At 62.7% G+C, this 115,343-nt stretch carries 101 protein-coding genes, 2 tRNA genes and 1 other RNA gene (2 of these 104 only partly in view); 51 read left to right on the top strand and 53 right to left on the bottom strand.

The window, feature by feature from the left end:
- From H6851_15140 to tkt, 10 genes are all read right to left on the bottom strand, one after another.
- Positions 1-28, bottom strand: the 5' portion of a protein-coding gene (locus H6851_15140) for an NADH-quinone oxidoreductase subunit G (protein ID MCB9944940.1). 2,042 nt of this gene lie to the left of the window's left edge; the window shows 28 of its 2,070 coding nt (coding positions 1-28); the start codon lies at positions 26-28; the stop codon falls past the left edge of the window.
- 16 nt (positions 29-44) lie between these two features.
- Positions 45-1,331 (bottom strand): NADH-quinone oxidoreductase subunit NuoF, encoded by a 1,287-nt coding sequence (gene nuoF / locus H6851_15135; protein MCB9944939.1) that lies wholly within the window; start codon positions 1,329-1,331, stop codon positions 45-47.
- A 1-nt stretch (position 1,332) separates the two neighbouring features.
- The gene (gene nuoE, locus H6851_15130; GenBank protein MCB9944938.1) at positions 1,333-1,938 is read right to left on the bottom strand and encodes an NADH-quinone oxidoreductase subunit NuoE; all 606 of its coding nucleotides are present in this window, start codon (positions 1,936-1,938) and stop codon (positions 1,333-1,335) included.
- Complete coding sequence (locus tag H6851_15125; GenBank protein MCB9944937.1) at positions 1,935-3,113, bottom strand: NADH-quinone oxidoreductase subunit D; 1,179 nt, start codon at positions 3,111-3,113, stop codon at positions 1,935-1,937. Before H6851_15125 ends, nuoE begins: the two co-directional genes overlap by 4 nt.
- A 2-nt stretch (positions 3,114-3,115) precedes the next feature.
- Positions 3,116-3,769, bottom strand: a complete 654-nt coding sequence (locus H6851_15120) for an NADH-quinone oxidoreductase subunit C (protein ID MCB9944936.1) — start codon at positions 3,767-3,769, stop codon at positions 3,116-3,118.
- A gap of 15 nt (positions 3,770-3,784) precedes the next feature.
- The gene (locus H6851_15115) at positions 3,785-4,315 is read right to left on the bottom strand and encodes an NADH-quinone oxidoreductase subunit B (protein MCB9944935.1); all 531 of its coding nucleotides are present in this window, start codon (positions 4,313-4,315) and stop codon (positions 3,785-3,787) included.
- Positions 4,306-4,671, bottom strand: a complete 366-nt coding sequence (locus H6851_15110) for an NADH-quinone oxidoreductase subunit A (GenBank protein MCB9944934.1) — start codon at positions 4,669-4,671, stop codon at positions 4,306-4,308. Before H6851_15110 ends, H6851_15115 begins: the two co-directional genes overlap by 10 nt.
- Positions 4,672-4,979: 308 nt before the next feature.
- Positions 4,980-5,056: transfer RNA gene (locus H6851_15105), tRNA-Asp, on the bottom strand.
- A 76-nt stretch (positions 5,057-5,132) separates the two neighbouring features.
- Complete coding sequence (gene gap / locus H6851_15100) at positions 5,133-6,140, bottom strand: type I glyceraldehyde-3-phosphate dehydrogenase (GenBank protein ID MCB9944933.1); 1,008 nt, start codon at positions 6,138-6,140, stop codon at positions 5,133-5,135.
- Between the two features lie 39 nt (positions 6,141-6,179).
- Positions 6,180-8,135 (bottom strand): transketolase, encoded by a 1,956-nt coding sequence (tkt, locus tag H6851_15095; protein MCB9944932.1) that lies wholly within the window; start codon positions 8,133-8,135, stop codon positions 6,180-6,182.
- Between the two features lie 327 nt (positions 8,136-8,462).
- Between tkt and H6851_15090 the strand changes: the two genes are divergently transcribed.
- The 5 genes from H6851_15090 (at position 8,463) to H6851_15070 (ending at position 10,672) form a co-directional block, all read left to right on the top strand.
- Positions 8,463-8,735 carry a DUF4164 family protein gene (locus tag H6851_15090; protein MCB9944931.1) on the top strand — a complete coding sequence of 91 codons (273 nt, stop codon included), beginning with the start codon at positions 8,463-8,465 and terminating at the stop codon, positions 8,733-8,735.
- A gap of 4 nt (positions 8,736-8,739) precedes the next feature.
- A complete protein-coding gene (locus tag H6851_15085; protein ID MCB9944930.1) occupies positions 8,740-9,069 on the top strand; it encodes a cell division protein ZapA in 330 nt (109 codons plus the stop codon).
- Between the two features lie 12 nt (positions 9,070-9,081).
- Positions 9,082-9,239, top strand: a non-coding RNA gene (gene ssrS, locus H6851_15080) — 6S RNA.
- 40 nt (positions 9,240-9,279) lie between these two features.
- On the top strand, positions 9,280-9,852 hold the full coding sequence (locus tag H6851_15075) for a 5-formyltetrahydrofolate cyclo-ligase (protein MCB9944929.1): 573 nt from the start codon (positions 9,280-9,282) through the stop codon (positions 9,850-9,852).
- 16 nt (positions 9,853-9,868) lie between these two features.
- Positions 9,869-10,672, top strand: a complete 804-nt coding sequence (locus H6851_15070; protein ID MCB9944928.1) for a TIGR00282 family metallophosphoesterase — start codon at positions 9,869-9,871, stop codon at positions 10,670-10,672.
- Between the two features lie 34 nt (positions 10,673-10,706).
- Here the strand turns inward: H6851_15070 and typA are convergent, their stop codons facing one another.
- A complete protein-coding gene (typA, locus tag H6851_15065) occupies positions 10,707-12,524 on the bottom strand; it encodes a translational GTPase TypA (GenBank protein ID MCB9944927.1) in 1,818 nt (605 codons plus the stop codon).
- A 152-nt stretch (positions 12,525-12,676) separates the two neighbouring features.
- On the opposite strand from typA, the gene H6851_15060 reads away from it, so the two are divergent.
- Positions 12,677-14,374 (top strand): glutamine--tRNA ligase/YqeY domain fusion protein, encoded by a 1,698-nt coding sequence (locus H6851_15060; protein MCB9944926.1) that lies wholly within the window; start codon positions 12,677-12,679, stop codon positions 14,372-14,374.
- Between the two features lie 57 nt (positions 14,375-14,431).
- On the opposite strand, the gene mutS is transcribed toward H6851_15060, so the two are convergent.
- Entirely contained in the window at positions 14,432-17,032 is a 2,601-nt protein-coding gene (gene mutS, locus H6851_15055; GenBank protein ID MCB9944925.1) for a DNA mismatch repair protein MutS, read from the bottom strand.
- Between the two features lie 238 nt (positions 17,033-17,270).
- On the opposite strand from mutS, the gene H6851_15050 reads away from it, so the two are divergent.
- The 3 genes from H6851_15050 (at position 17,271) to H6851_15040 (ending at position 20,017) form a co-directional block, all read left to right on the top strand.
- Positions 17,271-17,801, top strand: coding sequence for a hypothetical protein (locus H6851_15050; GenBank protein ID MCB9944924.1), 531 nt, complete (start codon positions 17,271-17,273; stop codon positions 17,799-17,801).
- Positions 17,802-17,931: 130 nt separating this feature from the next.
- Positions 17,932-19,554 carry a GMC family oxidoreductase gene (locus tag H6851_15045; GenBank protein ID MCB9944923.1) on the top strand — a complete coding sequence of 541 codons (1,623 nt, stop codon included), beginning with the start codon at positions 17,932-17,934 and terminating at the stop codon, positions 19,552-19,554.
- Positions 19,523-20,017, top strand: coding sequence for a thioesterase family protein (locus H6851_15040; protein ID MCB9944922.1), 495 nt, complete (start codon positions 19,523-19,525; stop codon positions 20,015-20,017). Before H6851_15045 ends, H6851_15040 begins: the two co-directional genes overlap by 32 nt.
- Here the strand turns inward: H6851_15040 and H6851_15035 are convergent.
- Positions 20,003-20,584, bottom strand: coding sequence for a ribonuclease HII (locus tag H6851_15035; GenBank protein ID MCB9944921.1), 582 nt, complete (start codon positions 20,582-20,584; stop codon positions 20,003-20,005). The two genes, H6851_15040 and H6851_15035, sit on opposite strands and share 15 nt — an antisense overlap.
- Positions 20,566-21,564 (bottom strand): asparaginase, encoded by a 999-nt coding sequence (locus tag H6851_15030; protein ID MCB9944920.1) that lies wholly within the window; start codon positions 21,562-21,564, stop codon positions 20,566-20,568. The genes H6851_15035 and H6851_15030 overlap by 19 nt, the downstream gene beginning before the upstream one ends.
- Before the next feature lie 158 nt (positions 21,565-21,722).
- Between H6851_15030 and H6851_15025 the strand changes: the two genes are divergently transcribed.
- Positions 21,723-22,052, top strand: a complete 330-nt coding sequence (locus H6851_15025) for a DUF423 domain-containing protein (protein MCB9944919.1) — start codon at positions 21,723-21,725, stop codon at positions 22,050-22,052.
- A 7-nt stretch (positions 22,053-22,059) separates the two neighbouring features.
- On the opposite strand, the gene H6851_15020 is transcribed toward H6851_15025, so the two are convergent.
- Entirely contained in the window at positions 22,060-23,643 is a 1,584-nt protein-coding gene (locus H6851_15020) for a hypothetical protein (protein ID MCB9944918.1), read from the bottom strand.
- A gap of 53 nt (positions 23,644-23,696) precedes the next feature.
- Entirely contained in the window at positions 23,697-25,049 is a 1,353-nt protein-coding gene (locus tag H6851_15015; GenBank protein MCB9944917.1) for a phosphoglucosamine mutase, read from the bottom strand.
- A 409-nt stretch (positions 25,050-25,458) separates the two neighbouring features.
- Between H6851_15015 and H6851_15010 the strand changes: the two genes are divergently transcribed.
- Positions 25,459-25,692, top strand: a complete 234-nt coding sequence (locus H6851_15010; GenBank protein ID MCB9944916.1) for a hypothetical protein — start codon at positions 25,459-25,461, stop codon at positions 25,690-25,692.
- A gap of 76 nt (positions 25,693-25,768) precedes the next feature.
- Here H6851_15010 and H6851_15005 read toward each other — a convergent pair whose 3' ends face one another.
- The 11 genes from H6851_15005 to H6851_14955 all read right to left on the bottom strand — a co-directional run bounded on the left by H6851_15005 (position 25,769) and on the right by H6851_14955 (position 38,596).
- Positions 25,769-26,311 (bottom strand): regulatory protein RecX, encoded by a 543-nt coding sequence (locus H6851_15005; protein MCB9944915.1) that lies wholly within the window; start codon positions 26,309-26,311, stop codon positions 25,769-25,771.
- 7 nt (positions 26,312-26,318) lie between these two features.
- The gene (locus tag H6851_15000; protein ID MCB9944914.1) at positions 26,319-28,109 is read right to left on the bottom strand and encodes a hypothetical protein; all 1,791 of its coding nucleotides are present in this window, start codon (positions 28,107-28,109) and stop codon (positions 26,319-26,321) included.
- Between the two features lie 70 nt (positions 28,110-28,179).
- Positions 28,180-28,506 (bottom strand): hypothetical protein, encoded by a 327-nt coding sequence (locus tag H6851_14995; GenBank protein MCB9944913.1) that lies wholly within the window; start codon positions 28,504-28,506, stop codon positions 28,180-28,182.
- Between the two features lie 195 nt (positions 28,507-28,701).
- Positions 28,702-29,379: an OmpA family protein gene (locus tag H6851_14990; GenBank protein ID MCB9944912.1), complete on the bottom strand. Its 678-nt coding sequence runs from the start codon at positions 29,377-29,379 to the stop codon at positions 28,702-28,704.
- Positions 29,380-29,620: 241 nt separating this feature from the next.
- The gene (locus H6851_14985) at positions 29,621-30,529 is read right to left on the bottom strand and encodes a pirin family protein (GenBank protein MCB9944911.1); all 909 of its coding nucleotides are present in this window, start codon (positions 30,527-30,529) and stop codon (positions 29,621-29,623) included.
- Between the two features lie 121 nt (positions 30,530-30,650).
- The gene (locus H6851_14980; protein MCB9944910.1) at positions 30,651-31,160 is read right to left on the bottom strand and encodes a gluconokinase; all 510 of its coding nucleotides are present in this window, start codon (positions 31,158-31,160) and stop codon (positions 30,651-30,653) included.
- 3 nt (positions 31,161-31,163) lie between these two features.
- Positions 31,164-32,561, bottom strand: a complete 1,398-nt coding sequence (gene gndA, locus H6851_14975; protein MCB9944909.1) for an NADP-dependent phosphogluconate dehydrogenase — start codon at positions 32,559-32,561, stop codon at positions 31,164-31,166.
- A 67-nt stretch (positions 32,562-32,628) separates the two neighbouring features.
- Positions 32,629-33,795: an acetyl-CoA acetyltransferase gene (locus tag H6851_14970; protein ID MCB9944908.1), complete on the bottom strand. Its 1,167-nt coding sequence runs from the start codon at positions 33,793-33,795 to the stop codon at positions 32,629-32,631.
- Positions 33,796-34,177: 382 nt separating this feature from the next.
- Complete coding sequence (gene purH, locus H6851_14965) at positions 34,178-35,725, bottom strand: bifunctional phosphoribosylaminoimidazolecarboxamide formyltransferase/IMP cyclohydrolase (protein MCB9944907.1); 1,548 nt, start codon at positions 35,723-35,725, stop codon at positions 34,178-34,180.
- A 44-nt stretch (positions 35,726-35,769) separates the two neighbouring features.
- The gene (locus H6851_14960; GenBank protein ID MCB9944906.1) at positions 35,770-37,023 is read right to left on the bottom strand and encodes a hypothetical protein; all 1,254 of its coding nucleotides are present in this window, start codon (positions 37,021-37,023) and stop codon (positions 35,770-35,772) included.
- Positions 37,013-38,596, bottom strand: coding sequence for a lysine--tRNA ligase (locus H6851_14955; GenBank protein MCB9944905.1), 1,584 nt, complete (start codon positions 38,594-38,596; stop codon positions 37,013-37,015). The genes H6851_14960 and H6851_14955 overlap by 11 nt, the downstream gene beginning before the upstream one ends.
- Before the next feature lie 249 nt (positions 38,597-38,845).
- Between H6851_14955 and H6851_14950 the strand changes: the two genes are divergently transcribed.
- From H6851_14950 to H6851_14935, 4 genes are all read left to right on the top strand, one after another.
- A complete protein-coding gene (locus H6851_14950; protein MCB9944904.1) occupies positions 38,846-40,462 on the top strand; it encodes an EAL domain-containing protein in 1,617 nt (538 codons plus the stop codon).
- 179 nt (positions 40,463-40,641) lie between these two features.
- Positions 40,642-43,296 carry an alanine--tRNA ligase gene (gene alaS / locus H6851_14945; protein ID MCB9944903.1) on the top strand — a complete coding sequence of 885 codons (2,655 nt, stop codon included), beginning with the start codon at positions 40,642-40,644 and terminating at the stop codon, positions 43,294-43,296.
- A 4-nt stretch (positions 43,297-43,300) separates the two neighbouring features.
- Positions 43,301-44,464, top strand: a complete 1,164-nt coding sequence (locus H6851_14940; GenBank protein MCB9944902.1) for a hypothetical protein — start codon at positions 43,301-43,303, stop codon at positions 44,462-44,464.
- A 17-nt stretch (positions 44,465-44,481) separates the two neighbouring features.
- Positions 44,482-45,321 carry a formylglycine-generating enzyme family protein gene (locus tag H6851_14935; protein ID MCB9944901.1) on the top strand — a complete coding sequence of 280 codons (840 nt, stop codon included), beginning with the start codon at positions 44,482-44,484 and terminating at the stop codon, positions 45,319-45,321.
- Here the strand turns inward: H6851_14935 and H6851_14930 are convergent.
- The 4 genes from H6851_14930 to murA all read right to left on the bottom strand — a co-directional run bounded on the left by H6851_14930 (position 45,306) and on the right by murA (position 50,549).
- Entirely contained in the window at positions 45,306-45,908 is a 603-nt protein-coding gene (locus tag H6851_14930) for an alpha-ketoglutarate-dependent dioxygenase AlkB (protein ID MCB9944900.1), read from the bottom strand. The two genes, H6851_14935 and H6851_14930, sit on opposite strands and share 16 nt — an antisense overlap.
- Positions 45,905-47,116: a type II secretion system F family protein gene (locus tag H6851_14925; protein MCB9944899.1), complete on the bottom strand. Its 1,212-nt coding sequence runs from the start codon at positions 47,114-47,116 to the stop codon at positions 45,905-45,907. Before H6851_14925 ends, H6851_14930 begins: the two co-directional genes overlap by 4 nt.
- 6 nt (positions 47,117-47,122) lie before the next feature.
- Complete coding sequence (locus tag H6851_14920; GenBank protein MCB9944898.1) at positions 47,123-48,862, bottom strand: type II/IV secretion system protein; 1,740 nt, start codon at positions 48,860-48,862, stop codon at positions 47,123-47,125.
- Positions 48,863-49,286: 424 nt separating this feature from the next.
- Positions 49,287-50,549, bottom strand: coding sequence for a UDP-N-acetylglucosamine 1-carboxyvinyltransferase (gene murA, locus H6851_14915; GenBank protein ID MCB9944897.1), 1,263 nt, complete (start codon positions 50,547-50,549; stop codon positions 49,287-49,289).
- 172 nt (positions 50,550-50,721) lie between these two features.
- Between murA and H6851_14910 the strand changes: the two genes are divergently transcribed.
- Positions 50,722-52,020 (top strand): FAD-binding oxidoreductase, encoded by a 1,299-nt coding sequence (locus H6851_14910; protein MCB9944896.1) that lies wholly within the window; start codon positions 50,722-50,724, stop codon positions 52,018-52,020.
- A gap of 62 nt (positions 52,021-52,082) precedes the next feature.
- Here H6851_14910 and H6851_14905 read toward each other — a convergent pair whose 3' ends face one another.
- On the bottom strand, positions 52,083-52,586 hold the full coding sequence (locus H6851_14905; GenBank protein ID MCB9944895.1) for a DUF2628 domain-containing protein: 504 nt from the start codon (positions 52,584-52,586) through the stop codon (positions 52,083-52,085).
- 328 nt (positions 52,587-52,914) lie between these two features.
- Here H6851_14905 and H6851_14900 point away from each other — a divergent pair, with 328 nt between their 5' ends.
- Complete coding sequence (locus tag H6851_14900) at positions 52,915-53,997, top strand: alkene reductase (GenBank protein ID MCB9944894.1); 1,083 nt, start codon at positions 52,915-52,917, stop codon at positions 53,995-53,997.
- 60 nt (positions 53,998-54,057) lie between these two features.
- On the opposite strand, the gene H6851_14895 is transcribed toward H6851_14900, so the two are convergent.
- Together H6851_14895 and mdoH are read right to left on the bottom strand one after the other, a co-directional pair.
- Complete coding sequence (locus H6851_14895; GenBank protein MCB9944893.1) at positions 54,058-54,816, bottom strand: SDR family oxidoreductase; 759 nt, start codon at positions 54,814-54,816, stop codon at positions 54,058-54,060.
- Complete coding sequence (gene mdoH / locus H6851_14890) at positions 54,813-56,636, bottom strand: glucans biosynthesis glucosyltransferase MdoH (protein ID MCB9944892.1); 1,824 nt, start codon at positions 56,634-56,636, stop codon at positions 54,813-54,815. Before mdoH ends, H6851_14895 begins: the two co-directional genes overlap by 4 nt.
- Positions 56,637-56,903: 267 nt before the next feature.
- Here mdoH and H6851_14885 point away from each other — a divergent pair, with 267 nt between their 5' ends.
- The 3 genes from H6851_14885 to pcaB all read left to right on the top strand — a co-directional run bounded on the left by H6851_14885 (position 56,904) and on the right by pcaB (position 59,970).
- Positions 56,904-57,647 (top strand): SDR family oxidoreductase, encoded by a 744-nt coding sequence (locus H6851_14885; protein ID MCB9944891.1) that lies wholly within the window; start codon positions 56,904-56,906, stop codon positions 57,645-57,647.
- A 199-nt stretch (positions 57,648-57,846) separates the two neighbouring features.
- Positions 57,847-58,635 carry a 3-oxoadipate enol-lactonase gene (pcaD, locus tag H6851_14880; protein MCB9944890.1) on the top strand — a complete coding sequence of 263 codons (789 nt, stop codon included), beginning with the start codon at positions 57,847-57,849 and terminating at the stop codon, positions 58,633-58,635.
- Between the two features lie 27 nt (positions 58,636-58,662).
- Positions 58,663-59,970: a 3-carboxy-cis,cis-muconate cycloisomerase gene (gene pcaB, locus H6851_14875; protein ID MCB9944889.1), complete on the top strand. Its 1,308-nt coding sequence runs from the start codon at positions 58,663-58,665 to the stop codon at positions 59,968-59,970.
- A gap of 36 nt (positions 59,971-60,006) precedes the next feature.
- On the opposite strand, the gene H6851_14870 is transcribed toward pcaB, so the two are convergent.
- Positions 60,007-60,081: transfer RNA gene (locus tag H6851_14870), tRNA-Val, on the bottom strand.
- Positions 60,082-60,316: 235 nt separating this feature from the next.
- Between H6851_14870 and H6851_14865 the strand changes: the two genes are divergently transcribed.
- From H6851_14865 to dusB, 4 genes are all read left to right on the top strand, one after another.
- Positions 60,317-61,102, top strand: coding sequence for a hypothetical protein (locus tag H6851_14865; protein MCB9944888.1), 786 nt, complete (start codon positions 60,317-60,319; stop codon positions 61,100-61,102).
- Positions 61,103-61,247: 145 nt separating this feature from the next.
- The gene (locus H6851_14860; GenBank protein ID MCB9944887.1) at positions 61,248-62,870 is read left to right on the top strand and encodes a fumarate hydratase; all 1,623 of its coding nucleotides are present in this window, start codon (positions 61,248-61,250) and stop codon (positions 62,868-62,870) included.
- 155 nt (positions 62,871-63,025) lie between these two features.
- Positions 63,026-63,880, top strand: coding sequence for a hypothetical protein (locus tag H6851_14855; GenBank protein MCB9944886.1), 855 nt, complete (start codon positions 63,026-63,028; stop codon positions 63,878-63,880).
- A 103-nt stretch (positions 63,881-63,983) separates the two neighbouring features.
- Positions 63,984-64,988 (top strand): tRNA dihydrouridine synthase DusB, encoded by a 1,005-nt coding sequence (gene dusB, locus H6851_14850; protein MCB9944885.1) that lies wholly within the window; start codon positions 63,984-63,986, stop codon positions 64,986-64,988.
- Here the strand turns inward: dusB and H6851_14845 are convergent.
- On the bottom strand, positions 64,957-65,472 hold the full coding sequence (locus tag H6851_14845; GenBank protein MCB9944884.1) for a histidine phosphatase family protein: 516 nt from the start codon (positions 65,470-65,472) through the stop codon (positions 64,957-64,959). The two genes, dusB and H6851_14845, sit on opposite strands and share 32 nt — an antisense overlap.
- A 222-nt stretch (positions 65,473-65,694) precedes the next feature.
- On the opposite strand from H6851_14845, the gene H6851_14840 reads away from it, so the two are divergent.
- From H6851_14840 to H6851_14830, 3 genes are all read left to right on the top strand, one after another.
- Positions 65,695-67,887 carry an RNA degradosome polyphosphate kinase gene (locus H6851_14840; protein ID MCB9944883.1) on the top strand — a complete coding sequence of 731 codons (2,193 nt, stop codon included), beginning with the start codon at positions 65,695-65,697 and terminating at the stop codon, positions 67,885-67,887.
- A 61-nt stretch (positions 67,888-67,948) separates the two neighbouring features.
- A complete protein-coding gene (locus H6851_14835) occupies positions 67,949-68,926 on the top strand; it encodes an asparaginase (GenBank protein MCB9944882.1) in 978 nt (325 codons plus the stop codon).
- A gap of 72 nt (positions 68,927-68,998) precedes the next feature.
- The gene (locus H6851_14830; GenBank protein MCB9944881.1) at positions 68,999-70,201 is read left to right on the top strand and encodes a multidrug effflux MFS transporter; all 1,203 of its coding nucleotides are present in this window, start codon (positions 68,999-69,001) and stop codon (positions 70,199-70,201) included.
- Positions 70,202-70,224: 23 nt separating this feature from the next.
- Here H6851_14830 and H6851_14825 read toward each other — a convergent pair whose 3' ends face one another.
- From H6851_14825 to ubiE, 7 genes are all read right to left on the bottom strand, one after another.
- Positions 70,225-71,064 carry an alpha/beta hydrolase gene (locus H6851_14825; GenBank protein ID MCB9944880.1) on the bottom strand — a complete coding sequence of 280 codons (840 nt, stop codon included), beginning with the start codon at positions 71,062-71,064 and terminating at the stop codon, positions 70,225-70,227.
- A gap of 101 nt (positions 71,065-71,165) precedes the next feature.
- Complete coding sequence (locus H6851_14820) at positions 71,166-72,116, bottom strand: DMT family transporter (GenBank protein ID MCB9944879.1); 951 nt, start codon at positions 72,114-72,116, stop codon at positions 71,166-71,168.
- A 335-nt stretch (positions 72,117-72,451) separates the two neighbouring features.
- Positions 72,452-72,904, bottom strand: coding sequence for an Rrf2 family transcriptional regulator (locus H6851_14815; protein ID MCB9944878.1), 453 nt, complete (start codon positions 72,902-72,904; stop codon positions 72,452-72,454).
- A 4-nt stretch (positions 72,905-72,908) separates the two neighbouring features.
- The gene (gene dut / locus H6851_14810; protein MCB9944877.1) at positions 72,909-73,412 is read right to left on the bottom strand and encodes a dUTP diphosphatase; all 504 of its coding nucleotides are present in this window, start codon (positions 73,410-73,412) and stop codon (positions 72,909-72,911) included.
- Positions 73,409-74,710, bottom strand: coding sequence for a bifunctional phosphopantothenoylcysteine decarboxylase/phosphopantothenate--cysteine ligase CoaBC (gene coaBC / locus H6851_14805; protein MCB9944876.1), 1,302 nt, complete (start codon positions 74,708-74,710; stop codon positions 73,409-73,411). The genes dut and coaBC overlap by 4 nt, the downstream gene beginning before the upstream one ends.
- Before the next feature lie 36 nt (positions 74,711-74,746).
- Complete coding sequence (gene ubiB / locus H6851_14800) at positions 74,747-76,246, bottom strand: 2-polyprenylphenol 6-hydroxylase (GenBank protein MCB9944875.1); 1,500 nt, start codon at positions 76,244-76,246, stop codon at positions 74,747-74,749.
- A gap of 63 nt (positions 76,247-76,309) precedes the next feature.
- Complete coding sequence (ubiE, locus tag H6851_14795; GenBank protein MCB9944874.1) at positions 76,310-77,128, bottom strand: bifunctional demethylmenaquinone methyltransferase/2-methoxy-6-polyprenyl-1,4-benzoquinol methylase UbiE; 819 nt, start codon at positions 77,126-77,128, stop codon at positions 76,310-76,312.
- A 98-nt stretch (positions 77,129-77,226) separates the two neighbouring features.
- Between ubiE and mutM the strand changes: the two genes are divergently transcribed.
- The 9 genes from mutM to H6851_14750 all read left to right on the top strand — a co-directional run bounded on the left by mutM (position 77,227) and on the right by H6851_14750 (position 87,577).
- Positions 77,227-78,042, top strand: a complete 816-nt coding sequence (gene mutM / locus H6851_14790; GenBank protein ID MCB9944873.1) for a bifunctional DNA-formamidopyrimidine glycosylase/DNA-(apurinic or apyrimidinic site) lyase — start codon at positions 77,227-77,229, stop codon at positions 78,040-78,042.
- 201 nt (positions 78,043-78,243) lie between these two features.
- Positions 78,244-79,017 (top strand): enoyl-CoA hydratase, encoded by a 774-nt coding sequence (locus H6851_14785; protein ID MCB9944872.1) that lies wholly within the window; start codon positions 78,244-78,246, stop codon positions 79,015-79,017.
- Positions 79,018-79,152: 135 nt separating this feature from the next.
- Positions 79,153-79,428 carry a 30S ribosomal protein S20 gene (gene rpsT, locus H6851_14780; GenBank protein MCB9944871.1) on the top strand — a complete coding sequence of 92 codons (276 nt, stop codon included), beginning with the start codon at positions 79,153-79,155 and terminating at the stop codon, positions 79,426-79,428.
- Between the two features lie 484 nt (positions 79,429-79,912).
- Positions 79,913-81,394 carry a chromosomal replication initiator protein DnaA gene (gene dnaA / locus H6851_14775; protein MCB9944870.1) on the top strand — a complete coding sequence of 494 codons (1,482 nt, stop codon included), beginning with the start codon at positions 79,913-79,915 and terminating at the stop codon, positions 81,392-81,394.
- A 260-nt stretch (positions 81,395-81,654) separates the two neighbouring features.
- On the top strand, positions 81,655-82,788 hold the full coding sequence (locus H6851_14770; GenBank protein ID MCB9944869.1) for a DNA polymerase III subunit beta: 1,134 nt from the start codon (positions 81,655-81,657) through the stop codon (positions 82,786-82,788).
- Positions 82,788-83,945, top strand: a complete 1,158-nt coding sequence (gene recF / locus H6851_14765) for a DNA replication/repair protein RecF (GenBank protein ID MCB9944868.1) — start codon at positions 82,788-82,790, stop codon at positions 83,943-83,945. Before H6851_14770 ends, recF begins: the two co-directional genes overlap by 1 nt.
- Positions 83,938-86,376, top strand: a complete 2,439-nt coding sequence (gyrB, locus tag H6851_14760) for a DNA topoisomerase (ATP-hydrolyzing) subunit B (protein ID MCB9944867.1) — start codon at positions 83,938-83,940, stop codon at positions 86,374-86,376. The genes recF and gyrB overlap by 8 nt, the downstream gene beginning before the upstream one ends.
- A 109-nt stretch (positions 86,377-86,485) precedes the next feature.
- Positions 86,486-86,716, top strand: a complete 231-nt coding sequence (locus tag H6851_14755; GenBank protein MCB9944866.1) for a hypothetical protein — start codon at positions 86,486-86,488, stop codon at positions 86,714-86,716.
- Between the two features lie 138 nt (positions 86,717-86,854).
- Positions 86,855-87,577 carry a GNAT family N-acetyltransferase gene (locus tag H6851_14750; protein MCB9944865.1) on the top strand — a complete coding sequence of 241 codons (723 nt, stop codon included), beginning with the start codon at positions 86,855-86,857 and terminating at the stop codon, positions 87,575-87,577.
- 9 nt (positions 87,578-87,586) lie between these two features.
- Here H6851_14750 and H6851_14745 read toward each other — a convergent pair whose 3' ends face one another.
- Complete coding sequence (locus H6851_14745; protein ID MCB9944864.1) at positions 87,587-88,003, bottom strand: OsmC family protein; 417 nt, start codon at positions 88,001-88,003, stop codon at positions 87,587-87,589.
- Between the two features lie 139 nt (positions 88,004-88,142).
- A complete protein-coding gene (locus H6851_14740) occupies positions 88,143-88,439 on the bottom strand; it encodes a hypothetical protein (GenBank protein ID MCB9944863.1) in 297 nt (98 codons plus the stop codon).
- A gap of 168 nt (positions 88,440-88,607) precedes the next feature.
- Here H6851_14740 and tnpA point away from each other — a divergent pair, with 168 nt between their 5' ends.
- Together tnpA and H6851_14730 are read left to right on the top strand one after the other, a co-directional pair.
- On the top strand, positions 88,608-89,039 hold the full coding sequence (tnpA, locus tag H6851_14735; protein MCB9944862.1) for an IS200/IS605 family transposase: 432 nt from the start codon (positions 88,608-88,610) through the stop codon (positions 89,037-89,039).
- Positions 89,040-89,250: 211 nt separating this feature from the next.
- The gene (locus H6851_14730) at positions 89,251-89,886 is read left to right on the top strand and encodes a DNA-3-methyladenine glycosylase I (GenBank protein ID MCB9944861.1); all 636 of its coding nucleotides are present in this window, start codon (positions 89,251-89,253) and stop codon (positions 89,884-89,886) included.
- 45 nt (positions 89,887-89,931) lie between these two features.
- Here the strand turns inward: H6851_14730 and H6851_14725 are convergent, their stop codons facing one another.
- A complete protein-coding gene (locus H6851_14725; GenBank protein MCB9944860.1) occupies positions 89,932-90,810 on the bottom strand; it encodes a MurR/RpiR family transcriptional regulator in 879 nt (292 codons plus the stop codon).
- A gap of 374 nt (positions 90,811-91,184) precedes the next feature.
- On the opposite strand from H6851_14725, the gene H6851_14720 reads away from it, so the two are divergent.
- Entirely contained in the window at positions 91,185-91,973 is a 789-nt protein-coding gene (locus H6851_14720) for a helix-turn-helix transcriptional regulator (protein MCB9944859.1), read from the top strand.
- A gap of 40 nt (positions 91,974-92,013) precedes the next feature.
- Here the strand turns inward: H6851_14720 and der are convergent, their stop codons facing one another.
- From der to H6851_14705, 3 genes are all read right to left on the bottom strand, one after another.
- On the bottom strand, positions 92,014-93,381 hold the full coding sequence (gene der / locus H6851_14715; protein ID MCB9944858.1) for a ribosome biogenesis GTPase Der: 1,368 nt from the start codon (positions 93,379-93,381) through the stop codon (positions 92,014-92,016).
- Between the two features lie 232 nt (positions 93,382-93,613).
- Positions 93,614-94,945, bottom strand: coding sequence for a PQQ-binding-like beta-propeller repeat protein (locus H6851_14710; GenBank protein MCB9944857.1), 1,332 nt, complete (start codon positions 94,943-94,945; stop codon positions 93,614-93,616).
- Positions 94,942-95,652 (bottom strand): tetratricopeptide repeat protein, encoded by a 711-nt coding sequence (locus H6851_14705; protein ID MCB9944856.1) that lies wholly within the window; start codon positions 95,650-95,652, stop codon positions 94,942-94,944. Before H6851_14705 ends, H6851_14710 begins: the two co-directional genes overlap by 4 nt.
- A gap of 168 nt (positions 95,653-95,820) precedes the next feature.
- Between H6851_14705 and thpR the strand changes: the two genes are divergently transcribed.
- From thpR to H6851_14690, 3 genes are all read left to right on the top strand, one after another.
- Entirely contained in the window at positions 95,821-96,378 is a 558-nt protein-coding gene (gene thpR, locus H6851_14700; protein MCB9944855.1) for an RNA 2',3'-cyclic phosphodiesterase, read from the top strand.
- Positions 96,379-96,545: 167 nt separating this feature from the next.
- Positions 96,546-97,160: a 30S ribosomal protein S4 gene (rpsD, locus tag H6851_14695; protein ID MCB9944854.1), complete on the top strand. Its 615-nt coding sequence runs from the start codon at positions 96,546-96,548 to the stop codon at positions 97,158-97,160.
- 171 nt (positions 97,161-97,331) lie between these two features.
- Positions 97,332-98,108, top strand: coding sequence for a DUF3108 domain-containing protein (locus H6851_14690; protein ID MCB9944853.1), 777 nt, complete (start codon positions 97,332-97,334; stop codon positions 98,106-98,108).
- Positions 98,109-98,178: 70 nt separating this feature from the next.
- Here the strand turns inward: H6851_14690 and H6851_14685 are convergent, their stop codons facing one another.
- Complete coding sequence (locus tag H6851_14685) at positions 98,179-100,434, bottom strand: polysaccharide biosynthesis tyrosine autokinase (protein MCB9944852.1); 2,256 nt, start codon at positions 100,432-100,434, stop codon at positions 98,179-98,181.
- A gap of 496 nt (positions 100,435-100,930) precedes the next feature.
- On the opposite strand from H6851_14685, the gene H6851_14680 reads away from it, so the two are divergent.
- From H6851_14680 to H6851_14645, 8 genes are all read left to right on the top strand, one after another.
- Positions 100,931-102,334: an MBOAT family protein gene (locus tag H6851_14680; GenBank protein ID MCB9944851.1), complete on the top strand. Its 1,404-nt coding sequence runs from the start codon at positions 100,931-100,933 to the stop codon at positions 102,332-102,334.
- Positions 102,335-102,342: 8 nt separating this feature from the next.
- Positions 102,343-103,302, top strand: coding sequence for a hypothetical protein (locus tag H6851_14675; protein ID MCB9944850.1), 960 nt, complete (start codon positions 102,343-102,345; stop codon positions 103,300-103,302).
- A 1,414-nt stretch (positions 103,303-104,716) separates the two neighbouring features.
- Positions 104,717-105,910 (top strand): exopolysaccharide biosynthesis polyprenyl glycosylphosphotransferase, encoded by a 1,194-nt coding sequence (locus tag H6851_14670; protein MCB9944849.1) that lies wholly within the window; start codon positions 104,717-104,719, stop codon positions 105,908-105,910.
- A 42-nt stretch (positions 105,911-105,952) separates the two neighbouring features.
- Complete coding sequence (locus H6851_14665) at positions 105,953-107,128, top strand: glycosyltransferase (protein ID MCB9944848.1); 1,176 nt, start codon at positions 105,953-105,955, stop codon at positions 107,126-107,128.
- On the top strand, positions 107,125-108,315 hold the full coding sequence (locus H6851_14660; GenBank protein ID MCB9944847.1) for a glycosyltransferase: 1,191 nt from the start codon (positions 107,125-107,127) through the stop codon (positions 108,313-108,315). The genes H6851_14665 and H6851_14660 overlap by 4 nt, the downstream gene beginning before the upstream one ends.
- On the top strand, positions 108,312-109,391 hold the full coding sequence (locus H6851_14655; protein ID MCB9944846.1) for a glycosyltransferase family 2 protein: 1,080 nt from the start codon (positions 108,312-108,314) through the stop codon (positions 109,389-109,391). Before H6851_14660 ends, H6851_14655 begins: the two co-directional genes overlap by 4 nt.
- Before the next feature lie 56 nt (positions 109,392-109,447).
- Positions 109,448-110,263, top strand: a complete 816-nt coding sequence (locus H6851_14650; protein MCB9944845.1) for a hypothetical protein — start codon at positions 109,448-109,450, stop codon at positions 110,261-110,263.
- On the top strand, positions 110,260-111,750 hold the full coding sequence (locus tag H6851_14645) for an oligosaccharide flippase family protein (protein ID MCB9944844.1): 1,491 nt from the start codon (positions 110,260-110,262) through the stop codon (positions 111,748-111,750). The genes H6851_14650 and H6851_14645 overlap by 4 nt, the downstream gene beginning before the upstream one ends.
- Before the next feature lie 46 nt (positions 111,751-111,796).
- Here H6851_14645 and H6851_14640 read toward each other — a convergent pair whose 3' ends face one another.
- The 3 genes from H6851_14640 to H6851_14630 all read right to left on the bottom strand — a co-directional run bounded on the left by H6851_14640 (position 111,797) and on the right by H6851_14630 (position 115,049).
- Positions 111,797-112,837 carry a GNAT family N-acetyltransferase gene (locus tag H6851_14640; GenBank protein ID MCB9944843.1) on the bottom strand — a complete coding sequence of 347 codons (1,041 nt, stop codon included), beginning with the start codon at positions 112,835-112,837 and terminating at the stop codon, positions 111,797-111,799.
- Positions 112,838-113,016: 179 nt separating this feature from the next.
- Positions 113,017-113,877, bottom strand: coding sequence for a hypothetical protein (locus H6851_14635; protein ID MCB9944842.1), 861 nt, complete (start codon positions 113,875-113,877; stop codon positions 113,017-113,019).
- Positions 113,874-115,049 (bottom strand): GNAT family N-acetyltransferase, encoded by a 1,176-nt coding sequence (locus tag H6851_14630; protein ID MCB9944841.1) that lies wholly within the window; start codon positions 115,047-115,049, stop codon positions 113,874-113,876. The genes H6851_14635 and H6851_14630 overlap by 4 nt, the downstream gene beginning before the upstream one ends.
- A 286-nt stretch (positions 115,050-115,335) precedes the next feature.
- On the opposite strand from H6851_14630, the gene H6851_14625 reads away from it, so the two are divergent.
- Positions 115,336-115,343 carry the 5' end (the start) of a threonine synthase gene (locus tag H6851_14625; GenBank protein ID MCB9944840.1) on the top strand. Its footprint extends 1,363 nt past the window's final position, so the window shows 8 of its 1,371 coding nt (coding positions 1-8); its start codon is at positions 115,336-115,338; the stop codon falls past the right edge of the window.

Raw genomic sequence — 115,343 nt, 5'->3', positions numbered from 1 at the left:
CCTGGCCGTCAATTGTCAGCTTCGGCATGCGTTCCTCAAGCTCCTCAGGCGGCCTTTTGCGTGCGCGCGGTATATTCCGCGATCCGCTGTTCAATCTCCGGACGGAAATTGCGGATCAGGCCCTGGACCGGCCAGGCTGCCGCATCTCCGAGTGCGCAAATCGTGTGGCCTTCGATCTCCTTGGTGACATCCCACAGGAGATCGATTTCCTCAACCCTTGCTCTTCCCTCCGCCATGCGTTCCATCATCCGCCATAGCCAGCCCGTGCCCTCGCGACATGGTGTACACTGACCACAACTCTCATGCATGTAGAACTTCGACAGGCGTGTAATGGCCTTGATCACGTCGGTCGACTTGTCCATCACGATCACCGCTGCCGTACCCAGGCCCGAACCTGCGCCACGCAAGGTGTCGAAGTCCATGGTGATGGTGTCGCACACATCCTTCTTCAGCATCGGAACGGACGAACCGCCAGGGATGATCGCCAGCAGATTGTCCCAGCCGCCACGCACGCCACCGCAATGCTTCTCGATGAGCTCCTTGAGCGGAATGCCCATCTCCTCCTCGACATTGCAGGGTCGGTTCACATGGCCGGAGATGCAGAAAAGCTTGGTGCCGTGGTTCTTGTCGGGACCGAGCCCGGCAAACCACGCACCGCCTCGTCGCATGATGGTGGGTGTAACCGCGATCGTCTCGACATTGTTGACCGTGGTGGGGCGGCCATAGAGACCAACCATGGCGGGAAAGGGCGGTTTCAGCCGAGGCTGCCCCTTCTTGCCTTCCAGGGCCTCGATCAGCCCGGTTTCCTCGCCACAGATGTAGGCACCTGCCCCGCGGTGAAGATAAAGATCGTAGTCATATCCCGAACCGGCGGCGTTCCTGCCAAGCAGGCCCGCCTCGTAGGCTTCCTTGATGGCCGCCTCAAGCACGATGGCTTCCTGAACGAACTCTCCGCGAATGAAGATGTATCCCGCCGTGCATCCCATCGCCGCACCGGCGATCAGGCAGCCTTCAACCAGTTTGTGCGGCTCGTGGCGTATGATTTCCCGGTCCTTGCATGTACCCGGTTCGGATTCATCCGCATTGACGACGAGATAGACCGGCCCGCCATCGGTCTGCTTGGGCATGAACGACCATTTGAGACCGGTCGGAAAGCCTGCACCGCCACGCCCGCGAAGGCCGGACGCCTTGCACTCGTTGACCAGCCAGTCGCGCCCTTTTTGGATGATGGCCGCCGTACCATCCCAGTCGCCCCGCTTCCTCGCCTCTTCGAGGCCCCAGCTCTTCTGCCCGTAGATGTTGGTGAAGATGCGATCCCTGTCCGCGAGCATGTCAGGCATTCCCCTCCGTGAGCGTGGTCAGGCCGCCAAGCGGTTCGGATCCCTTGCGGCCGGACTGCGGCCCCGGCTGCGGGGTTTCGCCGCGCTGGAGCGCCTCGATGATTTCCTTGGCCTTGCCGTAGTCGAGGTCTTCGTAGAAATGATCGTCGATCCACATCATCGGCGCGTTGCAGCATGAGCCGAGACATTCGAATTCACGCAGGAAAAAACGGCCGTCAGCCGTATTCTCGCCGACCTCGATACCCAGCGCGTCCTTGCAGGCCTGAACGATCTCGTCCGATCCGCGCAGCCAGCACGGGGTCGTCGTGCAGACCCTGACCTGGATGCGGCCCGTGGCCTCGGTGTTGAACATGTCGTAGAAACTGGCGACCTCATAGACGCGGATTTTCGGCATATCGAGAAAGTCGGCGACATGGTCGAGAACTGCCCGCGGCAACCAGCCACCATGCTGGCGCTGTGCCAGATGAAGGAGGGGCAACACCGCGCTGCGCTTGCGGTCCTGCGGGTACTTCGCAAGGATTTCATCGACCAGCGGCCGATTTTCCTCGCTGAACTCGAAGCTGTCGACGTCCGGTGCAAAGCCGTCCTTGTCACTCATCGGTCGATCTCCCCGAAAACCACATCCATGGAACCGATGATTGCCACGACATCGGCAAGCTGGTGCCCTTTCGACATCTCGTCGAGCGCCTGCAGATGCACATATCCCGGCGAGCGGATCTTGCAGCGATAGGGCTTGTTGGTGCCGTCAGAGACGAGATAGACGCCGAACTCGCCCTTGCCACTCTCTACCGCAGTGTAGACTTCGCCTTCAGGCACATGAACGCCTTCGGTGTAAAGCTTGAAGTGATGGATGAGCGCTTCCATCGACCGTTTCATTTCCGAACGATGAGGCGGGGTGACCTTGCGGTCATCGGCGCGCACCGGTCCCTCCGGCATCAGCTCAATACATTGACGGATGATCTTCAGGCTTTCGCGCATTTCCAGCATGCGCACCAGGTAACGATCCCAGCAATCGCCGTTCTTGCCCACCGGCACGCCGAACTCGACCTTGTCATAAGCCGCATAGGGCTGGGCCTTGCGCAGGTCCCAGGCTACCCCGGAAGCCCGCAGCATGGGACCGGAAAAGCCCATGGCAAAGGCGTCCTCGGCGCTGACGACCCCGATATCGACGGTGCGCTGCTTGAAGATGCGGTTGTCGGAAAGCAGGGCCTCGACGTCTTCCTGCAGTGGAAGATAGTTGTCGATCCACTTCAGCAGGTCGTCGGCGAAACCTGCCGGCATGTCCCGGTTCACCCCGCCGAACCGGTAGTAATTGGCATGCATCCGGGCACCGGTGAGACGCTCATAAAAGCCCATCAGCTTCTCGCGCTCCTCGAACATCCACAGCAGCGGTGTCATCGCGCCGCAATCGAGCGCCATGGTGGTGACGTTGAGCGTGTGGTTGATGAGCCGCGTCACCTCATCCATGATCGTGCGGATGTAGAGTGCCCGTTCCGGCACCTCGACGCCGAGCAGCTTTTCGACGGCGAGAATGTAGGCGTGCTCCTGACAGAGCATCGAACAGTAATCGAGCCGGTCGAAATAGGGAATATTCTGCAGGTAGGGACGATACTCGATGAGCTTTTCCGTCCCGCGATGGAGAAGACCCACATGCGGGTCGGCCCGTTCCACGACCTCGCCGTCCATTTCGAGCACGAGGCGAAGAACGCCATGCGCCGCAGGATGTTGCGGGCCGAAATTGATTGAAAACGTGCGGAGATCCGTCTCAGCCATCCCTATTTCTCCGCCCTGGCCGTCTCGTCTGCGTCTGCCTTTTCGTCGCCCGACAACAACCCGCCACCGTCACCCTCCCACGGACTGAGAAAGTCGAAGGAGCGGAAATCCTGGCGCATCTTCACCGGCTCGTAGACCACGCGACCCTGTTCGGGGTCATAACGCAGCTCGACATGACCGGTAAGCGGGAAATCCTTGCGCAGCGGGTGGCCGTCGAAACCGTAGTCGGTGAGAATGCGACGCAGGTCGGGATGATCGGAAAACAGGATCCCGTACATGTCCCAGGCCTCGCGCTCGAACCAGCCGGCCGAACGATGCACTGACGTCACAGACGGCACCGGAGTGTTCTCGTCGGTGCAGACCTTGACCCGCATGCGCATGTTGTGATGCAGCGACAGGAGGTGATAGACGACCTCGAAGCGCTCGTCACGATCAGGATAGTCGACGCCACAGATGTCGACCAGTTCCTTCATGAGAATATTCGGCTCGTCACGCAACCAGGCGAGGACCCGGGCGATGGCAGAACCCGGTACCGTGATCGACAACTCGCCATTGCGGATCTGATGCGCGACGAGATCTTCGCCAAGACGTGGCTCAATGAGACTGAGCAGATCCTCAAGGCTCTCGGTAACTTCCGGGCCGACAGCAATCGTCATGGAAACTTCCCCGTCTCAGCGATCAATGGTGCCTGTGCGGCGGATCTTCTTCTGCAATTGCAAGATGGCATAAACCAGAGCCTCTGCCGTCGGCGGACATCCGGGCACATAGATATCCACCGGAACGATACGATCACACCCGCGCACGACCGAATAGGAAAAATGATAATATCCGCCGCCGTTGGCGCATGAGCCCATCGAGATCACATAACGCGGCTCGGCCATCTGGTCGTAGACCTTGCGCAAGGCGGGCGCCATCTTGTTGCACAGCGTCCCGGCGACAATCATGACGTCGGACTGGCGCGGGCTGGGCCGGAAGACCACGCCGTAGCGATCGAGATCGTAGCGCGAGGCGGCTGCATGCATCATCTCGACGGCACAGCAGGCAAGACCGAAGCTCATGGGCCAGAGACTGCCGGAGCGCCCCCAGTTCACCAGATCGTTCAAGGTGGTCAGGATGTAGCCGTCCTCCGCCAGACCTTCCTGCACCCGTGCCAGCAATCCCGTCCTGGGGGATTCGACCACAGCGCTGTCACTCACTCCCATTCCAGCGCTCCCTTTTTCCATTCATAGACGAACCCGACGGTGAGAATGCCAAGGAACAGCATCATCGACCAGAAGCCGACCATCCCGATATTGCCGAGGCTGACCGCCCACGGAAACAGGAACGCGATTTCGAGGTCGAAGATGATGAAGAGGATGGCGACCAGATAGAAACGCACATCGAAACGATTGCGCGCATCATCGAACGGCGCAAAACCGCATTCGTAGGGCGAGACCTTTTCCTCGTCCGGTTTCTGCCGTGCCACGAGCATCGAGGCCACGACAATGACCAGTGCAAGGCCGATGGCAACACCGAGAAAGAGCAATATGGGCAGATATTCGAAGAGATAGGCTTCCATATCGTCTCCCGGTTCATCCGTGCCCGTGAACGCGATGCCGGCACCGCGACCACCCCCAACAGCATCCATCGTTTCGCGGGAACGGGCCATGCGACAAGGCCGCGCCGGAAACTCCGGTATCGCTTTGCGGCGCAAAATAGGCTGGTCATCGGAAAAAGCCAAGGAGCAACTCGTGGTCGAATCGGGTCATCTGGTCGCGATGGCGACGGCGAGGGCATCGTTCGGATGCAGGGCGGGCAACAACGCAAAAGGGCCGGAGATTTCTCTCCGGCCCTTTTGAAATCCGCTTCGGCCATCCCGTCGGGATATGGCGCGAGTGACGGGACTCGAACCCGCGACCTCTGGCGTGACAGGCCAGCGCTCTAACCAACTGAGCTACACCCGCTTGCGCTTTGGTGAGGCGGAATTAAAGCGGCCGAAGAGGAGTGTCAAGCGCTCTCCGGCCGCTTTTGAAATTGTTTTTACAGACCACCCATCACGTTGGCCGTGTCGCTCATGCGGTTGGAGAATCCCCACTCGTTATCATACCAGGTGGCCACCCGCACGAGCTTGTCCTCAAGCACCTTGGTGGCCTTCAGATCGACCGTTGAACTCGCCGGAGCATGATTGAAGTCGATGGACACGAGCGGTTCGTCGGTGACGTCGAGAACGCCCTTCAGCGGCCCGCTGGCGGCAGCCGCCCTGAGGGCCTCGTTGATTTCCTCGGCCGTCGTGTCGCGTCCGGGAACGAAGGTGAGATCGACCAGCGACACATTGGCCGTCGGAACGCGGATGGCCCCGCCATCGAGCTTGCCCTTGAGCTCCGGCAGTACCAGCCCGACGGCGCGGGCCGCACCGGTGGAAGTGGGGATCATCGAGGATGCCGCGGCGCGGGCCCGATAGAGGTCCTTGTGGAACACGTCCAGCAGGTGCTGGTCATTGGTATAGGAGTGGATCGTGGTCATGTGGCCTCGCTCGATGCCGACCAGATCATTGAGAACCTTGGCCACCGGGGCGAGGCAGTTGGTGGTGCAGGACGCATTCGAAACCACCTTGTGCTCGGCCGTGAGCTTCTGGTGGTTGACACCGAACACGACCGTCATGTCGGCATTTTCGCCAGGTGCGGAAATGAGAACTTTCTTCGCACCTGCATCGAGATGGCCGGATGCCTTGTCACGTGAGGTGAAGATTCCGGTGCATTCCATGGCGATGTCGACGCCGAGATCGCCCCAGGGCAGCTTGGCCATGTCGCGCTCGGACAGGACCTTGATCGGTCCGGTACCGACATCAAGCGTGTCGCCTTCGAGCGTCACCTTGCCCGCAAAGCGGCCGTGCACACTGTCATAGCGGAACAGATGCGCGTTGGTCGCCGGAGGGGCAAGGTCATTGATCGCGACCACTTCGATATCCCGGCGACCGCTTTCGGCGATCGCCCTCAGGACATTTCGACCGATACGGCCGAAGCCGTTGATCGCTACCCGAACAGCCATTTTCGAAATCTCCTCTGTAAAACAGATCGTTGCAACATTTCACTGGAGCTTGCGGCGGACACGTTCGACGACATGATCGGGCGTGATGCCGAAATGGGTATAGAGTGCATCGATCGGGCCGCTGCCGCCGAAGCCGCGCAGGCCGACGACATCGTCCTCGCTGTCGACATAGCGCGTCCAGCCGAACGGCGAGGCGGCTTCCACCGCCACCCGCGGAGCGGTACCCAGCACCGCGCGACGATAGGCAGGATCCTGCTGCTCGAAAAGTTCCCAGCATGGCATTGATACCACAGCGGTTCCAATACCCGCTTCGGCCAGAATATCGCGGGCCTTCATCGCGATTTCCACTTCGCTGCCCGTGGCCAGGATCGTGGCCTGACGTTCGCCATCCGCCGGCCTGAGCACATAGGCGCCGCGCGCACTCAGGTTTTCGCTTTCGTGCTCGATGCGCAGTGTGGGTAGGTTCTGACGGCTGAGCGCCAGTACCGACGGGCCCTCGGCATGACGCAGTGCGGAAAGCCAGCATTCGGCCGTCTCCACGGCATCGGCCGGGCGGTAGACCCGCATGTTCGGCATCGCCCGCAGGCTCGCCAGATGCTCGACCGGCTGATGGGTCGGTCCGTCCTCGCCAAGGCCGATGCTGTCATGCGTGCCGACGAGGATCACCCGTTGCTGCATCAGGGCCGCCAGCCGCAGGGCGGGACGGCAATAATCGGTGAAAACGAGGAAGGTCCCTCCATAGGGAATGAACCCCTTGTGCAGGGCCATGCCATTCATGATGGCCACCATGCCATGCTCGCGCACGCCATAATTGATATGCCGGCCGGCAAGGTCTTCAGGTGTGACGGGGGGCGTTGATTTGGTGTTGGTGAGATTGGAGCTGGTCAGATCGGCCGATCCGCCCGTCAGCGAATCGATGGCGGCTGTCAGCGTCTCCAGAGCCACCTGACTGGACTTCCGGGTCGCCCAGGCGGGCCTGTCCGTCGACAACTGACGCTTGAGAGCGTCAATTTGCCGATCGATATCCGCGGGAAGTTCGCCTTCGAGTGCCGTCATGAAGCGCTCGCGAACGGAATTGTCGCTCGATTCGAGACGTTGGCACCACGCCTCGTAGGCATTCCGCGAAGCCGCCCCGGCCTTGCGCCACGCATCGAGAATGTCTCCGGGAATTTCGAAAGCTGGCCATGGCCAGCCGATGGCCTCGCGGGTCCGGGCGATCTCGTCCGCGCCGAGCGGCGACCCATGTGCCGACGACTTGCCGGCCTTGTTGGGGGAGCCCTTGCCGATCACCGTCCGGCAGGCGACGAAAGTCGGGCGGTCGCTGGCCCGGGCTTCGTTCAGTGCCCGGTCGATATCGGCCATGTCGTGGCCATCGCAGCGGATCGCGTGCCAGCCCGAGGCGGCGAATCGGGCACACTGGTCGTCGACAGTGGAAAGCGAAGTGGGTCCATCGATGGTGATGTGGTTGTCGTCGAACAGGATTGTCAGCTTTTCGAGCCGCATCTGCCCGGCGAAGGATATCGCCTCCTGGGAAATGCCTTCCATCAGGCAACCGTCGCCCGCGAGAGCCCATGTCCGGTGGTCGACCAGTTCGCTGCCGAAGCGCGCGGCCAGCATCTTTTCCGCCAGGGCCATGCCGACGGCCGTGGCCACCCCCTGACCGAGCGGGCCGGTCGTGGTCTCGATCCCCAGCGCGTGACCATATTCCGGATGTCCGGCGGTACGCGCCCCCAGCTGGCGAAAGTTGCGCAGCTCGTCCAGGGTCATGTCCTCGAAGCCGAGCAGATGATGCAGGGCATAGAGAAGCATCGAGCCATGGCCTGCCGACAATACGAAACGGTCGCGGTCGGGCCAGTCAGGATGGGCCGGATCGATCCTGATGTGGCGGGTGAACAGCACGGTGGCGACATCGGCCGCTCCCATGGGCATGCCCGGATGGCCCGAATTGGCCGCCTGGACGGCATCCATGGCCAGTGCGCGGATGGCGTTGGCCATGACGCTGGGACTGATCGCGATATCACTCATGGACATTTCCGTTGCAATCGGCCGAATTCGGGGATCGACACGTTCCCTGTCATCCTGGGCTGGGCATCCGGCACCCGACGAGATGATGCCCACCCGTGTGGCCGGGAAACTGGCGCAAAAGGCCGGAAAATCCAACCGTCATTTTATGCAGGGCAGCGGGCGGCCGGGAACAGTGTTCTGCCTGCGCGGCGGGCGATGTGGATGTCCACGGTACGTTAACGCCACAGTTGACGGAAATAGGGCCATGTGCCACTGGTTCGTCGTTCACTTTTTCGGTGTGATCTATCGGGACCTGCCATGTCTGCCCTGAGCCGCGCCCAGACCCGTTTGGAGCAGGCCGTCGCCCGTCTTGAGAAGGCGCTCGGCGAGCACGAAGCACGTTCGGCGGAGTCGAGTGGCTCCGAGGATGTCCTGCACGAGGTGCAGGCCCTTCGCGACGAATGCCGCGACCTTCGTGGCAAGCTGGACCGTGCCAATCGGCGTCATGCCCATTTGCAGACGGTCGTGAGCGAAGTCTCCGTCCGCCTCGACGGATCCATCACGGAACTCGATCAGATGCTGGAGCGTTGAATTCATGCCGATGCTCGAGGTGTCGATCAATGGCCGCCCCTACAACGTGCAGTGCGGCGAAGGCGAGGAAGTCCGCCTCAAGCGGCTCGCCCAGTATGTCGACGCGCGCGTGCGGGAGCTTTCCGGCGGGCAGGGCCAGATCGGCGACGCCAAATTGCTGGTTCTCGCGAGCCTGCTGATTGCCGACGAGCTCGATGATGCGCTGGCCGAGATCAAGCGGCTGCATGGTCGCGATCCCGTCGACAACGAGGCAGTGGAGCTGGAGCAGTCGCGGGCGATCGAAAGGATCGCGGAGCGGCTCGAGCAGCTTGCAGTGACGCTGGAAACCACCTAAATTCTTTCTTGGCGGTGGCTGCCCGGTACGCGAATGTCAAATCATGCTCTGGGCCTATTTCGTTCTCATGGGAGCTATCCCTGATGAGGCCCTGGCCTCGTTATCATGGCACCCACCTGCTTAGCAGGCCCCAGGGACGAACCGACAGGGTCGGCCATGGTGGCTGCCGCCAACCGGTTGATCGATTGCGGCCAGACCGAAAGACGGGCGGTGTTGGATAAATCCACCTTGCGACAGGAGATGATCCGAAAGCGGCAATTGTTGTCGACCGAGGATCGCCTGTCGCTGAGTCGACGCATCGGCGACCATCTGCTCGCTCATCCCATTGTGAAGAATGTCTCATCTCTATCGGTGTTTGTCGGCATGGAAGACGAGATCGACTCCATGCCGTGGCTCGCACAACTCGCTCAACGAGGCATGACGATAGCCCTGCCTCGGGTGATCAGGGCCAGGACGCCGCTCTCCATGCGGCTATGGCAGCCGGGAGACGCTTTCGAGGTGAGCCGCTTCGGGGTATCCGAACCGTCGCTGGACCGTCCTGAAGTCAGACCGGAGCTTGTCGTGGCGCCGTTGCTGGCCTTTGACCTGCATGGATGGCGGCTGGGATACGGCGGCGGTTTCTATGACCGCACCCTTGAGCAGTTTCGCGCCGATGGCCAGTCTGTTCACGTTATGGGGGTGGCGTTCGGCTTCCAGCAGGTTGATGCCGTTCCGACCGGTCCCCATGACCAGCGTCTCGACGGGATGATTGTCGAGACAGGAAATCTAGCCCTCGACCAATAATGAAAGGACGGGTTTTTTGCGCATTCTCTTCGTGGGCGACGTTGTCGGTCGCTCCGGCCGCAAGGTGTTGATCGACGAACTGCCCGGACTTCGTCAGAGCCTGCGGCTCGATGCCGTCATCGTCAACGGTGAGAACGCCGCCGGCGGCTTCGGACTGACGCTGGCAATCGCCCGCGAATTCCTCGATTCCGGGACCGATTTGATTACCCTGGGCAATCATGCCTGGGACCAGCGCGAGCTGGTAGGGCAGATCGACAGGGAGCCACGCATCATCCGCCCGCTCAACCTGTCGCCGGGCGCTCCGGGGCGCGGCATCGGCGAATTCCGCACGACGCGCGGAAAGCGGGTGGTCGTGCTACAGGTACTGGGCCGGCTGTTCATGGGCATGCAGGACTGCGCCTTCCGGGCGCTGGAAGCCGAACTGGCGAAACTGTTCCTCGGTGGCAATGCCGATGCGATCATCGTCGACGTCCACGCCGAGGCGACCAGCGAAAAGCAGGCGCTCGGTCATTTCCTCGATGGCCGGGTCAGCCTGGTGGTCGGGACGCATACCCATATCCCTACGGCCGATCACCGCATTCTCAAGGGTGGGACAGCCTATATGACCGATGTCGGCATGACCGGAGACTATGACAGCGTGATCGGCATGGACAGCCAGATCTCGATCCAGCGCTGGCGCTCGCCGGTCCCGGGTCCGCGGCTGGAGCCGGCCTCCGGCGAGGCCACCCTGTGCGGCGTCGTGGTCGAAACGGATGACCGCACCGGCCTGGCGGTGGACATTGCGCCGTTGCGCATCAACGGGATGCTTGCTCCGACCTGAACCATCCGCGAGTCGGAGCAGGCTGCCCGAACGGTCAGACCATCTCGCTGCGGCGGGAAGCGCGCTTGCGCTCATGCGGATCGAGATGGCGCTTGCGCAGGCGGATTACCGACGGTGTGATTTCGACCAGCTCGTCGTCGGCGATGTAGGCGATCGCGCGTTCCAGCGTCATGCGGATCGGGGGGGTGAGCAATACCGCGTCGTCCTTGCCGGCCGCTCGCATGTTGGTGAGCTTCTTCGACTTCAGGGGATTGACCTCGAGATCATTTCCCCGCGTGTGCTCGCCAATGATCATTCCCGAATAGACCTTCGCACCGGGATCGATGAACATCGGGCCGCGATCCTCAAGATTCCACAGGGCATAGGCGACGGCATCGCCCTGCTCGGAGCTGATGAGCACGCCGGTATGGCGCTGGGCGATAGCCCCGCGATAAGGTTCCCAGCTGTGGAATAGCCTGTTCATGACACCGGTACCACGTGTGTCGGTCAGGAACTCGCCATGATAGCCGATCAGCGCACGCGATGGCGCGTGAAACATGAGCCTCTGCTTGCCCGCACCGGCCGGACGCATGTCGACGAGGTTGGCGCGGCGCTGGGTGAGCTTTTCCACCACCGCACCGGAATATTCCTCATCGACATCGATCACCACTTCCTCGATCGGCTCAAGTCGCTGGCCTTCCTCTTCACGGTAAAGAACCCGCGGCCTGCTGATCGACAGTTCGAAACCTTCCCGGCGCATGGTCTCGATCAGCACGGCCAGCTGCAATTCGCCGCGTCCCGATACCTCGAAACTGTCCTTGCCCTCGGCCTGCCGTACCTTGATGGCGACATTGCCCTCGGCTTCGCGCTGCAACCGGTCCCAGATCTGCCGGGATGTGACCTTGGTGCCGTCCTGACCGCCATAGGGCGAGTCATTGACCGAAAATGTCATGGCGATGGTCGAGGGGTCGATCGGCTGGGCGGCGATCGGCTCGTTCACCGACGGCTCGGCCAGCGTGTCGGCGACGGTCGCCCTGGTACAACCGGCCACGGCGACGATATCCCCGGCGACGGCCTCGTCCACCGGCTGCCGTTCCAGCCCGCGAAAGGCGAGGATCTTCGTCACGCGGGTCTGCTCGATGACCGAGCCGTCACGGCTCATTGCCTTGAGCGGCGCATTGGCGCGCAGTGTTCCGCTCTCGATCCGGCCGGTCAGAAGCCGTCCCAGGTAGGGGTTGTTTTCCAGCGTGGTCGCAAGCATGCGGAACGGCTGGTCGGCATCGGCGACCGGAGCCGGCACGTGGCGGACGATGGTATCGAACAGCGGTGCCAGGTTGGTGCGCGGGTCGGTCATCTCGCGTGCAGCCCAACCGTTCTTGGCGGAGGCATAGAGATGCGGGAAATCGAGCTGCCGCTCGTCGGCGTCGAGGGCCGCGAACAGATCGAAGATCTCGTCCAGCACCTCGTCAGCCCGTTCCTCGGGCTTGTCCACCTTGTTGATGACCACAATCGGAGCGAGCCCCAGCTTGAGGGCCTTGCCAAGAACGAATTTGGTCTGCGGCATCGGCCCTTCGGCGGCATCGACCAGCAGCAGGCAACTGTCGACCATCGACAGGATGCGCTCGACCTCGCCGCCAAAATCGGCGTGACCAGGGGTGTCGACGATGTTGATGCGCACATCGTTCCAGACCACTGACGTACATTTCGCCAAAATGGTAATGCCACGCTCCCGTTCGAGATCGTTGCTGTCCATGGCGCGTTCGGCGACCCGTTGATTTTCGCGAAAGATGCCGCTTTGCTGGAGGAGCTTGTCGACAAGCGTGGTCTTGCCATGGTCGACATGGGCGATGATCGCGATGTTGCGCAGGTTCATCTTCTGTGATCTCCGGGAGAGGGTTGCCGGCGATATAAGGCATGCTGCAACGCAGCGCCAGATGATCCGGTCGCAAGCATGCGCAATCCTTGGCGTTTGCCACCGTTTCTGGCACATCCACGCCAGCAGCGAAAACTCAGGATCACCAGCCGATGACCGAAGGCGAAAAGACGAAACCGGGCGAGGGCGAAACGAAAAGGCGCGATTTCATCCGTGAAATCGTGCGGGCAGACCTCGAATCGGGGCGTACCTCATCGGTCGTCACACGGTTTCCCCCCGAACCGAACGGCTATCTGCATATCGGCCATGCCAAGTCGATCTGCCTCAATTTCGGCCTCGCGCAGGATTTTGGCGGCCGCTGCAACCTGCGTTTCGACGATACCAATCCTGAGAAAGAGGAGGAGGAGTACATCGAGGCGATCAGAACGGATGTCGCGTGGCTTGGTTTCGACTGGGGCCGGCACATGTATTTCGCCTCCGACTATTTCGAGCAGCTCTATGAATGGGCGATGCACCTGATCCGCCAGGGACTCGCCTATGTCGACGACCAGTCGGCTGATGATATCCGCCTCAATCGCGGCACACTGAAGGAGCCCGGCCGGAACAGCCCGTTCCGCGACCGGCCGGTCGCTGAGAATCTCGACCTGTTCGCCCGCATGCGCGCCGGGGAATTCGATGAAGGCACACGCGTCCTGCGCGCGCGCATCGACATGGGATCGGGCAACATGAACCTGCGCGACCCGGTGCTCTACCGCATACGCCATGCCGCACATCCGCGTACAGGTACGAACTGGAGCATCTATCCGACCTACGACTTCGCGCATGGCCAGTCCGACGCCATCGAAGGCGTCACCCATTCCGTATGCACACTCGAATTCGAGGATCACCGCCCCCTCTACGACTGGTTCATCGACAACCTGCCCACCGACTCGCGCCCTCGCCAGTACGAGTTCGCACGATTGAACCTGACGCACACGGTGCTCAGCAAGCGGCGGCTGATCCAGCTGGTGCAGGAGGGTCATGTCGTCGGCTGGGACGATCCGCGCATGCCGACGCTGGCCGGTCTGCGCCGCCGCGGCATTCCCGCGGAGGCCCTGCGCGATTTCTGCGGACGGATCGGTGTCGCCAAGGCGGACAACCGGGTGGAGGTGCAGTTGCTGGAGCATTGCGTGCGCGAGCATCTGAACGCGGCAGCACCGCGGCGGATGGCTGTGCTGCGGCCGCTTAAACTCGTCATCACCAACTATCCCGAAGGCAAGAGCGAGACTCTCGAGGCCATCAACAACCCCGAGGACGCGGAAGCCGGCACGCGCTCCGTGCCGTTCAGCCGGGAGATCTGGATCGAGCGCGACGACTTCATGGAGGACCCGCCGAAGAAGTTCTTCCGCATGGCTCCGGGCCGCGAGGTCCGGCTGCGCTATGCCTATCTCATCACCTGCGACGAGATGGTGAAGGATCGCGATGGCGAGGTCGTCGAGCTCCGCTGTTCCTATGACCCGCTGACGCGCGGCGGCGATGCGCCGGACGGCCGCCGGGTCAAGGCGACACTGCACTGGGTATCGGCGGCAACGGCGGTCGAGGCCGAAATACGACTCTACGATCATCTGTTTACCGGCGAGGTGCCGGGACAGGATGGGGACTATCTCGCCGATCTCAATCCGCAATCGCTGGAGATCATCACGGATGCGAAGGTGGAGCCGTCGCTCGCCCGGATCGAGCCCGGCAAGGCCGTTCAGTTCGAACGGCAAGGGTACTTCGCCGCCGATCCCGATGGCACCACGGAGCGGCCGGTCTTCAACCGCACGGCTACGCTTCGCGACAGCTGGGCCAAGGCGAAGGCCAGCGGCTGACCGATTCAGGAGCGCGGAAGCGGTTTTCACGGCCTGTCAACGGAGCCGGGTTGCTTTCTACTCCGGTTCGAGCAGGTCTCGGAGTGTGTAGAGGGCTTCCAGTGCCTGCCTCGGTGTCATCTCATCGGGGTCGAGGTCGCGCAGGCGTTCCAGTGCCGGTGGGGGCCTGGATGGTTCGGCTTGGCAGCGGCTGGCTTCGAGGGCGGCGCGGAACAGCGGCAGGTCCTCGGCGAGGCGGGCAGGGGCGGTATGGGCCTCGCCGGCCTCGAGCTTGTTCAGCACGGCCTGCGCGCGATCGATGACGACCTTCGGCAATCCGGCGAGGCGGGCGACGTGGATGCCGTAGGAGCGGTCGGCGGAGCCCGCGGCGACCTCGTGCAGGAAGATCACCTCGCCCTTCCATTCCTTGACCCGGACGAAATGCGGCGACAGGTGGTCGAGGCGGGCGGCCAGTGCGGTCAATTCGTGGTAGTGGGTGGCGAACAGGCCGCGGCAGCGATTGGCGTCGTGCAGGTGCTCGATGACCGCCCATGCGAGCGACAGGCCGTCATAGGTGGCCGTGCCGCGTCCGATCTCGTCAAGAATGACGAGGCTGCGTTCGCCCGCCTGATTGAGAATGGTGGCTGTTTCCACCATTTCCACCATGAAGGTCGACCGGCCGCGGGCGATGTCGTCGGCGGCACCCACACGGCTGAACAGGCGGTCGACGAGGCCGATGGTGGCGGATTTCGCCGGTACGAAACTGCCGGTCTGGGCCATGATGGCGATCAGTGCGGTCTGGCGCAGGAAGGTGCTCTTGCCGGCCATGTTGGGGCCGGTGAGCAACCACAGCGACTGGTCGCCCTCCAGCTGTGCGTCATTGGGCTGGAAGCGTTCGCCCGCCTGGACCAGCGACTGTTCCACGACCGGGTGGCGGCCTTCGGCGATATCCAGATCCAGCCCGTCGGTGAGCCGTGGCATGACGTAGTCCTGTTCGCGGGCGAGCTCTCCGAGGGCGGCGGCGATGTCGAGGGCGGCGGCGGCGGCGGCGGTACGGGCGATGGCGTTGGCGTGTTCGGCGATGGCAGCGCGCAGATCGGCATAGATCTCCAGTTCGAGAGCAAGAGCCTTGTCCGCAGCATGCGCGATCCGTTCCTCAAGCGAGCCCAGCTCGTCGGTGGAATAGCGGCTGGCATTGACCATGCCCTGCCGCTGGAGAAAGTGATCGGGTACACGCGAACGGTGGGTCGACGTCACCTCGATGAAGAAGCCCAGCATGTTGTTGTGCCGGATCTTGAGCGACGGGATTCCGGTTTCCTCGCGATAGCGGGTCTCGAGTTCGGCGATGAGCCGCCGTCCCTGGTCGCGCAGGCGCCGCTGCTCGTCCAGCTCCTCCAGCGCGCCGCTGCGCACGAAGCCGCCGTCGCGGGCGAGCAGGGGTGGCTGATCGTCGAGGGTGGCGACCAGCCGCTCGCGCAGTTCGTCGCACGGATCGAGGTCGTCGGCCATGCGCGCCAGCGGAGCGGCGGCCTTTTCGAGACGCCAGCGCAGGTCTCCGGCTACGGTGAGGCCGCGGCCGATGGCAACCATGTCGCGCGGACCGCCACGATCGAGCGATAGCCTTGAGACAGCGCGCGCAAGGTCGGGCATCTGGCGCAACTGGCCGCGGACATCCTCGCGGGCGGCGGCATCCTCGACGAAGCCCTCGACCTCGGCAAGCCGTTCAAGCAGCGGCGGCAGGCTGGCCAGAGGCGCGGCCAGCCGTTCGGCCAGCAATCGCCCGCCCGCGCTGGTCACCGTGCGATCCATGGAGGCCAGCAGGGAACCCTGCCGACGACCGTCGAGCGAGTGGGTGAGTTCGAGGTTGCGGCGGGTTGCGGGGTCGATGCGCATGGCTGTACCGTTTTCGATGCGCCGAGGCGGATCGAGACGTGGCAGCAACCCTTTCTGCGTCAGGTCGAGATAGCTCAGCAACGCGCCGGCCGCGGCGATCTCGCTGCGCTCGAAGGCACCGAATGCGTCGAGGCTGCGGATGCCGAAATGATCGAGCAGGCGGCTCTCGCCGCGTTCGGCGGAAAAGCTCCTGGGGTCGATACGGGTGAACAACGATTTCCAGTCGTCGAGCGGACCCGGCAGGCCGATACGATCGCCGGCATTGTCCGCGATCAGGATCTCGCCCGGCGACAGGCGCGATATCGCGCCTGTCAGGTCGGCCTTCGACGTCATTTCGGTGAAGAATGCACCGGTGGAAATATCGACCCAGGCCACGGCGAGACGATCGGCATGGCCGCCGATGGCCATCAGGTAGTTGTTGGCACGGGCGGACAGGAGGCTGTCCTCGGTGAGAGTGCCCGGCGTGACGATACGCACCACGTCGCGGCGCACCAGCGTCTTGCCGCTGCGTTTCCTTGCATCCTCGGGACTCTCCATCTGTTCGCAGATGGCGACCTTGAAGCCCTTGCGGATGAGCTTTTCGAGATAGCTTTCCGATGAGTGGACGGGGACACCACACATGGGGATATCCTCATCTTCGTGCCGGCCGCGTTTCGTCAGGGCGATATCGAGAGCGGGTGCTGCCTGTACGGCGTCCTCGAAGAACAGCTCGTAGAAATCTCCCATGCGGAAGAAAAGCAATGTTCCGGGATGTTCGGCCTTGATCGCCTGGTACTGGGCGATCATGGGCGAAGGCTTGGCTGTCGATTTTTCGCGCAATGGTTGTTTCATTAATAAAAAATCAACCTTGAAGCAATTTAGATGCGGGGTATAGTATGTCCTCGTTCATCAGGCGAGTGCGTGACTGTTGCGCGATTGCGACAGGGTCAACGGGCAATCGGGCATCGGGTCGTCTCCGCGACCCCGTGGCCGGGTGTTGAACAGACGAGGGACGGGTGCGAATTCGACATGGGTAAGAATCACAATGATCCAGCTGCCGATGAAACATGAGGCCTTTCTTCAGGACCAGCTTCCGCATGGCTGGGAGGCGGCGAGGGACAGGGCAGCCGAACTGGTGGCACAGACGGAATTCCTGACCTGGCCGGACCGGGCCGCGGTCCTCGACACGTTCTTGTGGAAGCGCGCACGGACGATGCTTTCCAACGAGGAAATCACGGCCGTCATCAATCGCCTGCGGCATTGTCAGGGGGGCTCCTATGCGGTGCTCGAATATGCAACGGTCTGCGGCTCCATTCTGACGGGCGTCGTGCTGCAGCTCAAGGAGCCCGGTGAGATTGCCTCGCCCTTTCATGCACTCACTTTTCTCCTTTCGCGCAAGGTGGAGCACCAGCAGCTCGGTGCCCGCTGGGTCCAGGCATTGGGGCAAAAGGCGCTGGAAGAGGCGATGAGCACGCTGCCGGGCTATGCCTTCATGTTCCTTGCCACTTATCCCAACGACTCCGCGGAGAGTTTCATGGCCCGCGACGCTTTCTGGGCGGCGATGCTGGGGCGTTAGGTCGAGAGAACGGGATCATCGTGGAAGCGACCGGTGCGGTCGCTTCCGTTTCCCGTTTGTTACCCAATTGAGTTTATTCGCCGTTCGGAGAGCATCAGGCTCTCCCGGCTCCACAACGAGTACCGGATCCATGTTCGAGTTTGCACGCAGACTGACCGACCAATCCCGCCACACGGTCGATGTCTGCATCGTCGGAGGCGGCGCTGCAGGCATTTCCATGGCCCTGCAGTTCATCGGCAAGGAGACCTCCGTGCTCCTCGCGGAAGCTGGAGGCGAAAACTATGACAATGACATCCAGAGCCTGTACCGGTCCCAGGCGATCGGCCTGCATATCGACACCGAGACCGCGCGACTGCGCCAGTTCGGTGGTTCGACACACCATTGGGGTGGCCGTTCACGGCCGTTGACGGCCCACGAGTTCGGTCGTCGCGACTGGATTCCCATGAGTGGCTGGCCGATCCCGCGTGAAGCTCTGATGAAGCATATACCGCGAGCCATGGAGATCTGCGAGATCCGGCTCGATGGCCTCGATCACTGGTCCGACCCGATCGACAAGCCGGATATCTGGCCGCTGGAGAGTTCCTTTCGACCGGGGCTCTGGCGCTTCAGCCCGCCAACCGCGTTCGGCAGCCGCTACTGGTCCGATTTCGAGGCGGCATCCAATGTCGAGGTGCTGCTCGAAGCGGCTCTGGTCGACATGCGGCTTGAAGGCGACAGGGTCTCGACGCTGCACTTCAGGTCGCCCGACGGCAAACATGTGACGGTCGAGGCGCGCCTGGTCGTGCTCGCCTGCGGCGGCATCGAGAATGCCCGCCTGCTGCTTGCCAGCAACAGCCAGAGGCCGGCCGGCATCGGCAATGAGCACGACCTTGTCGGTCGCTATTTCGCCGGCCATCCGGTCTACGAATCGCTTCAGGTGCAACTCGCCTACAATGCCCGCCTGCCATTTTTCCTCGATGACTGGACGACCCCGGAAGGGGATGAACTGGAAGGAATGCTCAGCCTGCGCGACGAACAGCAGGAACGGTTGCAGACGACCTCGATCGACGGAGCGTTCTATCCGGGTGGGCAATTCGGTCCCCCCGGCATCCGTGCCATGCGGCGCATCTACCAGGCTGCACGCCGGGGCAAGCTGCCTCAGGACCTCAGTGGCGATATCGCGGCCATTGCCGGCGATATCGGCGGCATTGCCGACGAGGTCATGGAACGGGCTGGCTGGCGGACGGCAAGGGGCGCATCCTACACCCTGAGCGTCCTGGTGGAGCAGGTCCCCAATCCCGACAGCCGTGTCACGCTGCTGCCGGAAAAGGATGCGCTCGGACTGCCTGTCGCCCAGATCGACTGGCGGTTGTCGGAGATGGACCGGCATTCGGTGCGGACGTTCTCAAGGCTCCTTGCCAACGAGATCGGCCGGATGCAGCTCGGCAGGGCCCAGCTCGAAGACTGGATCGCCGACGACAGCGAGCCGTTTCCGCCGCATGGCAACAGCTCCCATCACATCGGCACCACGCGCATGAACCCGGATCCCGGCCTGGGCGTCGTCGACAACGATTGCCGGGTTCACGGCATCGACAACCTCTACATAGCCGGCAGCTCCGTCTTTCCCATCGGCGGTGTGGCCCATCCCACGCTCAACCTCATCGCCCTTGCATTAAGGCTGGCCGATCACCTCGGTGAGCGCCTAAGGAACCTCCACGGCAGTGCAAGACGGAAAAATGAGGATGGGAAATACGAGCTTACCACCGTTCCATGAAACGGTTCACCCGGACTGGATCGACTATAACGGACACCTGAACGAGGCCTACTACCTGCTGATCTTCAGCCATGCGACCGACAGCATGATCGACTGGATGGGCATGGATGCGGCCAGTCGCGAGGCCGAGCGGCGTTCGGTCTACACGCTTGAAACCCATATCCTCTACATGCTCGAGGTGAAGGTCGGGGAACGGGTCGAGGTGCGCACCCGGCTGCTTGATCTCGATGGCAAGCGCATCCACCTGTTTCACACCATGATCCGGGAGGATGGCGAAATCGCCTGCATGAGCGAGATGGTCATGGCCTGCATCGACATGACCGGCCCCAGGATATGCGCCTTTGCCGAGGGGCCGGCGGCAAGGCTCGATGCCCTGTTCGAGCGGCACTGTGAAGAACCATGGCCGGACAAGGCCGGTCGCAGCCTCGGCCTCGGGAATGGCCGGCGTTCAGCCCGGTCGTGAGAGCACGGCCCTGACCGGCGCGAAGTCCCGTCGGTGGTGGGGCGTCGCGCCATGTTCGACCAGCGCCCGGCGATGCTGCACGGTGCCGTACCCGGCATTGCGCTCGAAGCCGTATTGCGGGTAGCGCACCGCCAGACGGGCCATCAGCCGGTCGCGGAGGACCTTGGCGACGATCGATGCAGCACTGATCTCCGGAATGAGGGCATCGCCACCGATCACGCATCGCGAGGGCCATGGCAGGTCCGGCGTCCTGTTGCCATCGACCATGACCAGCGCCGGCTCCATTTCGAGACGGAACAGGGCAGCACGCATCGCCTGGAGGCTCGCCTGCAGGATGTTGATCCGTTCGATGACATCCACCGAACATGCGGCCACAGCGACATGTGCCGTTGCGAGAATTTCCTCGCTCAGCTGTTCGCGCCTTCTGGCACTCAACGCCTTCGAGTCGGCCAGTCCTTCGATGGGCTGGCGCAGGATCACCGCGGCCGCGACCACCGGTCCGGCCAGCGGCCCGCGACCCACCTCGTCGACGCCGGCAACGGGGCCGCTCACGCGCGTTCGAGCCAGTGGCCGGCTGCACGGATGCTGCCGACCTCGCGGCCGGTGAAGTTGCGCAGGACGGGACGGGCGGTTTCACCCAAAATGTTGATGGCTGCCTCATCGAGAATGTCGAGCTGACGCAGGATATCGATCAGGGCCACCTCCGACGCACGTCTCGCACCGTCCTCGACCTTCAGCGCGATCCCCAGCCGGAGGTCGGGAATGGCGGCGAGAAAGACACCTTCGGCACCGGTCTTCACCACGACATGCGGTGCCGTGCGCATCACGGCCGTGCAGCAGCGTCCGGTGCCTGCAACCAGTTCCGGATGACCGCCCATGGCCCGGCGCAGGGCCATGGGAGCACGGTCCCCGCTGGCACCGAAACGGGCGGCGGCCAGGGCCACGGCGCGCAGCGGAATGGCCCAGGTCGGCACGCCGCAACCGTCCACGCCGGGTGCCCGGCTCACCGCATCGCCGGTGTAGCGGCGGAGCACGTCGAGCACGCGCTGCTGCACGGGATGGTCGAGGTCCAGATAGCTCGCGACAGGTTCGCCCTTGTGGGTTGCCGCCGTCAGCATGCCGGTATGCTTGCCCGAACAGTTGTTGTGTGCCCGGTTCGGTTCGAATCCGTGGCGCAGCATTTCCCGCGCGGTCGGGCCATGCGACGGTGCGTGGGCGCCGCAACCGAGGTCGCAAGGTGCAAGCCCCAGCCGCGCCAGCCAGGCCGTGACCCGGTCGACATGCATCGGTTCGCCGCCATGCGAGGCACAGGCGAGGGCCAGCTCCTCGTTGGTCACGCCGAAGGCGTCGGCGGCACCGGTCTCGACGAGCGGTATCGCCTGGAACATCTTGATGGCCGAACGCGGGTAGACAGCGCCATCGACGTCGCCGGCCCACGCAAGGAGACGGTCGTGGTCGTCGACGACCGCAGCCCGCACGCGATGGCCGCTTTCGACCATTCCGCCTCGCATCACCTCGACGGCGACAGGTGCATCGGCTTGCGACATGGAGTCCTCCCGGCTGGTTTCGGCGGTGCACGACTCCTATAGCGTTGCCGGGAGCGGCGGCAACAGTCCATCCATGGGTCATGTCGCGGCAGGAGCGTTCGCGAGAAGGGGAAGGAGCGATGGAACAGGGACGTGTGGTCGACAGGATCCTTGTCGCGATGGCGGCATTGCTCGGTGCTGCGGCAGTCGCGAGCGGTGCGATCGCGGCCCACGCACTGACCGGAGTGCCGGCGGCAAGGCTCGAAACGGCATCGCGCTATGCCATGTGGCACGCCCTCGCGATCTTCGCCTTTGCCGCACTGCGGCCGGGCCATCGACTGGCCCCGGCTCTCTGGCTGCTGGGCTGCCTCGGCTTCAGCGGCGGGCTTGTCGCCAACATTCTCGGAGCGCCGGATATCGTCCTGCGGATCACCCCAACAGGTGGTGGTCTTCTCATTCTGGGGTGGGTCGTGGCAGCGTTCGCATGTGCCCGCCGGAACGGGACCTGATGCCATTTCAGAAATTTGTCCGGACGAGCGAGGTCATGCTTCCTGCCGGGAGAATGATGCCCTCCTGCAACCAGATGCCGCGAACCCTGCCATCATGCATGACCGGTGTACCGCGTGCGGAAGCCTTGATGTCGGGAAGGTCACCGCCGGTATCGAGATCGAGGGCCAGCGGCGTTCCCGATCGCGGCGAGAAGAGCCGCGCGAGACCACTCGAATCATCCCGCCTCTCGATCAACCCGTAGACCGTCATGCCGTCGGGATAGACCAGTTCGACGATGCTGGAGGCCGGTAGCGCGTTCGCCGGTACGATCAGTTCGTCCTCGGAGACATGGAACGCCACCGTTGCGCCATCATGCCCCACCGCGACCACTTCGCTCCGGTTGGCGGCTCGCCATTGCCCGGCGGGCTTCCTTGCGGTCGCGACTGCGGGTGCCGGGGCACGGGCCGCCGGTTCGATGTCCGCGACGTCGTCATCGGCCGATGGCAGCTCCAGCGACGATGCGGTCAGTTCCTCGGTGTCACGAGCGGGAGGAGTGGTCAGCGGCGTGGGCTGCCGCAGGTCGTCGAGTGTCAGGGCGACGGGAGGTGTCGAGGCCCAGAGGCCGGCGGCGATCCGCAGCTCGGCTTCACCGGGAACAGGGGTCTGCCGTTCCCGGATTTCGAGCTCGCTGCTGGTCATCAGCCGGAATGCCGGGCCGTGCTGACTGGTCTTGTCGCCAGGGTGGCGATTATCGCTCAGGGCCACCAGTTGCCGATCGGTGATGTCCTGTTGCCGGAACCATCCGGTCCCGTCGCGCATGTCCACGAGGGCAAGGATGAGGGTTGCCGTGCGGCGGCTTTCGAGTTCCGTCAGGTCGTATTTGTAGGTCGTGAGCAGGGGCTCCTCGATGAAGGCGTCGGTGGCCTTCAGTTCGGCTTCGAGCGCGGCGACTTCGTCCGTCTCGAAATAGCCGGTGATGCCGCTGATGAGTCCGCCGGCCATGAGACCGACCAGATCAAGAACCGGATCGCCGGTGGAAACTTCGCCACTTCCCGATTTCCTGTCCGCACGCTTGTCCTTGCGTGCCTCGGCGAGCTTCTTTTCGAGCAATTTGCGATCCGGGTTGGCAGTGCGCCTGGTGCCCTTGGGAAAGGTCGATGTCAGCCGCGTGGTGCGAAACACATGACGTGTCGCATGTGGCGATGCATTCGCGGCGGAACCGATCGTGACCACGCAGGCGGGTTGACCCGGACCCGGGCTGCGCAGAACCGGAACGACGAGCTCACGTCCCAGTTCGTCGACCTGCTCCGGCAAGAGACCTGCCCCCAAAGGCATGATTCCCAGGGTGGCGGCATCGGGATCGAGGCGACTGCGCTCGTCTGGCGAAAAATTCAGGATGGCCAACAACCTTGACGCACAATTGCCCTCCTGTGGCCAAGGCAATGGCGGCAGGATACCGGCAGCACCCGCCGCTGGCTGGATTGCCGCGATATCCGTGCCGTCGCCATCGCTCGAAGCAAGGTTCCAACCGGGCCATGACGACGGCACGGATGTGCAACCGATCAGCGCTGCGAAGGTCAGAAGCTGTGTCGAAACGATCCTGCGGAACATGCGGCCCACCCGGTTTGGTCGACCGCAAATTATAGTTTAGTCAGCCTGAAAAATCAACCAATACGCGAACAACGATCAATGGTGTCACTTACGGTGTCGATCACCTCATTCAGAAGCCCGCGGTCTTCGGCCTCGACCATCACCCGGATCACCGGCTCGGTGCCCGATGGCCGGACGATCAGACGCCCGTTGCGTCCGAGCCGGCTGCGTTCGGCATCGAGCACGGAGCTGATCTGCGGCATGTCGAGGCTGATCTGCCGGTCGACGCGGACATTGCGGAGCTGCTGGGGCACGCGTTCGAACGAGCGGCCGATCTCCGACAACCGCCGCTGCTGGCCGACCATGGCGGCGAGGACCTGTAGCGCGGCCAGCAGGCCGTCACCGGTCGTGGAGAAATCCGAAAGAATGATGTGACCGGACTGTTCGCCGCCGATATTGAGATCGAGGGCACGCATGCGCTCGACCACATACCGGTCGCCCACGGCGGTACGGTGCAGGCTGATGCCCCGACCTTCGAGATAGTGTTCCAGACCGAGATTGGACATCAGCGTGGCGACGACGGCGTTGCCGCGCAGGATGGACCGGTCCTGCATGTTCGAGGCGATCATCGCCAGGAGCTGATCGCCGTCCACGTCAGCCCCCGTCTCATCGACGAGAACAAGCCGGTCGGCATCGCCATCGAGTGCCACGCCGAGGTTCGCACCGTGTTCGATGACCGCTTGGCGCACCGTGTCCGGACAGGTCGATCCGCAATGATCGTTGATGTTTCGGCCATTGGGGGACGTACCGATGCGGATGACTTCCGCACCCAGTTCGAAGAACAGATCGGGTGCTATGTGGTAGGCGGCACCATTGGCGCAGTCGACCACGATCTTGATGCCGGATAGGCTGAGATTGCGGGGAAAGCTGCTCTTGAGGCTCTCGATATAGCGCCCCGATGCGTCCTCGTAGCGGGTCGCGCGGCCGATCGCATCCGGCTGCGCATAGCCATTGGCGTCCATCGAGGTCATCAGGGCCTCGATCTCGGCCTCGAGCGCGTCCGACAGCTTGAAGCCGTCGGGGCCGAACAGCTTGATGCCGTTGTCGGCAAAGGGATTGTGCGACGCGGAGACCATGACACCGAGATCGGCGCGCAGGGTACGGGCCAGGAACGCCACGGCCGGCGTCGGCATCGGCCCGACGACCATGACATCCATGCCCGCCGAGGTGAAACCCGCAGTAAGCGCCGTCTCGATCATGTAGCCGGAGAGTCTTGTGTCCTTGCCGATCAGTACCCGATGGTGATGATCCCCACGTCGGAAAATCTGTCCGGCAGCACGACCGAGGGCGAGGGCGATCTCTGCCGTCATCGGGTAGATATTGGCCGTACCGCGAATGCCGTCGGTACCGAATAGCTCGCGCTTCATCTTTCACTCCGGTTCAATCAGGCAGGCCGTAGGCTGCCATCCATAATCGCGATCTCGCTGCCAGTATCGCATTCCTTGAGGGTAAGAGCGGAACACGGCTTCAACGGTCCATCAATTTGTGCACCCGTATCAGCCAGGACGTACCATCGGGGCGGAAAATGTTCCAGTCTCATATCGTCATACTTCCACAATGGTAAGGTTTATCCGCGGCAAGGCGGAATGCCGCGAACGAGCCATCGAGCCCGGCGTTAACCCGTCGACACTATCCAGGTAGGATCTCGCAACAACGCTCGTGCCGTCGATCCGGGACGCGTGCTACGGTGTGTGCAGGTCGCACTGATGGGCAAGTTCCCCTTTGGTTATCCATGCCAGGTGGGGATTGTTCGGGAATCGCTGAAGGACCGGGTCGATGAGCGAACCGAGACCGAAGATTGAAATCATCCCGCCCGATGGTGCCCCGCGGAGGCCCTGGCGACGTTTTTGCGGCGCATTCAGGCCGTATGCGCCGGGTGATGGCCGTCCGCCCGGATGGAAATCCTGCGGCTACGAGGTGGCACCGGCCGACCGCTGCGATGATCGCCGGGCCCGCAAGAGGGGCAGGGGGGACATTCCCGCAGGCTCCATTCTCGACCTGGAGAGCTGAACCATCGGGCATCGTTCACGGTTTTGCGCATGAACGCACTCGTTTCGTTGTCCACAGGCGGGGAAATGTGACCAGTTCAGTCCTTCTCGTCATCGTCCCGCATTTCGACGATGCGCCGGGCGGTGGCGTAGTCGAAGCCGGCCCTGGCCAGCTTGCCCAACTCGTGCCGGCAGGTTTCGGCATCGGCAGGGCCGTCGCGAAAGGGACCGATGCGCCGCCGCCGGGCAAAGTTGATCGCTGCCATCCAGTTCGCGGAGGTGCCGTCGCTGTCATCGTCAAGTCGGTCGACGATCTGGTCGACAAGCGCGCTTTCCACACCCTTGCCGCGCAAGGTGGCGCGGATGTGACGCAAGGGCTTGCCCCGCTCCACCAGGCTGCGCGCGCGACCTTCGGCGAACATCCGGTCATCGACGAGGCCGAGCCGGGCAAGGTCGGCTACGAGCGCATCAATCCACCCTTCGATGGTTGCGGCATCGATACCGAAGGCTTCGGCCTCGGGCCGGACCCGTCGCAGCAACACGAGGCGTAGATTTGCCCGGCTGGTTGAAAATCTCTCCAGATAGGCCATCGCCCGCTGGCGAAGACGCTCGGGCGATGGCTTTTTCAACTGGCGCGGCAAGGGCCGCTCAGCGTGGCTGGGTATCGAGGATCAGCTTGACGGCCGATGCCCCCTGCGGATCGTTGCCGTAGCGCGCGCGCAGTTCGGCAAAGAAGGTGTCGGCTTCCTCGACCGGCGGGCGCCCGTCGGCGAACGGCTTTTCCCTGCTGGCAATGGCGACGATCATCTCCACGCCTGCCGGCGCCTTGACGACCTGTCCGGTACGGTAAAGGAAGCGGTCGCCGATACCGGTGTTGTCGATGTATTTCGGGCCGAGATGATGAACCTTTCCGTCCTGCTCGATATAGGCGACGTAGAAGTAGCGGCTCGCCCCCGGAAGCGTGACGACGAGCTGGATCTCGGTACCCTCCCTGACGACCTCCTGCGGATCCTTCAGCGCGATGGCGAAGCCGTCGATTTCGCTGTCGTGAACCTCGTTGATGAAGCTCAGGGCTTCACAGGATCCGGGCGGAAGCAGTCGGGTGTCATCCTTTACCGCCACCGATCCGGCCCGCTCCGCCAGGCCCTGCAGGATCTGCTCGCGTTCGGCATTGCCGGCGATATAACCCGCCAGTTGAAGATCGCCATTGGCAAGCGTGGTGACCGTGGCATCGGCGCAGGGCTGGGCCGCGAGGTAGGACTGCGGGCTTTCGCCGATATTCTGCGACGTCGCCCGCGTCGGCGGTTCCAGTGTCGATGGGTCAGGTTCGGCTTGTATCATCCCGGCACTGTCGGGACCGGTCGTATCGACGGGGCTCGGAGTCGCTTCGTCGGAGCCTCCGGCCGAGTCGGCTGCGATGGCTGCTGCACCCGCAGCCGCAGCGGTGCCGGCCGCACCAGCCGCCATGACAGCCTCCGCTGACGACGATGGTTCCGTGATGGCATAATTGTCGAGCGTCTGCGGGGGTACGGCGACCGTTTTCGCTGACGTTGCCGTTTCGGCGGCATCCGGGGCCGGCAGCTCACTCTGGCTGATCCCGCCCGGATGGGGTGCGGCCGGATAGGGTGCGGGTGGAGCAACGGGACCGGCCACCCCGGCCGATCGGGCATCGAGGGGCTGGCTCGCCGCGAGTGCCGTGGGATAACCGTCGGCAACGGTGGTCGAAGGTGTCGAAGATACTGGACCCGTAGCCAAGGAACCCGGCGACGAGCCGTAATTCGGTACGCCCTGCGTTGCCGCCGTCACCATGGCGTTGGCGACCGTGCGTTCGAGCTCGCCGGTGGGATGACAGGTCGTGCCGTTGTCGAAGCGGCCGACGCCGCCGGTTTCGAAGCTGATCGTCTCGCGCACCGTGCCGAGCACCGCGCCATCATTGCCCAGCGTGTCGACCGTGCGCGTGAGCACGTAGACGGCTGTGGCGTTGAGCTGGGTATCGTAGCCAACCGTGCGGGTCCGCGCCACCAACCGGGCATCAAGGCGCATCTGCCGGAGCGCCAGCCAAGAAGGCTGGTCCGGGAAAGCATTGAGATTCATGCGTGGTGACGATGCCGGCAGGTACACGCCCTCATTGCCAAGCCGCATGGAACCGCAATCGACATAGCGCTCGGCATCGCCGAGATAGTCCGCTGTCAGCAGGCCGTTTTCGAGGTCGACACTCTCCACGTGAAAACCGAGGCGTTCGATGTCGCTGGCCGCACCCTGAATGGCTGCCGCCTCACTGCCCTGCACGGTTTCACGTGCGGGAAGACCCGGTGCGGTGGATGGCGGACGATAGTCGACGACATCGATATCCGCGGACTGGCGGCCGCACGAGGTGACGAGCAGCGCGAGCGAGGCCGTGGCGGCGAGTGCGGTGATGCGCGGGATCTGTGACATCATGAGATCTTTGACAGTTCGTTGGAACGATCGGGGGAACGCCGGCCGACGTCCGACTCGGATACGATGCCGATCATTTCAGATTGGCCACGAAATGGCCCGTTTCCGTATGCTTCGGTCGGGGAGGACCGTTCCCGTTCCTGAGCGAGCAGGCTTCCGCCGTCGAATCGATGCGGAACTCGACAAGGCAGCGGAACGCGTCACTCGAATAGGGGCCGGCGGGATAGCGGGCAAGGAACTGGGAGAAGGCGGGGGCCTGACCAGTGGCCAGGGTCCGTTCCCACACCTGTTTCTCCTGGTTGCCGGTTTGTGCCGCGGCCTGGCCGGCGGCAAGAACCGTCAGCGCCACAAGGGCGAACGAAATGGGGGAGGCGGTTTTCCTCCGGGACAAGGGCGTCATGCGTGCTCCCAAACGCTCGCTGCCGGTGTCGTATCCCGACAAGGGCATACGACACCGGCAGCTTTCACGATCACTTGTACCGTTTGTCCGATCAGTTGACGATGAATGCAAGGGTTGTGGGGAACGAGTTTCCCGCAATTTGACGTCCGTCCGGCCGGCGTAGCGGCGAACTGCCACTTCCGGACGCCTCAAAGGTCAATCGACGGGCTGAAATTCCACCCTCCGGTTCAATCCGTCATAGGGGTCGATACCGGGTAGGGGATGTTCCTCGCCATAGCCGACAGTCTGCAACTGGTCGGGTGACACGCCGAACCGGCCGACGAGATAGTTGAGCACCGAATTCGCCCGCGCCTCACTGAGGCGTTGATTATAGGCGGCGTCTCCGGAAGCATCGGCAAAGCCCGCGATGACCACCCGCTTGTCCCGGGCCTGCGGCGACATCAGCGCCGCACCGAGCTGTTCGAGAGCCGGCAGATCGGCGTCGGTGAGTTCTGCCGAATTGAATGCGAAAGTGATGTTGAACGCTACCGATGACCCCTTGGGCACGGTGGTCGCCGCGTCGTCCTCATGACTGGCTTGCTGGGTGCCGACGGCTGGCGGCGCGGCAGCAGCAGCTTCGGCCGGCGGCGTTTCGAAGCGAATTCCGCGGGTGCGGATAGGCGCTGCACCCTCGCCACCGACCTGCAGGCCCCGGGTACGCGGTGCAGCCTGCGGAAACATGATCTGCGCGATCTCGTCGGCAGTCGGCACCTGGTCATTGAAAAGGTAGATCTCGCCGGCATCGGCCACCTGCTGGAAACCCAGCACCATGCTGGCGCCGGCCACCGTGGACAGAACGAGATGCCTGAATGTCGACCGCCCCTGTCTGGACATGATTTTCTCCTCGCGTGATACCCGTTACCGGTGCTGCTGGGAGCGCCCGGCCTTCATTCCATTGGCTATCATAACAGAAAATCAGCCGATGTGATGCGCATCACCCGGTCGGGGCACCGCCGGCGTGCCATGCCGGCATCAGGACAGGGCGCATCGGCGCCCTTCCCTGGGAGAGCGGGAGAATGGCCGGGGAGGCCATCAGGTGGCCGTCCCCATGTTCCATCCATTCCATGCCACCCCGTCACGGTTGGCGGATGAACTGACCGGTCTGCAGGTCGCGCATGGCCTGGATGATCTCCTCGCGGGTATTCATCACGATGGGGCCATGCCACGCCACCGGCTCGCGGATGGGCGCTCCCGACACGAGCAGAAAGCGCATGCCCTGGTCGCCCGCCTGCACCACGATCTCGTCACCGGTATCGAAGGTGACCATCGTCCGGTTGCCGGTCTGGTCCCGCATCCATACCTCCTCGCCACCGATCTCCTTTTCGGTAAGGGCGCCGATGGGGACGGATGCATCGAGAAAGCGCCCGGAGCCCTCGAAAATATAGGCGAACGCGGTCCGGTAGGTATCGATCGGCAGGTGCTTCCTGACTCCTGCAGGAATGTGGATATCCAGATATTGCGGATCGGCCGCGACACCGTCGACCGGCCCCTTCTTCCCCCAGAACTCGCCGCTGACGACACGCACGGTCGTGCCGTCGTCATCAACGATCTCGGGAATGTCCGCACCCTTGATGTCCTGATAGCGCGGTGCGGTCATCTTCAGCGAGGAAGGGAGGTTGGCCCACAGTTGAAAGCCATGCATCCGTCCGCGAGCATCTCCCTTGGGCATCTCCTGATGCATGATCCCCGAACCGGCGGTCATCCACTGGACATCCCCGGCGCCGAGCGTCCCCGCATTGCCGAGACTGTCGCCATGCTCCACGGTTCCCGCAAGTACGTAGGTCACGGTCTCGATACCGCGATGCGGATGCCACGGAAAGCCGGCGGCATAGTCCTGCGGGCGGTCGTTGCGGAAATCGTCCATCATCAGGAAGGGATCGGTCTGCGAGGGGTCGCCGAAGCCGAACACCCGCTGCAGCTTGACGCCGGCACCTTCGATGTGCGGCATTGTTCCTGATATGTTCTTGATAGGCCGGATCGACATGACTTGTCTCCCTCTGGGTTCGATCCTGTATGTAGGTCATCCCTCATCTGTCGAAATAGCGTGAAACCAGATCAGACTGTCCGCCATTTGCGAACAATGGTACCGGATACAATTCCCATTGTCAGTCCATGTCCAGTCGGGCGATGATGTCGTCGAGCATCGTGTCGATGGGGCGGGCATTGTCGATGATCAGGACCCCGGGCTCGTCATCGGGGCGTTCCAGTGTCGCCAGTTGCGACGGCAACAGGCTTGGCGGCATGAAGTGGTCCATCCGTGCCGCCATGCGTTCGCCGATGATCTCGCCCGTACCGTCCAGGAAGACGAACAGGAGCTTCGGCGATCCCTGCCTGAGCCGGTCACGATAGATCTTCTTGAGCGCCGAACAGGTGAACACGGCCGACCGGCCTTCACGATCGAAGCGTTCGATATCGTCGGCCAGCGCGGCGAGCCACGGGGCACGGTCGGCATCGTCGAGCGGCTCACCTTTCGACATTTTGGCGATATTCGACGGAGGATGATAGTCATCACCCTCGGCGAATTCGGCGTTCAGGCGCTCCGCCAGCCGACGGCCGATGGATGACTTGCCGGAGCTGGTTACTCCCATCACCACGATGAGATGCTGTCGGCTCATCGCTCAGCAGCCTTTGAGATCGAGATGATGCTGGCCGGGCCTGTCGATCCGTTCGAAGCCATGCGATCCGAACCGGTCACGCTGCGCCTGGATCAGGGATGCGCCGACATTGGCGCTGCGGAAACCGTCGACCCAACTCATCACCGAGGTGAAGGCCGGCATCGGTACGCCGTGGGCGATGCCCGCAAGTACGGTTGCACGCAGGCCGGGCAGGGCTTCCGCGATCATGGAACGGGTAGGCTCGGTGGCAAGCAGACCCGCCGGTCCGAGACCATTGCGGGCGGTCGCCATGACGGGTTCCAGCAACCAGGCGCGAATGATGCAGCCCGCCCGCCAGATGGCGGCCACCCGCTCCAGTTCGAACGGCCAGCCATGGTCGCGCCGCGCACTGTCGAGCAGCATGAAGCCCTGGGCATAGGCGCAGACCTGGGCGCAGAGCAGGGCCTTGCCAAGATCGTCGATATCGCCCCCCGATCCCCCGCCATGGGCTGCGACGATGCGATCCGAATCGTTCATCGCCAGCCGTGCCTGAGTCGCCGACGACAGTGCGCGGGCGTTGACCGCGGCGATGATCGTGGGAGCGGCAACCCCGGCTTCGATGGTGGCCATGCTGGTCCAGCGGCCGGTACCCTTGTGGCCGGCGACATCGGCGATGATCTCGACCACGGGCCGGTCGCTCGCGCGATCGGTCATGGCCAGGACCTCGGCTGTGATTTCGACGAGATAGGAGGCAAGGTGCCCCTTGTTCCAGTCGGCGAAGACACGGGCTGCGGCCTTCGGGTCGAGCCCGTGGACGTCGCGCAGCACCAGCCATGTCTCGGCGATCAACTGCATGATCGCATATTCGATCCCATTGTGGACCATCTTGACATAGTGCCCGGCACCGCCCGGTCCCATCCAGGCGCAGCATGGCTCGCCCTTGAAATCGGCCGCAATCGCGTTGAGCATCGGCGCGATATGATCGAAGGCCGAGGCTTCGGCACCGGCCATGATCGAGGGTCCGTGCAGGGCGCCATGGGCACCACCCGAAACACCGATGCCGGCAAAGCGGATGCCCTTTCGGGCGAGATCGCGAGTTCTCCGCTCCGTATCCCGGAAATGGGAATTTCCCGAATCGATCACGATATCGCCGGCTTCGAGCAGCTCCGAGAGTTCGCCCAGCGCTGCGTCGACGGCTTCCCCGGCCGGTACCGAGAGAAGGACGGTGCGGGGTCCGGTCCTGAGTGCCCCGGCCAGTCCGGCCATGGATGCGACGGCGTTCAGGCCATCACCGCGCGCCCTCTCCCGCGCATGCTCGTCCGGGTCGAAGGCCACCACCGAAAAGCCATGGCCGGCGAGATTGAGGGCGAGGTTATGCCCCATAACCCCGAGGCCGAGGATGCCGATATCGGCTGAGCTCATGCTTGCTGTTCTCCCTTGATCGAACATCTTCCGTTGTCAGACGGGATCGACTGCCGATCCATCGCGCTCAGCGAAGCCGTTCGAGGATGCTGACATAGGATGCGACACATGCCCCACCCATGTTGAAAATGCCAGCCGTGGAAGCATTCCCGATCTGCATGTCGCCGGCATCGCCCGCAAGCTGCATCGCCGACATCACGTGCATCGAGACGCCGGTTGCCCCGATGGGGTGGCCCTTGCTCTTGAGGCCGCCCGAAGGATTGACCGGCAACCTGCCATCCTTTCGCGTCCAGCCTTCCACCGCCGCCACGCTGCCCTTGCCGGGCTCCGCGAGGCCCATGGCTTCATATTCGAGAAGTTCTGCAATGGTGAAGCAATCGTGCGTCTCGACGAAATCGAGATCGAGCAGTGCCATGCGCGACTGGTCCAATGCGCGGGACCATGCCTCGCGACAGCCTTCAAAGGCGAGGATGTCGCGGCGGCTCATCGGCAGGAAATCGCTGACATGGGCAGCGGCCCTGAAAATCACAGCCTTTTCCAGGGAAAGGGCCGTCTCGACATCGGCAAGGACCAGGGCCGCGGCGCCATCGGACACCAGCGAGCAGTCCGTGCGCTTGAGCGGTCCGGCGACGAACGGGTTGCGTTCGGATTCATTGCGGCAGAAATCGAAGCCGAGATCCTTGCGCATCTGGGCATAGGGATTGCCGACACCATTGGCATGATTCTTGGCGGCAATGGCCGCCAGCGCATCCGACTGGTCGCCGTAGCGCTGGAAATAGTGTTGGGCGATCTGTCCGAAGACTCCGGCAAACCCTCCTTCGATTCCGCCTTCCTCGGCCAGGTACGAGGCCTTGAGCAATGTGTCGCCGATCTCCGGACCGCTGAGCTCGCTCATCTTCTCGACACCGACGACCAGGGCCGTCCGGGCTTCGCCGGCACGGATCGCGCGCACCCCGCCATGCACGGCGGCGGAGCCTGTCGCACAGGCGTTCTCGACGCGGGTCGCCGGCTTGAAGCGCAGTGCCGGGTCAGCCTGCAGGACCAGGGACGCGGTGAAATCCTGCCGGTTGAAACCGCCGTTGAAATGCCCGAGATAGATGACATCGATGTCAGCCGGCGACAGTCCCGAATCGGCGATTGCCCCGCTTGCCGCCTCGACGATCATGCTTTCGACATCACCCGCCGCCGCCTTGACGAAGGGCAGGTGGTGCCATCCCACGATGCAAGCGGTCATGGATCATTCACTCCCGGTGATGGTCATAACTTGTATCTTTCATGCCGTGGCTTTGCCGTCTCATCGGCGGCAATGTCACCGCCTGCAGGATGCTCAAAGATGTCGATTGACGCAATGAGGGCATTGGTTTTCCCTTCTTCGCGAAAGTTCGGCGACAGGCCATCGATTGCGGGAGATGCCGAAAGTGAACCGTCAGCGCGATATGGCCATCGGCGTGGGATGTTCGATGAGGAGACTCACGCTGGCGAGAACGATCACGATATAAAGCACGATCTTGGCCATCTCCATGTGCGCATCTACCTGACTTCGGAACTGTTTCGGGATCGACGCTAACATCGGGCCGCTTAAAGCTCGGTAAAGTGGGATGGCCTCGTATCGTTGATCAGTGACGGAAGTGTCGATAACCGGTGAACAGCATCGCGACGCCAGCCTTGTCGGCCGCGGCGATCACCTCGGCATCGTTCTTGCTTCCGCCCGGCTGGATGACCGCAGTGATCCCGGCGGCAATGGCGGCCTCGATGCCGTCGGCGAAGGGAAAGAAGGCGTCCGAGGCCAGCACGCGATCGCCCCCGACACCGGTCGCCCGCGCCTTCTTCACCGCGAGTTCGACCGCATCGACCCGGCTCGTCTGGCCGCAACCGACCCCTAGCGTCCGCTTTCCCTGGCCGATGACGATGGCATTCGAGCGCACATGCTTGACGACCTTCCAGGCGAACAGCAGCGCCTCGCGTTCGGCCGCCGTGGGCTCTCGCCGGGTGACGCAGCGCAGGTCGGCCGTTGCGATCATGGCGGTATCCTGTTCCTGGGCGAGAATACCTCCGGCAATGGTCTTCAGCGACCAGCGGCTTTCCCCGGATCGGGGCATGGTGCCCGTGACCAGAAGGCGCAGATTGGGTTTTGCCGCCATGACCGCACGGGCCGCCTCGCTCGCCGCAGGCGCGATCACCACTTCGGTGAAGATCTTCGACACCTCGCGGGCGGTCTCCTCGTCGAGTTCGTCGTTAAGAGCGATAATTCCCCCGAACGCACTTACCGGGTCGGAAGCCAGCGCCTGCCGATAGGCGTCGGCCAGGGTGGAAGCAGTGGCGGCGCCGCAGGGATTGGTATGCTTGATGATGGCGCATCCCGGCCCATCGAACTCAGCCACAAGCTCGAACGCCGCATCCGCATCCTGCAGGTTGTTGTAACTCAATTCCTTGCCCTGCAACTGCGTGGCCGTCGCCACGCCCGGCCGCCTGTCGGCACTATGGTAAAGGGCCGCCCGCTGGTGCGGGTTCTCGCCGTAACGCAGGGCAAGGGCGAGATCGCCGGCGATGCGCACATGACCCGGAATGCCGGTCCCGCACGCGCTGTCGAGCCAGGCGGCAATCGCCGAATCATAGGCCGAGGTGCGGGCAAAGGCCTTCAGGGCAAGCCTGCGGCGCAGCTCGACGGTCGCCATTCCGGAATCGATGGCAGCGATGATTTCGTCATAATCGGCCGGGTCGACCGCCACGAGCACGCTTTCGTGGTTCTTGGCCGCCGCGCGGATCATGGCCGGTCCACCAATGTCGATATTCTCGATTGCGGTGGCAAAATCGGCACCCGATGTGATGGCCTGCTCGAAGGGGTAGAGGTTGACCACCAGCAGGTCGATGGTCCCGATGCCCTCCTGGCTGAGCGTGGCCATGTCGCTGTCGAGGTCCTTGCGCGCGAGCAGGCCGCCGTGAACGCGCGGGTGCAGCGTTTTCACCCTTCCGCCGAGGATTTCCCGCTGTCCGGTCACATCGGCCACCCTGGTGACGGGCAACCCGGCATCGCCGAGGGTCCGTGCCGTGCCGCCGGTGGAGATCAGCTCGACATCGCGTTCGACAAGACGACGGCCAAGTTCGACGATACCGCTCTTGTCGGAGACGGAGAGAAGCGCACGGCGAACGGGTGATTGCGTCACAGGCGTGATCCCTTGTGTATGGTTAGGCTGTTGCGCAGGGGCCGTCAGGATTCCCTTTGCAGCAGGGCCGCGAAAAATCCATCCATGCCACCGCGACCGGCAAGATCGGCGGGAGAGGTCCTCATCGCACCGGTACCGGCAAGGCGGACCGGCAGGTCGCCCGACGTTGCCGGATCGATCGGTACCGGTCGCATGTCGTGATGGCGACTGGTGACCCAGGCGAACTGTTCCGGTCCCTCCTCCGGCTGCATCGAACAGACGGCGTAGAGAAACCGTCCTCCGGGCGCCAGTTGCCGGAGTGCCGCCTCGATCATCTGCCGCTGGATGCGCGACATGCGTTTCGGGTCACCGGGCCGGCGGGTACGAAGGATGTCGGGGTGACGGCGGATCGTGCCGGTCGCCGTGCACGGCGCATCGAGCAGGATCGCATCGAACGGCTTGCCGGCGCTCCAGCGCGTCACGTCATCGACGACGATTTCCGGGGAAAAACGCAGGCGGGTCATGTTCTCGCGCAATCGCCCGGCCCGTTTCTCCACGCTTTCAAGGGCGGTAACGCGGGCTCCCGCGGCACAGAGCTGGGCCGTCTTGCCACCGGGCGCGGCGCCGATGTCGAGTACCCGGCAGTCCCTGAGGTCGCCGAGAAGCGGCACCAGCGCGGCCGCCGCCGCATCCTGTACCCACCAGGCGCCTTCATCATAGCCCGGGAGATCGGGTATCGCGCCATGACGCTTCAGGCGGATCGTCTGCGTCCCGATCGGCTCACCGTCGAGCATCCGCGCCCAGTGATCTCGATCAGCGGGGCAAGTCAGGTCGAGCGGCGGCTCCCGGCCATGGGCGCTCTCGATGCCCCTCGACTCGAGCTCGCCGAAGGCATCGGACCAGCTTGCCGCCAGCCATGGCGGTGTCTCCGCCACGTTTTCCAGCGGGTCATCCGAAAGTCTTCGGAGCACCGCATTGACCATCTTGGCACCGTGGGGAACGCGTTTTCGGGCGAGGGTCACGGTTTCCTTGACGGCGGCATGGGCGGGTGTGCCCAGGACCAGCAACTGGGCGGCGCCCAGACGGAGGACGTTGAGCAGCGTCAGGCTCTTGGGTGTCTTGGCGACATGCACCGACAGGGCCTTGTCCAGCGCGTTCATCCGTCGCAGACAGGTCATGTAGAGCAAGCGGGCGAAAGCCCGGTCGCGGGTGTCGAGCTTCTTCAACCCGGCATGCGCCTCGAACAGGCTTTCCGCGGGCCTCGGCCTGAGGCCGAGGCATCCGTCAAGGACATCCAGCGCGATGTCCCTAGCCGGCATCGGCAAGCGAGCCCCGATCGATCGCCGCATCGATCAGGGCCACCGTCTCCGGTAGGCCGTAGATCTCGACGAACGAGCCGAACCGCGGCCCCTCGCTCTGGCCGAGCAGGACCTCGTAGAGCACCTTGAACCAGTCGCGCAGATTGTCGAAACGATGGCGCTTGCCGATCTCGTAGATCTCGTTCTGGATGTCGCGGCCATCGGTGCCGGCAGGAAGCCCGGAGAGCCAGTTGCGCAGTTCCAGCAGGGCGGCACGCTCGCGGATGTCCGGCTCCCGGTAGGCCTTCTCGGGCTTGATACGATCCTGGTAATAGGCGATTGCCCCATCGACGAGTGTCGCCATGTAGGGATTGCTCTGCGGCGTGCAGTCCGGCGCATAGCGCTGGATGAAACTCCAGAGCACCGACGGCTCCTCGGCATTCACCACGGCCGCAAGATTGAGCAGCATGGTGAAGCTGACAGGTGTGCTGACCGCCGGCGGATGGCCGGCATGGATATGCCAGACCGGGTTGCCCAGCTTCTTTTCGTCATCCTGCTCCTGCCAGGCATCGATGAAGGACTGGTAGTCGTCGACCTGACGCGGAATGACGTCGAAATAGAGCCGCTTGGCCTTCTTCGGACTCTGGTAGAGAAACAGCTGGAGACTTTCCCTTGTCCCGTAGCGCAGCCATTCCTCGATGGTGAGGCCGTTGCCACGCGACTTGGATATCTTCTCGCCGTTCTGGTCGAGGAACAGTTCGTAGGTCAGATTGTTGGGCGGCGTGCCGCCCATGATCCGGCAGATCTGGCTGCCGAGCTTCACCGAATCGATCAGGTCCTTGCCCGACATCTCGTAATCGACCTCGAGAGCCGTCCAGCGCAGCGCCCAGTCGGCCCGCCATTGCAGCTTGCACGCTCCCCCCGTGACCTCGATCTCGGTCAGCGTGCCGTCCTCGTCGCGGAACACGATTGTCCCGCGATCGGGATGGGTTTCCTCCAGCGGAACCTGCAGGACACGGCCGGTCTTCGGCGAGATGGGAAGGATGGGACTGTAGGTGGCCCGGCGTTCGGAGCCCAGATGTGGCTTGACGACGTTGCAGATGGCTTCGTGACGTTCGACCACGCGCAGCAGAACGTCGTCGAACAGGCCGGCCCGGTAGCAGTCGGTGGCGCTCTTGAAGCTGTAATCGAAGCCGAAAGCATCGAGGAACGCCTGCAACCGCGCGTTCATGTGGTGGCCGTAACTGTCATGTGTGCCGAACGGGTCGGGAATGCTGGTCAGGGGCTTTTGCAGGTAGTCCTGCAACATCTCTGCATTGGGAACATTGTCCGGAACCTTGCGCAGGCCATCCATGTCATCCGAAAAGGCATACAACTCGGTGGGAATATCGCTGATGAGCGAAAAGGCCCGCCGGATGAGCGTCGTGCGGAACACTTCGGCGAACGTGCCGATATGCGGCAGCCCCGAAGGCCCGTAGCCGGTCTCGAACAGCACGAATCCCTTTGGTGGCGGATTTTTCTCGACCCGCTGCAACAGGGCCATGGCCTCGATGATGGGCCATGCCCTGCTTGTCCTGATGATCGCCTGATCCATGGTCGGTGCCGTTCGAAGATTTTCCGGGAACGGCGCCCTTCTAGCACCGCCCCGGGGACATGGCCACCGTTACGCCATGTGCGTTTGGGCGGGTTTTCTTGCTCCACCTGGCGAAATTCCCGACACTTTGGACGGTTCCAGGCCTGAAATTTAACTCAGGATTCATTGTGTGGTCTGCAATATCCACACACTCACTGTGTCCAGCTCGGTCATCGACCCGACGTCTGTCACTTGCCAGAGGCCTGTCACTTGAAAGCAGAACGAGACCGTTACGTCAGCTTTGCCTTCGCCGCTGCGGATCTTCTCCTCGAGCTGGATTCCCAGGGGCAGGTCACCTTCGCTGCCGGTTCGACGACGAGCATGACATCGCGTTCCGTCGAAGCGCTGATCGGCTCTCCATTCGAGAGCCTGCTCGAGGCGCGCGATATCGAGACCTGCCGCCGGGTGATGGCGCAACTGCCGACCCGGCAGCTTGTCGGTCCGGTTCACCTGCAGATAAGTGCCTGTCCGGTACCGACCATGATGCGTGCCATCAAGGTCGTCGACGACGGGCTGATCCGGGTCGCCGTCAGCAAGCTTCCTCCGGGATGCGGCTTCGCCGACCGCGTCTACGACAAGGTCACGGGATTGCTGGAACGCGAGAGCTTTGTCGACATGGCCGAGCGTCATCTCGCCGATGCGCGGGATCTGGGGCAGGATCGCGAACTGGCAATGGTCCGGGTCCAGGGGCTCGATGCGGCCGCCGGCATGCCTGCCGACGATCTCTCCCGGCTGCTCGGTTCCCTGGGCGGATTCCTGCGCAGCATCTCGATCGACGGCACATCGGCCGGCATCCTCGAAGACGGGGTTTTCGGCGTGGTACGCGAGCGAGGCGGAGCAGACCTCGATGAACAGTTGAACGAGATTGCCCGGGAGGTGGCCGGCGATCTCGACCTTACCTTCGACACGCAGACCGTTCAGCTCGCCGAGCCATCGCTCTCGCGGGCAGAGGCATCGCAGGCGCTGGTGCATGTGCTCAAGTCATGTGCCGGCGAGCTTCAGGGCGATTTCCATGTCAGTTCCCTCGGCGATGCGCTGCAGCAGAGCTACAAGGCGACCGTGGAGCGGATTGCGCGTTTCCGCAACATGGTCCAGCGTCTGGAGTTCGATGTCGTCTACCAGCCAATCGTCGAGCTCGCGACCCGCAAGATCCATCATTACGAGGCTCTGAGCCGGTTTCGCGGGTGGGGGATGACGTTCGAGGTGGTATCCTTCGCCGAGGATGTCGGGATCACGATCGACTTCGACCTTGCGGTCGTGCGCAAGGTTCTCGAATACCTCTCCCGCATCCCCTCCAGCCGCGGCCGCCCCCGGATCGCCGTCAACCTTTCGACCCGTTCGCTCGAACAGGAACGCTTCATCAAGGAGCTGGAGAAGGTCTTGGGCAGCGCCGGTTCGCTGGCCCGTTCCATCATGTTTGAAATCACCGAATCGGCGGAGATCCGCGATCTGGAAAAGATGGCGAAAGTGCTGGAACATATCCGCGCGCGGGGAAACCTGGTGGGTCTCGACGACTTCGGCGCGGGAGCCTCGGCATTCCATTACATCCGTTCGCTCAAGGTAGATCATGTGAAGGTCGACGGAGGTTATGTCAGGAACCTTCTCGACAACGAGCGCGATGCCTCGATCGTCACGGCAATGACGGAATTATGCAAAAGTCTCGGCGTGACGACCATTGCGGAAATGGTCGAGACCGAGGATCAGGCACGGATGCTGCGCCGGATCGGCATCGACCTCGGACAGGGCTATCTGTTCGGTTATCCCGAAAGAGACATCCATGTTCGAAAAACGGAAACCAGGAGTTCCCTGGCGGTTGCCGCGGGCTGACGGGGAATTTTACCGAAACGACGCGTAATTGGAGAAAGTTTATGGGAAAAACTAAACTTTGAGGGGAATGTAGCCGATTATCGAGGCGACCGTGGATAAGCCCGTGGTCGAGACGCTTTCCCCGAACCGACGGGGTCGCTATGAAGGGCGGCAATGATCCAGTTCCAGCCGGAAATCTCATGCAGACCGTCAACGACATTCGCCAGGCTTTCCTCGACTTCTTTGCCGGCCGGGGACACGAGGTGGTGCCATCGTCCTCGCTGGTACCGCACAACGATCCCACGCTGTTGTTCACCAACGCCGGCATGGTGCAGTTCAAGAATCTCTTCACCGGTGTCGAACAGCGCGACTACAAGCGGGCGGTCACATCGCAGAAATGCGTGCGTGCCGGCGGCAAGCACAATGACCTCGACAATGTCGGATATACGGCGCGTCACCATACCTTCTTCGAGATGCTGGGCAATTTCTCGTTTGGCGACTATTTCAAGGAGGAGGCCATCGACGCGGCGTGGACCCTGGTGACCCGCGAATTCGGGCTTCCGGCCGACCGGCTGCTGGCGACTGTCTATCACACGGACGACCAGGCCTTCGACCTCTGGCGCAAGATCGCGGGCCTGCCCGAGAGCCGGATCATCCGCATTCCCACATCCGACAATTTCTGGGCGATGGGCGATACCGGCCCCTGCGGTCCCTGTTCGGAGATCTTCTTCGATCACGGTTCGCATATTCCCGGCGGTCCTCCCGGCAGTCCCGACGAGGATGGCGACCGTTTCATCGAGATCTGGAATCTCGTTTTCATGCAGTTCGAACAGGTCGACAGGGAGACGCGGATCGACCTCCCGCGACCGTCCATCGACACGGGCATGGGGCTTGAGCGGATCGCCGCCGTCCTGCAGGGCAAGCACGACAATTACGAGATCGACCTGTTCGCCCGCATCATCGAACAGAGCGTGGAGCTGACCGGTGCACCGGCCGAGGGACGCAATGCGCCCTCGCACAAGGTCATCGCCGACCATCTGCGCGCCGCATCCTTCCTGCTGGCTGACGGCGTGTCGCCATCGAACGAGGGGCGCGGCTATGTCCTGCGGCGGATCATGCGCCGCGGCATGCGCCATGCCCACATGCTGGGCGCCAGGGAACCCCTGATGTGGCGACTTGTGCCTGTGCTGGTCGGTCTCATGGGGGATGCTTTTCCCGAATTGCGGCGGGCCGAAGCATCGATCATCGAATGGCTTCGGCTGGAGGAAACCAATTTCCGCCGGACGCTGGAGCGCGGCCTGCGTCTGCTCGAGGATGAAACCCGTGACCTGCCCGAGGGGATGCCGCTGTCGGGCGAAACGGCATTCAAGTTGTACGACACTTACGGATTCCCGCTCGATCTCACCCAGGATGCCCTGCGGGCCGAAGGGCGTTCGGTCGACGAGGACGGCTTCAAGGTTGCCATGGAACGGCAGCGGGCCGAGGCACGCAGACACTGGAAAGGCTCGGGCGAGGCCACGGTCGAGGGCCTGTGGTTCGACATTCGCGAACGCCATGGTGCGACCGAGTTCCTCGGATACGGTGCCGAGCGGTGTGACGCGCAGGTACTGGCCATTGTCCGCGACGGTCGGGAGGTCGACGAGGCCGTGGTTGGCGACCGGGTATCGTTCGTCACCAACCAGACGGTGTTCTACGGCGAATCCGGTGGCCAGATCGGCGACACTGGCATGGCGACCGCGAAGGGGCTGCGCGTGCGGATCGGGGACACGCAGAAGAAGCTGGGCGATCTCTGGGTACATGTCGGCGAAGTCGAGGAAGGCACGCTTGTCCGCGATGCGGGCGTGTCGATGGAAATCGACCGCGAACGGCGTCGGCAGTTGCGTCGGGCGCATTCCGCCACCCATCTCCTGCATGCGGCCCTGCGCGGGCGGCTGGGAGAGCATGTCGCACAGAAGGGCTCGCTGGTCGCGCCCGACCGGTTGCGCTTCGATTTCAGCCATCCGCGATCGCTGACCCATGAGGACGTCACCGCGGTCGAAGCCGAGGTGAACCATTTCCTGCGCCGCAACGATGACGCGAAAGTGCGGGTGATGGCCCAGCGCGACGCCATCGACGCGGGCGCCATGGCGCTGTTCGGCGAGAAATATGGTGACGAGGTACGAGTGGTCACCATGGGTCTCGACGAGGATGGCGAAATCTACTCGATGGAGCTGTGTGGCGGTACGCATGTTGGACGTACCGGCGACATCGCCCTGTTCAAGATCGTCTCCGAAGGTGCGGTGGCTTCCGGTATCCGCCGGATCGAGGCGCTGACCGGTGAGGGTGCGCTGGAGCATGTGCGGACCGAGGAGTCGTGGCTGGACGATACCGCATCGGCCCTCAAGGTGCCGCCTGCGGAGATTGCGACCCGCGTTCGCGGGTTGCTCGATGAGCGGCGACGTCTGGAACAGGAACTGGCGGAGCTTCGACGCAAGATGGCGGCGGGCGAGCGGGATGAGGCCGGTGCCGTACGGGAGATCGGTGGTATCGCGTTTTCTTCCCGTGTCGTTGAAGGTCTGCCTGCGAAGGATCTTCGCAGTGTTGCCGACAGTATCAGAAAGGAGATGGGTGACGGCGTGGCGGCGTTGATCGCCGTCAATGACGGCAAGGCCGCCCTCGTCGTGACGGTCAGCGAAGGCCTGAAGGACAGGGTCGATGCCGTGGCCGTGCTGCGGGCCGGTGTCGCCGCGGTCGGTGGCAAGGGCGGCGGTGGCCGCCCCGATTTCGCGCAGGGTGGCGGACCTGACGGTTCGCGTGCCCGCGAGGCCATCGAAGCCATGGAACGCGTCCTCGCCGATACGACGGCGGCCGCCTGATCGGATGTTCTATGATTTCTTCGACTTCCAGCGGCGCCAATGGGACACTTGGCTTGGCCTGGCGCGGCAGACGGGGGCCTTGCCGCCGCTGGTTGCCGCTCAGGCCGAACTGATCCGCCGCTCCATCGGCTCGTCGCGCCACGATGCGATGACGCTGGAGGATGCCGTCCGGCATGATCTGGCGGCACCTGTCGAAATTCAGGAACTGGCGTCGCCGTCTGCCTTCACCCGCCTGCTGGGCTTCAGGCGCGGTCGCGGGCAGCCGCGGGTGCTCTACGTTGCTCCCTATTCCGGGTACGCGACATCGGTGAGCAGTGCCCTGGTCGCTTCGCTTGGAGATGTCATCGTCACGGACTGGGTGGATGCAAGAAACGTCCCGCTTTCCGACGGGCCTTTCGGTCTCGACCAGCAGGTGCGGCTGGTAGCCGGGCTTGTCGCCGGCATGGATTCGTCTCCGATCCTTGTCGGTCTTTCGCAGTCGGGACCGGCCGTTCTTGCCGGATGCCTGCTCGCCCATTCCCAAGGATGTGCGCTGCCCGCCGGCATCATCCTGCTCGGTTCGCCGGTCGATACACGTGGAAGCGCCGGTTCGATCCAGCTGTGGCTGGACATGTTGCCCAAGGGGGCACTGGAGAATCAGGTGGTGGCCACGGTCTCCGACAGGTTTCCCGGTGCCGGACGGAAGGTCTATCCCGGTCTCTGCCAGCTCATGGCCTATGCGGCCGCCAATCCCGCAGGCTATTTCCAGACTCAGGCTGGCCTCTGGGGAGAACTGATGTCGGGCGTCAGCGGGCCCTATGAGCGCATGCATGACGACATGCACCGCTTGATCGATGTGCCGGGCGAGCTGTTCTGCGACATGATATCGCGGGTGTTGCGGCGATCGGAACTCGCCTGCGGCACGATGAGGGTTGACGGCGTGACCATCGATCTCCGGCAGCTTGCGGATGTGCCGCTGCTGACCGTGGAGGCGCGCATGGACGAACTGGTGGGTAAGGGGCAGACCCATGCGCTCCACGAGCTCGCTGCTACGGCGGAGCGACATGATCCGGCGCGCGTGCGGCTCGACATCGACGGCGGTCACGAAGCACTGTTCGTCGGCCCCGACTTCGTCCGGGATGTTGTCCCGACTCTGCAGGCGTTCATTGCCGCGATCCACCCCTCGTGAATGGGAGTGCCGGACGGATAAGGATCGGCGGAGGGCGGGTGGCCGTCGGTACCCGCAAGCCGATGTTCCCCGGCGATGGAGAGGGACCTCCCCGGTTCGTTCGCATTCGCGATTTCTTCATCGAGGATGTGACGGTCACGAATCGTCGGTTTGCGTCTTTCGTCGATGAAACCGGCTACGAGACTGATTCCGAGCGCTTCGGATGGTCGTTCGTGTTTGTCGGCCTGCTGCCCGATGGCTTCCCTCCGACAACAGCCGCGGTTCAGGTGCCGTGGTGGCGGCGCGTCGACGGGGCGTCATGGAAACGGCCTCTGGGGCCGGGCTCGGATGTCGCCGGGGTCATGGAGCATCCGGTGACGCATGTCTCGTGGAACGATGCGATGGCCTTTGCCGGCTGGGCAGGTGGCCGCTTGCTGGGCGAGGCCGAATGGGAAGTGGCGGCCCGAGGCGGTCTTGCCGATCCCGTCTATCCCTGGGGCGACCGCGCGCCCGATGATGTCGGGTTCCTGCCATGCAATATCTGGCAGGGACGTTTCCCCTACGAGAACAGTGCAGCCGATGGCTGGGTGGCGACGGCACCGGTCCGCAGCTTCGAACCGAACGGCCTTGGCCTCTACAACATGGTTGGCAATGTCTGGGAGTGGTGTGCCGACAGCTTTCGCGTCCGCTCGCTGTCGCGTACCGGCCGCAAGCGCGATGCCGAGGCCCGCGCGGAGGGCGAGAGACTGATGAAGGGCGGTTCCTTCATGTGTCACGACAGCTACTGCCATCGCTACAGGATTGCCGCCCGCACGGGGCGCAGTCCCGACAGTGCCGCAAGCCATACGGGGTTCCGCATCGGCTACGATGCCGGCTGATCCGCACGACGCACCGCTGACGGCAGGATGGTGCGAAAGGTCAGGTTGATTCGGGGTGCGACAGGTCTTGTCGTCCTGGCGATACGGTGCAGCCAGTAGCGCTGGGTCGTCCCGCGCATGACGAGGCAGGACCCGCTGTCAAGTTCGCATTCGCACTTCAGGGCGCGATCGTGACGATGCTTCATCACGAAGCGCCTCGTCCCACCGAAGGATATCGACACGATGACCGGGTCCGGGCCGAGTTCCGGCTCGTCATCGGCATGCCAGCCCATGCCGTCGCGTCCGTCACGGTAGAGATTGGCCAATACACTGTTGAGTGTCGTCCCGGCGAGACATTCTGCAATCCTCAGCAATTCGGCGAGGTCATCGGTCAACGGTCGTGGAGGATGGTCGATGCCGCTGTAGCGATAGCCATGCGCGCCGTACCAGGCGGTCAGCCGGGGAACGGCCACCCATCGACCCATGATCCGCAGCCGCTCCTGCTGCCAGTCCGTGCTGTCGGCAAGGCGATCAAACCACTGCTGAGCCGTTACCGGATCGAAGACCTTCTCGATCAGCTCGACATCTCCGTCCCGAGGCAGCTTCAAATGGCGAGCTCGTTGACCGTGAGCACGGCATTGAGCACCGAGATCACGATGCCGCCGACCGCCAGTCCGAGGGTCACCACAAGGAGCGGTTCGAGCAGCGAGACAAGCCGGGTCGTGCGGTTGACGATGCGGGTCTCCAGCTGGTCGGCGAGATAGCCCGACAGTTCGGCCAGCCGTCCGCTTTCCTCGCCCGTGCGGAACAGCCGCAGTCCGATCGGTACGACGAATTCCTCATCCTTGAGAGCATCGGCCAGCCGCCGTCCCTGGCGGATCTGGCCCAGCGTGCGGGCCAGCGACTCCTGCACGACACTGTTGGCGATGATCTCCCGGCTCATGGCAATGGCCGCAGGCAGGTCAAGGCCGCCTGCCAGCAGGGTCGAAAGGCTGCGTGCAAGCTGCGATGTCGCCCGTTCCCGGCTGATGGTTCCGATCAGCGGCAGCGACAATGCGAGGCGATCGAAGAGCGGACGGGCTATCCCGGTCTGGAGCGTCACCAGCAGGCCCAGCAGGGCGACTGCACCGATGACGAACGCGATCCGTCCATTTTCCTCGATCCAGGACGACAACCCGATGATCCACCGGGTGCTGGCGGGCAGCTTGTCCATGGCATTGGCGAAAAGCGGTGTGAATTGCGGCACCACATAGCCCATCAGGAGGGCAATCGATGCGAGGGCAACCACCGTCAGGATGAGGGGGTAGGTGAGGGCGGCAACCAATTTGCGCCGCACATCGGCCTCGCGTTCCTGCAGCGTGGCGACGTCGGCAAGTGCACCATGCAGGCGGCCGGTCGCCTCGCCGGCACGGACCATCCCGACATAAAGCCGCGAGAACTGGCGCGGCTCGGCCGCAAGCGCACTGCTGAAGGGCTCGCCGCTGCGGACCTTGCCCAGAACCCGTCCCAGCGCTGCGGCGAGCTTGCGGTCGCCACTGTCGTCAATCACGAGGGCAAGGGCCCGTTCGATGGGTTCGCCTGCCCTGAGCAACGTGGAAAGTTCACGGGTGAATGTGGTGACATGCTGGCTCGCCCGTGCGGAAGGCTGGATGGCACCCATGCCGCCGGCATCGCGTACGACCGTCGGCTCGGCCTCGATGGGGATGAGCCCATCGGCCTGGAGGCGCTGGATCGCCGCCTTGCGGTCGAACGCCTCGATTTCCCCGCTGATCCGTTCGCCATTCGCGGTGAGCGCCTTGTAGGCGAAACTCGGCATCGCTGGTCAGACCTCCTCGGTCACCCGGCAGATTTCCTCGAAGGTGGTCGCACCTTCGATGGCCTTGCGCGCGCCGTCCTGGAACATGGTCGTCATGCCGCTGTCCAGTGCCGATTTCAGAATGTCCTGGCTGGATGCGCGGTCGCGGATCAACTGGCGGACCGCATCGTCGACCACGAGCAGTTCGAAGATGCCGATCCGGCCGACAAAACCGATCTCGTTGCAACTGCGGCAGCCGACTGCCCGGTACAGGGTCAGATTGTCCGGCAGGGCGAATTCCGCGCGCGAGAGCACCGTCCGCTCCATCTCGGAAGCGGGATAGGCTTCACGGCAGTGCGGGCACAAGCGGCCCACCAGACGCTGGCCCACGACCGAGCGCAGCACCGACGCCAGCAGATAGGGCTCGACCCCCATGTCGAGCAGGCGCGCGACGGCGCCGGCGGCGCTGTTGGTATGCAGTGTGGTCAGGAGCAGATGGCCGGTGAGGGCCGCGTGCACCGCGATTTCGGCAGTCTCGCTGTCGCGGGTCTCGCCGACCATGATGACATTGGGATCATGGCGCACGACCGAGCGCAGGATCCGGGCAAAGGTGAGGTCGATCTCCGGGCGTACCTGGATCTGGGTAACACCGGCAATCTGGTATTCGACCGGGTCTTCGATGCTGATGATCTTGTCCCGGACTGCGTCGAGTTGCCGCAGCCCGGCATAGAGTGTCGTCGTCTTGCCGCTGCCGGTCGGACCCGTGACAAGGATCATGCCATGCGGTGCGGCGAGCTGTTCGCGAAGAATCGCCTCGCGTGTGGCGTCAAGGCCGATGCTGGCGAGATCGACACTGTCCCCCGATGTATCGAGCAGGCGCAGGACAAGGCTTTCACCGTGCATGGTGGGGATTGTCGCCACGCGCAGATCGATCCGCCTGTCGTCGAGATTGAGCTGGGTCCGGCCATCCTGCGGCAGCCGGCGTTCGGCGATGTCCAGCTTGGCCAGGATCTTGATGCGCGAAATGACGGCAGCAGCCAGCCGCGCTGGCGGAGCGCTGATCTCGCGCAGCCGGCCATGTACCCGGTAACGGACCTGCAGGTGATCCTGATAGGGCTCGATGTGGATGTCGGAAGCGCCCATGGCCAGTGCATCGCCGAGCAACTGGTTGACCAGCCGCACGACCGGCGCTTCCTTGGCCTGGTCGATCAGGTGTTCGAGGGAATCGTCCTGATTGGCGACGGCATCCTCGATGCCGCCGACGATTTCCTTGATGGCCGCATCGCCGCTTTCGAAGAATTTCGCATAGGTCGCACGCAGGTCCGGTATCGCCGCCGCCACGGGCACGATCTGGCATTCACTGGCAAGGCGTGCCGCCTGGACGGTGGCCTCATCGGCCGGATCGGCCATGCCCAGCCACACGGTATCGTCTTCGCGCGCCAGCGGCAGCACCCAGCGTTGGCGCAGGAACCTGCTGGAAAAGACCTCCGGAAGAATGGGCGTGTCGGGATAATCGTCCGGGTTCGCGATCTGCAGGCCGTAATGACCGGCCATGAGCTTCATCCACTCGTCACCAGGCAGCAGGCCGAGGCGGTCGAGCACGGCCGGCAGGGGCTCGCGACTCGCCTGCGATTCCGCAATTGCCCGATCTCCATCCTCGCGCTGAATCCTGCCACGTTCGATCAGCAGTGCCAGGGCCGGATGGTTGCGCGGCGAGGGCGCACGCTTTTGTTCGTTGACCCGCTTGGGCCGGAATAGCTGGAGCATCGGCTAAAGGGCCATCCGGTGGAAGTTTCCGACATGCGCAACATTGACACCTGCCGGGATGAAGCCTCCCGTCCCTGTGCCGTCAGGGGTGGGGCCGAATCCGGCAGCAAGGACCAGAGGAGCGCTCCTGCCCCACGTCGGCACGATCCGGTCAGGACAGGTGAGACGGACACGGGTATCGATGATCGGAAAACCTGGCATCGTTTCTCGCGCAAATTGTCGGACAAGGCGGAACGTGGGGGGTAGTATAAAACAGGGGTTGCATGTCGCACAGTCCCCTCGGCGAATTCGTGAGCCATGCACCCTCGCAAGGACACGGTCGGGTGGCTCGAACCGGCATTGCCTGTGGCACCGGTCCGGTCCCGCGCGTCAGCGATGGCTGGTGTCGGCAGTCATGCCGGCACCCTGTTTGCGGCATGGCCTTTCACGCGAGCCGTTCGACCGTGGCACCGACATGGGCGAGCTTGCGTTCGAGATTCTCGTAGCCCCGATCGAGATGATAGATGCGGTTCAACTCGGTCTGGCCGTCGGCGGCGAGTGCTGCGATCACCAGCGATACCGAGGCGCGCAGATCGGTGGCCATGACCGGGGCGGCCTTCAGCCTGCCAACGCCGCGCACAAGTGCGGAGTTTCCCTGAACGGTGATATTTGCGCCCATGCGCATCAATTCGGGAACATGCATGAAACGGTTTTCGAAAATCGTCTCGGTGATCATCGCGGCACCGTCTGCAACGCACATGAGCGCCATGAACTGGGCCTGCAGGTCGGTAGCGAAGCCGGGAAAGGGCTGCGTCATGACATCGGTTCCGTGCAGGCCATTGGCCCGGCTCGCACGCACGCCCGTGGCGGTCGTTTCGAGCTTCACGCCAGCTCTTGCGAGGCTCTCCTCCGCCCCTCCGAACAGGTCGATGCGCATGCCCGCAAGTTCGACATCGCCACCGGTGACTGCTGCCGCCATGGCATAGGTGCCTGCCTCGATGCGGTCGGGCAGGATGGCATGCGTTGCCCCGTGCAGCCGGTCCCGGCCTTCGACGGTGATGGTCTCGCTGCCGGCACCGGAAATTTCCGCGCCCATCGCCCGAAGGCAGGCAGCGAGGTCGACAATCTCCGGTTCGCGGGCGGCATTGCCGATGACCGTGCGTCCATGTGCCATCGTCGCCGCCATCAGCAGGTTCTCCGTGGCTCCCACCGACGGCATGGCAAGGCAGATTTCCGCTCCTCTTAGCCCGCCTTCGGCGCGGGCATGGACATAGCCGTCGGCAAGCTCGATCCGGGCGCCCATGCGTTCGAAACCCGAGAGATGAAGATCGATCGGGCGGGTGCCGATGGCGCAGCCGCCCGGCAGGGATACCCTTGCCTCGTGCTCGCGTGCGAGCAGCGGTCCGAGCACCAGCACCGATGCCCGCATCTTGCGGACCAGATCATAAGGTGCAACGCTGCTCATCACCTTGTTGCAACAAATTTCGATGGTTCCGGGCTCGCCCGCTGCGTGGCGGGTTTCAACGCCGAGGACCTGAAGGAGGCGTAGCATCGAGGTGATGTCGGCCAGATCGGGAACGTTCTCAAGGCGAACGGGTTCGTCCGTCAGGATCGTGGTGGCCAGGATGGGCAGCGCCGCGTTCTTGGCGCCGCTGATCGGAATCGAACCTCGAAGAGGATTGCCGCCGCGGATCAGAATCCTGTCCATGCCGAACTCCGTTGATTTATGCAAATGGAGACGGATACAACCATCGCGCACATCTGCGACGTTCCGTCATCCACAACCGAGGGATATTTTTGCGTCGGTAGATTATTTTTTTGAATTAATCAACTGTTGAGGGAAGAGCCTTGTTTGCAACAATCGGAAGAGATCGGCACGGATGGCCGGACGGGATGATGTGACCTACGACGAAACTCCGTTCTATCGCGATACCGCCGGCCCCATTCCCGGCCGCCCGTTCCTTGAAGGCGATGTCCGTGCCGATGTGGCCATCGTCGGTGGTGGCTATACCGGGCTCGCGGCTGCCCTGCATCTGGCATGCGACGAATTCGATGCCGTTCTGCTGGAGGCCGGCGAGATCGGTAGCGGTGCCTCGGGCCGCAATGGCGGGCAGGTCGGCACGGGCCAGCGGCGTCCCGTCGAGGAACTGGAGCGACGTTACGGTCCGGCGCACGCCCGGCAGTTGTGGGATCTGTCGGAGGAGGCCAGGGGACTGGTCATGCGCCTGATCGCCGACCACGCCATCGACTGTCACCCGCGACCGGGCATCATCGATGCAGCCCACAAGCGCCGCTATCTCGATGCGTACCGCCGCCATGTCGACCACATGCGCGATGTGTATGGCTATAACGGGCTGACTTATGTCGAGGGAGACGACTTCCGGCAGCGGGTCGCCAGTCCCGATTTCCACGGCGGCATCGTCGATTCGGGCGCCCTCCATCTCCATCCGCTGCGCTATGCCCTCGGTCTCGCGCGCGCCGCCGAACGGTCGGGTGCAAGATTGTTCGCCGGCAGTCGCGTCGAGCGGATCGGGCAGGAGGGCAAGGTAACGCTCGAAACGGCCTCGGGAACCGTAACTGCGGATCATGCGATCATCGCCTGCAATGGCTATCTCGGCCATCTTCAACCGGCACTCGCACGCAAGATCCTGCCGATCAACAATTTCATCATTGCCACCGAACCGCTGGGCGAGGCTGGTGCGCGAGCGCTGATTGCCGGCCTCGAGGCCGTCTGTGACAGCCGCTGGGTCGTCAATTACCTGCGATTTTCCAGCGATTACCGTCTCGTGTTCGGTGGCGGCGAGACCTATGGGATGAAATTCCCGGATGATATTCGGACGTTTGTCAGACCCCACATGCTGGAGATATTCCCGCAATTGGCCGATGTTCGCATCGACTATGGCTGGGGCGGCACCGTCGGGATCACGCCCGTTCGGCTGCCATGCTTCATGAAGGTGGGGAATCGTGTCTGGGCGGCGGGCGGCTTCTCCGGCCATGGTATTTCGATCGGCACGCTGGCCGGCGCCATCCTCGCCGAGGCGATCGGTGGCAGGCTGAGCCGGTTCGACATCATGGCACGCATCGACGTTCCCGACTTTCCCGGCGGTACCCGCTTGCGCCACCCGTTGCTGGTCCTGGCCATGCTCTGGGGCAGGCTCCGGGACCGCCTGGGCGTCTGACGCGCCGGCGTCAGTGGCGGGAGGAGCCCGCGGGGCGCAAGCATCGGGATGTCCTCCCGGCGTCAGCCGGTGGCCAATGACCCGGCGAGGTTGAGAACGGATTGAACGACGACCAGAGCGACGCACGCATACGCGGCCATCGGACTCGTTCCCCCTTCGGTACGCAGGCACTTTTCCTGCTCCAGAACCGAGTCCGAAACCTTGCGCGCCCTGCTGGCGCAACGCTGGAAATGCTGCAGATAGGCGCCGTTGGCCAAAAGACCGCTGGTCAGCATCGCCGCCGCCACCAGCGTCAGCAACAGCCAGTGCGGCCAGCCACGGGCATGAGCGATCCAGACGAACTGGAGCCAGCCGATCCAGGTCAGCGCCGATACGAACATCCGGCGATAGGCGAACCAGACCGGACCGAGCAATGCAGCATGGGCGTTCCAGCTTGTACGCTTGCCGCGCCACATCATGACCCGCCAGCTTTCATCGTAGAAGCTTGCGTTGGGACCGACGAAAGTCCGCGCTTCATCAATGGCGATGTCTTCCTCGTTCAGTTCCGTCATGGTCGAAATCGACATGCCATATCCTCGTCTCTGTGCTTTTCAGTCCCGTCAATCGTGCTCGATGATGACTTAGCCGGATCGAAGTCCTTAATGCAATCCCGACGTTCCTCCTTAACCAGGACCTTGAAATTTTCTGGTACTCACGTGTGGTATGGCCGGTAAGTATCATGCCGCCGTGGTGCAGGGTGGGAGGGGACGGGCACAAAGGACGCAACGAAGGGCCCCGCCGCCGGCAAGCGTCCGAAAAGACCTTGGCTCCCATGGCTTTTGCTATAGGTTCAGGTCGGCATCCGGCACCGGAGCACTCACTATTGAAAGAACCAGCGTCGAGGATCTGCCTTTCATGACCAGTCAATTGTTCTCGCCTGTTGTCGTTGGCGATCTGGAGTTGCCAAACAGGATCGTAATGGCACCTCTTACGCGCAATCGTGCCCATCTCGATGGCGACACTCCGGGCGAATTGCACGAGACCTACTATGCCCAGCGCGCCAGTGCCGGCCTCATCATCACCGAAGGCGCCCAGATTTCCGCCGAAGGAAAGGGCTACTATCGCACGCCCGGCATTTACACCGACACACAGGTCGCGGCCTGGAAGCGGGTAACCGACGCCGTGCATGCGCGCGGCGGGCGGATCTTCTGCCAGCTCTGGCATGTGGGGCGGATTTCCCATGTCTCGCTTCAGCCTGACGGGCAGCAGCCGGTGGCACCTTCGGCCATCCGCGCACAGACCAAGACCTTCATTGCCGATGGCTTTGTCGATGTTTCCGGGCCGCGCGCGCTCCGAATCGAGGAAATGCCGCGCATCGTCAGCGATTTCGCCCATGCGGCGCGTTGCGCGAAGGAGGCTGGTTTCGATGGCGTCGAGATCCATTCGGCCAATGGCTATCTGCTCGACCAGTTCCTGCGCGAATCGACAAATCAGCGTACCGACGGCTATGGCGGTACGGTCGAGAACCGTACCCGCCTGGTCAGGGAGGTCATCGACGCCATCGTCGATGCCTGGGCACCGGGGCGTGTCGGCATTCGCTTCAGCCCGTTCTCCCACGCCAACAATGTGGAATTGGGCAACGCCATGGAGACCTTCCTCAGCGCCATCGGGCATGCCGACAGGGCGGGGCTCGCCTATGTCCATCTGGTCGAGGGGGAAACCGGCGGCGAACGCACCATGTCAACCGACGACATAGCGCGCCTGCGAGCCGCGTTCAGCGGTCCCTACATGGCCAACAACGGCTACGACCGGGCGATGGCGACCGCTGCGGTCCAGGAAGGCCGCGCCGACCTGATCTGCATGGGCCGGCCCTTCATTGCCAATCCGGATCTGGTTGAACGGATGAAAGCCAATGCCCCGTTGAACGTGCCCGACCAGGGGACCTTCTATGGTGGCGGAGCGGAAGGCTATACCGACTACCCCACCCTTGATGCATGAGGCGGGCATCCCGGCAGGCTTTCCCTCATCCAGTATCCTTTACCTGCACCGGAAGGTGTGTCAGCTGCTCATGATACCGCCATCGACATTGATGATCTGGCCGGTAACGTAGCTCGATGCTTCGCTGCAGAGGAAATCGATCACGGTCGCGCATTCGCGGGGGCGACCGCGACGCTTGAGCGGGATTTCAGCCAGCATCTTGGCCGCCCGCCCCTCGTCGGACCAGATATGGTCCGGCATCGGCGTATCGATGTGGCCGGGTGCCAGGCCATTGACCAGCGTCCCGGGCGCCAATCTGCGGGCCAGCGAACGCACCAGCCCGGTGATCCCCCCCTTGGCCGCCGAATAGGCCGTGTGGTCGAAGGCGCCGCGCCGGAAGGCCAGCGAGCTGATGAACACCATGCGTGTTGTCTCGCCGACATCGAGACGCGGGACAAGGGCGGTCGTCATGTGGAAGGCATTGTGAAGGTTGGCGGCCATGACCTGATCGTAGACCCGTTCGGGATGGTCGTCGAAGTTCTCCGGTTTGAAAATGCCCGCAAGATGGATGAAGGCATAGACCGGGCGATCCAAGGTTTCGAGGGCGGCCCGGCATGCCTCCGGCGTATCGATGGTCGAAGCGGCCCAGGTGACGTCCCCCTTCCGGTCCGCCATCTCCCCCAGCTCCCTCGCCTGTGCCAGCAACGGTTCCCTTGCGACGTCGATGAGGTGCAGACTTGCTCCCTTGGTGGCGAGAAGCCGGCAGGTCTCCCTGCCTATCCCCCCCGCCGCACCGGAAACGACGAAGCACTTTCCCTGATATTCCCCGTTATCGATCATGCTGCCTGCTTGCCCGTTTCTAGTTCGAGACGGCCTGCATGCGCCGGCAGTTGTGGTTTGGCAAGTCCCGATGCCGTAACGGTTGCCGCCTGAGCCAGTTCTTCAGGTGTGGCACAAATGCGATACCGGGCCAGCAGGGCACCGAAGGAGCGCCGGCTGGTCAGCCAGGCGAAGGGAATGGCGAGCAGCAGGCCGACGAGCACCGGAGAGGCCCAGGGCAGAACCGCGGGCGCGAAAACCGCCAGCAGGCCGGCCATGGCCAGCCCCACCAGCGTCTGCGGCCACAGACCCCGCAAAGCCTCCATGAACGACAGTTCATAGACGGAGCGCCGCTGGGCGTCCCAGCGGATCGTCCGTCCTCGCGCCAGTCCGACCAGGAAGACGGTCTGCGACACGGCCATGATCGGCCCCAGGAACAACGAGAAGAAGGTCTCGATGACGGCAGAAGACAGGATGGCCCGGGTTCCGCCATAGGCGCGGCGACGGCTGCCGTTCATCAGGACATCCACCAGACCCGCGATTTTCGGTGTGAAATTGACGGCCATCATCATGGCGAACAGGACGATGCCGAGACCGAGCTGCATCGACCCTTGAGCGGAACTGCCCATGACCGACGTCCAGATCACCTGCGCGACCCCGGCGAACATGAACAGCAGCCATGCCGGGCTGGCGACATACATCAAGATCGCCAGCACGAGTTGCAGGCGCCCCATGGGCAGGAATCCGTCGCGGCCGATCAGGCGCAGATACTGCATGTTGCCCTGGCACCAGCGCAGGTCGCGCTTGATGAAGTCCTGCAAGGTGGGAGGATTTTCCTCGTAGCTACCGTCCTCGACCGGCAGGACGTGAATGCGGTAGCCCGCGGCGCGCATCATTGCCGCCTCGACCTGGTCGTGGCTCAGGACCATGCCGCCCATGGGCGGTTTGCCCGGCAGCGTCGGCAGGCGGCAATGGTCGATAAAGGCTTTGGTGCGCAGGATGCCGTTATGTCCCCAGTAGGGACCGGCATCGCCCTGCCACCAGGCGCTACCGGTGGTGTAGGCGCGCATGCCGTGACGCATGCCGAGCTGGAAGATCCGGGCAAAGGCACTGTTGTTCGGCAAACCGACGATCAGCGGCTGGACGACGCCGAGCTGCTCGTCATCGTCCATCATCCGCACCAGATCGCGCACGAGGTCGGCGCTCATCGAACTGTCGGCGTCAAGGACGAGGAAATAGTCGAACTCGTGGCCGCGCCGCTCCAGGAATTCCCAGATATTGCCGGTCTTGTGGTTGGTATTGTGCAGCCGGCGACGATATTCGACACGCGAGGAATCGGGGGTCTCCTGTTTCCAGCGATCGAAGAACCGGTTCTCGGAAGCCGCGATCACGTCGTCCCGTGTGTCCGAGAGCACGGCATAGTCGAAGAGGTGACGATCGGGCGTCGCGGCAAGTTCGCCTTCCAGGGCGCGGAGATGCCCGAACACACGATGCGGTTCCTCGTCATGGACAACCATGAGGATGGCGGTACGGCCGCGCAAGGGGCGACTGCGGTCGATGCGCGCGAGAGGCGGGCAGGCGGCAGCGACAGGGTCTCGGGCCAGCCGCAGCATGGCAAAGCCGATGATGGCGTTCCAGAAGCCGATCATCGTCCAGGGCAGGGTCAGTGCGAAGGTCGCGAGCATGACGACGTCGAAGCCGTTGATGCCGTCACCGCCCAGAATGGCGGCCAGCAGGGCCATCGCCAGCAACGATGAGCCCATGACGAGGAACGCGAACAACCCGCGGCGGGCAGCAAGGTCCGGCGCACGCGAAAGCGTGCTGGTTTCGGTCGGCGTCAAATGCGTTTTCTCCCGTAACGGCCATGCATGCTGCATATGCGTTTCGCGCTTGCAGCATGCATGGGATATAGGTCAATTTTCTTGTATTCCAGTCTGATGACGTTGGGCAGGGCGTGATATTTCGTCATCTGGCTGCAATACATGCCCTTGGAGTACGCATGTTTTGCTATTTCTACGGATATTACCCGGTATATTGTCATTGACCATGACTGAGTTCGACTTTTAGGTTTGCTTTCGTCAAAGACCTTCACGATGACTGGAACGAGGATGTCGGAGCTGTTCTCATTGTCGGGAATGCGTGCGCTGGTGACGGGCGGGGCGAGCGGCATCGGTCTGGCCATCGCCGAAGGGCTCCAGCAGGCCGGCGCGACGGTGGCGATCACCGTCCACAACCGCAGGCCCTCCGGCCGGCAGCGGTTCGCCGCGGTGATCGAGACCGATCTGGGCTCGCTGGATGCGGGCGGTGCGGCCGGGCTTGTGGAACGGACGGTGAACGAGCTGGGCGGGCTGGACATCCTCGTCAACAATGCCGGCATCATCCTGCGCGATGCCGCCACCGAGTATTCGCAGGACGACTGGCGCAAGGTGATGCAGGTCAACCTCGACGCAGCCTGGTACCTGTCGCAGGCCGCCGGCCGGCAGATGCTCGCCCATGGCGGCGGCCGGATCGTCAATGTCGCTTCGGTCCTGAGCGAACAGGGCGGGCTGTTCGTGCCCGCCTATACCGCGAGCAAGCACGCGATCGCGGGAATCACCAAGGCCCTGGCGAATGAATGGGCGGACAAGGGCGTGAACGTCAACGCCATCGCTCCCGGCTACACGATCACCACCAACACCCAGGCCATCCGCGAGGATGAGGAACGGGCGCGATCGCTCCTCGCCCGCATACCGGCCGGCCGATTCGCCGAGGCGAAGGAAATGGCCGGAGCCGCGGTCTTCTTCTGTTCGCCGGCCGCAAGCTATTGCCATGGCGCGTTTCTGGCCGTCGACGGTGGCTGGCTCGCCCGTTAGCCGCCGGCAGGATGTCCGGTTCGGCGCCGGATCATCGCGGCCATCGCCCCTGCACGGAATGTGCAGGTGAGCGACGGGACCGTTTCTTCCCCACCTGTGGATCGCACGGGCTTGAGCCTCCATGGACTTGGTGCGATAACGCCCGTCGCTGTCTCCCGCGGCAAGCCTTGCCGGAGACCGCGACAGGGGAAGAAACGGCATGGCTTTTACCAGTCCGGATGGATGGACGGTCCATTTCGAACATAGGGCAGGAACGGGGCGGCCGATCGTGCTGGCCAATTCGCTCGGTACGGATTTTCGTGTCTGGGACGGCCTGTTGCCGATGCTGCCCGGCGGACACCCCATCCTTCGCTACGACAAGCGCGGCCATGGCCTGAGTGATCTCGTCGACCGGCCCCTGACCATCGACGGGCTCGCCGACGATCTCGCCTCCTTGATGGATGAACGCGGGGTCAAGGGCGCGCTCGTCATCGGCCTGTCCATCGGCGGCATGATCGCCCAGTCGCTGGCCGCACGCCGGCGCGATCTCGTCGAGGCGGTGGTGTTGATGGACACGGCACACCGCATCGGCACGCCGGAGATGTGGGAGCAGCGGATCGCCACGGTTCGCCGGGACGGTCTCGAACCCATGGTCCAGACGATCCTCGAACGCTGGTTCACGCCGGTCTTCCACGCCGCCCGCAAGGCCGACCTCGCCGGCTGGCGCAACATGGTGACGCGAACCTCCGCGGAGGGCTATGTGCGCTGCTGCGAGGCCATCCGCGATGCCGACCTGACCCGTTCGACCCGTGCGCTGCAACTTCCGGCCCTGTGCCTGGTGGGGCGCGAGGATGGCTCGACGCCGGTCGGGCTGGTCGAGGAACTGTCCTCACTGATTGAAGGTGCACAGTTCGGGATCATCGACGGGGCAGGGCACCTGCCGTGTGTCGAGCAACCCGAGGCGACGGCGGCTCTCGTCAATCGCTTCATCAAGGATCGGCTGGGATGAACGGGACCGGGTCCTGCCGCCGGGGCCATGGCTGAATCCGGCCTGCTTCAGGCCCTGTTGCGCGAGAACATCGTGAGCCATATCCTCGGCGACGATGCCATCCTCCGCGCCATGGTCGAAACGGAGGCGGCCCTGGCGTCGGTCCAGGGGCAGCTGGGGCTGATTCCACGGTCCGCGGCACACCGGGTCGCCCGCGCGCTGTCCGGCTTTGCCGCCGACCCGTCGACGATCGCCGATGGCATGCGCAGGGACGGCGTGCCGGTACCGGCGCTGGTCCGGGCACTGAGGCGGCATGTCGGCGGGGATGCCGCCGTGTGGGTCCATTTCGGTGCGACCTCGCAGGACATCCTCGACACCGCGCTGATGCTGTGTTTCCGCGATGCGCTTGCCCATGTCGACCTGCGCCTGCACAAGCTGATCGGGAGTCTTCGCAAGCTGGCGTGGACCCATCGCGACACGCCCATGGTCGCCCGTACCCGCTACCAGCAGGCCCAGCCGACCCTGTTCGGGCTCAAGGCGGCGAACTGGATGGTCGCCCATGTCCATCATCGCGAGCGGCTCGCGGAACTGCGCCCGAGGCTGCTCAACGTCCAGCTTTCCGGTGCTGCCGGCACGCTGTCGGCCATGGGCCGCGATGGCCTGGCTGTCGCGGCGGCCCTTGCGCGCCAGCTCGATCTCGGTTTCGAGCCCGCGCCCTGGCACACTCGCCGCGACGCGGTGCTCGAACTGGCTTCATGGTTCGCGCTCGTGACAGGCTCGCTGGGCAAGCTCGGCCAGGACCTGCTGCTGATGGCCCAGAACGAGGTGGGCGAAATCCGCGAGGCCGATGGTGGCGGATCGTCGGCCATGCCGCACAAATCCAACCCGGTCCGGTCCGAAACCCTGGTCACGCTGGCCCGGGTCAATGCCGGATCGCTCGGCACGATGCACCAGTCGGCCATCCAGGAGCACGAACGCGGCGGCGCCGGCTGGCAGCTCGAATGGCAGGAACTGCCGCGCATGGCCATGCATGCCGCGGCTGCCATCGAGCACGGTATCGTCCTGACCGGTTCGATGACAGTCGATACCGTCCGCATGCGGGCCAATCTCGACGCCACGCGCGGCATACTTGCCGGCGAGGCCGCCACCCTTGCCCTGTCGGCGCACATGGACCGCAATGAGGCGGAAACCATCGTCAAGGCCGCGATCCGGCGCACGCGCACGGACGGGGGCATGTTCTTCGAGCATCTGGAAAGGCTCACCGAAGCACCGGTGGACTGGAAGGCCCAGGCCGACCCGGCAAGGCAGCTCGAAAGCGCACGAACCATCCTGGACGCGGTACTCGCCGACGGCTGAACACCGCCCGGCACGGATCGTGATTTTCCGGAGAAATGGTGGGCGCGACAGGGATTGAACCTGTGACCCCTCGCGTGTGAAGCGAGTGCTCTCCCGCTGAGCTACGCGCCCGGACAGCTGCCGCTCACGGCCGCTGGCGAGTTGCTACTGCAAAGATGGCCGGGGATCAAGCGGTCCGGTGAAGGAAAGGCATCTTGTTGTACGGGATGAGGCGCAGGCGGACCCGCACTCTTATCGCGGCATGTACCTCCTTGTGCCCCTGTCGGGCCTGAGCGAAGTTTTTCAAGGCTGAATATAAGAAAATATTCCTTGACTCTCGCACTACCCTTGCATCATAACCTCCCCCATGTCCCACACCTCTCCCACACCCCCCATATTGCCGCGCAAACTCGCCGGCCGGGTCTTTCGCTGGGGCGCGCCTCGCTTCCTGAAGGTGTGCTGGCTGGTGGTGACCGGGCGGCGCGGGGTGCTGGCGGGGCCGCAGGTCCGGCTTGATGTGGCGGAGGTCGACGGGCTGGAACATCTGCCGCATGTGGCGGGTGTCCTGTCGGCGATGCGGGCGGGACTATCCCCACATGGCGGACATGGCCTCCGGGCGATCCTCCACCGTCTGCTGCTGTTCCACTCCCGCGACTGGTTCCGCCAGTTGCAGGACAACTCCCTGGCGCAATCCGTCGCATCGGCGGATGGTGCCGAAAGGGCATGGCTGGATCGTGCCGGACGCAGGGGAATGGGGAATGTCATCACCTCGCTGCTGAAGTCGGTGGCCAGAGGGATCGACGTGCCGGATGTCTGCCCGGTGCCATGGTCGCTCACGGAGGACACTCCCGGGGCGGCGAAACCCGCAAGGGCGAGGAAATCCCGCGGCGAGGAGGAAAGGCTCCGCGCCAGGGGACGGTCCCGCCTGCTGAAAAGTCTCCACGAGCATATCCTCGACGCGATGATGACGACCCCGCAGTCGGGAGCGTTTGCCATCTTCGCGCCGGACGAACTGCGCCTGATCCGCGCGCTTCCGCCCGGCGATTTCCCCGACCTGCCGCCGCCGCCTGTGCGGCCCGTGCCGGCGAGGCGGCCGCTGCCGGTCTGCAAACCCCACCCCGTGTTCGGAAAATCGCTCTCCGGCATCCCCTGACGCTTTCGCGCGAGCTGATTCTACAGTGAAAATGGTGAGGTTGGGACAGTCGGCCTCTGCCGCCAGTGCAACCGGCGAGTGGCGAGTGGTCGATCCGCCTGCTATGTTTCATCGGAGATGAGGAATATCGAGGGACGGGGTCATCATGCAGAACGGTTATTCACCTCTTTTCCAGCTGGGTCCGGACGAGACCGAGTATCGCAAGCTCGATGTCGGCGGGGTGACGACCGTCGAGGTGGACGGTGAAACGCTGGTCCGGGTCGACACCTCGGCGATCGAGGCACTGACCGAGGAAGCGTTCAAGGACATCCATCACCTGTTCCGCCCGGGACACCTGCAGCAGTTGCGCAACATTCTCGAAGACCCCGAGGCGTCGGGCAACGACCGGTTCGTGGCGCTCGAACTTCTGAAGAACGCGTCCATCGCCTCGGCGGGCGTGTTTCCGTCCTGCCAGGATACCGGCACGGCCATCATCGTCGGCAAGAAAGGGCATCGCGTTCTGACCGACGGCACGGATGCGGCGGCGATCTCCGGGGGCGTGGCCAATACCTATCTCACCCGCAACCTGCGCTACAGCCAGATGGCGCCGCTGGACATGTGGACGGAAAAGAACACGCGCAACAATCTGCCGGCACAGATCGACATCCTCGCGGAGAAGGGATCGGCCTACGAGTTCCTGTTCATCGCCAAGGGCGGCGGATCGGCCAACAAGACCTACCTGTATCAGGAGACCCGTCGGTTGCTCGACCCGGAGCGGATCGCGGCATTCTTCGACGAGAAGGTGCGCACGCTGGGGACGACGGCATGTCCGCCCTATCACCTGGCCATCGTCATCGGTGGCCTGTCCGCGGAACAGACGCTGAAGACGGTCAAGCTGGCGAGCTGCCGCTATTACGACACCCTTCCGACCACCGGCGACGAGACGGGGCGTGCGTTCCGCGACCTTGAGCTTGAGGAACAGATTCTCGAACTGACCCGGAACAACGGTATCGGTGCCCAGTTCGGCGGCAAGTATTTCTGTCATGACGTGCGCGTGATCCGGCTGCCGAGACATGGTGCGTCGCTGCCGGTGGGCGTGGGGGTTTCGTGCTCGGCCGACCGGCAGGTGAAGGCGAAGATCACGGCCGAGGGCGTGTTCATCGAGCGGCTGGAGACCGATCCGGCGAAATACCTGCCCGAGGCCGAGATCGATATCGGCGAGGCGGTGCGGATCGACCTCGACCGGCCCATGAGCGAGGTGACTGCCGAACTTTCGAAATATCCGGTCACGACGCCGGTGCTGCTCAGCGGGACGATGATCGTGGCCCGCGACATGGTGCATGCGGCGTTGTCCGACCGGATCCGGAATGGCGGGGAACTGCCCGACTACTTCAAGAAGCATCCGATCTACTATGCCGGGCCGGCCAAGACGCCCGAAGGGTATGCCTCGGGTTCGTTCGGACCGACGACTGCGGCGCGCATGGATCCCTATGTGGCGGAATTCCAGCCGCTGGGCGGGTCGCTGGTGACCCTGGCCAAGGGCAACCGCTCGGAGACGGTGCTGCATAGCTGCAAGCGCAATGGCGGGTTCTACCTGGCGACGGTCGGCGGTGCGGCCGCACGGGTGGGGCGCGACTATATCACCAAGGTGGAGCAGCTCGATTTCGCCGATTTCGGCATGGAGGCGGTATGGCGGATCGAGGTCCGCGATCTGCCGGCCTTCATCGTCATCGACGACAAGGGGAACGACTTCTTCCGCCAGCGCCAGCCGGCGGCGACGGGAGTGTGAACTGATAAGCTGTTGAGAGAACTTGCTTTCCTGCCTTAACGCTTCAAGGTTGATTTGAAGCATCATGATGTGGATGGAAGTCCGGGTGCGCCTTGACGCCCGGGCGACCACAGCCTAGCGCATCCTGAGGACAAGAACGATTGCGAGGGATGCTCATGCGTGTGCGCTCGACGATGGGAGCGGCTCTCCTGCTGGCGCTGGCCGGTTGCGGGGGTGGCGGCGGTGGTCATGGCGACAACGACGATTTCGTCTCGCCGGTCGATGCGGGGGATGTGCCGGACCTGGCCGGAGCGATTGCGGACGGGTCGGGTTTCGTGGCGCCGGCGCAAGCCACGGTGACGGGGCGCTCGTCGACCGTGGTGATCGAACAGGGCGGCTCGATCCGGATCCGGGTGCCGGGCGACACGCTGCAACGGTACTATACGCCGACCTCGACAGTCTCCAACATCGAGACCTACCAGTCCTACGATGCCAGCGACTTCCTCATCAAGAATACGGTGGGGCAGGGGTTCGGCGACAGTTTCGACCTCAACTATGTCAGCTTCGGTGTCTGGGCGGAGAGCGACGTCGCCGACCTGCTGATGGCCGATGACCCGCGGATCATCGATGCGGCGCCATTCTACATTGCCGTGCCGACCCCGCGCAACCAGATGCCGCTGACCGGTGCCGCCAGTTATCGTGGCGGGGTCCTCGGTGTCGAGACCGATGGCGACCGGATGAAGGCCGTCCTCGTCGGCTCGATCAATGCGCAGGCTGATTTCCTTCGTGGCAACATCTACGCCACGGCCACGCTCAAGGAGCGCGACGGCGGGGCATGGGGCACGGTGACGATGCCCGACATCGCCATCAACGGCACGAAGTTCTCGAGTGAGAACGTCACGGCGAGCACCGGCCACAAGGGCGAGGTCAGCGGTATCTTTGCGGGGCCGGATGCGCAGGAGATCGCGGGCACGATGGTCCTCAAGGGCGACACGACCGTTCGGGCATCCCTTGCCGCGCGGCAGTACTGACGGCTGCGGCCCGGGACCGGGAAGAAGCGCTCTGTCCCGTCTTTCGCGATGCGGCCGGTTGATGTCGCTCGCGGTCGTGGTTGCCCGGTGCTAGAAGGTGACCATGACTGTTGCCGACATCTTCATCGACGGGGTGGGAGCCCTGCCGCCTGTGCTGCTTGCGCCGATGAGCGGAGTTTCCGACCTGCCCTTCCGGCGGCTGGCCCGGCGCGGTTTCGGTGGCCTTATCTTTTCGGAGATGATCGCCGGAAGGGAAATGTTGCAGGGAACGGAGCAGTCGCTGCGCATGGCCCTGTTCGACGCCGATGAACCGCTGGCATCCCTGCAACTGGCCGGCCGCGACCCCAAGCTCATGGCCGATGCCGCGCGGCTGGCGGTCGATCTCGGCGCCCGGCTGGTCGACATCAATTTCGGTTGTCCAGTAAAAAAGGTGGTCAATGGCCTCGGCGGTTCCGCCCTCATGCGCGACGAGCCGCTTGCCGGTGCGATCCTGGATGCGGTGGTGCGCGCGGTCGACATTCCGGTGACCGTCAAGATGCGGCTCGGCTGGGACCGCGATCATCTCAACGCACCGGCGATTGCCCGCCGGGCGGAGCAGGCCGGCGTGCGCATGGTCACGGTCCACGGCCGAACCCGCGACCAGATGTACGAGGGGCGCGCCGACTGGGCGGCGGCCGCGAAAGTGCGAGAAGCGATATCATTGCCACTTGTCATCAATGGTGACATCGAGACTGCTGCCGATGCGCGAGAGGCAATGCGCCTGAGCGGTGCCGACGCGGTGATGATCGGCCGGACCACCTGCGGCCGGCCGTGGCATGCGCGCGCACTCGCCGACGCCCTTGCCGGCGGTCGCGAGGTCGAGCCGCTCCCACCCGACGAACAGGCGCGGCTGCTGATCGAGCATTATGACCTGCTGCTCGAATTTTACGGTGAAAATCGTGGAAAACGAATTGCCCGCAAGCATCTGCTCCGGGCCCTCGGCCGGCATGCCGGTGCCGCGGATATCGTCGCCAGGCTGGTGAGGCTCGACGATCCGCTTGCGGTGAGGCGACTTGTCGCCGACCATTTCGGCGAAGTCACGGATCCGCTTCGAGCTCGCGCGGCCTGATATAGTCCACGATCGTGCCACGTCCGATGGCGGCCCAGTCGCAGACGTCGAAATGCAGGCGCAGCAGGCCCCCCGTCGGGTACTTGGCGATCAGCTCGTCACGCAGCCGGCCGGGATGCGACAGGGCGCGGCCCGCCCGCTGCAAGCCCGGATTGTGGCCGACCACCATCAGGCGCGGGGCCGAATCGGGTTGCCGGACAATGATGTCGAGGATCTGCTCCTGTGAAGCCAGGTAGAGCGACCGCAGCATTTCAACTTGCGGATTCCTGTCCCATGACTCCACCAGCAGATCGAGCGTACGCCGGGTACGCGTCGCCGACGAGCAAAGCACCAGGTCGGGAACCCAGCTGCGGGCTGCCATGAGCCTGCCGAGGCTCTTCCCGGCGCGAATGCCGCGCGGAGCGAGATCGCGCAGGAAATCGTCCTGCCCCGCGATGTCCCAGCTCGATTTCACATGCCTCAGGAGAAAGAGTTCGAGTGTCATAATCGCAGACTTGTCATTGTCCCCGCATGACCGGACTTCTTCCCATCGGGTCATGCCTGTGTCATGGAAGGGTAGCATGACAACGTCATGCGGCTTTTGCTAGAATGCAATCTGATCCAAGGGAAAAATGACACGCAGAACCGTCTGCCCCGGCAGGACAACAGCCTTGGCGGTCTGTTCGGACGGACGTCTGTCGTGTGGTCGAGGATGAAGAACGGGCCGATGGACGACGAACACATTACCGAGATCGAGCGTGACGTGCTCGACGAGCAGGAACAGCGGGCGGTGACCGGAGGCCCTGCCGCGGAGCCCGAGCGGATCGCCGTGCGATCCGAGCATTTCATCAATCGCGAATTGTCCTGGCTCGCCTTCAATGAACGGGTGCTGGAAGAGGCGCTCAATTCCTCCCACCCCCTGCTGGAACGCCTGCGGTTCCTGTCCATCTCGGCCAGCAATCTCGACGAGTTCTACATGGTCCGCGTGGCCGGGCTGAAAGGGCTGATCCAGGCCGGCGTCACCACGATGAGCCAGGACGGGCTCATGCCCGCCGAACAGCTTCTCGCGATCAACACCCGAGCCGATGAGTTGATGCGCAGCCAGCAGGAATGCTGGCACGATCTTGTCAGGCAGATGGCCGCGATCAACATCGACGTGCTGTCGATCGACGCCATCGGCGGCGAGGACGCCGCCTGGCTCGAACAGTATTTCGCCGACGAGATCCTGCCGGTTCTCACGCCCATCGCCATCGACCCGGCGCACCCGTTCCCGTTCATCCCCAATTGCGGCATGGGGCTGGTAATGGAACTCGATCGGCCCAAGGGGGACTCCGTCACCGGCCTCGTCCTGCACCCCATCAAGCTCGAACGGTTCATCCGCCTGCCCGGTCCGGCCCTGCGGTTCGTGCGGATCGAGGATGTCATCCAGATGTTCCTCGAACACCTTTTCCCACGCTTCAAGGTCAGGGGAATAGGGTATTTCAGGGTGATCCGCGACAGCGACATCGAGATCGAGGAAGAGGCCGAGGATCTGGTCCGGCTCTATGAGACGCTGCTCAAGCGCCGCCGCCGCGGCCATGTGATCCGGCTTACCACCAATACCGAGATGCCGGCAGGCTTGCAGAACTTCCTCATCGACCAGCTCGATGTCGACAAGGCCGATGTATTCGCGCTCGATGGCATACTCGGGCTTGCCGATGTCAAGGCCATCATCACCAAGGAACGGCCGGACCTGATCTTCCAGCCCTATACGCCGCGTTTCCCCGAGCGGATCAAGGAGTTCGGCGGCGACTGCTTTGCGGCCATCCGGCAAAAGGACCTCATCATCCACCACCCCTACGAGAGCTTCGACGTGGTGGTGCAGTTCGTCCGGCAGGCCGCGCGCGATCCCAATGTGGTGGCGATCAAGCAGACGCTGTATCGTACAAGTGAAGACAGTCCCATCGTCGCGGCCCTGATCGAGGCGGCAGAGGCCGGCAAGTCGGTAACGGCCCTGGTCGAGCTCAAGGCGCGGTTCGACGAGGAACAGAACATCCGCTGGGCGCGCAATCTCGAACGTGCCGGCGTCCAGGTGGTGTTCGGTTTCATTTCGCTCAAGACCCATGCCAAGGTCTCGATGATCGTGCGCCGCGAACAGTTAGGACTGCGGACCTATGTTCATTTCGGCACGGGCAATTATCATCCGATCACCGCCCGTATCTACACCGACCTGTCGTTTTTCACCTGCGATCCGGCCCTGGGGCGTGATGCCGGCAAGGCCTTCAATTTCATGACCGGCTATGCCGAACCGCGGGATCTCGAATATCTCGCTATCGCACCGGTCAATCTGCGCGAAACCCTGCTGGGCCTGATCGATGCGGAGATCGAGCATGCGAAGGCGGGACGCAAGGCGGCGATCTGGGCCAAGATGAACTCGATCGTCGACGAGCAGATCATCCAGGCCCTTTATCGGGCCTCACAGTCGGGCGTGAAGATCGACCTCATCATTCGCGGAATCTGTTGCCTGCGCCCGGGCGTGCCGGGTCTCTCGGAGAATATCCGGGTGAAAAGCATCGTCGGAAGGTTTCTCGAACACAGCCGCATCGTCTGTTTCGGTGCCGGCCACGGCCTGCCGTCGAAGCAGGCCAAGGTGTTCATATCGTCGGCCGACTGGATGCAGCGCAACCTGTCGCGGCGGGTCGAGAGCCTCGTGCCGATCCTCAACGAAACCGTGCATCAGCAGGTCCTGCACCAGATCATGATCGCCAACATGAAGGACAAGGCGTCAAGCTGGCTGCTGCGTTCCGACGGGACCTACCACCGGGTGCGGCGCGACAGGAACTGCTTTTCCGCGCACACCTATTTCATGACCAATCCGAGCCTGTCCGGTCGGGGCAGTGCCCTGCGCAAGAAGCGGGTCACCCGGTTGCAGCTCTCGTGAGATACCTGTCGATGGAGCGGGCCATGCATGATGGCATGCCGAAGCCCGGAACGGGGCGCAGGTGAGCCTGCCGCTCGTCCGGGTTCTGGCCATGGGGGGCACGATCGCCTCCATTGGCGGTCCGGGAGCCGGCGTGCGGCCCGGCCTCGGCGCGGCCGAACTGGTCGAGGCGGTTCCGCAGCTGACCGATGTCGCGCGCATCGAGGCCGAGCAGTTCCGCCAGATGGCCAGTCCGCACATGACATTGGCCGACGTCGTCGCCCTTGCCCGCGAAATCCTTGCCGAGCCCGTGCCGACCGTTGTCACTCACGGCACCGATACCATCGAGGAGACGGCCTTCGCATTGGAACTGCTGATAGGTGAGGTTGGTCCCGTCGTGGTGACGGGTGCCATGCGCAACCCGACCCTGCCCGGCGCGGATGGTCCCGCCAACGTGCTGGCGGCAGTGCAGACCGCGATCGACAGGCAGGCCAGCGGTCGTGGTGTGATGGTGGTGTTGAATGATGAAATTCACACTGCACGACATGTGATAAAAGGCAATACCGCACTCGCCTCGACATTCATCTCGCCGCAATCCGGGCGTATCGGTCAGGTTGTCGAAGGCCGCCCGCACTGGTTCGCCAGCCTGCCGCCCTTGCCGGTGCTGACGATCGGCGACGATGGCCCGCCGGGTCCGGAGCTTCCCTGGGTGCCGCTGTGGACCGTGGCGCTGGGCGATGACGGACGATTGCTGGAACGCGCAGCCGACGACATCGACGGGCTGGTGGTGGCCGGGATGGGTGGAGGACATGTGCCACCCGCGTCCATTCCTGTTTTGGAGAAAATCGCTAAAAGGGTACCGGTCGTGCTGGCGAGCCGCACCGGCAGCGGTGCCGTGCTGGAGCGGACCTACGGCTATGCAGGTGCGGAGTTCGACCTGCTCGGGATCGGCGCGATACCGGCCGGATGGCTCGCGCCGCTCAAGGCCCGGGTGCTGCTGATGCTGGCCCTGGCGGCCGGGCGACGCGACATCCCCGCAATATTCGCCCCCTTCCGCTGATCGGGGATCTGTCGACATGCCATCCGGACAAGGTCTCTCGACGCCCGACCGATGCGGTGATATCCGGGGCCGATGCGAATAAAACCGCTTGGCCAGAAAGAATTCATCGCCCTGTTCGCGCTGGTCACGTCGATGACCGCACTCAGCATAGACACGATGCTGCCGGCTCTCGATACGATCGGTCGCGACCTTGGCGTGAGCGATCCCCGCGACGTTCAGTACATCATCTCGCTGCTCGTGCTCGGCATGATGGCCGGAGAGCTGTTCTTCGGCTCGCTGGCCGATGCTCTGGGGCGCAAGAAGGCGCTGATGGTCGGCCTGCTGATCTACGGTGCCGGCACAATCATGACGCTCGCGGCACAGTCGATGACCATGCTCCTGGTCGGCCGGGTGGTCCAGGGGATCGGGGTAGCCGGTCCCAAGATCGCGTCGAGGGCACTGCTGCGCGACCAGTTCGAGGGGGATGCGCTGGCGCGGATCAGCTCGATCATCTTCATGATCTTCATCCTCGTGCCGATGGTCGCTCCCCTTGTCGGCATGTTGCTGGTCAATTTGTGGCACTGGCGCGCCATCTTCCTCGTCTTCCTGCTGCTGGCGATCATCAATGGACTGTGGCTCGGCCTGCGCCAGCCGGAGACGCTGCCCCCCGAACGGCGCATCGCCCTCCAATGGAACGTTCAGCTGGCCAACATCCTCTCGATCATGAAAATCAAGTCCGTGGTGGCGCTGACCCTCGCGCTGGGGTGTGTCTTCGGCACGATGCTGTCCTATATCTCGACCGCGCCCGCGATATTTCACGACATCTACGGCATCACCGACCTGTTTCCGCTTTACTTCGCCATGCTGGCGGGCGGCATCGGCGTCTCGTCCTTCCTGAACGCGCATGTCGTTCGCCGCTTTGGCGCCACCCGCATGGCCCTGGGCGCCCTGATCGCGGCAACGGCACTCTCCGCCATGGGCATGCTGGGTGTGGTCCATGGCGGCGGCGTGCTGCCATTCCCCCTCTTCATGGCGCTGTTCTTCTCGCTGTTCTTCTGCCTTGGCGCACTCTTCGGCAATCTGAGCGCCATCGCCATGCAACCGCTCGGGAACATGGCCGGGATCGGCGCCTCCTTCATTTCGGCGTTTTCGTCCCTGACATCCGCATTGATCGCCATGCTGTCCGGCCGCTTCTACGACGGCACCCTCTTCGCGATCACGATCTGCATGTTGCTGGCTTTTTCAACGGCTCTGACACTGTTCTTCTATTCGAGAAAGGTCAAAGTACATTCCTGACGCCGGCCATGTGTTCCTCGCGCTCAAAGGTCGAGAAAGCGGCGGATGCAGGCGATCTGGTCATCGGCCATGAGGGCCGGAGCGTGGCCCACGCCGGCAAAGGTCGCGATGTCAACCCGTGGACCGCGCCCGGCCATCTCCCGCGCCGTATCCTCCAGCAACAGGACGCTGTCGGCACCGCGGAGCAGCAATGCGGGACAGCGGATCGAATCGTACTGGGACCAGACGTCGATATCGGCCATCGCCGCCTCGGCAAAGGGCTGGCGGATCTCGGGATCGTAATGCAGGCGGAAGACAGCGCCATCGGCGCGGGCGCTGTGGACAGCGAGATGGTGCCACTGTTCGTCGGTCAGCGGGCCGAAGGACGCATGAATGAACCGCAGATGCTGCTCGACCGCATCGATCGAGGGAAAGCTGAGATCGAGGCCGAGATAGTCGCGGATCATCTCCAGCGCCTTTTTCGGCACGAACGGGCCGATATCGTTGAGAACCAGCGACCGGAAGGGATGCTGGCCGAGTCCGGCGACGGCCATGGCGATCAATCCCCCCATGGAGGTGCCGATCCAGTCGACCGGACCCAGCCGTTCCCTTTCGAGAAACCCGAGGATGTGGCGGGCGTAGATGGGGACGTCATAGCCGGACTTGTCGTCCAGCCACGAGCTGCGGCCGCGGCCGGCGACATCGAGCGCGATCACCCTGGCCTTCGTCGACAACGCCTGTGCGAGCATGTCGAAATCGTGGGCATTGCGGGTGAGGCCATGGACGCACAGGACCGTTCGGCTGGATGACGGATCGCCATATTCGAGCCAGCCGAGCCTTACCGGGAATTCATCGTCCTCGATCTGCGTTTCCCGCTCGCGCATGCCATGTTCTCCCTTCGGCGACCTTCATGGATCGTAGCAGTGATTGGGCGGCATGCCGAGTGCCCAGCGGACAGACCCGGAAAATGGCGGTGACGGGAAACTCAGTCGCGGGGAGCGATCCGGGCGGCACGGGCCGTGACCTCGCCACGGCCGCCACCCAGCGTGACCGGTTTCGAACGAACCGTCTCGCGCCAGACGATGAACATGCCGCTGCCGATGACGATCGCCAGACCGATGAGCAGGTGCAGCGTGGGCTGGTCGCCGAAGAGCATCATGCCGAAGATCACTGCCCAGATCATTTGCGTATACTGGAACGGTGCGATGAGCGCTGCCGGAGTTTCACGCGTGGCCATCACCAGACCTGCCTGTCCCGAGCCGAACAGGAGACCGGCCAGGGCAAGCGTGCCGAGTTCGTGCCATGTCGGCGTGATCCAGTCCTGAAAGGCGAGGGGTGCCGATGACAGGCCCACGGCCAGGATGAGCGAGCCGAGGATCGAGGCGCTCTTCTCGCGTCCCCCCAGCTTGCGCAGGATGAGGAAGGAGCACGAACCGCACAACGTGGCCATGGCCACCATGAGATGGCCCATACCCAGCGCCTCGAAGTTCGGGTCGAGCATGACCATGACGCCGGCAAAGCCGACGAGCGTGGCACTCCAGCGGCGCCAGCCGACATCCTCGCGCAGGATCAGCGCCGAAAATGCCGTGATGATCATCGGCGATGCGAACAGGATGGCATAGGCCTCGGCCAGGGGAAGCATCGAGAATGCATTCCAGGCCAGATGGCAGCATATGGCGGTCAGGATCGCACGCGCCAGGACAAGCCCGCGGTTTCTGGGGAGCATGGCGCGCAGGCCGCCCTGTCCGCGTGTCAGCAACAGCACGGGCGGCAATGCGAAGACGGCCATCATCAGGGCGACCTGGAAGACCGAGAAGCGCGAACTGGACAGCTTGATGATGGCATCCGCCGTCGAAAACGCGGCATAGGCTGCAATCGCGAAGCCAATTCCACGAGCCACCGGAGCGCTCGACGAGATACCGTGTGCAGCTGCCATATACGCGGCCCATCATCCATGTTGGAGATGAACACCTTATAGATCGGTTGGCAGGGAAAGAGACAGGATCGTTTGCTGAATCAGCCATGCAAAATTAGGGGAGCCGGCTTTAACAGCGTGTTGACGAAATGCTGATAGCCGCGGCTGTCGGCATTTCGTCAACACGCTGTTAACCTTTGCATTTCATTTCGATTTCGGGGCGCGCCGATTGCGGCGGAAAGGTGTAGGATTAAATACAAATATATTGTGTGAATATAAGATGCAAATCAAATTTTGGAAGAGGTATTCTCACAAATGAGAATTTATTGATTTGTAAAACTTTACATCGTGGTCGGTCAGATGCTGAAATCCATTCCTCTGGGCTTGTCGCCATTGACGTCGAGACTTTCCGCACGGCGACAAAGGTCTTCGATGGTAATGGTCGATAGCTTGGCGACGAACTCCCGTTCGATACCGGCCCAGAAGGGAGTCATGACCCGCTGGCCCAGTTCGGACTGCGAGGTGGGCACACTGTTGTCGTCGTCCTCGACGCGTTCGACGACAGCGACAACGTCGGCGATGGTGATGCGCCGTCGTTCCCGTGCAAGCCGGTAACCGCCGCGCGGACCCCGTACACCCTTGAGAATGCCAGCGCGGACGAGCTGCTGCATGACCTGTTCGAGATATCTTCGGGGCAGATCCATCCGCTGCCCGATATCGAGGCTCTGGACGGGTTCGAGAGTTGCCTGGCAGGCGATGTCGACAACAGCCTCGAGCGCCAGTGCCAGTTTCTTGCTCGGCCTTAACATACTGCTAGTTTTCCTTTGGTTGCGGGGGAGAATCAGACAAGCCCTGGCTGATTCCGGTGGAGCCGAACCCACCGGAGCCACGCTTGCTTTCATTGGCACCGACGGCTTCTTCCAGCCAGACGGGTGCACAAACCGGTGCGATGACCATCTGGGCAATTCTCATGCCGCGCTTCACGGTAAACGCGGCCTCTCCCAGATTGATCAGGACAACTCTTATCTCCCCGCGGTAGTCGCTGTCGACCGTTCCGGGGCTGTTGAGAACCGTAATGCCATTTTTGAGCGCCAGTCCGGAACGCGGACGGACCTGCGCCTCGTAGCCGGAGGGCAGGGCAATGCGCAATCCTGTCGGTATCAGGCAGCGCATTCCGGGTTCGATGACGATATCCGCATCCGGCCCGGTCGCGGCCAGCAGGTCGACCCCGGCAGCTCCGGAAGTCGCCGCTGCCGGCAGGGGCAGGTCCGCGGCGTTGGCCAGCCGCTCGACGGAAACCTGAACAAGCGGGCTCATGCTATCGCGCTCCCCTCCGTTGATGGCCTGCCGCAATAGATCGCGATCTCGCCGGCAATGTCCTGAACCAGCCGGCGGGCCAGTTCGAGTTTGTCCATGTCGGCCCAGAGTTCGGCCCGACTGTCGGCCCGGATCAACATCACCTGATTGCGGGAACCGCCGAACACCCTGCTGCCGACGCCCACGTCGTTCATCAGAATCCAGTCGCATCCCTTGCGTTCCAGCTTGGCCCGGGCATGCGCCTCGTGATGTTCGGTCTCGGCGGCAAATCCCACCACCAGCGCCGGTCTTCGGTGCGGATGTTGCGACAGGGTGCGCAGGATGTCGGGATTTTCCACCATCGTCAGGGATGGCGGGCCGGATCCATCCTTCTTCATCTTCTGGTCGCCGGCATGGGCGGGCCGCCAGTCGGCGACGGCCGCGGCACACACGGCGATATCCGCCGGAAGAGCCTCTTCAACGGCTGCCAGCATGTCCGAGGCGGAGATCACATGACGGACGGTGACATTGCGCGGATCGGGAATATGAACCGGTCCGCTCACCAGCGTCACCCTCGCACCGGCTTCGGCCAGCGCCGCGGCAATCGCATGGCCCTGGCGACCCGACGAGTGGTTGGCGATGTAACGCACCGGATCGATCGCCTCATGGGTCGGGCCGCTTGTCACGATTGCATGATAACCCGCAAGCGGCTGCCCCGACGGACGCAGCAGCCGTTCGATGGCATCGAGAATATCCGGCGGTTCGGCCATGCGGCCGGATCCGGTCTCGCCGCACGCCATGTCGCCGGGATCGGGACCGACCTGCCGGATGCCATCGGCGCCCAGTTGCCGCAGGTTGCGCTGCGTGGCCGGATGATTCCACATGGCGGGATTCATGGCCGGAGCGACGAGCACGGGCTTGTCGGTGGCAAGCAGGACGGCCGTGGCGAGATCGTCGGCCTGGCCGGTGGCCATCCTTGCGATGATATCGGCGGTGGCCGGGGCGACAACGAGGATATCGTTTTCCCGCGACAGCCGGATATGGCCCATTTCCGCCTCGTCGGTCAGCGAGAACAGGTCGTCATAGACCCTGTTGCCGCTGAGGGCGGCCAGTGACAGCGGAGCGACGAACCGGCTCGCCGCCCGGGTCATGATGCAGGTGAATGCCATGCCCCGTTCGCGTCCCCGACGGATCAGTTCCGGAATCTTGAAGGCGGCGATACCGCCGCTGACGATCAATCCGATATTCACGAAAACGGTCTTTCGATGATGCGAATGTCCGGGCCGCCCGGATTCGGATCGGGCTGTCCGGGAGGTCATTCAGGCGAGGCTGCCGGAATTATAGCCTCCCGGTCACTATTTGATAAGCAACCCGATGATCAATCCTATCGTCCCGGCCAGGGCCCATTTCCACGCCTCGCCGGCAGGGCGGGAAGGTGGCCCCCGGTCCTCCATCCGTTCCAGCGCACGATCCAGCCGTTGCATCATGGAGGGAAGGTTCCGGGCCAGCTTCATGCCATCCCGGGCGATGTTCTCGAGTTGGGCCTGCGGACCGAGATGGCGCCGGATCCAGTCCTCGACAAGCGGATGGGCGAGCTCCCACATGTTGACGCGGGGATTGAGATATCGGCCCACCCCCTCGGCCACGACCATGGTCTTTTGCAGCAAAAGCAGTTGCGGCTGGGTCTGCATGTCGAACTGTTCGGCGATGGCGAGAACCTGGCCCAGCACCCGGCCGAACGAGATATCGCTCAGGGGCTTGTCGAGTATGGGCTCGCCGATCGCCCTGCAGGCCTGGGTGAAGGACAGGCGATCCTGCGTGTCGGGAAGAAATCCCGCATCGAAGAATACATCCGATACGGAAGCGTAATCGCGGCGCAGGAAACCGACCAATATTGCCGCCAGATGGCGACGGGTGGCGAGATCCACCCGTCCCATGATGCCGAAATCCAGCGCGACGATCACGCCGTGTTCGTCGATCAGCATGTTGCCCGGATGCATGTCGCCGTGGAAGAAGCCGTCGCGGAAGACCTGGTTGAAGAACACGGCGGCCGCGCGTTCGAGGATGGCATCGGGATGCAGCCCTGCTTCCACCAGCTTTTCCGGCTCGTCCACCCGCAATCCGCGCACCCGCTCGAAGGTCGCCACCCGCCGGGCCGTCCGCTGCCAGTCCACCGCCGGAACCCGGAAACCCTGATCGTGGATGCAGTTCTCGTGCAGTTCGGCCGCCGCGGCCGCTTCCAGCCGCAGATCCAGTTCACGGCGTGTGGAGGCGGCGAAGATCTGGACGGCTTCGAGGATGCGATAACGGCGGAACTGGTTCTGCAGCCGTTCGACCAGTGCGGCCGTCCACAAGAGCAGGTCGAGGTCGCGCTCGATGGCCTGTTCGATGCCGGGCCGGAGGATCTTGACGGCAACCTCGGTTCCTTCGCTGGTGCGGGCCAGATGAACCTGGGCTATCGAGGCGGCTGCAACCGGCGTGTCGTCGAATTCCAGGAACAGGCTGTCGAGCGGCGCCTCCATCTCCCTTTCCACCGTCGCCCGGGCCATGGCCGGGGGAAAGGATGGCAGGCGGTCCTGCAGGCTCGCCAGATCGCGGGCGATCGGATCTCCGATGAGATCGGCGCGCGTGGCAAGGCTCTGCCCGAACTTGATGAAACACGGCCCCAATTGCTGCAGCGACCGCGCCAGCCTTTCGCCCGGGCGCCCGGTGGCCTTGCGGTTGATGAGGGGCGATGTCAGTTTCAGCAGCGGCGCTGCCGCGGGGATCATCTCCAGCGGGAACAGGGCGTCGTTGCGGGCGAGAATCCGGGCGATCCTGGTCAATCGCAGGAGATTGCGAATGCTGCGCAGCATCAGTCCGGCCGTTTTGCCATGCTCACGGATGCCGATATGCGCATGTCACTCCGGAGCGGCCGGTCAAAGGCGCCAGCCCGAATGAAGCGCGGCAACGCCGCCGGACAGGTTGCGAACGCGGACCTGATCGAAGCCGGTGTCCCTGAACAGCTGGGCGAAGGTCTCCTGATCGGGAAAACGTCGGATGCTCTCGGCGAGATAGCGGTAGCTGTCGGCGTCCCGGGCGATCAGCTTGCCCATGAGCGGCAGCAGGTCGTGGCTGTAACGGTTGTACAGTCCTTCGAATGCGGAAAGCTGCAACCTGGAGAATTCGAGGCAGATGAAGCGCCCGCCCGGCTTCAGAACCCGGCGGATCTCCGCCAGCGCCCGGTCGATGCGGGTCACGTTGCGGATCCCGAAGGCCATGGTGCAGGCGTCGATGCAGGCCGCGGGAAGGGGCAGCGACTGGGCATCGCCGGTGATCCAGTCGATGCCGGAGTGCCATCCGCTGTCCAGCGAGCGGTCACGGCCGACACCGAGCATGGCGACGTTGATGTCGATCAGCGTCACCCGGGCCTTGCCGTCCACGCGGTCGAGCAACCGCTGGGCGATGTCGCCGGTGCCGCCTGCCAGGTCGAGGTAATGACGGCCGGGACGCGGAGCCAGCCAGTCGAGCATCGCCTCCTTCCACAACCGGTGGATGCCGAAGCTCATCACGTCGTTCATGATGTCGTACTTGCCGGCGACGCTGTCGAACACCGCGCGGACCCTGCCGGACTTGGCTCCGGGATCGACGTCCTGATAGCCGAACGATGTGGCGAGGCGATCCACCGCCGCGCGGCCGGATGCTGACGACCCCACCGCGGATGGAGCGGAGGGCTCGTGGCGTGGGCGCGGGTTCATGGGACAGGCTCCGGCTTGCTCGATGTTGCCGGCTCCTTCTATGTCACCCGCGCGGCGCCAGCAAGGTGCGGCGATGCCGCGCCGAGGGGAAGGGACCCATGCCCGAACTGCCTGAAGTCGAAACCACCATGCGGGCCATGCGCGGCAGGCTCGATGGCCGGCACATCGAACATGTCGAGCAGCACCGCCCGGACCTTCGCTTCCCGTTGCCGCCCATGCTGCCCGAGCGCCTTGCCGGGCGGCGGATTGTCGCCTTCGGCCGCAGGGCCAAGTATATCCTCGTTCACCTGGACGGCGGCAGCACGCTGCTCCTGCACCTGGGAATGTCGGGACGGCTGCTCTTCGACGGCGAGCCGCGCGGACGACACGAGCATCTGACCTTTCATTTCGAGGGAGGTACGATATTGCGCTTCGTCGATCCGCGGCGTTTCGGCATGCTCGACCTGGTGGATACGGAAGAGCTGCCGGATCATCGCTGGCTTCGTCATCTCGGGCTCGAACCGCTCGACGCGGCTTTCGATGCCGCAGCGTTGCGAACACGCCTCGCAGGGCGGCAGCAGGCGGTGAAGACGGCCATCATGGACCAGCGGCTGGTTGTTGGCGTGGGCAACATCTATGCCAGCGAGAGCCTGTTCCGGGCAGCAATCCTGCCCACCCGTCCCGCGGCGTCGATCGGTCCGGGGCGGGCCGGCCGGCTGGCGCGTTCGATCCGGGAGGTTCTCCAGGAGGCGATCGTCGCCGGAGGATCATCGTTGCGCGACTATGTCAGTGCCGATGGCGAACTCGGCAATTTCCAGTCGTTCTTCCGGGTCTATGGCCGCGACGACCTGCCCTGCCGGAACTGTGGCGAGCCGGTGCGCCGGATGGTCCAGGGTGGACGCGCGACGTTTTTCTGCAATCGATGTCAACGGTGACGGGAAGGTTGCCCGGCGGTGATGTTCCTCGACGGAGAATGGCCTGTCGGCAGTCCCGCCGGCAAAAAGAGGCTGGACGTTCGCCTCGACCTTGGTGTTTAACCCGCCTCGTTTTGCAGTGCATTGCAAAAGCGCGTGCACTTCGTGCGGTTGATTGACGGGATATTTGATCGACCGCAAAGTTGGCTTTGGGGGATTCTTATGGCCTATGAGACCATTCTCGTCGAGAAACGTGAAGCCGTCGGCCTGATCACGATCAACCGGCCGAAGTCGCTGAATGCGCTCAATGCGCTGCTCTTCCGCGAACTCGAGCGGGCGCTCTCGGCCTTTGACGCCGACGAGGAAGTGGCGGCCGTCGTCCTGACAGGCTCGGAGAAGGCTTTTGCCGCCGGCGCCGATATCAAGGAGATGGCGGATCTCGACTTCTCGCAGGCTTACAACACGGACTACATTGCCAACTGGCAGAATGTCACCCGTCATCGAAAGCCGATCATCGCCGCCGTAGCGGGTTATGCGCTGGGCGGCGGCTGCGAGCTGGCGATGATGTGCGACATCGTGCTCGCTGCCGAAAATGCCCGTTTCGGACAGCCGGAAATCAATCTCGGGATCATTCCCGGTGCCGGCGGAACCCAGCGCCTGATCCGGGAGATCGGCAAGAGCAAGGCGATGGAGATGATCCTGACGGGACGGATGATGAGTGCCGAGGAAGCCGAGAAGGCCAACCTGGTCGCCCGCGTCGTGCCGCTGGAAAACCTGCTCGACGAGGCGTTGAAGATCGGCAACGAGATCGCCCAGAAATCGCAGCCCATCGTGGCCATGGCCAAGGAGGCCGTGAACGTGGCCTACGAGACGTCGCTCGCCGAAGGCATCCGCTTCGAGCGCAGGGCCTTCTATGCGACATTTGCAACCGATGACCGAAGCGAGGGCATGGCCGCCTTCACCGAAAAGCGGAGCGCGAAGTTCGACCACCGCTAGCCGGCGGCGGACCGACGCGAATAAAACCAGGGAATGCCGGGTCGCATGGCCGATGGTCGTCGGCGATGCTCCGGGCGATTGACGTGCAGGGGTTCCGGCGCTATATGCCGGGCCTTCGAAACGAAGAGGAATGAAGTGGCTCATCATCAATCAGCGAAGAAGCGCATTCGTCAGACGGTCAAGCGCACGCTTGTGAACCGTAGCCGCATGAATCGTATCCGGACCTTCGTCCGCAAGGTCGAGGACGCCATTGCCAGCGGGAATGGCGAGGAGGCCCGTACGGCTTTCCAGGCGGCGGAACCGGAAATCATGCGTGGTGTTTCCAAGGGTGTCCTGCACCGTAACACCGCGGCCCGTCGCGTTTCGCGGCTGGCTCGGCGCGTCAGTGCATTGAACGCACCGGCAAGCTGATATCTTTCGAATTACATCGGTGATCGGGTAAACGCCGCGACTTCAGGTCGCGGTGCGCGTTTGTGCGTGACTTGAAGGTAGAACAAGCTTAAATCAACCGTCGCGTGATAACGTGCGTTCCCTTTTCGATCCTCTTGCCTTTGCCGAACGCCCGCCTTACCCTTCACGAATAAGCCTGAAGGCGGGCTGGTCGCGGTTTTTGACTTGCGAAGACTTGAGGTTGTAAAGAAGAAAAGCCGTAGGGCTGGGCAGAATTAGTTTGAAGTGCAATGTCGCTTCAAGTGGTGCCCTGCGGCAGCTCCAGTGCAGTTGTCATGTTTCCGCAAAGAAACCATGACGGGAGATCCCGGTCTGCTATCGGGTTTTCGCGTTTGCGGCGACGAAAGTCGGTTAGGGCGTGCGTCTTTGGCGGCATGCCGGCCTCCAGCTTGTGCAAGGGCGGTAATTTGTGCGGAGCAGGATCACAGTGGCATCTGAGGCGCGGATGGTCGTCCCCCGAGCGAACGACATAAACCAGCAATGGATCCGGGTCAGGGAGCTGTTGTTGTCGGAGGTCGGCGAGACCGCCTACAACACCTGGCTCAAGCCGCTCCAGCTCGTCGAGATCGAGGCCGGCAGGGCAGTCATGAGCGTGCCCACCCAGTTCATGCGTGACTGGGTTGTATCCAACTACGCTGATCGCATCCGTTCCCTGTGGCATGGGATCAATCCCGCCATCCGCTCGATTGCGCTGTCCGTGCGGCCGGTTGCCGCGCCGTCTCCCTCGCTGCCTCGCGGCCGTGCCGTGATGGAGGAGCCTGCCCGTGGACCTTCTCTGCCGGGCGAAGGGCACAGCAGGCGGGATGGGTATCAGGATGAGGATGATGACGAGACGCAGCTTTCCCCGTCGCGGGTGAGTCCGCCGGCGCATGGCATGATCGGCATGGCTCCCGAACTCGACGAGTTCACGGCCAGTCTCGATCCGCGCTTCACCTTCGAGGCGTTCGTGGTCGGCAAGCCCAACGAATTCGCGGTGGCGGCCGCCGAGCGCATCGCCGAGTCCCATACCCCGCCCTTCAACCCGCTGTTTCTCTATGGCGGTGTCGGGTTGGGCAAGACGCACCTGATGCATGCCATCGGCTGGCGCGCCAAGCAGGTCGATCCATCGCGACGGATCGTCTACCTTTCGGCCGAAAAGTTCATGTACCAGTTCGTCAGGGCGCTGAAGAGCAAGGATACGATGGGCTTCAAGGAGATGTTCCGTTCTGTCGACCTGTTGATGGTTGACGATGTGCAGTTCATTTCCGGCAAGGACAGTACCCAGGAAGAGTTCTTCCACACCTTCAACGCTCTGGTGGATCGCGGCCGCTCGATCGTCATTTCCGCGGATCGCAGTCCCTCGGACCTTTCCGGCCTCGAAGAGCGCATCCGTTCGCGCCTGGGATGGGGGCTGGTCGCCGATATCCACCCGACCACCTTCGAGCTGCGTCTGGGCATCCTCGAAGCCAAGGCCGAACAACTGGGCGCGGATGTCCGCAAGGATGTGCTCGATTTTCTCGCCAACCGGATCACCTCGAACGTCCGCGAACTCGAAGGGGCCCTCAACCGGATCGTGCATCAGGCCAGCCTTGTCGGCCGTCCGGTCTCGATCGAGATGGCGCAGGACGTGCTGCGTGACCTGCTGCGCTCGCATGAGCGGCGTGTCACCATCGAGGAGATCCAGCGCGCCGTTGTCGAGCATTACGGGATCCGGATGACCGACATGAGTTCGAGCCGCAGGGCCCGGGCGGTTGCCCGTCCACGGCAGGTGGCGATGTATCTGGCCAAGCAGCTCACCCCGCGTTCGCTGCCGGAGATCGGCAAGAAATTCGGCGGGCGGGATCATACGACCGTGATGCACGCCATTCGCCAGATCGAGAAGATCTGCCAGGAGGATCGTTCCCTTCTTGACGATGTCGAGCAGCTCAAGCGCCGCTTGCAGGTCTAGCAGCGTGTTGACGGGGCCGGCACTCCGCTGGCTGATATTTCGCAAATGTCTCCAATATCTGGATCATTTCGATCAAAACCTTGAAAAAAACGATCAACCTGTGTGTTCAAATCTGCTAGCTTCAGTTCCCGGTGGCGAGGCGGTGATCTTTGCTTCCGGTATGGGGGTGGCTCGCGGTTCGGCGGTGGTATTCCGGCCATTGGCGCGAATGGTGTGACAAACCCCTCTGGTGCCCACTACCACAGAGATCCGCACGGCCCATGAAGCTCAGCATCGAACGTGTCGCGCTCCTGAAATCGCTTGCTCATGTGCAGAACGTTGTCGAGCGCCGTTCGACAATTCCCATCCTCTCGAACGTCAAGCTGCGTGCGTCGGGTGACGGACTGATGCTTGCGGCGACCGACATGGACCTTTCGGTCGAGGCGCATCAGCCGGCCCGGATAGCCGAACCGGGCGAGACGACGGTTGCTGCCCATACCCTGTTCGACATCATTCGCAAGATGCCCGATGGAAGCGAGGTCACGCTCGAAGTCACGCCACCGCGCGAGGGCATGAGCGGCGTCGAGCTGTCCGTACGTGCGGGTCGATCGGTCTTCAACCTGCCTTGCCTGCCGGCGGACGAGTTTCCGGCGATGCCCGCCGACGATCTGGGGGTGCGCTTCGAGATTCCGGCCGCGGATCTGCGCAAACTGGTCGACAAGACCAAGTTCGCGGTCTCGACCGAGGAAACCCGCTACTATCTCAACGGCGTCCATGTCCATGCGCACAATGACGGGGCGACCAGCATGTTGCGTGGTGTCGCGACCGACGGGCACCGTCTGGCGCGGGTCGAGGTCGCGTTGCCGGCCGGAGCCGGGTCGATCCCGGCAATCATTATTCCCCGCAAGACCGTGGGCGAACTGCGCAAGCTGATCGAGGACCTCGACGGCCATGTGACGGTGGGGGTCTCGGACAAGCTTGTCCAGTTCCTGCTCGAAGGAGCCGTGCTCGTCTCGCGGCTCATCGAGGGAACATTCCCGGATTATGAGCGGGTCATCCCCTCCGGCAACGAGACGGTCGCCAGGCTCGAATCGAAGGGATTCGCCGATGCGGTCGATCGGGTGGCGACGATTTCCACCGAGCGGGCAAGGGCGGTCAAGCTCCACTTCCAGGACGGGCAGGTCACGCTTTCGGCGGTGAGCGCGGAGTCGGGTCGGGCAGTCGAGGAACTTGACGGATCGCTGGAGGGCAAGCCTCTGGAAATCGGTTTCAACGCCCGCTATGTGCTCGACATCCTCGGTGAGATCGAAGGGGACGAAGTGACCTTCGAGATGTCCAATCCCGCCGCCCCGACACTGGTGCGCGATCCGGCCGACGGCAGCACCCTGTATGTCCTCATGCCCATGCGTGTCTGATGTCGCCAGCCCTGCAAGCCGTGCCCGCCCGTAGCGGCTGCATGCCGTTTTCGGCGGTAAGCAGGTTGGTATTACGCGATTTCCGCAATTATCGGCAGGCTGAGCTCGCAACCGGGCCGGGGGTTGTCGTCCTGGATGGTGCGAATGGCGCCGGCAAGACCAATCTGCTTGAAGCCGTCTCGTTGCTGGCGCCCGGTCGGGGATTGAGGCGGGTGGCCCTGCCCGAGCTCGATCGCGACGGCGCGGGACCATTTGTCATCGATGCGGTTGTCGAGACGATCGACGGCCCGCTGGAAATTGTCACCGGCCGCGATCCGGCGAGCGAGCGGCGCTATGTGCGGCTGTTCGACCAGACGTTGCGGGGGCATGCACAGCTGGGCGGGTTCTTCGGCGTGTCGTGGCTGGTGCCCGCCATGGATCGCCTGCTGACCGATGCTGCCAGCAGCAGGCGGGGGTTTCTCGACCGGCTGGCGCTGGCCGTTCAACCCGATCATGCCTCGCGGGTCGGCGCTTATGAGCGGGCCATGCGCGAGCGGTCGGCGATATTGCGCGACGGACGCCGCGATGAGGCCTGGCTGCGGGTTCTCGAAACCCGCATGGCCGAGCCCGCGGTCGCCGTCGCAGCAGCGAGGCTCGAAGTCATCGCCGCCTTGAATGTCCATCTGCAATATCCGCTGTTCGATCTTCCGCGGGTCGGGTTGTCACCATCCGGCGAGGTCGAGGAATGGTTGCAGGACATGAGCGCCATCGACGCCGAGGAACGGCTCTGTGCCGTCCTGGCACAGTCGAGGGAGCGCGATGCGCTGGTCGGCGGCGCGCGGCACGGCGTTCACCGAAGCGACCTGGTGGTTCACGACCTGACCAGCGGCGAACCGGCCGGGCGGATATCGACGGGACGGCAGAAGGCCGTGCTGCTGTCGATCATTCTGGCCGAGGCGGTCCTGCGTCGCGAAAGGTCGGGAATGTCGCCCATCCTCCTGCTGGATGAGGTCGCGGCTCATCTCGATGCCAACCGGAGGGCAGCACTCTGCGAAGCCCTGTCGGGCCTCGGGGCCCAGGTCTGGCTTACCGGAACCGATCGGGCGTTGTTCGACACGCTGGCGGGCCGGGCACAGTTTTACCATGTCGACGAGGGACGATTGAGCGATCATGAGTGATCCGAACGAACCGACAGGGCAGGCAACTGATGCCGCCGAAGCCGTATACGACGCAACGTCGATCCAGGTACTCGAAGGACTGGAGGCGGTACGCTTGCGTCCGGGCATGTATATCGGCGACACCGACGACGGCTCGGGGCTGCACCACATGGTCTTCGAAGTGGTGGACAATGCCATCGACGAGGCATTGGCCGGCCATGCCAGCGAGGTCGGCGTCACGCTGAATGCCGACGGATCGTGCACGGTCACCGATAATGGCCGCGGCATTCCGGTGGGAATCCACGAGGGCGAGGGACGTTCTGCGGCGGAGGTCATCATGACCGTGCTGCACGCCGGCGGCAAGTTCAACCAGAATTCCTACAAGGTTTCCGGTGGTCTTCACGGGGTCGGCGTGTCGGTGGTGAACGCCTTGTCCGAATGGCTGGACCTGCGGATCTGGCGTGACGGATATGGCCACTATATCCGCTTCGAGAATGGTGGCGATCCGGTTGCACCGCTGGATCGTACGGGCCCTTCCGAGGGCAGGCGAGGCACCGAAATCACCTTCATGCCGTCCTCGATAACCTTCACCAGGACGGAATTTTCCTATTCCGTGCTGGAACACCGGTTGCGCGAACTGGCCTTCCTCAATTCGGGAGTGCGCATCATCCTGCGCGACCGCCGCCCCGAGGAGCCGCTGGAACAGGTGCTGCACTACGATGGCGGCCTGAAGGTGTTCGTCGAGTTTCTCGACCGCACCAAGACGGCGCTGATCAGCCCGCCCATCGTCATGATGGGGGAGAGTGACAGGCTGAGCGTCGAGTGCGCGCTACAGTGGAATGACGGCTATCACGAGACCTGCCTGTGTTTTACCAACAACATTCCCCAACGTGATGGCGGTACCCACCTGGCGGGTTTCCGCGCCGCCCTGACGCGGACCATCAACCGTTTCGCCGAGGAATCCGGAATCATCAAGCGCGACAAGGTCACGCTGACGGGCGATGACATGCGCGAAGGGTTGACCTGTGTCCTGTCGGTAAAGATGCCCGATCCGAAGTTTTCCTCGCAGACCAAGGACAAGCTGGTCAGTTCCGAAGTCACGCCGGTGGTGCAGGGACTGATCACCGACGCGATGGGCCGCTGGTTCGAGGAACATCCCCAGGAATCCCGGAAAATCTTCTCCAAGATCGTCGAGGCGGCAACGGCGCGCGAGGCCGCACGCAAGGCGCGCGAACTGACCCGGCGCAAGGGTGCGCTCGATATCGCCAACCTGCCCGGCAAGCTCGCGGACTGTCAGGAGCGCGACCCGGCGAAGGCCGAACTGTTCATCGTCGAGGGCGACAGCGCCGGTGGATCGGCCAAGCAGGGGCGGGACCGCTCCGTTCAGGCGATCCTTCCCCTGCGCGGGAAAATCCTCAATGTCGAACGGGCGCGTCTGGACAAGGTTCTCTCCAGTCAGGAAATCGGCACCCTGATCACGGCGCTGGGCACCGGCATCCGCGATGATTTCGACCTTGCCAAGCTGCGCTACCACAAGGTCATCATCATGACCGATGCCGATGTCGACGGCAGCCACATCCGCACGCTCCTGTTGACGTTCTTCTACCGTCATCTACCTCAGGTTGTTGAAGGCGGTTATCTCTACATAGCCCAGCCTCCCCTGTACAAGGTCAAGCGGGGACAGAAGGAGCGCTATCTCAAGGACGATGAGGCGCTCGAAAATCACCTGATCGCGACCGGTATCGACGATGGCGTGCTGCGGATCGGCGAGACCCGCACCCTGGAGGGGGAGGAGCTGGCAGCGCTGATCGAGGAGGCCCGTGTCGCGCGCTCCATGGTGCTCAGCCTGTCGCGCCGCCATCCGAGCGAACTGGTCGAGGCTCTCGCACTCGCCGGCGGCTTCATCGAAGGAGCCATGAGCGACGAGGCGCCGGCGCTGGCCATGGGGCAGGAGGTCGCGCGAAGGTTGAGCGCACGGGGCCGGGGCGGCTGGCAGGTCCACGCATCCGACGAGGGGGAGCTGGTTTTCCATCATCAGCTTGGAGAACGGCGCGTCCGCCATCGTCTCGAACCGGCTCTGGCACGAACGGTCGAGGCCCGCAAGCTGGCCGAGGCCCTGCACAAGCTGGACGGCCTGTTCGACCAGGAGTGCATCCTTGCGCGCAAGGACCAGGAAATTCGCGTGGACGGCCCGGTTTCACTGGTGGAAAGCGTGTTGCAACTGGGACGCAAGGGGCTCTCGATCCAGCGCTACAAGGGGCTGGGCGAGATGAATCCCGACCAGCTATGGGAAACCACGCTCGATCCGGAGATCCGCTCGCTCATCCAGGTGCGCGTCGAACATGCCGATCAGGCGGACGACATCTTCACCACGCTGATGGGCGACCTCGTCGAGCCACGTCGCGAATTCATCCAGGAGAATGCGCTCAAGGTGGTGAATCTCGACATTTGAAGCCCTTGCGTCTTCATAAGCGTTCGTGATCGAAACGATCAAGACTATTCGTTTCCGTTTTGGATGTCGCCGGGACATCATGCCTTCCACCCAAGAAGGAGTGATGGTGATGTCGACATTAACCAAAACGGGAGCGAAGGCGCTCGACGACATTCGCAGCCACGGCGATATCCGTGCCGGCCGGAGCCCGATGCTTGGCTGGTTCGTCGCGGCGATCCTGGCGGTCCTGGTTCTGGCCATCCTCGCCCATGACCGCTTCGGGCCGCTGACCCTCAAGGATGGCGGCGGCGTGGCGCTCGAATGGCATGGCAACAGCGCCGGCCCGGCCGATCGCCCCTGATCCGTTGCCTGATATCGCCTTGCTTGCGGGACCGCCGGACCCTCACGGATCGGGCGGTCCTCTGGCTTTCATCTTCATTTGGATACCTTCAAATTCGGAAAATGGAACTGGTGAAGGGATCGATTCCGGCTAGCTTCGATGGCCTCATGTCCAGAGACGGGGAGAGGTGGCTTGACGACGATCCGTGTTCCGGTGGCCTGGCCATCGCGCGATATCCACGAAGGCGTGCGCGTCCGGCTCGAACCGTTGATGGTCTCGCGCCACGCACGCGACCTGTTCGAGGCGGGTCGCGAGGGTGAGGCGGCGCCGCACATCTGGGACTATCTGCCCTATGGTCCCTTTGCCGATCTGGCAGCCATGACCGATTGGCTGGAAAACTGCGCATGTTCGGCCGATCCGATGTTCTTTGCCATCATCGACAAGCTCGACGGCCGCGCCTGCGGCATGTGCTCCTGGTTGCGGATCACTCCCGCGCACGCGGTCATCGAGATCGGGCACATCTGGTTCGCCCGGCGTCTGCAAAGGACCGCCGCCGCCACCGAAGCCCTGTTCCTGCTCTTCACCGAGGCGATGGACGGGCTGGGCTACCGGCGCATCGAATGGAAATGCAACGCTGCCAACGAAGGCAGCCGGCAGGCGGCCCTGCGTTTCGGTTTCACCTTCGAGGGGGTCTTCCGCCAGCACCTGGTGGTCAAGGGTCGCAATCGCGACACGGCCTGGTTCTCGATCATCGACAGCGAATGGCCCGAACGCCGGGAAGCCTTCCGCCAATGGCTCGACGCCGGCAATTTCGATGAGAACGGCCGCCAGCGGCAGCCGCTTTCGTCGTTCATGCCGAAGCCGGGGTCGCCCTCCGGCTGATCGCCGCCGTCAGGCCGCGACGACCTCGAACGTATGGGTCACGGTTGCCGTCTTGCCGAGCATCGCTGTCGCCGAACAGTATTTCTCCGCCGAAAGCTGGACTGCCCGCTCGACGACCGTCTCCTTCAGCCCGTTGCCGGTGACGATGAAGTGGAGGTGAAGGGTGGTGAATACCCGGGGAGGTTCCGCGGCCCGTTCCGCCTCCAGCTTCACTTCGCAATCGGTGACGTCCTGACGGGACTTCCTGAGAATCTCGATCACGTCGAACGCCGAGCAACCGCCTGCGCCCAGCAGGACGAATTCCATCGGGCTCGGACCGAGGTTCTCGCCACCGGCTTCCTTCGGACCGTCGATGACCAGCGAATGACCGCTCTGCGAGGTAGCGACAAAGCTGCGCCCCTCGACCCACTTGACCCGACCTTGCATGATGCTGTTCCCGCCTTGCTGGCTATCCGTTGATGACACCTGCTTAGAACCTTTTGCGGTCAGGCGGAACTCCTCGAACGGAAAAGCGTGCCGATTCGGGGAGTTGGAGCGGTAGACCGGTCCAGCCTGACGGGGAACACTAACGGATGACTTCAATCCGGCTGTTGTCCGCGCCGGACGAGGACAGCGCGGCCTGGCCGAGAATGACGGCGGCCTTCTCGCCACCGCAGACAATGGCGGTGAGCCGCTGCTCCACTTCGTTCAGGGCGCGGAAATAGGCGCCGACGGCGATGTCACAGGTCGCGGCCAGTGTTGCCCGTGCCTGCATGTCATTCATGTTCCGTCGTTTTTCCATGGCCGCCGTACCGATGACGCCGACATCGTTGCAACCGGCGAGTATGGCGATGCCGACACCGAGGACGAGGAACTTGCGCATGTTGATCTCCGAAACAAAAGAAGGATTCGACAATGTATGATATTATTCCTAAACTAAAATAGGAGATCCCCCGGCTATGCCGGGGCGGCAGCCCGAGTTTGACGTTTCCGGCAGTCCATCGCCGGGTTTCTTTCGTTTGCCACCACGCATACGGAAGGAACGTCAGCGATGGACACGTATCAGAGCCTAAGTCACAGCGTTTGGGACTGCAAATATCATGTCGTCTTTATCCCGAAATGCCGACGCAAGACGCTGTATACAGGCCTGCGCCCACATCTCGGCGCGGTTTTTCGACAGCTAGCCAAACAAAAGGAGAGCAAGGTCATAGAAGGTCATCTGCTACCGGATCACGTCCACATGATGCTCGCCATTCCCCCCAAATATGCTGTCTCCAATGTCGTCGGCTTCATCAAAGGGAAGAGCGCCATTCACTTAGCCCGTGTTTATGGCGAACGCCGACGCAATTTCGTTGGCCAACATTTCTGGGCAAGAGGATATTTTGTCAGCACGGTCGGGCGAGACGAAACGGTCATCCGCGACTACATTCGCAATCAGGAGAAGGAAGATCGCCGGCTCGATCAACTCGCGCTGTTACCCTGAACATGCCGCCTTCAGGCGGCGAACAGATTGCGGCCGCGCAGCGCCGCAAACCGCCGCTTTGAGCGGCTCTCAACCAAAGCCCCCGGCTCTGCCGGGGGATATTTACTATGGGATTTCAAGTAAATTTTATGCCTCCTTGTGGGGGAATATCGATGTCGTCATTCCGTCAGTGGACTGGTAAGCCACAGTCAGCGTAGGGATGGGAGAACGGATGATGGTGCTGGAAGACGGACTGATCGCGGGGAAAGACGGCAGGATTCGCTGCTGGTGGCCGGGGAGCGACCCCTTTTATGTGGCCTATCATGACGACGAGTGGGGAAGGCCCGTGACTGATGACCGTCGCCTGTTCGAGAAAATATGCCTGGAGGGGTTTCAGGCAGGGCTCTCGTGGATCACGATCCTGCGCAAGCGGGAGAATTTCCGTTCGGCCTTCCATGGTTTCGATATCGGGGCAGTAAGCCGGATGGGGCCTGCGGATGTCGAAAGGCTGCTGCAGGACACGGGGATCGTCCGCCATGGTGGCAAGATCCGCTCGGTCATCAACAACGCCCAGAGGGCGATGGAACTGAAGCGCGAGTTCGGTTCGCTGGCGCATTACTTCTGGCAACGGGAACCGGCGCCGGCGGAACGCCCCGCCAGGATGGACCTTGCCGCGGCGAAGGCCCTTGCGAGAAGCCGGCAGTCGATCGAGATTTCGAAGGATCTCAAGAAACGCGGCTGGAGCTTTGTCGGGCCCACCACCGTCTACGCATTCATGCAGGCCATGGGGCTGGTCAACGATCACCTTGAGGGATGCTGCATCCGGGAGACCTGCGAAGCGGCGCGCAGCGAATTGTCGCGGCCGTAAGGCGGACCCGGCCAGACCCGACATGGGGATCGTTGCGGTCCCGCTTCAGTCGCCGATGGGCATGGGCCCGCCGTCGCCGGTAAGGGGGACCAGCGACGTACGCACCCGGCGCAGCGTTTCCTTGGTATATTCCGGCCTTTGCCGGGCTGCCGTGGTCGCGATCACGTCGACCACGGCCAGATGGACGATGCGCGAGGCCGTGGGCTTGTAGATATCGGCATGCTCGGGAACGTCGATGCCGATGACGATGTCGCACTTGGCGGCCAGAGGCGAATCGGTGCGGGTGAGGGCCATGGTCTGCGCGCCATACTGGCGGGCAATGGTCACGGCAGCCTGAAGCGACTCCGGTATGCCGGTGGCGGAGATGACGAAGACGAGGTCGTTGGGCTGGAGCGTGGAGGCCACCATGCGCTGGCTGTATTCGTCGAGATAGGCGTTGACGATGATGCCGAGACGGAAGAGCCGGTTGACCACCTCCTGGGCGACGACGGACGAACTCCCGCCGGTTCCGAAGACGACGATGCGGCGTGCATTGGCGATCGCCGTGGCGCTTTTCGCAATGATCTCCTCGGTGAGCCGGCTGCGGGCGAGACTCAATCCCTCGATGATGACACCGAAGACATGATCGACCATGGCGCTGGATTCGACGGCCGAATCGCGCGGTTCATCGATATATTGCATGCCGACCGCGACGCTGCGGGCCAGCCAGATCTGGAAATCGCGGAAACCGTCGCAACCGAGCGTCTGGCAGAACCTGTTGACGGTGGCAACAGACACATCGGCCGCCTCGGCGATCTCGCTCTGCCGCATGAAGGTCGCGCGGTCCAGGTTGAGCTTGATGAAGTCGGCGACGCGCTGCTCGCGCTTGTTGAACGTGCCGTCGAGTTTCCGGAGATTGAGAAGGACGTCGATGACATCGTTCATGATGGCTGCACCTTTCTCTCTCCGACCGCTCCCGGGTGTCGGAAGGGGAGCGTGCGGAGGCAGGGTGTACAGGTCTGGCGTCGTCGTCATGGCCGGCTCCGAACGGGTAACCACCTTACCATCCATGTGGCAATCTTACCTGAAATGAAATTTAGTTACAAACGCTGAGATCAACCCGGGTACAGCATGTGATTACACCTGATTCAGGTCACTCGAACCAAGAAATAATGTTCTATTTGTTGATTACCTTACAAAAATTGTTATCATGTCACCATTCTCGCAGGTATGAATTTTCACGCGAGTGAGAATTTAAACTGCCTCTCAGCGTTCAAGGGGTTGAAGCTCGGGACAGATCGTCCCCAAGGAACGGGGTGATGATGAAAGACCGTACGAGCGAGATCAGAGAAGCACTGCAAAAGAACCTGTCTCGCTATGGTGTTGGTACCCAGTGGCCAAGTGAGGTCGTCAAGGAACTCGGGGTCAGCAAGAGCCAGCTCGACCGCTACATGGCGGGAGAGGGGCTGCCGTCTCTCAAGACGGTGGTCCGCATTGCCGATTTCCTCGGCGTCAGCGTCACGGAACTGCTCGATGGCGAGGATCTGACGATCAGGCATGCCACTGCGAAGCCGGATACCTACCGTCCGCGACCGATGGTCAATGAACTGGTCTTTGTCGACGGGTTCTATCTCGAAGTGTCACTGGTCCCCGGAACGACGGAAACGTTCCAGGTATCCATCGCATCCTTGCAGCGTGGCCTTTCCAACTCGATCTTCGAGCGCGCCACGGTCATCCGGGATCCGCTTCATCGCTCGCATTTCCAGCGTTATCGCGGGAACATGAGACCGACCGACAACGGGATTGCAATCCACTACCAGAATACCCGCATCGTGCAGGATTTCGGGCATGCGATCGTCAACCGGGCGGACATGATCAAGCATGACCTGATCGGCATCCGGCTCACGACCGAGAACTCCAAGGTGGGGTGCCCGTTTTCCGCACCAATCTACATGGCCTATGTCGGCGCCACATTGACGCCCAGCCTGTTTCGCGAATGTTGCGGCGTCTGGAGCCGGGATATCTTGCCTCCGAGAACGGTGCCGATGGTGGAGCGTCTTGACCGGGATGCCCGGTGCTCCCGCTCGACGCTGCGGATCATGCGCTGACGCTGCTGCGGATCATGCGCTTGGGCCGGGGACGCGGTCTTCAGCTTCTCGCATCGTGATAGGGATTTTCCTTGTGCCGGATCACGATGCGCACCTGCACGCCTTCGAGCTTGAAATGAGATGTGAAGCTCTTGGCCAGATAACGCAGATAGGATGCGGGAATGGCGTCGGACGGCTTGTTGGCGAAGATGGCGATGGTCGGTGGCCGGGTGCTGGCCTGCGTGGCGTAGCGCATCTTGATCTGCCGGTTCTGCGCGCGCGGAGGCGGGTTTTCGCCCAGGGCTGCCTCCAGCCAGCGATTGAGGCGGGCGGTGGTGATGCGGGTCGCCCAGCGGTCGCGTGTTTCGACGATGGTCGGCAGCAGCCGCTTGAGGCCCTGTCCGGTCTGCACGGAAAAGGTGGCGAATGGCAGGTCGGGCAATTGCGACATGCGGTGCTTGAGCCGATGACGGATTTCGGCCAGCGTCTCCTTGCCGTCCTCGACCAGGTCCCACTTGTTGACGCCGATCACCAGCGCACGTCCCTCGTCCAGGACGAGATTGGCGATGGTGGTATCCTGTTTTTCCAGTGCCTGCGTTGCATCCAGCATCAGCAGCACGACATGGGCCTCGCGGATGGCGCGAATGGTCGCCGAGGCGGAAAGCTGCTCGATCTTCTCGTCGATCCGGGCCTTGCGGCGAAGGCCCGCGGTATCGACAAGCTGGATGGTCCGTCCCCGCCACTGCCACGGGCTGGTGATGGAGTCCCGGGTGAGCCCCGGCTCAGGCCCGGTAAGCTGTCGCTCCTCACCGAGCAGGCGGTTGACGAGCGAGGATTTCCCGGTGTTGGGCCGGCCGACGATGGCAAGCCGGAGCGGTTCGTCCTCGCCGTCCCCTTCACCGGTAGCAGGGGCATCGGTTTCTCGTGCCGCCATGGCCTCGACATGCGGGCGCAGGATATCGGCCAGATCGCCCAGGCCCAGGCCATGTTCGGCCGACAGGTTCAGGGGTTCGCCGAGACCCAGCCTCCAGGCATCGAACGCCTCGCCTTCGGCCAGCCGGCCCTCGCATTTGTTGGCGATGAGGACGACCGGCTTGGTCTGACGCCGAAGAAGCGTGGCGATGTCTTCATCGAGCGCGGTGACACCGGCTCGCGCATCGACCAGGAACAGGGCCAGATCGGCCTTGTCGAGAGCTGCGAGGCCCAGGGCGACGAGGCGGTCGCTCAGCGGACCGTCCAGACCCACTTCCAGACCCGCCGTGTCGACGATCCGGAAATTCAGGTCGAACAGCTGTGCCTCACCTTCGATCCGGTCACGGGTGAGGCCCGGCGTATCGTGAACCAGGGCACGGCGGCTGCCGGTGAGCCGGTTGAACAAGGTCGACTTGCCGACATTGGGGCGGCCCAGAATGGCGATCTTGAGAGGCATGCGGTCGCAATCCAGCGATCTTCCCCCGTTCGCGAACTTCATCGGAACGGACGGGGAAGGGGTTCGGGTGACGGGGGCAAAACCTTCGCGGCGAAGCTTTTCGGCACGCGATCCGGATCGGACAGGTTCCGCTCCCCGCAACAGCGCGGATCCCTAAACCATTTTGCGATGCAAGGATAGGATCGCGGTGGCGGCAATTCTTCCACAATCGCCGATCATCTGCCGGTCGGGATCAGCGATAGGCGAGAAGGTCTCCGTCATCCGTCAGAATGTAGAGCGTGTCGTCAGCCACCACCGGCATGACACTCACGGGTCCGGGAAGGTCGACACGTCCCAATATTTCACCGTTGTAGGGGGAAACGGTAACCGCCTCGGCGGTCGACCCGACGAGAATCAGCCTGTCTCCGGCCAGCACCGGCCCCGCCCAGAAGACACGCCGCGAGACCGGGTCTTCGGGGTCGACCAGCCGTTCGAGCGGGCTCACCCAACGCGCCCGTCCGCCGGAGGCCAGAACGCATACCACCTCGTTGCGATCGGTCAGCACGTAGATGAAATCGCCCGCCACCCATGGCATGTTGCGGGACGTGATGTTCACATTGAACTGGCGCGAACCGGAATTGCGGTCGAAGGACACTAGTTCGCCGCCATTTCCGGCAATGATGACATGATCGCCATTGATCACTGGCGCGCCCGTGATGTCATTGATGGCACTTATGGCGAGCGTGCGCCGGGGGCGCAGCACGGCATCCGACCAGATCTCCTGACCATCGTCGGCGGAAAGCGCGAAGACCTCACCCGATGAATAGGCCGCAACGACGAGATTCCCCTCTGTCGCGGCAGGTGCACCACCCAGTATGGCAGCCTGCTCGAACAGCCCCGCGTGCTGCCAGCGCACGTCTCCGGTCAGGGGATCCATGGCGATGAGCTGGTTGTCGCTGGTGGTGACGAGCAGGAGATCGGGCGTTACGGTAGGCGAAATGCGGATGGGGGCCAGCAGTGCGCGGCGCCAGGTCTCCCTGCCATCCTCGGCACTGAAGGAAATGGCCATGCCGCTACCGGTTCCGACGAAGAGCTGGCCGTTGCCATAGGCGAGGCCGCCGCTTGGCAGCCGGTCGCTGTCTTCGAGGCCCTCGGGCGTCACCCGCCAGATGAGCTTGCCATCCGTGGTATCGAAAGCCGACAACGTGCCCTCGGCGTCCACCGTGAACACCCGCCCCATGGCCACGACAGGTGAACTCATCAGGCGGACGCTGCTGTCCGTCCCGGCACCGATGTCGGCACGCCAGACCTGTTGGACGCCATCCTTGAGCGCCAGATGTTCCATCGCGTGGGTGGCATTGCCGCCCGCCTGCTCCCAGGTGGCGTTTGCCCTGGGTTCGGGCAGGGTGATGTTCAGGCCGGATATCCGCGGGTCGGCGACTATGCGCTCGTCGAGCAGCATGACAGACTGGCGTTTGCCGGGAAGCGGCGGGTCCTCGGCCTGTCCCCACCAGCCCGAACAGCCGGCAACCAGCAATGTCGGCAACAGACACCCGACCAGCACGGCATGGCGACGCCGGATCATGACCCCTGGTCCTCCTTGTCGCTCTGCGCATTGTCATCAGCGGCGGGGATGTCGGGCTTTCCACCGATGGCTTCCAGGAATTCCCCCGAGCGTGCGCGCATCGCTTGCGGCGTGGTGGCATCGGAGACAATGTCGTTCAGCAGCCTGCGGGCAAGATCGGTGTTGCCCGCGCGCAGGGCTGCGGTGGCCTGCAGTTCCCTCGCGCTGTACTGCCAGGGGCGTCCCGCGGCCGCAAGCGGTTCCAGTGCCGCCACCATCTCCTGCGGATCGCTCTCGTCCAACTTCAGGAAAATGACCTGCAGCTTCGCCAGATCCGCGATGATCGGATCATCCGCATGGTCGCTCGCGATATCGTCGAGAGCCTCGATCGCCTCGTCGTCCCTGCCTGCCCTGTGCCGGGCCAGGGCTTCCCGCATGCGTGCAATGGCAGCGACACCTCCCGAATGCGCAGCCGCGATGTCGGCATAGGATCGGGCGGCGTCCTCGAACTTGCCGCCCTGCAATTCGCGTTCAGCGGCGTACATGGTTTCGCCCCGGCTTTGCAGTTCGCTCTCCTTCCATGCGTCCCATCCGACCTTGCCCGCAGTTGCCAGCACGATGACCACGGCCACACCGATGGCGAGCGGTCCGAAGCGCTTCCACAAAAGCGTCAACCGTTCATGCTGCAGCTCTTCGTTGACCTCGCGGATGAACTCGTCTGGCTTCACGTTCGATATCCCGATGGGTAACTCATGATTGAAGTCTTTGGTAGAAAAATCACGCTTGAATGGAAGCGCGGTGCACTTTACGAGAACGCCTACCTATGGGAGAGCAGGGTGTTTGGCAAGGGTGCCGCGGAGATTGCGGCCAGATGCCCGGCGCCGACGGAGCGAGGAATGCCACGCCTTTTTGTTGCACTGGACCTGCCACCGGATACCCGGGAGGAGATCGCCCGCATCTGCCGGGGGCTGCCGGACGTGCACTGGACCGATAGCGACGATCTCCACCTGACCCTGCGCTTCATCGGCGAGGTCGACACCGCGACATTCGTCGAGATAGGGGAGGCTCTCGCATCGATCACGGCACCTCCGTTCGATATCAGTCTGAAGGGGATCGGCTGTTTCCCCAAAAGCGGGCCGCTCCGCCACCTTTGGACCGGTGTCGAGGGCGGCGAGGAACTGGCGCGCCTCAAGCGCCGGGTGGACAGGGCCATCAACGACGTGGGAGTGGAGCCCGAGGCACGCAGGTTCACGCCGCATGTCACCATCGCCCGGTTCCGCCAATCCCCGCCCGAAGGTCGAATGGCCTCGTGGATCGGGCAAAGGAATCTCTTTCAATCGCGACCGTTTCCGGTCAGTTCGTTCAATCTGGTCTCGAGTCATCTCCGCAGCGAGGGGTCGGATCATGTCGTAGAGGCCGAATACGACTTCGTGCGCGGCATCATGACACGATAGGAATGTCCGGCCGGCGCATTTTCTTCAAGGAAGAACGCTCGCCAGCCATGAATAAGCGGACGCACTCGTTGACATGGGCGACATGGCGTATATAAGGCATTTCCGACGCGGCCGGGTTCTTACCCCGGGCCGCTTTTGTTTGTTCGAAATATCGTGATCGAGGCTCGATGACAAAGCGTATCCAGGCGAAGAACAAGATCTGCCGTCGTCTCGGCGTGAATCTCTGGGGCAGGGCGAAGAGCCCGTTGGCCCGTCGTGAATATGGCCCCGGCATGCACGGCCAGAAGCGTCGCAAGGTGTCGGACTATGGCACGCAGCTGCAGGCCAAGCAGAAGCTCAAGGGCTATTACGGCAACATGACGGAAAAGCAGTTCCGCCGGACCTACGAGGAAGCCTCGAAGCTGCGTGGCGATACGGCCGAGAACCTGATCGGTCTGCTGGAGCGCCGTCTGGACATGACCGTTTTCCGCCTCAATCTCGTCCCGACGATCTTCGCCGCCCGCCAGCTCGTCAATCACGGCCACGTGATGGTGAATGGCAAGAGGGTGAACATTCCGAGCTTTCGCCTGCGCGAGGGTGACGAGATCGAGATCCGTGAGCGCTCCCGGGAGATGCCCATGATCATCGAGACCCTGCAGCAACCCGAGCGGGAGGTTCCCGAATATCTCGTGATGGATGCCAAGGCGATGAAAGGGCAGTTTGCGCGCGTGCCGAAGCTCGCTGACGTTCCCTATCCCGTGCAGATGGAACCGAACCTCGTCGTCGAATACTATTCGAGGTAGGCTTCGTTCCCGACATGTGATCATAGCGCCGGGGCAGAGCCTCGCCCGGCGTTCTGGTCGTATCAAAAAAGGCGCATATCCGAATGATATGCGCCTTTTTTGTCGGAACTTTCGATAAAAAATCATGGCGCTGTTATGGCGATTTCAGATGAAAACAGGCAATGATGGCACATGACCGATTTCACACGACGTTCAGCCGCAACGGGGCTCGGCGCTCTCTTGCTGCCCTTCGTCATTGGCGGTCGTTCCGCCGGGGCGGCGGCGGGGTCCAGGCAGGTGCTCGACTATCGCATGCTGGTGGCGAATGTCGAGATTGCCCGCTTCCAGATCGTTTCCAGGGTCTCCGGGAACGAATGGATTGTCCGGCTGTCGATCCGTAATACAGGTGTGGCCAGCTGGCTTGCGGGCAATGCCACAACCTTCATGAGCAGCCGCATTCACGTCGATGGAAGGGGCAGGGCGCAGCCGGTCCGCTTTGAGGCACGTTACGAGAAGCCGGATCGTACCCGCGAAACCACCCTCATCTACGAGGCCAAGGGAAAGTTGTCGGCGGTGGAGGTTCGCAACAACGGGAAAGAACGGACCAGCGATGTGCCCGTCGACCAGCAGCGCGGAACCGTCGACCCGCTGACGGCCTATGCGCGCATCCAGTTGTGGCTGGGAGCTTCGCGATCGGTCGGCGACGAAATCGTCGTTCCGGTGTTCGAAGGGCGCAAGCGTGGTGATCTGCGCGTGCGGTATGCGGCAGGCACGAATCGCGGCGAACGCCTGTTGCTCGCGAGCATTCAGGGGCTATCCGGGTTCGATGACGGTGATGTGCTGGTGTCGATGCCAGGCGAATCCCCGCGGTGGCTTGAGGTCCGCGTTTCGGCCGGCGCGGAGCCCATGGTCCTTTCGGTCGTCGACCCGCATGCACCGGTGCCGACGCTGATCGAACCTGCCGACTGAAAGCACTGCTCCCGAGACCGGGACTGGACAGGTGTGAAGCCCTTCCCGATCGCGGGAACCATGCCTCCTGTCAATGATAGGCCTCGTTGGTATCGTAACCACCGTAGACATAAGAGTCCTTCAGCTGCCCGCTGACATGCGTCATGATGACGCCGATGATGGAACTGCCCGCACTTTCAAGCCGCCTGACGCTTTCCTGCAGGCTGCCCCGGGTAACCGATGTCCACGACACGACAAGAACGCTGGCGTCGGCGAGGCTGCTCAGGATCATCGGGTCGATCACCTTCATGACCGGCGGAGTGTCGATCAGGATGAGATCGTAGTGCTGGCGTGCCGCCTGGATCAGCCGCCGCAACCGGCGCCGTTCGAGAAAGCTGCGCGAGCAGCGCTGCACGGCCTTGGCGGGGATGAAATGCGCCCGGCTGACCCTGTCCCGGATGAGAACGTCCTCCAGTTCCACAAGTCCATCCATGAAGTCGTTCAGGCAGAGGCTGGGACGGATGCCGAGCGTTTGGGCGATCGACGGGCGGCGGAAATCGCAATCGAGAGCGAGGCACCGCAACCCGTCCTCGGCGGCGACCCGGGCCAGGGCGACCGTCAGGCTCGATTTGCCATCCCTGGGCAGGGGCGAGGTGAGCATGACCACCTTGGGCGGCCGGCCACCCGCTTCCGAATGCTGAATGCGAAAGAGAATGCCTCGGATCGTCTCGCACAGCACGCTTCCGGTATCGTTGATGATGCGCTGATGGATCTTCTTGCCAAATCCGAATCGTCCACCAACAACGGGAAGGGCTCCCATTGTCGGAAATCCCGCCAGCATGCTTGTCTCATCGGGTGAGCCAAGACCACCACGTGTCCAGTGCCGAAGGATGATGGCCGCTGCGCCGGTAATCGTTCCGATCACGGCACCGACGATACCGAGGAACAGAACGCCGGGGCTGGACGGACGTTGCGGAATCGCGGCAGTCGACACGACCCGCGCATCGGCCGCGAAGAGATCGATATTGGCGACGGTCTGCTCGTAGCGGTTGCGATAGAGATCGTACAGGGCCTGCGTGCTCTCGACCTCTTCCTTGAGCTGATCCGCGAGCGCACGTCCCTTGGCCGACGTGGCCGCCGCGCCTTCCGCATTGGCAATCTGCTGCTCGAGACTGGCCTCGCGAGCTTTCAGGAGGGCGGACTTGTCGGCGACACCCTGGCGCAGCGAGATGACTTCCTGGCGGATCTCGGCGCGGGTGCTTTCGATTTCATTGCGAAGCGAAACCATCTGGGGATGCAGCGGTCCCAACTCGGAGCTTCGTTCGGCCATCGTCCTTTCAAGTTCAGCTTCCGATGTCCACAAACTACGCAAACGGGGAGTAATAAGCTCGGGATTGAGCAGGCTCAGGCGGCTCTGGGCCAATGCTGCATCGATCTGTTTGAGGTCACGTTCGGCAGCCGAACGTTCGGCTTCGATCCGACGGCGCTCATCGGCTATTCCGGTGAGTTCCTGGCTACGGAAGCTACCACCCGTCCCCTGGACGAGGCTGGTCTCCGATTCAAGCGAGCGAATGGCCTGCCGGCGTTGCTCCAGTTCCGCGCCCAGTTCGTCGACACGGGCCTTCAACTGCGTGCTGGCCTTTTCGTTGGCCCTCATCTTGGCAGACACTTCCTGGTCGATGTAAAGCTTCATCAAGGTATTCACAAGATTGGCGGAAATAACCGGATCCTTGCCAGTATAGCCAAGGGTTATGGCATAGCTCTGCTGTTCACTATTGGCGGACAGGTCCTTTTGGATATTCTCGACGATCTCGGAAATCATGGACTGATCGACGCGCGGATCGGGAGCAAGACCGCTCAGGCTGCGACGCAGCCAGATCGGAAGCCAGTCTGCCTGCCGCATCATTTCGAGGATGGTCGGGTGCAGCGTCGGGTTGTAGCGATCGTCGAATTGCAAGCCGAGTTCGACAACTGCCTTGTCGACCAGTTCGCGTGAGGTAAGAATTCGCGCTTCGCTGCGTCCGCCCCAGGGCTCGACGGTTCGCGAGGACCGTACGGTTGCCAGTTCGGGGATCCCGAGTTCCTGGGTTTCAATGACAAGAAGACCTTCGGCATAATAGGATCGCGGCATCAACATGGCCACGCCCATGCCGAGGAGACAGCCCAGTACCAGCCCGATTATGAGCTTGCCCCAGTTCCTGCGGAGGGCGGCCCAGATATCTCCCGGCTCCATTCCCGATGGGAGCGGGTCGTAGACAGGAACCGCTTCAAGTGCGGGGAGGACTTCGTGCCGCTTCTTTTGAGCCGCAAGATAGTGTGTCCGAGGACTCTGGTCAGGAATAAGCAAACGACGTCCTTTCATAACAGAAGGGAGGCTGATTATCGGAAGATTTTACGGTCGATCGGAACGTCTTCGGCAGTATTTCGAACAGCCACCCTGTGACCGGTCGCCGGCACTCAGATCTCAGGGCCGGATTGCACAGTAAGCAACCGCACATTCCCGGTCGAGTCTATCGCGTCTTTTGGCCGGAAATTCGCCTTGAGAACGGTACAATTATACGTTGCGCAAATTAACCTAGAAGGAGGATGATTAGAAATTGGTCACCTGAGAATTTCAATCTGGAATTTTTGCATCCCATAGGGTGCTCAACTTACGCTCTGATGAACGGCACTCGATACGAGCCGCTAACGTGAATGGCATTCAGATCGTCGTCGGGGTCGAGATGCTCTTTAATTCATTTGTATTCATCGGACTGTTTTTGCCCGTCACACTCATTGTATATCATCTTGCCGTTCGCAGTGGCCATTGGCGTTTGTCCCTGTACTGGCTGATCCTTGCATCATTGATTTTCTACGGTTGGTGGTTTCCTCCCTATCTCATTCTCATCCTGGGGTCGATCATCGCCAATTTCGTGTTCGGCGAATGGCTGCGGCGAACCGGGTCAACCCTTATACTGGTCATCGGCGTCGGCCTCAATCTGGTCCTGATTGGTGTATTCAAATACGCGAACTTCTTCTTGTCGACGGTTGCCAGCATTGTCGACGCGCCGCCGCTTTCGAGTTCGCTCGTGCTCCCTCTGGCGATCTCGTTCTTTACCTTTCAGCAGATCGCCTACCTCGTCGACTGCCAGCGCGGGCAGTGCGATGCGACGGATCCGTTGCACTATGCCTTCTTTGTCACTTTTTTCCCGCAGCTCATCGCGGGGCCCATCGTGCATCACAACGAGATCATTCCACAATTGAGAACGGGCCGGCGTGGCGGTCTTGACGAACATGATCTTGCCGCCGGTTTCGCGTTGTTTGCCATCGGCCTTGTCAAGAAAGTGATGATCGCGGATCAGCTGGCGCTCTATGTCGATCCCGTGTTTGCCGACGCGCAGGGCGGCATCGCTCCGGGGCTTGTCGTCGCCTGGGGAGCTACCGCAGCGTTCACGCTTCAGCTTTATTTCGACTTTTCGGGTTATTCGGATATGGCCATCGGGCTTGCCCGTCTATTTGGCATTCGCCTGCCGGAGAATTTCGACGCTCCGTATCGAGCTTCGAGCATCATCGATTTCTGGCGACGCTGGCACATGACCCTCTCCAGGTTCCTGCGCGACTATCTCTATCGAGCCCTTGGAGGCAACCGGCGGGGACGGCCGCGTCAGGTCGCGGCGATCATTGTCACCATGCTGCTGGGCGGCCTCTGGCATGGAGCCGGATGGACATTCGTCCTTTGGGGCGGCATTCACGGTGTGCTGCTGGCCATCAATCATGTCTGGCGGGCCGTTCGCTACGACTTCACCCGCGGCAGTGTCCGGCCGGGCCCGTTCCGGCTGCTGATCGGCTGGCTTGTCACCTTGCTCTGCGTTCATTTCGCCTGGGTGCTTTTCCGGGCGGAGAGCTTCGCCGCGGCCGGTCGGATCTATGACGGGATGCTTGGCCTGAATGGCACGCAGCTGCCGGAGTACTATCTCCTGATGCTGGGCAGCCTCGGTCCGTTCCTTGCCAACGCAGGTGTCGTATTCGAACCGATCCAGAATTTTCACTTTGACGGGGCAGAGCAGGTGCTTGTGACCGGGATCGCCATGATCGTCGCTATCGCCGGACCGACGAGCACGCAGCTCGTGAGCCGCCTGGAGCGCGGAGAAGGTGTCTTGCGGAGCCTGGGCTGGCCCCAGGGGCTGGTTGCGGGAGCCGCAGTGGCCACGGCGCTGCTCGCGCTCTATGCAGATCCGCCGCAAAAATTCATCTACTTCCAGTTTTGATCTGATCGATGGACGCGCGAAAGTTTCTTCTGGGGCTGGTTGCCGGCCTGATTTCGATCCCGCTGCTCGTCGTCGCGATGATCCTGACGCTTGATGGCCTGGATCGCCTGAAGGCGCCAGCATTCACCAACCGGACCACCCTGGACGAGAAGCTGCGTTTCATCCGCCACCGGCATGGTGCACCTGTAGATTTTCTCATGCTGGGGTCTTCGACCACGTTGTGGGGATTTGACGACATGACACTCCGGCAGGGTCTTCCCGACCGGACTCCGCTCAATGTCGGCGTGCGCGACCTCAAGATCCACCAGGCGGTCCTGCTGGCCCGGTTCTATCTTGGCCTGATGCCGCAGGTCCGTGACGTGGTGATGGTCTCCACACTTCTCGACTTCGAAAGCTGCGATCCGGCTTCGGCCCAACTCCTCGACGTGGAGGATGCGGCGGCCTATGCGCTAGACAGGTCGAGCGAACTGGAAACGCAACTGCGCCACCTCGATCCGGTCGGCGTCGCGCGTTCCGCCCGGAATATCCGGCAGCTTCGCCATGACCCGCCCTCCTCGCCGGATTCGCTGAACTTCGATGAGACGGGCAGCATCCGCCTCGACCTTCCGCGGCAGTCCGTCCCCGACCTCGTGTGGCGTGGCAGCCTGCCGGATTTCAATGCCCGGTGTTACAGGGCCCTTGAAGATCTCGCTCGCACCGTGCGTGGGCATGGGGCCGGCCTGACATTCGTGATCGCTCCCTTGCGACCGGGATATCTGGCCGGACTCGATCCAAACGGCAAGTTGCTCGCGACACATGTCAGGCACCTGGAGGCCAGTGCGAAGCGGGCGGATTTTCGGGTCGTCAATGCGAATGCCGAACTGTCACTAGGAGAAACATCGTTTTTCGACGCCTATCATCTCCGGGCTCCGATCACGTCCAAGCTGACAAAATATGTTATTGATAGTCTCAAAAAGAGAAATTTGTAGAAGGAGAAATGTTGAAGTTTCTAAATTGTTGATTTCTAGATATACGCCCTTGCATCTATCTCTGGGTGAAAAAATTAAATAATGTACTTACATGGGTATTGAGGGGATGCTCATCGGCTTATTTATCTGATGAAAGGAAATAGATCTGACGCCATGAATGCCGTCGTTGAAGGGCCAACCGTCAATCGGTATCGGGTGTCCGTCCGGGCCTGAGATGGATTTCGGGCCGGATGGGGAGTTCACTCCGTGGGTGATCGAGCCGGATGGCCTTGGGAATGTGATTGCCAGTCTGGTTGTCTTGGTGTGGGGGAGATGTTCCTTGTGTCGGGTAAGATGGAACTTGATGCACCCCGCTTTCTCGCGTGTTGCAGAGGGGCAGGCCGCTCCCATGCCGCGTGAGTTTTCCGGCGGTGGCCGATGACGGCAACCCCTTTGGTATGGCCGCAACAGGCGTCCGGGCAGCATCCTGCCGACAGCTGGTACAGGGGAGGTGTGCGCCCGCTGCTGCTGATGTGGCTTGCCGTTCTTCTCAGCGTAACGGTGCTGCAGCGTTTTGCCATTCCCGGAACGGGTGAAATTGTCGGTGTGGGTTTTGCGGGTTGCGTGGCCGTTGCCGGTTGGGCCGTGATCCGGGGCTACCTGCGCATCGACCCGGTGCGGTTCGGTCTTTACGGGATTGCCGTGGCCTGTCTGCTCGTGACCCTGTTCGCCCGGTCGGAACAGTTCTCGTCCCAGTCGCTGTTCATGTTGCTGCTTCTCTACCTGCCATTCATCCTGATGGTGGAAGTCGACCGCACGACCTTCGAGATGATGCTGGAAATATTCCAGCGTGTGATGATCCTTTCCGCCATTGTCGGTATTCTCCAGTTCGGAATCCAGTTCCTGCTCGGTCCGGACGCGATGTTCCCGTTTGACCTTGTCCTTCCCCCCGGACTGTTCATTCAGGGATTCAATCTCCGCATCGGAATTCAGGAAGGCCTGGGACTGCTCAAGAGCAACGGTCTCTGGTTTCTGGAACCCTCGCACTTCTCGCAGATGCTGGCGATCGGCATCATCATCGAGATCTTGCAGGCCCGCAGACCTGCCGTGCTGGCGCTTTTCGCAACGGCCTATATCGTCTCGTTTTCGGGCACCGGTGCGATGCTGCTTTTGGCGATGGTAGCGCCCCTGGCGATCCGGCTTCACTACTGGTGGTTGCTGATCCTGCCGCTGATCCTGCTCCTGTCCCTGCCCTGGCTCCAGGACGTGCCCCCCTTTTCCATGTTTCTCGACCGGCTCGACGAGTTCGGCAATCCGATGTCGAGCGGGTCGATGCGCATGTTCGGGCCCTATTGGCTGGTAAGCGACGTACTCGTCAACAATCCGAGGGCGCTGTTCTTCGGTTTCGGTCCCGGCAGCGTGGAGGCCGTAAGCGATGCACTCGACTATGCCGTTCAGGACTCCTCCTGGCTCAAGCTGCTGGTCGAGTATGGCATCATCGGCAGTGCCGGCTTCTCGATCTTCTATCTTTACGCACTCTTTCGCCATGCGCCGGATCGGTTGCTGGCTTTGGCCTGTCTTTTCCAGTTCATGTTTCTTGGCGGATATCTCAATGCCTTCTACATCCAGTTCCTCCATATGGCCCTCGTCATCTGGCCGAGACTCCGGCAGCCAGCCCTTGCAGGAAGTTTCCCTCGTGTTGCCTAGGTTTTCCTGGCTGCGCCGGCGTGTCGCCGTCCTCCACGATGGAACGGACGGCGAGGGCGAAGAGCTGCGAACATGGTTGCGCAATGATGTCGGCATCTTCACGGCCATCGAGATGATCGGCTTCGATCATGCTGTCGAGAGATTGCGCCAGACCAGCCTTGACGAAATTATTATCGTCGACACCGGCAAATGTCAGGATATCGCAGACCTGCTGCAGGTTCTCGAACTGATGCCCCAGAGGGTCCGCGCATTGCGCAAGCATGGTGACCGGGTTGAGCTGGTTGAGCTGGTTGAGCTGGTCGCCCCAGCGCTCGACTGGAAAGGGCGGCTGTTCAAGCGTTCGCTTGATGTTGTCATCGCCTCGACGCTGCTGGTCTTCGTTGCACCGCTGATGGCACTCACGGCTCTGGCGATCAAGATCGACAGCCGTGGGCCTGTCTTCTTCCGGCAGCCGCGCTACGGCCTTGGTTGCCAGATCTTCGAGTGCTGGAAATTCAGATCGATGTATGTCGACCGGCAGGATGTTGCTGCCCGGGAACTCACCAAGCGCAACGATCCGCGCGTGACACGGGTCGGTGCCTTCATCCGGCGCAGCAGTATCGATGAGCTTCCACAATTGTTCAACGTCCTCAAGGGGGAAATGTCGCTGGTGGGGCCGAGACCGCATCCTGTCCATGCGAAGGCCGGTGAGCGCTACTACGAGGAGGTCGTGACCGATTTCGCCCGACGATACCGTGTTCCGCCGGGACTGACGGGACTGGCGCAGGTCACCGGCCTGCGCGGCAACACGGATACCGAGGAAAAGCTCCTGCGCCGCTTCGAGCACGATCTTGCCTATATCCGTTCATGGTCCATTAGTCTTGATCTGGTAATCCTGTTACGCACACCCTGGGCCAGCCTCAAAGGTGACAATGCCTACTGACCGCAAGCCTGCTCGCAGCAATGCAACTGTGGAGAATCGCGTGTGACCTTTGTCTGGTTCAGTCTCGCTGCCATCTGCCTGGTCATCGCGATGTGGCCGTTTGGTCCCTATCAGCTGTCCCTGGCCCTTGCGCGACGATTGCATCGCTTCACGCCGGTACCTCAGGCGACGGGGCGCGAGCCGGCGAGCTTTGCCGTCTGTCTTTGTGCCTATAACGAGGCAGGTTGCATCGAGGAGAAGATGCAGGATCTGTTTCGATTGCGCGAGGCTTGTGGTGGCGAACTCGACATTCACGTCTATGTCGATGCGGCCGATGATGGGACTGCGGAAATTCTGCGGCCCTACGAGGGCATGATCGACCTGGTGGTTTCGCCCGAACGTCGGGGCAAGACCCATGGCATGGACCTGCTTATCGATCGCGCGCGCGCGGAGATCATCATCTTCACCGACGCCAATGTCCTGGTCGACCACAATGCCGTGAGCGTTCTGCGAAGGTGGTTCACCGATCCGACGATTGGCTGTGTCTGCTCGGATCTGAGCTATGTCAACGCGCAAAGTTCGTCCACGGCGTCGACGGGTGCGGCCTACTGGCGCTTCAACGAGTGGAGCAAGGAACTGGAGACATCGACCGGCTCGGTCATCGGCGCGGATGGTTCGCTGTTTGCCATCCGCCGCTCGCTGCATGCCCCTGTGCCGGGGGGATTGATGGACGACATCTACCGGTCGCTCTGGATCCTTTGCGCCGGTTACCGGGTCGTGCGTGCGCCTGAACTTCGGGCGTATGAACCCCACACGACCATCGCCGGTGATGAATTCCGCCGCAAGGTCCGCATTGCCTGCGAGTGCACCCATGTTCACTTCACTCTTTGGTCCCGATTGAAGAAGCTCGACGCTTGGCACCTCTACAAATATGTGGCGCATCGTCTGCTTCGTTGGCTGTGCGGTTTCTTCCTGCTGGCATCAGCCGTATTTGCTCTGGCTTTCGTGGCTTCGCTCATCGGAATCCTTCCGACGGCCGTGCTGGTTGTGGCGGGAGGGCTCGGCTTTTTCCTGGCTCTTCGCCTGCGGGTGAAGATAGTCGACAAGCTGTGGAATGCCGTGCTGGCCATTGCCGGTGCTTCGATCGGTGTCTTCCGCGCCTTTCGCGGTGAACGGGCGGTCACCTGGGATGTGGCTCCGTCTTCCCGCCCGCCCATGCAGCCCGGACGAACATCGTGACCGTCTCCCCGGTTCCGGCCGCCCCCGTCATCCTGCTCGATCCGGGGGATTTCACGCCAGCTTACGATGCGGCGCTGCAGGCGGCCCTTGAGCGGTCCGGCGAACACGTCATCCATGTCGGCGAGCATGGCTTCGACGAGATGACCTTCGAAGGCGAACGCTGGAATCACTTTTATCCGATCGCCAACAGGTTTGATGGTGGCAGGGTGATAAAGGGCATGGAGCACGCCATTGGCCTGGTGTGGTTGTGCCACAGGCTGAAGAGTGTCTGCCCGTCGGTCATTCACATGCAATGGGCGCCGTTGCCGTTGGTCGACAGGGTACTCCTGCCATTGCTGCGCCATCGGGCACCTCTCGTCATCACTGCCCATGACAGCAATCCGTATAATGGGGATGGGAACCCATTGATGAAAATGGGGTATGGTGGAGTATTGCGGCGGGCGGATGCCGTGATCGTTCATACCGACCAGGCGAGGGCACGCCTGTTGCAGGCGGGTGTCCTGTCCGATCGCCTTTACGTCATCCCCCATGGCCTGCTGCACCCGCCGCGTCATGGTCATGGTCCGAAAGCGGCTCCCGGCGGCGGAAGGCTGAAGTTGCTGCAGCTTGGCAAGATCAAACCCTACAAGGGGGTCGATCTGCTACTTGACGCGCTGGCCTTGCTCACGCCTGAAGAACGGCTGCGGCTCGATGTGCATATTGCCGGCAAGCCCTACATGGACATGGAACCGCTGTTCGAGCGGATCCGGCAACATGGGCTTGACGATTGCGTCACGCTCGAACCGCAGTTCCTGAGCGAAGAGCGCATGGACCAGTTGCTGGCGCATACGCATGCTGCGGTATTTCCCTATCGTGAGATCGACGCCAGTGGTGTGGCAATGTCGGCGGTAAGTCATGGTCTGCCGATCCTCGCATCGTCTGTCGGTGGGTTTGCCGAACTGTTCGGGAATGGTGACGGTGCTGCGCTTGTGCCGGTTGGTGATATTGAAGCCATTGCCTCTATTCTCCGATCATGGATTGCCGAGCCTGCGAGGCTCGCCATGCTCGCGAAGCAGATGGGCCGGCGCCGCGATGCCATCCCGTCATGGGACCAGATCGCAGCGCAGACCACGCATGTCTACGAGCGGGCCAGGCTCCAGTGGTCCGCGTGCCCGGACCCGGGACTTGCAGCCGCGGGCCGCTCATGACTGCACTTCCCGGTGTTTCCATCATCGTCGACAACTTCAACAGCGAGCGGTTCATCGCTGAAGCCATTGACAGCGCGCTTGCCCAGGATCACGACCGTACCGAAGTCATCATTGTCGATGATGGTTCCACCGATGGATCCCGCGGGATCATCGAACGCTATGCCAACAGGGCCACGATCGTCCTGATGCCCGAAAACGGGGGGCAGGTTTCGGCAATCAATGCAGCCTGGCCGAAGGCGCAGTACGAAATCGTCATCTTCCTCGATGGCGACGACGTGCTGATGCCGTTTGCGGCCTCGACCATTGCCAGTTACTGGCAACCCGGACTTTCCAAGATGCAATACTGCCTGCTGAGCATTGATGAGAACCATCGCTCGCTGGGGCATGTCGCTCCCAAATATCCTGAAAATCTCGATACGGAAACGATCCGCCGCGAGATCCTGCGCACGGGCAGTTATCCCTGCCCGCAGGCCTGCGGCAATGCGTATGCGAGGACCTTTCTCGAGGCCTTGGCCCCGATTGGCGGTCTTCGCTGGATGGACATGATCCTGGAGGTCAATGCGCCATTTTATGGCGAAATCTTCACACTTCCCAAAGCACTCGCCTGTTATCGTATCCACGATAACAATGACTCGGCTCAGGTCGACTATGACACGGGAAGATTCGCTCGCTACGCATCCATTTTTGAGGAAAAGCTCGACTATCTCGAGAGTCGGTGCCGATTGTTCGGACTGGAGTTTGACGGGAGAGCAGCACGGAGCCGCGCTCTCTGGTATCTGGAGTTGAAACTGACGGAAGCCAAGCTCGAAGAGCGGCGAGTCTACAGCTACTGGCGCGGATTGTCGCGAGCCGTGCTTGCATTGGGAGCTGTTTTTCGCTCTCCGCACACGCCACGCCAACGTGTCTTTCGAGCTGTCTGGCTGGTGCTTGTAGCTCTTTCACCGCGCATCGTGGCAATCTGGCTCATTCGACTGAGATACATCGTTCCGGAACGCCCGCATTTGATCGAAAAATTTGTAGGAATCAAGCTCGTTTCACTTGCAATGCTCGGATTGATGATGGGAGGAAGCGTTTGAATAAACTCGACTCTCGTACAGTCATTGTCAGCGCTGCGGATTCCGGTTATTTTCCCATGTTGCTGAATTTGTTGACCTCCATTGAATGTTCTCCCGATCTGGCCGATGCTGTGGTCGCCGTGTTCGATCTTGGCCTTTCCGAGCGGGACCGGGCGTTCCTTGTCGGGCGATCGGTACGCCTGCTGCAGCCCCGCGGGCATTTCGGCCTGGATATCGAAGGCGAGAAACCGGTTGTCCCTGCCTTGCTGGTGCGCCCGTTTCTGGAAGACTACCTGCCCGACTTCGATTGCTTCATCTGGATCGACGCGGATGCCTGGGTGCAGGACGCGGACACCGTACGGGCACTGGAAGCCGGGGCCAGGCGTAGCGGACTGTCCCTGGTGCATGAACGTGAGCCGACCTATGGATGGACGCTTGAATTGCGCGGCTGGGTGACCAAGCACTGCCTTCAGGGTTACGGGCTCGTCGATGGCATGAGAATGCTGTCTCGGCCGATGTTGAACGCCGGTGTTTATGCCGTGAGGCGTGGCGCTCCACATGTGGAGTTGTGGCGCGAACAGTTTCGACGGGTGATCGAACGGACCGGGCGCGTGGTGCCGCATGACCAGTTTTCACTCAATGCGGTAGTCTGGCTGGATCGGCCCGAGACCGATATTCTTGAACCGAAGCATAACTGGATCTGCAACCGGTCCCTTCCTTGCTGGGATCCACATCGGCGGTTGTTCTGTACAGCCAGCAAACCCCATCGTCCATTGGGTATCGTCCATCTCGCAGGTCATCTCAAGACCGGGGTCGTCGAGGTGAAAACCGTTGATGGCCGTCGTCGGAATTTGCGTTTGCACGTGGACCCCCTGGGAGCGGCCGTCGAATGAGTGAGCGGACCGATTTCGGCGGCGGCGAGTCGGGCCCGGCACCGAGCGTTGCCCGCAATGCCTTTTGGCGCTTCCTGGAAATTTCCGGTACGGAGCTGATCTCATTCGGGTTCATGGTATTATTCGCGCGAATTCTCGCACCGGATGACTTTGGCGTTGTGGCGATTTCGACCGGAGTCATCGTGATTGCCCAGTCGGTCATTTATCATGGTTTGGCCGAACAGATCATACAGGTCGATATTCTCGATCAGTCGACCTTCTCCAACGCTCTTTTGTTGAACCTGGGACTAGGGCTGATGCTGACCCTGCTGGTGCTGGGTCTCGCCTGGCCACTCGCGGGAGCCACGGGCAAGCCCGAGCTCGGTCCTGTCATGGCGAGCCTGTCACCCGTCCTGCTGTTCATGAGCATAGCCGGGATCTATCAGGCGCGCTTGCGGCGCGAGATGCGTTTTTCCGGACTGACCTGCCGGGCCGTGGTCTCGATCATCGCTGGCGGAAGCGTCGGGCTCGTGCTGGCCATCTCCGGCTTCGGTGTCTGGAGCCTGGTCGGCATGCAGCTGACGCACGCCATCTCCGGATGTGCCATTCTGGTACTTTTCTCCAAATGGAGTCTGCAGCCTGCCGGGTCATGGGATCGGGTACGCGATATGGGGCTCAAGGCCATCCATATCGCTTCGACATGCCTGATCGACACGATCTGCCGTTCGATAACGCCGATCCTGCTGGGCATGTTCCTGTCATCGACCGTCGTTGGCCTCTATTTTATTGCCAATCGGTTGATGAGTTCCCTGTCCATGCTGACATTCATGTCGGTCAATGAGCTCTGTCTGCCCGTTCTGTCGCGGGTACGCCGGGATCGGGCGAGGTTCGACGAAGCGATCTATACGACCATCCGCATTACCACATTGTTCTGTCTGCCGGCATTCGTCGGCCTTGCCCTGATCGCCGACCCGATCGTGATGCTTGTGTTCGGCAATCACTGGAAAGATGCCGTCATGCCATTGCGCTATCTGGGCGTGGCCGGGATTTTTCCGGCATGGATCGCGATTTCGGCCCAGATCCTCATTGCCGCCGGGCGACCGGAGCAGGCGCTGCGGCTCAACCTGACCCTTGCCGCTGCAGCACTGCTGCTGATTCCGGCGGGTGCGATGTTCGGCCTCAACATGGCCGTGGGCGGTATCATTCTCGCCAATGTCCTGGTCCTGCCCCGCGCGTTCGGGTATCTGAAATCGGATGCCCAGCTCGACATGCGCCGGCTGGTTGCAGACCAGTTGCCCATGATGGTCGCTGCCGGTGCCATGGTCGTCGCCGTCCTTTCGGTGGGGACGGGGATCGCCGGCCATAATTCCTGGCTTCGATTGCTTGTCATGCTGCTTGCCGGCGGGTGTTCGTATACACTCGTCGTCTTTATCCTGGCTCCGGGTTTTGCCATGCAGATCGTTCGTCAACTGGGCGCAGCCATCATGCCCACGCGCTTTGCCATCTGAGAAGCTTGCCCGACCGGCGGACGTGCCGCGTCCACAGGCCACGTGTCTAGCGGCCGGATGTCAGCCGTTGCGCGAGGTCGCGCGCGGCAAGACGGGCGCGCCGCAGGAGATCTTCCAGCACCAGTCCGGGACGGGCGCGCCAGATCACGAGGGATTGCAGGGAAGGTCCCGGGCTGGCGAGGCTTGACTTGTAGCGCTGGTCGCCAGCCAGAAGATCGTAGATCCCGGCACCATTGCGCATGTGATGCCCGATGGCCATGACATGCGAGACGAGTCCGGGCTTGAGGCGGTTGTCCTTTTCGTCGGCGAATCCGCACTGGTAGTTGTGGACATGGCCGCCGGCAACGAAATTGTAGAGATAGCCGACAGGCTCGTTTCCCGCGGTGATCGCCATCATCTCGACGCGATGATCGCCCGGATGACGGGTAATCATGTGTCGGTGAAAGGTTTCGAAATAGGATTGGCCGAAAGCGCCCTTGTCATGCCCGCGCGCCGACCATGTGCCGATATGCAATCGTTTCATGTCATCGAAAAAGGCCAGTGCCTCGCGGCTGTCGGCGGCAATTCGCACCGATAGGGGGCCGCGCTCCTCGTAGAGTTTCATCGCCCGTCGAACCTGCTGACGGCTGTTGCGGCTCAACCGGGAAAGGAGGTCCTTGCCGTCGCGACGCAGTTCATCGAGGTCGATGCGATAGGTCGGGGCCTCCCAGACAACGCGGCTGCGCCGCCAGCGTCGCTGCAGGGCTTCGGCCACATTCGCCTGCAGGCCGTGGAGATGGAGTTCGTCCCAACCGGGTTGCCCGTCGAGATATTCGAGCGCCTCAAGAAGGGGATCCGGGTCGTCTGCGGACTGGCCGATCAGCCCGTTGTATTCGAGGAAAACGGTGTCGATGGCCGGATCGCCCGACGTGTTCAGATTCCATCGGCGCGACCGGACGAGACCACCCAATCGCCGCTGCCGGCTGGCGGCGAGGAAACCCGCCGCCCTGAGTTCGTCACCGTCACGGCAGCAGAGAAGCCCGGGTGTCGAGCCGCTGGTGGCAAGCCATGTTCCAAGCCATGGTTCGCCGAGAAACGCATGGGGCATGGCGTCCGATATGCGCCAAACTTGGGGAAGTTCTGCAAATAGGGAAGATGGGGTCTCGATGGTCCACGCTGTCATCGAAAGGGCTGTTTTCCGTTAACGGGTTCGAGCCTGCCGTCCGGCGATGGTGGATCGGCGGGACGGATCGAGCTCCTGAGGGGAATGGAGGTGCGCGCCGATGCTCAGCCGAGGCGCAGCAGACGGCGCCCGAGCCGTTCCGCGCGCGCGACGAAATACTTGGCCTGGTCCCTCGTCGCCATCGCGCCGATGGGAGCGGGGGTGATGCCGATCGTGCGCAGGCGACGGTTCAGGCGGTAGAGCTCGGCTTCGCGCACGGAACTCTCGCTGCGGAAGGTGACACTGAGCGAAATGGAGACATCGTCGCCGTTTTGTACCCAATGCGGTGCGGTGACCGGCTGGAACACGCCTTCACCGGGCATGAGCACGTGCGCGGTGACGCTGGACCCGAACGCCTCATCGTAGGGAAGATTGCGATGACCGCCGGAGTGGTAGAGCTCCAGGGCCTCCTCGCTGATGATCGAGCGGTCGTCGCGCGGCCACGCGAACATGGTCTTGCTGCCGCGGATCTGCAAAAGGAAATTGTGCTCGTTGTCGACATGGAATGGCGTGACCGAACCGGGCGATGACACGAAGATATAGCCTTCGAGCTTGTCGATGCCCGGCGTCGTCTTTGCTGCCCTGGCAATCACCGGATCCAGCAGGTCGTGGAGCAGTCCGGCATAGGCCGGATCCTGCTCGATATATTTGAGTACCAGCCACGACTTGTTGTCGCGGATACGGGCGATGGTTTCCTGCGGCGTGAGCCCGTTGCCGGGTGTCCGGCCCGGATCCTGATTGATCGGAAGATTGCCGGCGTTGTATTCGATCGACGAGGCCGGGAGGCGCCCGCACAATTCGAGCAGCGATTCGATCTGCAGCAACGGATCGTCGCAGATGTCGTGGGTGCAGCGGAAATGCAGGTCGGGATAGCAGGCATCGAAATCCCGAGGATCGAACATCAAGGACCGACCGGTCTCGCTCATGGTTCCAATTCCCTTCCTTCGCCGTCCTTGCCGGCATAGATTCGGTGCAGGGCAGCCGCACCTTCGAGAGCCTTGATCGTCGACCGCCCCCTGATGGATGGCGGCCCGACGAGGATGCTGGCAAACTGGCGCCTTTCGGTCCACAGCCGGTTGATCATGAAATGCTCGGCCGAAGCACAGGAATCCATCCATCCCGACGAAGCGTCGTCTTCGTGCATGTGGATGATCTGCTCGATCTCGAGCTGGACCCCGGGCGAATAGCTGTCGAAGCGTTCATCATAGGCGATCTTGAAGGCGAATCCGATGCGGTCCGCGCTTGCGCCGACAAGATTGCATTTCAGCGCGATCGGTTGATCGTCGAGATACATTCCGCGTAGCTCGATACGGCCGTGCTGGTGAAAATGATGAACCATTCTCCGGAAGTAGTTGAGATCGCCCTCGCGCATGGCCATGGCCGTGCCCCTGCGTCCCTTCCAGCCCCGGGATTCGAGTGCGATGAACTGTTCGATCCATGGGGCCGGGTCGTCGGCCGGTCCAAGGTGGCGCATTTCGAGGGTGCCCAGCTCCTCCAGCCGCCGCCTCTGGCGGGAGAGTTCCTTGCGGCGCTTCTTGCGCAGCGCATTTGCGAGATAGGCATCGGCACTTGTCGACGGGCGCATGGCCGCGCGTTCGAACGGATTGTGGACCATGCGCGGCATGAAATGCGTTTTCAGCGATTGCTGGACGACAGGCCAGAGCGCCTCGTTGACCGGGATTTTCTCGAGATCGACGGGTGCGGAGGCCCTTGTGGCGATCCAGCGCAGCAGGGCGGACATCGCGTCGGCGGCTTTCTCCCGATCGATCAGCGGAACGCTGCAAAAGCTGTAGATATGCGAAAGCGACCGCCATATGCGTTGGGGGATGAGAGGATGGAAGCGGCACTGTTTGAGGGGGACCAGGCCGATGAGCCGTCGGCGGTCCTGATAGTCGAAGATGAGCAGGATTCGCCACCCGGGCTCCATCAGTCCTTCCTCGAGTGCGGCAAGCAGCGCTCCACTCTCGAAGAAGGGATTGGCGACGATGGCCCGGCGCGCAAGATCATTCCATGCATCCAGCCACAAGCGCAGCGTGTGGCAGTCGTCGACTTCCGCCACGGGACCTGTCCGCAATTCGTGGTTTGATTCTGTATCCACGCGATTTCCCAACCGAACGACAGTGATCTTTTTCCGAACAGTCCGGAACGCCACCGAACCCCTATATTATTGTTCCGATCATACCCCCGATTTCACCGCGCTGACGGTGTACTGAACGGCGCATGCACTCCGGTGACGCCAATTTCCTCATCCTGTTAAGGAGTTACGCGGTACCAGGGCGGAGATGGACCGTCGGTTTTCTAGACAGTTGCCGAATGCCCCGACTTCCAATACCAAGGGCGAATGCAGTTCTGATCGCGGTACCGGGGATGTCCGTCCTGTCATGATTCACTA

This window comes from Geminicoccaceae bacterium (assembly GCA_020638465.1).
Lineage (GTDB): Bacteria > Pseudomonadota > Alphaproteobacteria > Geminicoccales > Geminicoccaceae > JAGREO01.
The sequence above is the reverse complement of the archived record's forward strand: the minus strand, read 5'-3'. Positions and strand labels throughout refer to the sequence as shown.

Coding starts and splice junctions, on each gene's coding strand:
- nuoF (MCB9944939.1), bottom strand. CDS start 1,331: ATGCTCGCGGACAGGGATCGCATCTTCACCAACATCTACGGGCAGAAG.
- nuoE (MCB9944938.1), bottom strand. CDS start 1,938: ATGAGTGACAAGGACGGCTTTGCACCGGACGTCGACAGCTTCGAGTTC.
- H6851_15125 (MCB9944937.1), bottom strand. CDS start 3,113: ATGGCTGAGACGGATCTCCGCACGTTTTCAATCAATTTCGGCCCGCAA.
- H6851_15120 (MCB9944936.1), bottom strand. CDS start 3,769: ATGACGATTGCTGTCGGCCCGGAAGTTACCGAGAGCCTTGAGGATCTG.
- H6851_15115 (MCB9944935.1), bottom strand. CDS start 4,315: ATGGGAGTGAGTGACAGCGCTGTGGTCGAATCCCCCAGGACGGGATTG.
- H6851_15110 (MCB9944934.1), bottom strand. CDS start 4,671: ATGGAAGCCTATCTCTTCGAATATCTGCCCATATTGCTCTTTCTCGGT.
- gap (MCB9944933.1), bottom strand. CDS start 6,140: ATGGCTGTTCGGGTAGCGATCAACGGCTTCGGCCGTATCGGTCGAAAT.
- tkt (MCB9944932.1), bottom strand. CDS start 8,135: ATGGCCAACGCCATCCGCGCACTGGCCATGGATGCCGTCCAGGCGGCC.
- H6851_15090 (MCB9944931.1), top strand. CDS start 8,463: ATGTCTGCCCTGAGCCGCGCCCAGACCCGTTTGGAGCAGGCCGTCGCC.
- H6851_15085 (MCB9944930.1), top strand. CDS start 8,740: ATGCCGATGCTCGAGGTGTCGATCAATGGCCGCCCCTACAACGTGCAG.
- typA (MCB9944927.1), bottom strand. CDS start 12,524: ATGAACCTGCGCAACATCGCGATCATCGCCCATGTCGACCATGGCAAG.
- H6851_15060 (MCB9944926.1), top strand. CDS start 12,677: ATGACCGAAGGCGAAAAGACGAAACCGGGCGAGGGCGAAACGAAAAGG.
- mutS (MCB9944925.1), bottom strand. CDS start 17,032: ATGATCGCCCAGTACCAGGCGATCAAGGCCGAACATCCCGGAACATTG.
- H6851_15050 (MCB9944924.1), top strand. CDS start 17,271: ATGATCCAGCTGCCGATGAAACATGAGGCCTTTCTTCAGGACCAGCTT.
- H6851_15045 (MCB9944923.1), top strand. CDS start 17,932: ATGTTCGAGTTTGCACGCAGACTGACCGACCAATCCCGCCACACGGTC.
- H6851_15040 (MCB9944922.1), top strand. CDS start 19,523: ATGGGAAATACGAGCTTACCACCGTTCCATGAAACGGTTCACCCGGAC.
- H6851_15030 (MCB9944920.1), bottom strand. CDS start 21,564: ATGTCGCAAGCCGATGCACCTGTCGCCGTCGAGGTGATGCGAGGCGGA.
- H6851_15025 (MCB9944919.1), top strand. CDS start 21,723: ATGGCGGCATTGCTCGGTGCTGCGGCAGTCGCGAGCGGTGCGATCGCG.
- H6851_15020 (MCB9944918.1), bottom strand. CDS start 23,643: ATGTTCCGCAGGATCGTTTCGACACAGCTTCTGACCTTCGCAGCGCTG.
- H6851_15015 (MCB9944917.1), bottom strand. CDS start 25,049: ATGAAGCGCGAGCTATTCGGTACCGACGGCATTCGCGGTACGGCCAAT.
- H6851_15010 (MCB9944916.1), top strand. CDS start 25,459: ATGAGCGAACCGAGACCGAAGATTGAAATCATCCCGCCCGATGGTGCC.
- H6851_15000 (MCB9944914.1), bottom strand. CDS start 28,109: ATGATGTCACAGATCCCGCGCATCACCGCACTCGCCGCCACGGCCTCG.
- H6851_14995 (MCB9944913.1), bottom strand. CDS start 28,506: ATGACGCCCTTGTCCCGGAGGAAAACCGCCTCCCCCATTTCGTTCGCC.
- H6851_14990 (MCB9944912.1), bottom strand. CDS start 29,379: ATGTCCAGACAGGGGCGGTCGACATTCAGGCATCTCGTTCTGTCCACG.
- H6851_14985 (MCB9944911.1), bottom strand. CDS start 30,529: ATGTCGATCCGGCCTATCAAGAACATATCAGGAACAATGCCGCACATC.
- H6851_14980 (MCB9944910.1), bottom strand. CDS start 31,160: ATGAGCCGACAGCATCTCATCGTGGTGATGGGAGTAACCAGCTCCGGC.
- gndA (MCB9944909.1), bottom strand. CDS start 32,561: ATGAGCTCAGCCGATATCGGCATCCTCGGCCTCGGGGTTATGGGGCAT.
- H6851_14970 (MCB9944908.1), bottom strand. CDS start 33,795: ATGACCGCTTGCATCGTGGGATGGCACCACCTGCCCTTCGTCAAGGCG.
- H6851_14960 (MCB9944906.1), bottom strand. CDS start 37,023: ATGCCGGCTAGGGACATCGCGCTGGATGTCCTTGACGGATGCCTCGGC.
- H6851_14955 (MCB9944905.1), bottom strand. CDS start 38,596: ATGGATCAGGCGATCATCAGGACAAGCAGGGCATGGCCCATCATCGAG.
- alaS (MCB9944903.1), top strand. CDS start 40,642: ATGCAGACCGTCAACGACATTCGCCAGGCTTTCCTCGACTTCTTTGCC.
- H6851_14940 (MCB9944902.1), top strand. CDS start 43,301: ATGTTCTATGATTTCTTCGACTTCCAGCGGCGCCAATGGGACACTTGG.
- H6851_14925 (MCB9944899.1), bottom strand. CDS start 47,116: ATGCCGAGTTTCGCCTACAAGGCGCTCACCGCGAATGGCGAACGGATC.
- H6851_14920 (MCB9944898.1), bottom strand. CDS start 48,862: ATGCTCCAGCTATTCCGGCCCAAGCGGGTCAACGAACAAAAGCGTGCG.
- murA (MCB9944897.1), bottom strand. CDS start 50,549: ATGGACAGGATTCTGATCCGCGGCGGCAATCCTCTTCGAGGTTCGATT.
- H6851_14910 (MCB9944896.1), top strand. CDS start 50,722: ATGGCCGGACGGGATGATGTGACCTACGACGAAACTCCGTTCTATCGC.
- H6851_14905 (MCB9944895.1), bottom strand. CDS start 52,586: ATGTCGATTTCGACCATGACGGAACTGAACGAGGAAGACATCGCCATT.
- H6851_14900 (MCB9944894.1), top strand. CDS start 52,915: ATGACCAGTCAATTGTTCTCGCCTGTTGTCGTTGGCGATCTGGAGTTG.
- H6851_14895 (MCB9944893.1), bottom strand. CDS start 54,816: ATGATCGATAACGGGGAATATCAGGGAAAGTGCTTCGTCGTTTCCGGT.
- H6851_14885 (MCB9944891.1), top strand. CDS start 56,904: ATGTCGGAGCTGTTCTCATTGTCGGGAATGCGTGCGCTGGTGACGGGC.
- pcaD (MCB9944890.1), top strand. CDS start 57,847: ATGGCTTTTACCAGTCCGGATGGATGGACGGTCCATTTCGAACATAGG.
- pcaB (MCB9944889.1), top strand. CDS start 58,663: ATGGCTGAATCCGGCCTGCTTCAGGCCCTGTTGCGCGAGAACATCGTG.
- H6851_14865 (MCB9944888.1), top strand. CDS start 60,317: ATGTCCCACACCTCTCCCACACCCCCCATATTGCCGCGCAAACTCGCC.
- H6851_14860 (MCB9944887.1), top strand. CDS start 61,248: ATGCAGAACGGTTATTCACCTCTTTTCCAGCTGGGTCCGGACGAGACC.
- H6851_14855 (MCB9944886.1), top strand. CDS start 63,026: ATGCGTGTGCGCTCGACGATGGGAGCGGCTCTCCTGCTGGCGCTGGCC.
- dusB (MCB9944885.1), top strand. CDS start 63,984: ATGACTGTTGCCGACATCTTCATCGACGGGGTGGGAGCCCTGCCGCCT.
- H6851_14845 (MCB9944884.1), bottom strand. CDS start 65,472: ATGACACTCGAACTCTTTCTCCTGAGGCATGTGAAATCGAGCTGGGAC.
- H6851_14840 (MCB9944883.1), top strand. CDS start 65,695: ATGGACGACGAACACATTACCGAGATCGAGCGTGACGTGCTCGACGAG.
- H6851_14830 (MCB9944881.1), top strand. CDS start 68,999: ATGCGAATAAAACCGCTTGGCCAGAAAGAATTCATCGCCCTGTTCGCG.
- H6851_14825 (MCB9944880.1), bottom strand. CDS start 71,064: ATGCGCGAGCGGGAAACGCAGATCGAGGACGATGAATTCCCGGTAAGG.
- H6851_14820 (MCB9944879.1), bottom strand. CDS start 72,116: ATGGCAGCTGCACACGGTATCTCGTCGAGCGCTCCGGTGGCTCGTGGA.
- H6851_14815 (MCB9944878.1), bottom strand. CDS start 72,904: ATGTTAAGGCCGAGCAAGAAACTGGCACTGGCGCTCGAGGCTGTTGTC.
- dut (MCB9944877.1), bottom strand. CDS start 73,412: ATGAGCCCGCTTGTTCAGGTTTCCGTCGAGCGGCTGGCCAACGCCGCG.
- coaBC (MCB9944876.1), bottom strand. CDS start 74,710: ATGACCTCCCGGACAGCCCGATCCGAATCCGGGCGGCCCGGACATTCG.
- ubiB (MCB9944875.1), bottom strand. CDS start 76,246: ATGCTGCGCAGCATTCGCAATCTCCTGCGATTGACCAGGATCGCCCGG.
- ubiE (MCB9944874.1), bottom strand. CDS start 77,128: ATGAACCCGCGCCCACGCCACGAGCCCTCCGCTCCATCCGCGGTGGGG.
- mutM (MCB9944873.1), top strand. CDS start 77,227: ATGCCCGAACTGCCTGAAGTCGAAACCACCATGCGGGCCATGCGCGGC.
- H6851_14785 (MCB9944872.1), top strand. CDS start 78,244: ATGGCCTATGAGACCATTCTCGTCGAGAAACGTGAAGCCGTCGGCCTG.
- dnaA (MCB9944870.1), top strand. CDS start 79,913: ATGGTCGTCCCCCGAGCGAACGACATAAACCAGCAATGGATCCGGGTC.
- H6851_14770 (MCB9944869.1), top strand. CDS start 81,655: ATGAAGCTCAGCATCGAACGTGTCGCGCTCCTGAAATCGCTTGCTCAT.
- recF (MCB9944868.1), top strand. CDS start 82,788: ATGTCGCCAGCCCTGCAAGCCGTGCCCGCCCGTAGCGGCTGCATGCCG.
- gyrB (MCB9944867.1), top strand. CDS start 83,938: ATGAGTGATCCGAACGAACCGACAGGGCAGGCAACTGATGCCGCCGAA.
- H6851_14755 (MCB9944866.1), top strand. CDS start 86,486: ATGTCGACATTAACCAAAACGGGAGCGAAGGCGCTCGACGACATTCGC.
- H6851_14750 (MCB9944865.1), top strand. CDS start 86,855: ATGGCCTCATGTCCAGAGACGGGGAGAGGTGGCTTGACGACGATCCGT.
- H6851_14745 (MCB9944864.1), bottom strand. CDS start 88,003: ATGCAAGGTCGGGTCAAGTGGGTCGAGGGGCGCAGCTTTGTCGCTACC.
- H6851_14740 (MCB9944863.1), bottom strand. CDS start 88,439: ATGCGCAAGTTCCTCGTCCTCGGTGTCGGCATCGCCATACTCGCCGGT.
- tnpA (MCB9944862.1), top strand. CDS start 88,608: ATGGACACGTATCAGAGCCTAAGTCACAGCGTTTGGGACTGCAAATAT.
- H6851_14730 (MCB9944861.1), top strand. CDS start 89,251: ATGATGGTGCTGGAAGACGGACTGATCGCGGGGAAAGACGGCAGGATT.
- H6851_14725 (MCB9944860.1), bottom strand. CDS start 90,810: ATGAACGATGTCATCGACGTCCTTCTCAATCTCCGGAAACTCGACGGC.
- H6851_14720 (MCB9944859.1), top strand. CDS start 91,185: ATGATGAAAGACCGTACGAGCGAGATCAGAGAAGCACTGCAAAAGAAC.
- der (MCB9944858.1), bottom strand. CDS start 93,381: ATGCCTCTCAAGATCGCCATTCTGGGCCGCCCCAATGTCGGCAAGTCG.
- H6851_14710 (MCB9944857.1), bottom strand. CDS start 94,945: ATGATCCGGCGTCGCCATGCCGTGCTGGTCGGGTGTCTGTTGCCGACA.
- thpR (MCB9944855.1), top strand. CDS start 95,821: ATGCCACGCCTTTTTGTTGCACTGGACCTGCCACCGGATACCCGGGAG.
- rpsD (MCB9944854.1), top strand. CDS start 96,546: ATGACAAAGCGTATCCAGGCGAAGAACAAGATCTGCCGTCGTCTCGGC.
- H6851_14690 (MCB9944853.1), top strand. CDS start 97,332: ATGACCGATTTCACACGACGTTCAGCCGCAACGGGGCTCGGCGCTCTC.
- H6851_14675 (MCB9944850.1), top strand. CDS start 102,343: ATGGACGCGCGAAAGTTTCTTCTGGGGCTGGTTGCCGGCCTGATTTCG.
- H6851_14670 (MCB9944849.1), top strand. CDS start 104,717: ATGCACTCGACTATGCCGTTCAGGACTCCTCCTGGCTCAAGCTGCTGG.
- H6851_14655 (MCB9944846.1), top strand. CDS start 108,312: ATGACTGCACTTCCCGGTGTTTCCATCATCGTCGACAACTTCAACAGC.
- H6851_14650 (MCB9944845.1), top strand. CDS start 109,448: ATGTTGCTGAATTTGTTGACCTCCATTGAATGTTCTCCCGATCTGGCC.
- H6851_14645 (MCB9944844.1), top strand. CDS start 110,260: ATGAGTGAGCGGACCGATTTCGGCGGCGGCGAGTCGGGCCCGGCACCG.
- H6851_14640 (MCB9944843.1), bottom strand. CDS start 112,837: ATGCCCCATGCGTTTCTCGGCGAACCATGGCTTGGAACATGGCTTGCC.
- H6851_14635 (MCB9944842.1), bottom strand. CDS start 113,877: ATGAGCGAGACCGGTCGGTCCTTGATGTTCGATCCTCGGGATTTCGAT.